Consider the following 112,890-nt stretch of genomic DNA (forward strand, 5'->3'; position numbering starts at 1 on the left):
CCCAGAAAACTGCCAAAGCGGGGCTTGAGGTGGTCAATAAACGCGGCATCGGCCATCTGCGAGACCTCTTTTGCCGTTTCATGTGTTTCAGACCAAACGATGCTGGATCGGTTGCCTGTAAGCGGCAAGATCGCCAAAGGGCCAGCTGGCATAAAAAACTGATGTGCGATGCCGTTATGGGGCAGATCATGTTCGATGGCGCAGACAAGTGCGGTTTGCCCGTAGTCTTTGAAACTGCGCGCGATGCCCGCACGTTCAGCCGTGGAAGAGCGCCGACCGTCACAGCCGATCAGAACGCGGGCATTGATGCCTGTTCCATCATCCAAAAGGGCGGTCGCGTGCATCGGGTGAATGGATTGGTCGGTGACGGTTTTACCTGTGATATGCGTGATGCTTGTCTCTGCGACGGCCGCCAGAAAGGCCGCACGCAAGTGGCGGTCCTCGACCATGAAGCCCATTGGCCCTTCTTCAATTTCGGCGTGGTCAAAATGCAAAAAGAAGGGTGACGGGCCTTCGCCAGCGCGCCCATCGGTGACCTTGATCTCAAGCATGGGTTGCGCATGATCGTCTAGATCATCCCAAAGGCCTGTTGTGGCCAGCAACCGCTGAGAGGCCAGGGCCAGCGCATACGAGCGCCCATCGAACCCCGCATCGGTGTGATCGGCCAGCGGTTGTGCGTCGATCAATGTCACCGACAGGCCTGCTTGGGCCGCAGTCAGTGCAAGTGCGCAGCCGTTCAGGCCGCCGCCGATAATACAGATATCTTGGATCGTATTCATGGCTTTGGATATGGCGCAGCGCAGGTGATTGTCCATGCGATAAGCTGCCGCTAGGGTGACAGCCAAACGGAGGGCACGATGCACCAGTGGCAAAAGATGACGGCGGTAGAGCTTGGGGTGGGGATTGCGCGTGGCGAGATCGATCCGATGGCCCTGTGTGATGTGTTCTTGGCTGCGATTGAAGCGCATGAATTTGCCGATCGGATTTACGCGCGGCAGACGCCCGATCGCGCACGTTCAGAGGCGGCGGCGGCACAGCGCCGCGCCAAGGAGGGGCGTCGGCTGTCGCCTCTGGATGGCGTGCCTGTGTCGTGGAAGGATCTATTTGACAGCGCCGGTGTTGCGACCGAAGCGGGATCGCGGCTTTTGGAAGGACGCGTGCCAGCGGCGGACGCAGAGGTTCTGCACCACGCAACGGCGATGGGATTGGTGTGTCTGGGCAAGACGCATCTGTCGGAACTTGCGTTTTCAGGGCTTGGCTACAACCCGATGACGGCGTCGGCACCCTGCGTGAATGATGTGGCAGCGGTCGCAGGGGGCTCTTCCTCGGGGGCGGCAGCGTCGGTGGCTTTTGGCTTGGCGGCAGGGGCGATTGGCTCTGACACGGGCGGATCCGTGCGCATTCCTGCCTGCTGGAACGATCTGGTCGGTTTCAAAACCACCCACGGGCAGGTGTCGCTTGGTGGTGTTGTGGACCTATGCGCCAGGTTCGATACGGTCGGCCCTTTGGCACGCACGGTAGAAGATGCCGCCGCGCTTTATGCGGTGATGGGGGGCAGCACGGTCGATTTGCGCGGTGCTTCGTTAAAAGGCATGCGGTTCGGCGCCTTGCAAACAATCGTGCTGGACGATTTAGAGGAGGCGCCACGCAATGCCTATGCGCAGGCCATTGCAACGCTTGAAGCTGCAGGCGTGCAGGTCATTGCCTTTGATGCGCCCGAACTGCGCGGCCCGTTTGAGGATGCAGTTACGCTTTACACCGCAGAAGCCTATGGTCGCTGGCACCAGATGATCGAAGCGGCACCGCATAAAATGTTCGACAATGTGCGCGCGCGCTTTGAGCAGGGTAAGGACGTTGCTGCCTCGGACTATGTTGCCGCGTGGCAGCGGTTGGACGTGGCGCGCGCCCTTTGGGCCGAAACGATCGCAGGGTTTGACGCGGTGATCATGCCATCGGCCCCGATCATGCCGCCCAACCTCGCGCGGCTTGAAAGTGATACTGCGTATTTCAAACATGCCAATCTTATGACACTGCGCAACACGCGCGTTGGGAATTTGATGGGTGGATGTGCAATTACGCTGCCCACAGGCGTCCCAAGCACGGGAATTATGCTGAACGCTGCCGCAAATCATGATGCGCGGCTGCTGCGTGTGGCCGCTGCCGCCGAACGCGTCTTGGCGTAAAAGCCACATAATACACTCAAGATGCAGCCTTTTTCTGGACGCGGCGCTCTGGATTTGGTTTAATGAGCGCTAACGGGGCATTAACGATCCCGATTTTGAGGCAGTATTGATGTATCCCGAGCGGTTTACCGACCTTCCGGACTATGCGTTCCCGCGTTTGCGCGCCCTTTTGGATGTGCATGAAGCGGGCGGTCCGACTGTGCCGATGACCATCGGAGAGCCTCAGCATAAATTCCCGTCATTTATCAGCGATATTATCGCGCAGCACGCGGCGGGCTTTAACAAATATCCGCCCAACGACGGTGCGCCTGAATTGCTGGCGGCAATCGCGGCTTGGGTCGAACGACGCTATGCCGTTAAGCTGGACGCGGGCACGCAGGTTTTGGCGCTGAACGGCACGCGCGAGGGGCTTTATAACGTTGCAATGGCGCTGTGCCCTGAAACCAAAAACGGACATTGCCCAGTCGTTCTGACGCCCAACCCGTTTTATCAGGTTTATGCTGTGGCTGCGCTGAGCGTGGGGGCCGAGCCTGTCTACGTGGCAGCAACCGCCGAGACGGGTTTTATGCCCGACTACGCCAGCTTGCCTGCAGATGTGTTGGACCGTGTGGCGCTGTGTTATATTTGTTCGCCGTCCAATCCGCAGGGGGCCGTTGCGTCGGAAAGCTATCTGCGTGAACTGATCAGCTTGGCGGAAAAGCATGATTTCAAAGTGCTGGCAGACGAGTGCTATTCAGAGATTTATCGCAACGCACCACCCAAGGGCGCGATGGAAGTGGCCGCAGCGATGGGTGCTGACCCCGAACGCGTCTTGGCGTTTCACTCACTGTCCAAACGATCAAACCTTCCGGGCCTGCGCTCGGGCTTTGTGATGGGGGGTATACAATCCATTGCGCGTCTCAAACAGCTTCGCAACTATGCGGGCGCGCCGTTGCCATTGCCGCTGCAGCATGCGGCCGCCGCGGCGTGGTCGGATGAAACCCATGTGATCGAAAACCGCGCGATGTACGCCGAAAAGTTCGAAATCGCAGACAGTATTTTTGCAGATGTGCCTGACTACATCAGCCCAGAGGCAGGGTTTTTCCTGTGGTTGCCTGTTGCAGATGGCGAGGATGCGGCGTTGAAATTGTGGACCAAAACAGGCGTGCGCGTTTTACCAGGTGCGTATCTGAGCCGTGATGTGGACGGCCACAACCCAGGCAAGACATATATTCGGGTCGCGATGGTGGCCCCAAAAGAAGACATGCAGCGCGGGCTTATCGCCCTTCGCGACTGCATCTATACGTGAGGAACAGGAATGGCTTTTCAAACACGCGGACGCGACCCCCTTTTGGATACCAATATGCAAGCCGCCATCGAAAAACGCGGGCTGGAATTGGTAGGCATCGGCCTGCTTTTGGCTGGCGTTCTGACATGGGCCATGTTGTGGAGCTATGCGCCAACTGATCCGTCATTCATGGTTGCCACAGATGCACCCGTGCAAAACTGGTTGGGCCGCTTCGGCGCATCCATTGCAGGGCCCCTGTTTATGATCGTGGGCAAAGGTGCGTGGGCATTGCCGGCGGTGTTCTTTGCATGGGGCGCGCGGTTTATGCTGCACCGCGGACAGGAACGCGCCATTGGACGTCTGATCTTTTTCCCTATTTTTGTTGCTGTTGCGGCAATGTACGGCGCCACTTTGACGCCCCCTTCGGAATGGACACATTCTTTCGGTCTGGGGGGCTTGTTCGGTGAAACGGCGCTTGCTGTTTTGTTGAATATCCTGCCGTTCTCAGCCGCTATTGGGGTAAAGTTGATGGCCGTTGTTTTGGCTGCTGGCAGCCTTGCAATGGGTCTTTTCGTGCTTGGCTTTATCAAGGCAGAGCTGCGCCTTGTGACACGTTTTTTGCTGGTTGGTCTGATCATGACGTATGCGCAGGTGCTCAAACTGTTGGGCAAGGGTGCGTCTGGCGCGGCGATTGCAGCGCGCAAAATGGCGCAGGCACAGGCGGCCAAACGCGAAGAACGCGCAGCAATGCGGGCCGAAGAAGTGGCCTATGCACATGCTGAAACGCTTGTGCCGTCACCTGATGAAAAGGCACGTGTCGCCAATGTGGTGCGCTCTGATCCAGCCTTTGCCCCTGCGCATACGCCGCGCCCTGCGCCGATCCCCCAAGCGGCCGCGCCCTTGGTGGCTGATCCGCGCCCTGCGCCTGAGCCAGAGCAAAAAGCCGGTTTGCTGGCGCGGTTGATGCCCAAGCCTGCACCAATGCCAGAGCCAGAGTTGGTTGAACCTGCCCTAAGCGTAAATCTGGCCGCTGCGCCAACCGATGATCGCGTGCAGGCCCGTATTTCGGATGCCATCAAAAACCGCGTGCGTCAGACACCAGGCCAAGGCGCTGTGCGTGTTGAGCCGCAGGTCACGCGCCGTGGGCCAGACCCGCTGATCGCGGATACCGCACCCATGGCCGCCCCCGTAATTGAAACGGCCTTGCCAAGCGAGCCGGTGGTCATGATGCCAGAAATGGCACCTGCACCCGTTGCACCGCCAATGGCCGAATCCGCCATTGATCCTGTGGCACCAATGCCCGCGCCCGTCGCTGCGCCCAAAAGCGTTGTGCAGCATCCTGTCAAAAAACCTGTGCAACCATCCACACGGGCCAAAGCTGAAGCGCAGCCTGCACTTCAGTTTGAGGAAAACGCTGCCGACTATGAATTGCCGCCACTTAACCTGTTGCGCGCGCCCGATACCGTTGAGCGTCATCACCTGTCGGATGAGGCACTGGAAGAAAACGCGCGCATGCTGGAAAGCGTGCTGGATGATTACGGCGTGAAGGGCGAGATCGTATCGGTGCGCCCCGGCCCCGTCGTCACGATGTATGAGCTTGAGCCCGCGCCCGGTTTGAAGGCAAGCCGCGTGATCGGATTGTCGGACGATATTGCACGGTCCATGTCGGCGCTGTCGGCACGTGTTTCGACTGTGCCTGGCCGCTCGGTCATCGGGATTGAGTTGCCCAACGAAAACCGCGAGATGGTGGTGCTGCGCGAAATCCTGAGTGCGCGGGACTTTGGCGACAGCAATATGCGGCTGCCGCTTGCCCTTGGCAAAGACATCGGTGGTGACAGCATCGTGGCTAACCTTGCCAAAATGCCCCACTTGCTAATTGCGGGGACCACGGGTTCGGGTAAATCGGTTGCGATCAACACGATGATCCTGTCGCTGCTGTATAAGCTGACGCCCGAAGAATGCCGCCTGATCATGATTGACCCCAAGATGCTGGAACTGTCGGTCTATGATGGCATCCCCCATCTGCTGAGCCCTGTTGTGACCGATCCCAAAAAGGCCGTGGTCGCGCTCAAGTGGACCGTGGGCGAGATGGAAGAACGCTATCGCAAGATGTCGAAGATGGGTGTGCGCAATATCGAAGGCTACAACAGCCGTGTGCGCGACACGCTGGCCAAAGGTGAACTGTTCAGCCGCACGGTGCAGACAGGGTTTGACGATGATACGGGCGAGCCGATCTTTGAGACCGAAGAATTCCAGCCCGAAGTCCTACCCTATATCGTCGTGATCGTCGACGAGATGGCCGACCTGATGATGGTTGCAGGCAAGGAAATCGAAGCCTGTATCCAGCGCCTTGCGCAGATGGCGCGGGCCTCGGGGATTCACCTGATCATGGCGACGCAGCGTCCGTCGGTTGATGTGATTACTGGCACGATCAAAGCGAACTTTCCCACACGGATTTCGTTCCAGGTGACCAGCAAAATCGACAGCCGCACCATTCTAGGCGAGATGGGCGCCGAACAACTGCTTGGCATGGGTGATATGCTTTACATGGCGGGCGGCTCGAAAATTACGCGTGTGCATGGGCCGTTCTGTTCGGATGAAGAGGTTGAGGAAATCGTCAATTACCTCAAAGCCTTTGGCCCGCCAAAATATATGAGCGGCGTGGTTGATGGCCCCGACAGTGATAAGGAAAGCGACATTGATGCGGTGCTTGGCCTGAACACTGGCGGCAACACCGACGGCGAAGATGCGCTCTATGACACCGCGGTGCAGATCGTGATCAAAGATCGCAAATGTTCGACCAGCTACATTCAGCGCAAACTGGCGATTGGCTACAATAAGGCGGCCCGTCTGGTGGAACAGATGGAGGACCAAGGACTTGTTTCGCCTGCCAATCATGTGGGCAAACGCGAAATCCTTGTGCCCGAGCAGCAATAAACTTACCATCAAAACAATGTGTTAGGCGATGCTATTGCCTAACACTCGGCAAAATGATGCCCTATGCCCATATCAAACGGTGCAAACCGAAACGACGAGGCATAGGTAGAGAGTTATGAAACCGATGAAATTGATCTTGAGTGCTGCTTTTGTAGTGGCGATGGCTCTGCCAGCGGCGGCCGAAAAAATCTCGCTTAATGCGTTGTCCAGCTACCTGAACAAGATGCAGACAGCACAGGGTGAATTCACCCAGATTAACGCTGATGGCACAATCTCGACGGGGACGATTTATATCAAACGTCCTGGGCGGATCCGCTTTGAATATAACCCGCCAGAAAAAACACTTGTGATGGCGGGTGGCGGTCAGGTGGCTGTGTTCGATGGCAAGGGTGTGAACAATCCTGATCAATACCCACTAAAGCGCACACCGCTTAACCTGATCCTTGAGCGCAACGTCGATCTGGCCAAACGCAATATGGTTGTGGGGCATACCAGCGACGGGGCGACCACCACAGTCAAAGCGCAAGACCCCGAAAACCCGCAGTATGGCAACATCCAGCTGGTGTTCACCGCCAACCCGACCGAGTTACGCCAATGGGTGATTACCGACGATACGGGCAGTCAGACCACTGTCATCTTGGGTGATTTGCAAAAGGGCGGCAGCCTAAGTGCGCGCCTGTTCAACATCACGCAAGAAGCCCAAAATTGGAATTGATAATCGCTTAGGCCTTGCCGCAGCTGGCCAGCTGGCTGCGGTAGTTAATCGAGCGTTGCCCAACTTCACCAGCAACGCGGATCAACCAAGGTTTCGCGTTATACGACCCACGTGCATAGCCCGTGCGACCTTCGTGATACGCGAGGTATTGGTTGCGTGCATCGGTTAGCGGGATGCCCAAACGATCACGGCTTTGTGCCATATACCAGCCCATGAAATCGGTCGCATCGTCGATGTCATCGCGTTTGGCACGAAACGCGCGTTGATCGCGTTGGTATTCTTCCCATGTGCCATCAAGGGCTTGGCTGTAACCATAAGCAGAGCTTTGACGCCCCATCGGGATCACGCCAAGCGTGTAGCGCAGCGGCGTGCGCGCATTGCCTATGAATTTGCTTTCTTGGTAAATCGTGGCCATCTGAACATGCACAGGCACACCCCATTTGCGCTCGGTCCGCTTCATCGCATTCAGATAACCTGGGCGCTGTGCCAGAATGCTACATGCGTTGTCCAAATTGCGTGGGGCCGAATAATTCCCGCTGCCACATGCCGCAACAAGAACGCATAGTACGATAGCCTTAGTCAGTCTGCTCATTTGCCTGATCCCAATTTCGGGTTTTGTTGCAGGCAGTATAACCCGACGCGATGGCTTGCGCAAAGCATTGCAACAGCAAATCAGACCAAAAACGCTAAGGTGAGCGGAATTGTGATGAGCGACAGTACAGTTGAGACGACGACCAGCCCCGCAACGGATTGCGCATCCGCACCATATTTTTCGGCGAGAAGGTAAGAGGTAACAGCGACAGGCGTGCTGACTTGCAAGATCAGAACAGCAAGCGCCACTGGTTCAAGCTGAAGCCAGATGCCGATGCCTGCTGCGGACCCGATGCAGATGACCTGCTTGGCCACCGCCAGCCCTATCGCCAAAGGCAAACGCGCAGGCGTCAGGCGTGCAACGGCAACACCCAGTGTGATCAGCATCATCGGGATCGCCATGTCACCGGTAAGGCGTAGCGCATTTGTCAAAAAGGTCGGTGTTTGCCAGCCTTGCCAAAGAAAAAGCGCGCCCAAAAGCGTGGCGGCAACCACCGGCTCTTTGAACATCTTGGCGGGCGATCCGCCGCCCGAAACCATGTAAATCCCGATGGTAAAGGAATAAATCGCCATGATTGCAAACACGACAACCGCATATCCAAGTCCGACATCGCCAAAGGCAAACAAGGCCAGTGGCAGTCCCAGATTGCCCGTATTGCCCATGATCAATGGCGCCATAAACGTCTGTTTGTTCAGTTTCAGGGCGACAACCAGTATCCACACCAACAGCGTCACCGCGCCGTAGGCGAGCACAGATGCCAACGACAAAGCGGTTAAAGCCGCTGGTGGAATTTGCGTTTCCATCAGCGCCACAAAGATCAGGCAGGGCACCGAAATAGTCATCGCAAGCCTTGTTACAAAGGCCACGCGATACTCAAACCCAAGCTTGACCCAAACAAATCCGATGCACGCCAACAAGAACACAGGCGCGGTAATTTCCAAAACTGTTAGGGCGAGGTTCACAAACTGTTTCCTTCAAAATACGGGCCAAACCCTAGACTCGTGCCCTTTCGACGTTTACTCACGGCCCGTGGGGGACACAACATATGTTGAAAACACGCGCGAAATATCACCTTGGCCAAGTTGTGCGCCATCGCAAGCATCCCTTCCGGGGTGTGGTATTTGATGTTGATCCCGAATTTTCGAATACCGATGAGTGGTATGACGCCATCCCCGAAGACAGCCGCCCTGTGAAAGATCAGCCGTTCTACCATTTGCTGGCTGAGAACGATCAAAGCTACTATGTGGCTTATGTGTCCGAGCAGAACCTTGTGGCAGATTACTCTGGCGAACCTGTCGGGCACCCCGATCTGGATGATTTGTTTGGTCCATTCCACGATGGCAGTTACCCGCTTCAGTTTCAGATGAACTAAAGCGGGCGTCCTGTTTTATGCCCCAATCGCGCAGCCGTCCTTGCGTGGGTCAGATGCCCCTTCCAGAACACCGTTGTCATGGATCAGGATCGCCTGTGCGCCGCCAATCGGCGTATCGGGGACAACGACGGAATGTCCCATCTCACCAAGAGTGCGCCGAACCGCTTCACTGTATCCGCGTTCAACCTTGAAGGCGCCCGCGTCCGAGAAACTGCGCGGCGCATCTATTGCGCTTTGTGGGTCCATCCCGAAATCCACCATATTGCTGACAAGTCGCGCATGGCCATTGGGTTGATACGCCCCGCCCATGACCCCAAAGGGCATAATAACCCTGCCCGATTTGCGGATCATGCCTGGAATGATCGTGTGCAGCGGGCGTTTGCCGCCTGCCGCCTCATTGGGGTGGCCCGCCTCAAGCGTGAAGCCTGCACCGCGATTTTGGAAAAGCACCCCGTAGTTTGGTGTCGAAATACCTGAGCCAAAACCATGAAAAATCGAATAGATCAGCGACACGCTCATTCGGTTTTTGTCCACAACGGTGATATAGATCGTGTCTTTATGCACCTGTTCGCTTATCGCTTTGGGATCAGGCATCGCCTGCTTTGGATCGATAAGGTCGCAAAGTTTGTCTGCGGTGCTTTGCGCCATCAGGTAATCGGCTGCATCGCCGCCATCCGCGACGAAGCGATTGCGCGCATCATAAGCCAGTTTGGCGACCTCGGCTTCAATATGTGCGCGTTCTGCGCCAAAGGGATCCATGTTGGAGATCTCGAACCGCTTGAGCATATTCAGCATAAGGTTCGAAATCACACCGTGGCCGTTTGGCGGATGTTCCACAACCTCAAGATCGCCATAGATGCTGCTGACGGGGGTGGTGTAATCGCCCTTGGCGCGCGCGAAATCGTCCAGAGTATGGGTGCCGCCAAACTGGTTGAGTGTATCAACCATCTCTTGCGCGACTGCGCCTTTGTAGAACCCATCGCGTCCATCGGCGGCAAGGACCTCCAGTAGTTTCACTTGGCGGGGATCTTTAAACACGTCTCCCGCCTTAGGTGGCGTGCCACTTGGCATAAATTGATCGCGGGCATCGCCTTGAAGCGTGCCTTCATCGTTTTGCCAATCAAACGCGACGCGCGCTGCGACGGGGACACCCTCTTTGGCGTATTTTATCGACGGGGTCAGCAGGTCCGCCCAAGGCAATGAGCCCCAGTCTTTCGACAAGGTGCAAAACCCGTCAACGGCCCCTGGAATTGTAACCGCTGCTGCCGAGTAGGGCGGGATTACGGTGTGGCCTTCATCACGCAGCGCCTGTGCCGAAAGGCCCGCTGGCGCGCGCCCTGATCCGTTGAATGCCTTGATCTCATCTGTTCCTGCGGGTGAAAACAGTGCAAAGCAATCACCGCCAAGACCTGTCATTTGCGGTTCACAAAATCCTAAAAGAATGGCGCCTGCGATGGCTGCATCCATTGCGTTGCCACCTTTATCCAAGATGGACAGAGCAGCCTGCGCAGCCAAAGGATGTGACGTCGCCACCATCGCCTCTTGGCCCAAGACTGGCGAGCGGCCCGGAAAGTGAAAGTCACGCATATGAAAGCTCCATCGGTATTTAGCAGAGACTGAAGTGTAGCCTAAATCCGTATCGCGTCCATGTGCATCGGATGTATCATTCAGACATCGAGTATGCCGCGATCTCAAAAGTCAGCGTATTCACACCTGCGGTTCGTTTATACGTAAGGGTTTGGGTTAACGTGTGTATCAATGCCCAACCAAAACCGCCTTCTGGCAAATCGCCGACCGCCCCATCAATGATCGGGTTTTTCAATGGTGGAAGTCGAAGATCGGGCATTGGGACGCCATTATCTGAAACGGTAAAAAGGGTGGCTGTCTCGTTTGCTGCAAAGCATAATTCGATCCATCCGTCCTCACCACCATTGCATGCATGTTCGACGATGTTGTTGAGAACTTCCGCAACGACAATTTCGCAAGCGCCCCGATCGCAATTCGGATGATTGCGAAGCTCGACCAAAAGGAGGGCAAGGGCGCGGCGGACGGCTGTTTCGTCCGCCGCAAACCGGGTGCGGAAAGGTTCGTGGATCATCACGGGATCGGGCAGGAAGTGACGGCTTACAACCTGCGCCAAGCTAAGCATCACAACTGCCCAGGTCGGGCACATCCGCATGAATTTTGAATACGCTGTCCATACGGGTCAGCCGAAAGACCTTTTGAACAGTTTCGGACAAACACGCCAATTCAAGTGACTGCCCGTCATTCATTTGTTTTAGGGCGGCTACAATCGCGCCAAGACCACTTGAGTCGATAAAATCAACCTGCCCCAAATCCAGAAGCACACGTTGGGGCGCGTCTGCACTCAGGATGCGCATTTGTTCTTTGAACTGAATTGCGCATAGCGCGTCGATCCGTGGTTCATTAACGGTGATGATCATTGCATCGCCGACGGTTCTTTGGTCCAACTGCATGGGCGGTCCTCACTTGGGCTTTGCATGCAGGCTAGAGAGTAAGTCTTACGATTTGGTAAGCACCGCAAATCGGATAGGGAGAGTTTTATGAAAGATGTCTTTATCACAGGCGCGTCGCGCACACCGATGGCAGGGTTTCAAGGGGCGTTCGCAGGATTGAGCGCAGCCGAGCTTGGTGGCGCGGCAATCAAGGCTGCGCTTGTGCAGGCGGGGCAATCTTGTGTTGATGAAGTGTTGATGGGCTGTGTTTTGCCTGCAGGGCAGGGTCAGGCACCTGCACGCCAAGCAGGGTTTGCTGCAGGATTGGCGGAAGAGGTGCCTGCGACCACGCTTAATAAAATGTGCGGCTCTGGCATGAAAGCGGCAATGATCGGCTTCGATCAAATCGCACTTGGACACACGCAGACCATGGCTGTCGGCGGTATGGAAAGCATGACCAACGCCCCTTACATTGTTCCCAAAATGCGCAGCGGCGCGCGCATCGGGCACCAGTCCATGCAAGACAGCATGTTTCTTGATGGGCTGGAGGATGCATATGACAAGGGCCGCTTGATGGGCACATTTGCCGAAGACTGCGCCGAGAGCTTTCAATTCACACGCAGCGCTCAGGATGAATATGCATTGGCCTCTTTGACCCGCGCACTTGATGCGCAAAACGCGGATGCCTTTGATGGGGAAATTGCCCCTGTCACCGTGCGCAGCAGGACAGGCGAAAGCGTGATCGCGGCGGATGAACAACCGGCTAACGCGCGTCCCGACAAAATCCCGCACCTTAAACCTGCTTTTCGCGCGGGCGGGACGGTGACGGCTGCCAACAGCAGTTCAATTTCGGATGGCGCTGCGGCACTGGTGCTGAGCGCGGATAAATCTCATGCGCGTGCCCGTATCGTCGGCCACGCCAGCCATGCCCAAGCGCCAAACTTGTTTACCACTGCACCTGTGCCTGCAGCCCAAAAGCTGTTGGCCAAGATCGGATGGAGCAAGGACGACGTGGATCTTTGGGAGGTCAACGAAGCGTTCGCTGTCGTTCCAATGGCATTCATGCACGAGATGGGATTGGAACATAGCATCGTCAACGTGAATGGCGGGGCGTGTGCGCTTGGTCATCCGATTGGCGCATCGGGTGCGCGGATTATCGTGACGCTTTTGAATGCGTTGGAAAAACGGGGTCTCAAACGTGGTGTGGCTGCCATTTGCATCGGAGGCGGCGAGGGAACGGCCATCGCCATTGAACGTCTATGAGGGTGGACTACGCAACGCTTGGTCAAACGTTGGCGTCCCTGACCGAAGGCGAAGATGACATTGTGGCGCTGATGGCGACCTTTGCGTGCGAGGTGCATCATTCGGACGATCGGTTTGACTGGACGGGGTTTTACCGCGTGGTGGCGCCAGATTTGTTGAAGATCGGGCCCTATCAGGGCGGCCACGGATGCCTTGTGATCCCCTTTTCTCGTGGGGTGTGCGGGGCTGCGGCACGCACGGGGCAGGTTCAACTGGTGCCAGATGTTGATGCGTTTGAGGGGCATATCGCATGTGCCTCTTCTACGCGGTCCGAATTGGTGCTGCCCGTTTGGAACACATCAGGCGATTTGCTTGGTGTTTTCGATATCGACAGTGACCAACCAGATGCCTTTACATCGCAAGATGCCCAAGAAATGACCGCGCTTTTGAAGGCAACCTTCGCGCGATAGCGCATGGTGTAAAAAAGGCTTGGCAGACTCACAGAATTGCGGTTACGTGAAATTATAGATGATTTTTTCACGGGGTTCTGACGTGCTGCATCATTCTCCTTCCAAAACCTTGGGCGCTGATCTTCGCGCCCTGCGCAAGGCACGGGGACTGACGCTGACAGATCTTGCCGAAACACTTGGCCGGTCTGTTGGTTGGCTTAGCCAGGTAGAGCGCGACAAGTCGGATCCTTCAATCAATGATCTGCGCGAGATCGCAGCGGCCCTTGATGTGTCTGTCTCCAGCCTGTTTCGGGCGGATGCCGAAGCGTCCGAGGTGGGTTATGTGGTGCGTGCAGGCAATCGCCGGCCCATCGGATCGCGGGATGCCGGACTTGTCGAAGAACTGCTTTCCCCCGATCTGACTGACGATTTCGAGGTGGTCTATTCCTCGTTCAAATCAGGCGCAAAGCTTGGCGCAGCGGTGTGCCGCCCCACCCAAGAGGTGGGGTACGTTATCAGCGGCTGCCTGGACCTCTCTATCGGGGAGCAGTCGTTCAAACTTGGTGCGGGTGACAGCTTTCGTATCAAGGGCGAGCCGTTTCTTTGGGCCAATCCTTATCCTGAAAAATGCGATGTCATCTGGGTCATCGCGCCCCCTGTTTACTGATGTCGTTTCACGCGTGGATCATATTCGCTAGTTTTTGGGTCGTCTTTGTAACCACGCCTGGCCCGAATGCAGTGAATTGTATCCAGAACGGAATGACACTTGGATTTTTGCCGTCGCTTTGGGGCGTGCTTGCGATCCTCACACAAGCGACCGTGTTCATGCTTTTGTCAGCGGCAGGTGTGGCGGCCCTTCTTGTCAGCGCCCCCGAAGTCTTTGCCGCCGCGAAAGTTATTGGCGCGGCCTTCCTGATCTATTTAGGCCTGCGCGGGTGGCGCGCCTCGCGCAAACCGATCCGCACGCCTGAGGGCCGCGGTGGGGTCTATCTTCAAGCGCTCGGGATCGCGACGATCAACGCGAAATCGGTGACGGGGTATCTGGCGGCATTCACGCAATTTGTGCAGCCGGATGTGCCGATCTGGTCGCAGATGGGTGTGATTATGCCCACGGCACTGACGATCACTGCACTGAGCTACACAAGCTATACCGCGGTTGGCGCAGGCCTTGGCAAGCTGGCTTTGGGCGCTGTCATGAACCTTTGGGTGCGGCGCGCTATGGCATTTTGCTTTATCATATACGGGGCTCTGCTTGGTGGCAGTGCATTCCAACCAAACAAAGCCTAACGGCTACAAAAGGGGAGAGAACGACATGGCTGATTTTCCAACACAAGCCCGCGTGGTGATCATTGGGGGCGGGGTCGTGGGGGTCTCGACGCTCTATCACTTGGCCAAGGAAGGCTGGACCGATTGTGTGCTGCTGGAAAAGAACGAGCTGACGGCAGGATCGACATGGCACGCGGCAGGCAACTGCCCGAACTTTGCGCCCAACTGGGCCGTGATGAACATGCAGCGCTACTCTCTGGAGATGTATCGCGGTTTGGCTGACGCGGTGGACTATCCGATGAACTATCACGTGACGGGGGCGCTTCGGCTTGGTCACACCAAAGAGCGGGCGTTGGAGTTTGAAAAGGTCTCGGGCCTCGCGGCATCTATGGGGCTTGAGATGCCGATGATCACCGCCGCCGAAATGAAGGACTATAACCCCTTTGTCGAAAGCCACGATCTGGAAGGTATCCTGTGGGACCCGCTGGATGGCGACATTGATCCCGCACAACTGACCCAAGCTCTGGCCAAAGGCGCACGCGACTTGGGCGCGCGCATCGAGCGGTTCTGCCCTGCGACGGGTGTCAGCCGTGAGGGGGATGATTGGGTCGTCCATACCGAAAAAGGTGACATTCGCTGCGAGAAGGTTGTGAACGCCGCTGGATATTACGCGGCCCGTGTCGGTGAATGGTTCAAGCCCTACGGCGGACGCGATGTGCCCTTGGTGGTCATGTCGCACCAGTATTTCCTGACTGAAGAGATTGACGAGATCAAAGCGTGGACCAAGGAAAACGGCCGTAAGACCCCCATGATCCGTGATGTGGACAGCAGCTACTACCTGCGCCAAGACAAAAACGGCCTGAACCTTGGGCCGTATGAGCGCAATTGTAAGGCGCATTGGATCAGCAAAGACGATCCAATGCCCCATGACTTCAGCTTCCAGCTTTATCCCGACGATCTGGACCGTCTTGAGTGGTATATCGAGGATGCGATGGAACGCGTCCCTGTTCTTGGCACAGGTGGCGTGGGCCGCAACATCAACGGCCCGATCCCCTATGCCCCTGATGGCTTGCCGATGATTGGCCCGATGCCGGGTGTGCGCAACGCTTATGAGGCCCACAGCTTTACCTTTGGCATTGTGCAGGGCGGCGGGGCTGGCAAGGTCATGGCTGAATGGTTGATCCACGGCGAGACCGAACAGGACATGTGGTCGGTCGATCCGCGCCGCTATACCGATTACGCCGACCACGACTATTGCCTTCAAAAGGCACTCGAAACCTATGGCCACGAATACGCCATGCATTTCCCGCACCACGAATGGCCCGCGGGCCGCAACAAGAAGCTGTCGCCAGTGGATGCCAAAATCCGTGAAATGGGTGGCGTGATGGGCGTCTACAATGGTTGGGAGCGGGCCAACTGGTTTGCTAAAGACGGTGATGACACGTCGTCGGACAGCTCGGAAACATGGTCGCGTGTCGGCCCGTGGGAACAGCGCATCCGCGAAGAAGTGGAAGCGGTGCGCGACGGCGTCGGTGTTCTGGACCTGCCCGGCTTTTCACGGTTCCATCTGTCGGGCGCAGGCGCTGCGGAATACCTGCGCGGCCTGATCGCTGGCGCCCTGCCCAAAGTGGGCCGCATGAACCTTGGATATTTCCCCGACAGCAAGGGGCGCATCCTGACCGAAATGTCTCTGATCCGCCACGCTGAGGACGATTTCACCCTGATTACCGCCGCATCGGCGCAATGGCACGACTATGATATTCTGGCCAAAGCCTTACCTGCTGCGCTGACGCTCAAGGATTTGACCACCGCGATGTCGACCCTGATTGTCACGGGGCCCAAAGCGCGTGAAGTGTTCGAGACAATGGGCACAGACGCAGACCTGTCGCTTGGCTGGCTAACCCACCAAGAGGCAAGGGTGGCTGGCACGCCATGCAAGCTGGCGCGGGTCTCATTTGCGGGCGAACTTGGGTGGGAAATCCATGCGAAAATGGAAAACATCCCCGCGCTGTATGACGCCGTTCTTGCAGCGGGGGCCACGCCCTTCGGGATGTATGCGCTCAATTCGATGCGGATCGAAAAAGGGTATCGCGCTTGGAAGGGGGATCTGTCGACCGACTATACACTTCTCGAAGGTGGGTTGGAGCGGTTCATCAAATTGGACAAACCGCAGGATTTCCCTGGCAAAACCGCCATTCAGATCGAAAAGCAACAGGGCCGCAAAAAAGCGTTCACCATGCTGACGGTCGCCGAATGTGAACACGATGCCCCCTATATGGCGCCGGTGTTTGTAAAGGGCGAACGGGTGGGCGAAATCACATCGGCGGCGATGGGGTATCGCACGGGCCAATCAGTGGCTTTGGGCATGCTTCGCCCTGACATCGCTGTGGCTGGTACACCTGTGGAAATTGAGGTTTATGGCAAACGTATCGCGGCGACGGTCCAAGGGGATACGCCGCTATGGGATCCCGCGAACGAAAGGATACGCGCATGAGCCAGATTACCCTTTTGGACGGCGGCATGGGCCAAGAGCTGATCCACCGCGCAGGCGACCGCCCCACGCCGCTTTGGTCGACGCAGGTGATGATCGACAGACCCGGCCTTGTGGGGCAGGTGCATGCCGATTTCACAGCTGCCGGCGCCACGGTTGCGACCTTGAACACTTATGCCAGCCACGTGGATCGATTGGCCGATACGGAGATGGCAGGTCAGCAGATGCAACTGCTGAAAACCGCTGTGGCAGAAGCCGAAGGCGTGCGCGGCAAAGCGCGGATTGCAGGCAGCATCGGGCCGCTGATTGCCTCGTATCGCCCTGATATTCACCCCGCGGGTGACGTGGCCATTCCGCTTTATCGCGATGTGGCTCAGGCGCTTGCGCCGCATGTGGATTTGATCATTTGCGAAACGGTCGCCTCTGTAGATCATGCGCGCAGTGTTTTGACCGCCGCAAAAGAAACGGGCCTTCCCGTGTGGTTGGCCGTGACCGTGCAAGATGATGACGGGATCAAGCTGCGCTCGGGCGAGCCTGTCGCCGATGTGCTGCCTGTTCTGGATGGCGCTGCCGCTGTTCTGGTCAACTGTTCTGTCCCCGAGGCGATAGCGCCCGCTTTGGCCGTTCTGGCCCAAGCGGGTCTGCCATTCGGGGCCTACGCCAACGCGTTTACCAAGATCAGCGATGGGTTCCTGAAAACCAAACCTACGGTCGATGCGCTGAGTGTGCGCCACGACATCACCCCTGCTGTCTATGCCGATCATGCGATGGCCTGGGTGGATCAAGGGGCCACCATTGTTGGCGGCTGTTGCGAGGTCAGCCCTGCCCATATCTCTGCCATTGCGGAGCGTTTGCGCGCCGCCGGTCACACCATAGTCTAGAGGGATCATAATGAGCGTTCCATCATCAGCGCGTGTTGTCATTATCGGGGGCGGCGTGATTGGCTGCTCGGTCGCGTATCACCTAGCAAAACAAGGCTGGAAAGACACCGTTCTTCTAGAGCGCAAACAGCTGACCAGTGGCACCACATGGCATGCCGCCGGCCTGATTGCGCAGCTGCGTGCCTCGGCCAATATGACGAAACTGGCCAAGTATTCCCAAGAATTATACGGCAACCTGGAGGCCGAAACGGGTGTCGCCACTGGCTTCAAACGTTGTGGATCCATCACAGTGGCATTGACCGATGAGCGCCGCGACGAGATCTTTCGCCAAGCGGCCATGGCGCGCGCCTTTGGCGTCGAGGTGGAAGAAATCACGCCTGACGAGGTGAAGGCGAAATATGAGCATCTGAACATTGATGGCGTCAAAGCGGGGGTCTGGCTTCCGCTGGATGGGCAGGGCGATCCGGCCAATATCGCATTGGCGCTGGCAAAGGGCGCGCGTCAGAACGGGGCGAAGGTGATTGAACGGACCAAGGCCACGGGTGTTGTGCGCGATGGGCGGCGGATCACTGGCATCCACTGGGAAAGCGAAAGCGGCGAAAGCGGGCAGATTGCGTGTGAACATGTGGTCAACTGCGGCGGCATGTGGGGCCGCGAGGTTGGTAAAATGCTGAACACCAATGTGCCGCTGCATGCCTGCGAGCATTTTTATATTGTGACCGAAGCCATTGAAAACCTGAAGCAAATGCCTGTTTTACGGGTGCCCGACGAATGTGCCTATTACAAGGAAGACGCGGGCAAGATGCTGCTTGGCGCGTTTGAGCCAAACGCAAAACCCTGGGCAATGGATGGTATTCCGAAGGACTTTGAATTCGACCAACTGCCCGAGGATTTCGACCACTTTGAGCCAATCCTTGAGAACGCTGTGGATCGGATGCCCATGCTGGCCGAGGCGGGGATTCACACGTTTTTCAATGGTCCCGAAGGTTTCACACCTGACGATGCCTACCACCTTGGGCTGTGTCCCGAGATGGACAACGTCTGGGTGGCGGCGGGCTTCAATTCCATCGGGATTCAATCGGCGGGCGGCGCGGGTCAGGCGCTGGCGGCATGGATGGACGCGGGCGAAAAACCGTTCGATCTGGGCGATGTTGATATCAGTCGGATGCAACCGTTTCAGAGCAATAAAACCTATTTGTTTGAACGCTCTAAGGAAACTCTGGGTCTGCTTTATGCGGATCACTTCCCCTATTTGCAAAAGGCGACGGCCCGCGGTGTGCGGCGCACGCCGTTCCATCAGCACTTGTTAAACGAAGGCGCTGTGATGGGCGAATTGGCGGGGTGGGAGCGCGCCAACTGGTTCGCGCGCGGCAGTCAGGAACGCGAATATCGCTATAGCTGGAAACGTCAGAATTTCTTTGAAAACGTGGCCGAAGAACACCGCGCGGTGCGCAGCAATGTTGGCATGTATGATATGTCGTCCTTCGGTAAGATTAGGGTCGAAGGCCGCGACGCCGAAGCCTTTTTGAATTACGTTGCAGGTGGCAACTATTCGGTGCCTGTGGGCAAGATCGTATATTCGCAGTTCCTTAATAAAAACGGGGGTATCGAGGCAGATGTGACGATCACGCGGCTGTCGGAAACGGCCTATCTGGTTGTGACCCCTGCGGCGACGCGGTTGGCCGACCAAACGTGGTTGATGCGCCATGTGGGTGACTTCAATGTGGTGATCACCGATGTCACGGCCGGTGAGGGCGTTTTGGCGGTGATGGGGCCGCGGTCACGTGAGCTGTTGCAAGCAGTCTCGCCCAATGATTTTTCCAACGAAACCAACCCCTTCGGCACGGCCCAAGAGATCGAGATTGGCATGGGTTTGGCGCGGGTGCATCGCGTGACTTATGTGGGGGAGCTTGGGTGGGAGGTCTATGTTAGTGCCGACCAAGCGGCGCATGTGTTTGAGACTTTACACGAGGCGGGGCAGGACTTTGGGTTAACCCTGTGCGGCATGCATATGATGGACACCTGCCGCATCGAAAAGGGTTTCCGACACTTCGGTCATGACATCACCGCCGAAGATCATGTGATGGAAGCGGGGCTTGGCTTTGCGGTAAAGAAAGACAAGGCCGACTATATTGGCCGCGATGCAATTTTAGCCAAGCAAGACAGTGGGTTAGCTACCCGTTTGGTGCAATTCAAGCTGAGCGATCCCGAGCCGCTGCTGTATCACAATGAAACGATTTTGCGCGATGGCGAGGTGGTTGGATACCTGTCGTCGGGGACGTACGGGCACCATTTGGGGGCGGCGATGGGCATGGGATATGTGCCGTGCAAAGGCGAAAGCGTTAACGATCTGTTAAGCTCCGCCTATGAAATTGATGTGGCGGGGGTTCGGGTGAAAGCGGAGGCCAGTTTGAAACCGTTTTATGATCCTACATCACAAAGGGTTAAGGTTTAGCAAATCATGCGTTAGACGAGCGGGATGAGTAGTGACTACAACCCGCCCGATACGCCGCTTGAGGTGATCCATGACGACCATGAAATCGTCGTCGTGAACAAGCCGCATGGCCTGTTGAGCGTGCCTGGCAAGGGCCCGCATCTGGCAGATTGTCTGGAGGCGCGGGTGCGCGCTGCCTTTCCAACGGCGCTGACGGTGCACCGTCTGGACCGCGACACCAGCGGCGTGATGGTCTGGGCGCTGACGCCCCATGCGCAACGCCACATCGGGTTGCAGTTCGAAAAGCGACGCCCGAAAAAGACATATATTGCAAGGGTTTGGGGGGAAATCTCTGACGATGAAGGCACTGTTGATCAGCCATTGATCGTGGATTGGCCGAACCGCCCGTTGCAAAAAATTTGCTACGAAACCGGCAAGCCTGCTGTCACGGACTGGAAGGTTCTCAAGCGCGGCAACGGCGAAACGCGCCTGCGTCTGAACCCGCAAACGGGGCGGTCACATCAGCTGCGTGTGCATTGCCTGCATCTGGGGCATCCCATCCTTGGAGACCCGTTTTATGCCAGCGGTGAGGCGCTGAATTACGAGCGCATGATGCTGCATTCGGAGGTGCTCAAATTGCATCATCCTGATGGCGGACGGATGTTAACCTTTAAAGCGAAGGCGCCGTTTTGAGGGGCTGGCAGAGGGTATGGCAGAGCGTATGCGCAGCGTCTGCTCCGCGTCTGACGCGATTTTCGCACATGAAAGGTTAATTGAGGTGGTTAACGTGCATGAGCGCGGATTAGGCCTGAAGCTGACACTGATGATCGCGGGGTCGCTGACGATTATGGCGGGGGCCACGATCTCGACCTCTTTGCCCGCCTTGCGCGATCATTTCATTGATACGCCAAATGTGGAGGTGCTGGCGCGGCTGGCGCTGACGCTGCCTGCCATCGTGATTGCGATGGTGGCCCCATTTGGCGGATGGATCGTTGATCGCTTTGGCCGCCGCGGCGTGCTGATTGGCGCGTGCCTGCTGTATGCGGTGGCCGGCGGCAGCGGGCTGTGGGTGGACAGCCTGAATGCCCTGTTGGTGGGCCGCGCGTTTCTGGGGCTGGCGGTTGCGCTGGTGATGACCTCGGCCACAGCACTTGTGGGTGATTATTTTGAGGGGTCAGAGCGTGCCAAGTTCATGGGGCTGCAAACCGCGGCGGCCTCTTTCGGGGGGCTGATCTGGGTGACGGGCGGTGGCTTTCTGGCCGAGATCGATTGGCGCGCGCCTTACTGGATTTATGTGAGCACTATGGGCGTGGCGCTGTTGGCCGCCGCTTATATCTGGGAGCCTGATCGAAGTGCCACGCCCAAGCAGGGCGGTGGCGATGGCAACCTGTGGCTGGCGGCGGGGTTTTGTCTGCTGGCCCTGATCAACATGGCGACGTTTTACACGGTGCCCACACAGCTGCCGTTTTTCATGATCGAAGAATTGGGATTGGACCGCCCGAGCCTGACGGGGATTGCGATTGGGGTCGGCACATTGGTCACTGCCTGTATCGCGCCATTTTACGGGCGGGTCGCATCGCGGTTGCAGCTTGGGATGATCCTTGCGGTGGGCTTTGGTGGCTTAGGGATGAGTTATGGTCTGATTGGTCTGGCCCCGTCGTATGGGATTGTCGTTTTGTCCAATGTCGGGCTTGGCCTGTTCGGCGCGTTGATCTGGCCCGCACTGTCACTGGGCATGGTGGCCGCCGCGCCTGCGCATTTGCGCGGACGGGTGTCGGGGGCGTTTACGGCTTGCGTGTTCGGGGGGCAGTTCATATCGCCTTTGATGTCACAACCTTTGGTGCCTTTGGTGGGGCTGCGGGGCGTATATTTGGTGACTGGATTGGCGTTGGGGTGTCTGGCGTTCGGGTTGATCGCCGGCACGTATTTTCGCAACAAAAAAGCCCTGCGCGGTGGCAGGGCTTGATTGCGTTTGGGTAGGGCGATTATTCGGCAGGCCATCCCGAGACGGCTTTGACCTCTAGGAATTCGTGGATGCCAAAAACGCCACCTTCGCGGCCATTGCCGGATTGCTTGTAGCCGCCAAAGGGCGAGCCTTGGGCAAAGCCCTTGCCGTTGGTTTCAACCATGCCTGAGCGCAACTGACGGGCCACGCGGATCCGTTTTTCGTCGTCATTGGACTGGACGTAGTTGGTCAGCCCGTAGAGTGTATCATTGGCGATGGCCACGGCTTCTTCTTCGGTGTCGAACGGGATGATCGACAAAACAGGTCCGAAGATTTCGGTCTGGGCTGTGACCATATCATTTGTGACATCTGCAAAGACTGTGGGTTTGACATAGTAGCCGCGGTTCAGGCCATCGGGGCGGCCAAGGCCACCGGCGACAAGGCGGGATTCCTCCATCCCCACTTTGATGAGGTCTTGGATCTTGTTGAACTGAAGTTCGCTGACCACAGGGCCGATGTGCTTGCCTTCCTCGGACGCGGGGCCGACGCGTGTTGCTTCGGCTGCTGCTGCGGCTTGTTCAACGGCCTCGTCATATCGCGCGCGTTCGACCAGCATCCGCGTTGGCGCGTTGCACGACTGGCCCGAGTTGCGAAAGCACCGGCCTGCGCCGCGGGTGACCGCATCGGCATCGGCATCGGCAAAGATGATGTTGGCCCCTTTGCCGCCCAATTCGAGGCTAACACGTTTGAGCGTATCGGCGGCGGCTTTGGTGATGGCCGTGCCAGCGCGGGTCGAGCCTGTGAAGCTGACCATGTCCACATCTGGATGCGTGGAAAGCTGGCTGCCGACGCCTGCGCCATCGCCGTTCACCATGTTGAAGACCCCTGCGGGGAAGCCTGCTTCATGGATGAAGTCCGCAAAAAGAAGGCCCGACAGTGGCGCAATCTCGGAGGGTTTGAGCACCATGGTGCAGCCTGTCGCCAAAGCGGGGATCGCCTTGAGCACGATTTGGTTCATCGGCCAGTTCCACGGCGTGATCAGGGCGCAAACGCCAATGGGTTCGTAAAGTGTGCGTTCTGTTTCGGTGAATTTCTGTTCGAATTCAAATGTCTCGAAGGCCTTGAGGAACCCTTGCAAGTGCCACGAGCCTGCGCCCACCTGTTGTGCGCGGGCCAGATCCTGCGGCGCGCCCATTTCCTTGGAGATGGCTTGCGCCATGTCTTCGGAGCGTGCGTTGTAAATTTCCAGCAGTTTTTCCAGCAAGGCCACGCGTTCTGCACGCGGTGTTTGGGACCACGGGATGAAAGCCGCTTTGGCGGCGGCGACGGCGGCATCTGTATCGGCCTGACCGCCCAAGGAAATCGTGTCGCAGACTTCTTCGGTAGACGGATCGATGACGTCAAAGTCCTTGGCCTCAACAGGGTTTACCCATGCGCCGTTGATGTAGAATTGCTTGCTGTCCATTGGATGCTCTCCCATTCGCATTTGCCGCACCCTGTCATGGGGTTACGGGGGGCTTCAAGAGGGCTTATATAGATCGCAACGTCATTCAACGAAGGGAGCACCGACATGGGGCTACGTATCAACGACATCGTGCCTGATTTTACGGCCGAAACAGATCAGGGCACAATTCAGTTTCACGACTGGATTGGTGACAGTTGGGCCATTCTGTTTTCACATCCCAAGGATTTCACCCCCGTTTGCACAACCGAGTTCGGGGCCGTCGCGCAGCTTTCTGCGGAATGGGAAAAGCGCGGAACCAAGGTGATTGGTGTCTCGGTAGACGGGGTGGAAGACCACAAGAAGTGGAAAGGCGATATCGAACAGGTTGCAGGCACCACCGCTGGCTTTCCGATTATCGCGGATGAAGATCTGGCTGTGTCAAAGGCCTTTGATATGTTGCCAAGCGAGGCCTATCTGCCTGACGGTCGCACGCCTGCAGATAGTGCGACGGTGCGATCTGTGTTCATCATCGGTCCGGACAAGCAGTTGAAGCTGTCGATGACCTACCCGATGACAGTGGGCCGCAATTTTGCCGAAGTTCTTCGCGCCTTGGATGCGTTGCAAACCAGCACTGGCAACGGTGTTGCGACCCCTGCCAACTGGGTGATGGGCGACGATGTGATCATCCCGCCGACTGTTAGCAATGAAGATGCTGCGGCGAAGTTCGGCGCGTTCGAAACCGTTCTGCCCTATTTGCGCAAAACCAAACTGCCGTCTTAACGCCAGATGATACCTGTCGAATTGGCGCTGTCTTTTGGGAAGACGGCGCCTTTTTGTTATGCGTGCACAATCACCCGTGTGCCCGAGGCGGGCACTGCATCGTAGAGCTGCAACATATGATCGTTGCGCAGGCGGATGCAGCCGCTGGAAAAAGACGTGCCGATGGTATGGGGCAGATGCGTGCCGTGGATGCGGAAATAAGTGGCCCGACCGTTGACCGAAAGGTAGAGCGCCGCTGATCCCATCGGGTTTTTGGGATGGCCACCCGGCAGACCATCGCGGTAAGGACCGTAAAGCGCAGGTTCCAAGCGGATCATATTGGGCGTTGGTCGCCAGCTTGGCCATTTCTTTTTATGCGTCACAAGGCCGGGGCCGCGAAACCGGCGACCCAATTCACCAAGCGCCACACCGTAGCGCACGGCCTGCCCCTTGGCCGTCACATGATACAGAAAATGGGCATCATTCACCACGTGGATGTCACCGACGCGCAGGGTGTCGCGCACCTTCACCAATCGGGGGCGGAATTGCTGCGGCAAAGGTGGTAAATTGCTGGCAGATGCGATGAGAGGGGTGCCAATGGCGATGCTTGCGGCGGCGCCCGTGATGGCCCTGCGGCGGGACAGATGCATATAATGTCTCCTTTGGTGGCTACGCCCCAAAGGTGGCTGATTCTGACTAAGAATTGGTTTCCATTAGGTCACAAGCATCCGCGTGCCTACGGCCACATGTGGATACAACATTTCCATATGATCGTTGCGCAGTTTGATGCAGCCTGTCTCATAGGCCAGCCCGATAGACCACGGGATGTTTGTGCCGTGAATGCGGTAATAGGTGGGGCGACCGTTCACAGACATATAGAGGGCGGCAGATCCCATCGGGTTCTTTGGATGCCCCCCCGGAAGCCCGTTGCGATACGGGCCATAGAGATCGGGGCGGCGTCGCAGCATGTTGGGGGTAGGGCTCCAGCGCGGTTTAAGCGCTTTGCGCGTGATGGTGGCGCGCCCCCGAAATTTCATGCCGTCCTCACCCAGTGAAACGCCAACGCGCCATGCCTGCCCGCGCGCACGCACGTGATAGAGCATGAAATAGTCCGAGATCACGCGGATTGACCCAACCTGCCAGCTTTGTGGCACCTCGACCATTTGTGGTTTGAAGTGCTCTTCCAGCTCATAATATTCGTTGCCGATGGTCGGTTTTTTCTTCCGCAAAAAGGCGGAGGCAGGCGAGGCCGCCAAGATCAAGGCGGGCGCTGACGAAAGAAGGGCGCGACGGTTCATTGGGTGAGATGCTCAAATAGCTGTGTTCGTTTGTTCGGGACCATACCAAATGTAGGGGGCTGCCCAAATAAAATTTTTGTGGGTCGCGGTTTTTAACGGGTGCTAGGCACGGAAGGTCAGTTTTTTGACCAATGCCCGGACCCGTCCACCATATGTGCGCCGTGCTTTTTTGAGGCCATAAGTCCAGTCGCGGCCCACTTCGACCCGGCGGGTGGCCGTATGCGATTTGTCGATATCACTGTCGGTGCCTGCGGGGGCAAAAACAGCTGGCGTCACTGCCATGCCTTGCGCGTTGGTCAAAAGCCAGTTGCGCAGGAAATTGTCGAAGGGTTCGTAGATTGGTTTGGCGATACGCACGAATTCCTTGGCGCCATCGCGGGTCCAGAGCAGTGCAGTGCCGCCCATGGGGAAGTAAAAAGCACGCAGCATGTGCCAATCCTGATTATCGGTGTTCATGGTGTACGCACTGCGGTTGATTTTGGCAGGTTCATCTCCGAGGTTGCACACATACCAAGGCGTTTGACGTTTCAAACCACGTTCTTTTTCGATGATACGCTCGACCACTTTGATGGCGTGGGCATGTGGCACCATATCATCTTCGAGCGTGAGGCCAAAATCGGCGCCCGTTTCCAGAAAGGCCTCGACGGCGCGGATTTGACTGAAACAACAGCCAAGCTCGCCCCCAGACATATCACGGCCCATTGTCTTGCGGGCCTTTTGCGTATCAAAGTCCGGATGATCGGCCGCAACGGTCTGGCGACCATCAAAGGCGTCGATGCGTGTGAACGACACGCCAAGTTGACCAAGGGCCGTGCGTGCGGCCTCAAGACGATCCGTAGAGTCAGCAAGGTTGATCAGAAAAATTGGGCAGGGATTGGCCATCTTAGTAAATGAAAACCTCGGTGCCGTTTTTAACTTGTTCATACAGGTAGGCCACATGGCTGTTCACCATTCGGATGCAGCCGTTGGATACCCGTTTGCCCACGTCTTCGGGGCGGTTGGTTCCATGGATGCGCAGCAGGCTGTCACGGTTGCCACGGTAGAGATAGAGCGCGCGTGACCCAAGGGGGTTCAGCGGATCGCCCCCTTTGATGCCGCTTGCGTATTTTGCATAAAGCTCTGGCTCGCGGCGGATCATATTGCGGGTGGGTGTCCAACTTGGCCATTTGGCTTTGCGGCGAATTTTGAACGTGCCTGTCACATGCCGCGCGGAATAGGCCACACCGACAGGAAAGCGGATCGCTTCGTTGTCGGGCAGGGTCCAATACAGGCGAAAGAGACCCGTTTCGACGTGGATTTGGTAGGGCTCGACGTCGACCTGAAGTCCGACCTTTTTTGGGTGCAACGCCGCGGGCAACGCAGGATTGGAGGCGGCAAGCATGGGAGTGGCGAGCGCACTGGACGCTGTCGCAAGGAACGCGCGTCTTGTAAAATTGGCAATCATAGCGGTCACATCGCTTGTGTTTGAATCATTTGAGCACAACAGACCCCATAACAACGGCGAAAAAAAGGCCCCGCTTTGTTGAGCGGGGCCTTTCCTGTTTTGGCGGTCAGAGGGATTTATTCCTCTTCGTCGCAAATCCCTCGAACTTATTTGACGCGATTTCACAACGCGAAGTTGTCGAAAACCCCATTGATTTTAGAACGTATGGCGCGGATGCGCAGAGGGGTGCGCGATACTTGCTTGCGCCAAAAGGATAGCTTTTGCCGTCTGCCGAATGAAGCACCTAAGTCAATATCACTTTCAGCACCTGAGGGGGGGAATAGTGGCGGCAAGACTGCAAGCCCTCTGTTGTTTTGTGTGAACCGAATTCGAAAGTACTCGTCAATAGGGAGGCCAATGGCCGAATGATCATTCAGAAATGCTGTCGCGCCGCTCTTCGACCAAAGAAGCGCTGTCGTTAAGGTTGGGAAATAGTGAGCTCTATACAAATGGTAAGCACCAAATTTTGCTATGACCGAGCTATATTTAAGAGCAGCAGGTGCAAGATTGACGATGTCCCAAGCCTGCTTCGACTGACGCAGTCGTTCGGCTATGCGGACGAGGGTGTGTGCCGCGTCTTTAGTCATTATAGCGTCATCTTCTAGCACCAAGGCCATCTCATAGCTGGACGTCGCTAGTTCTTTTGCCACGGAAACATGGCTTTCATAACAGCCGATTTCCCCGCCCGACAGATGACGACCCAAAAACGTGTCTGTGATGTCAGGATCATAATTTGCATGTTCTTCAACAACAAGCTCTCGTCCATCGAATGCGTCAACGAACCTATAGTCAAGTCCAAGCGCCGACATTTGAGCGGAAATAGCCCGTCTCCTTTCATAGGCGTCATGAAGGCTGATGATATAAATTGGAGGCATTTCCGTATCTCTCAAATTAGACTGGAATTCAAAACGGTTCTTTCTAATTTAACATCTGTTAAGGAGGCTAGGCGGGCGGTTCCAAGATGTTTTCATAGGCGAATTTATTAACAAAGCACTTAGATGGAAGCCTTCCATCATAATCTTCCAACAGGATTTTTCGGAGTCTCGATCCCCATAAGTGCAGTGCCCAAGCATTGTCAGGAATTTCAGAAATCTTGATAGCGTCATCAAGCGCAAACAGATGTGTCTGATGGAGAGGTACGTGATAGAAAGCAGAGATCGGCAAGGCAAATTTGTCCTCTTCTGTTTCCTGCATGTGATATGTAAGGCCTAAAGGTCCAAGTGCTCCCCAAGTCCATTGATCAACAGTGTATCTCGTGAAGCGCGCGCGCATCGAATACTTAATTTTCCTAAAACCCCTGAGGTTAGGAATCGGTGGTACACCATGCGATGTCGGGCCATAACGCGATAAAGCCTGCAATGCTGATGAGGTCTTTGGCAGTCGTAGCACGGCACCATTAAGAGTGTGCTTGTCCTCCCAACCTATAAAATAGTCTGGTGCATTATCGAAGCTGCGCAGGGCGAGAATGTCCAAGTCTACCCATATTTCATCCGTTTGACTCAAAAGTGCGTATCGAAAGAGATCCGAATGAAGTGCAGGACTTTTCGTTTTTTTGTGTAGAACAATTGGATCCGACGGAAAAATTAAAGAAGCGTCTTCGTTAACAGCTCCATTGGGTAAATTTTTTATGGGCTCAGTGGAATAGATCGTAATTTGATCGCCAGTATTCATGAACGAGGCGATGGATGCTTGTTCGATTTCACCAAGTGTATCGCCGTACCAGAAGCTTGCTAATTTTGCCAATTTCTCACTCAGTCTGTGGTGAACATTACGAGTTTAACATCCAAAAGGTTGGTCCGGGCGGCTTTTTTGCAGCCCTTTTGTTGTTGTACCCAAAAAGCCCCGCTGTTTCCAGCAGGGCCTTTCCTGTCTTAGCGGTCAAAGGGGGTTTATTCCTCTTCGTCGCCTTTTTTCTTTTTAGGCTCGTCTTTGATTTCTTCGCCAGTTTCCTGATCAACGACTTTCATCGACAGGCGCACTTTGCCGCGATCGTCAAAGCCAAGCAGTTTGACTTTCACGTCCTGGCCTTCTTTCAGAACATCCGAAGGATGGTTCAAGCGGCGGTTTTCGATCTGGGATACATGCACCAGACCATCGCGTTTGCCAAAGAAGTTCACGAAAGCGCCGAAGTCGACGATTTTGACGACTTTGCCGTTATAGATCTGACCTTCTTCAGGCTCTGCCACGATCGAGTGGATCATGTCATAGGCCTTCTGGATGGCTTCGGCGTTGGGGCTTGCGATCTTGATTGTGCCTTCGTCGTTGATGTCGACTTTCGCGCCCGACACTTCGACGATTTCACGGATCACTTTACCGCCCGAACCGATCACTTCGCGGATTTTGTCCGTTGGGATCTGCATAGTTTCGATGCGTGGTGCGTGTGCACTGAATTCACCGGCGCCTGAGATGGCCTTGTTCATCTCGCCCAGAATGTGCATGCGGCCGTCCTTGGCTTGGGCCAAGGCTTTTTCCATGATTTCTGGCGTGATGCCTGCAACCTTGATGTCCATCTGTAGCGAGGTGATACCGTTTTCGGTGCCAGCCACTTTGAAGTCCATGTCGCCGAGGTGATCTTCGTCGCCCAAGATGTCCGACAGGATCGCGTAGGAGCCGTCGTCCTCAAGGATCAGACCCATGGCCACACCAGCCACAGCCGATTTCAGCGGCACGCCAGCGTCCATCATGGACAGCGACCCACCACAGACCGACGCCATCGAGGACGAGCCGTTCGATTCAGTGATCTCGGACACAACGCGAATTGTGTAGGGGAAGTCTGTCGCGGCAGGCAGAACGGCCTGAAGCGCGCGCCATGCCAGTTTACCGTGACCAATTTCACGGCGACCGGGAGGGCCAAAGCGACCCACTTCACCAACCGAATAGGGGGGGAAGTTATAGTGCAGCAGGAAGTTCGACTTATACATGCCTTGCAGGCTGTCGATCATCTGCTCGTCGTCGCCTGTGCCCAATGTGGTCACAACCAGACCTTGGGTTTCGCCGCGTGTGAACAGGGCCGAGCCGTGTGTGCGTGGCAAGAAGCCTGTTTCGGAAACGATGTCACGGATTTCGTCAGTCTTACGACCGTCGATGCGCTTGCCGTTTTTCACAACGTCGCCGCGCAGAACCGAGCTTTCCAGCTTTTTGAGCGCCGAACCAAGGTTTGCATCTTCCAGTTGCTCTTCGCTCAAGGACGCTTTGATTTCGTCTTTGGCAGCGGCAACGGCCGATGTGCGCTCTTGCTTGTCGGTGATTGCGTAAGCGGCGCGCATTTTGTCTTCGCCCGCTTTCTGAACCGCAGCAAACAGGTCGCTGTAGTCAGGCGCTTGGAAGTCAAACGGCTCTTTCGCGCAGTCTTCGGCCAGATCAATGATCAGGTCGATAGCAGGCTGGATTTGCTCGTGGGCGAATTTCACTGCGCCAAGCATTTCTTCTTCGGTCAGCTCGTAGGCTTCTGATTCAACCATCATCACGGCGTCTTTTGTGCCGGCAACAACCAGATCAAGGCGTTGATCAGGGTTGTTTTTCAGGTCGTGCATGTCGTCCATTTCAGGGTTCAGGATGTAGTCGCCATCCTCATACCCCACACGGCAGGCACCGATCGGGCCCATGAACGGCGCGCCCGAGATTGTCAGGGCAGCCGACGCCGCGATCATCGCGATCATGTCTGGGTCGTTGACGCCGTCGTGCGACAGGACGGTGCAGATCACCAGAACTTCGTTTTTGAAGCCAGGCACGAACAAGGGGCGAATGGGGCGGTCGATCAGACGCGATGTCAGCGTCTCTTTTTCCGTGGGGCGGGCTTCGCGTTTGAAAAAGCCACCAGGCACTTTACCAGCCGCGTAGTATTTCTCGTTGTAGTGAACAGTCAGCGGGAAGAAGTCTTGACCCGGCTTTTGTTCTTTTGCGAACGTGACGTTCGCCATGACGGAGGTTTCACCATATGTGGCGATGACCGAACCGTCAGCCTGACGGGCAACCTTGCCCGTTTCCAGTGTCAGCGTTTCTTCGCCCCACTGGATCGATTTTTTAGTAACATTAAACATCTAGCGTTTCCTGTGTCGGGCCTGTCTCGGCGTTCCGAGTGCCCTTTTGTCATTGGCGGCCCCATTGCCGCCGACCCCAATCCTTTTGCACAACGCCGGGGTCTGTAGCGTTACGTCTCAGATGCGGGGCGTTTAGCGGAATTGGCGTTGAAAGGAAAGCCTTGTGATCTGCGACCTTTAGCTGCTGCGCTTCGCATGTTTCACCTGCGCTTTGTAGCCTCGCGCGCAGCGTCCAGCAGATGGGCCAGCAGGGGGTGGGGGAACCGTCTGCTGCGCGTAACCGCAAAAAAGCTTTCGTGGATATGAAGGGGAAGTGTCGATGTCACCAGCCGTCCGTTGGCCAATTCGTCCGCCACCACAACCGAGGGCGCCACGGCCAGGCCCGCGCCAGCGCGCGCCAGCAGGCGCACCATCGCCATATCATCGACATCCGCCACAATGCGCGGCTGCACATCCAGTTGATCGGCCAGACCAAAGAAACCACTGCGCAAGGTCGGCTCGGTCGGTAGGATGAAGGATGCCGCGGCGAACATCGCTTTGAGACTTTCGTAGTCGATCAAATCAGGGCGCCCGTGGATCGCGACGGGCTGGTCAGCCAAGCGATGCGCCGTGATGTCAGGGCCAATTGCGCGGCGCGGCGCAGCGGTGGTCAGCATGACATCCAGATTGAGACTGTCCAGATCCGCAAGCAGATCATCTTCGCTGCCTGATCGCAGCACGATTTCGACATCAGACCGTTCCAGAACGGGCGCGAGAAACTGCATCTGAAAATTGCGCGAAAGGGTCGACAAGGCACCGACCCGCAAAGGGGGCATTGCCGTGTTGGTTTGACTGAGCGTTGCAAGAAGCTCGTCCCCTGTTTCAAAAATCCGGTCTGCATAGTCCAGCGCGATGCGGCCTTCTTCGGTCAGTTCAAGGGCGCGTCCCACGCGCGCAAACAACGGGTGGCCGATGCGCGCTTCGAGCGTTTTGATTTGGGTGGAGAGCGCAGATTGCGACAGGTTCAGACGTTCTGCCGCGCGGGTCAGGTTCCCTTCGTGGGCGACCTGCCTGAAATATCGCAGATGATGATAGTTCAGTTGCTCCATGTTCTAAATAATAGAACAAAAATCAGCAAAAGATATATTTTTCTTCTTTGCTGCTGCGTCATATCTCGTCCTTCAGGAAAAAGGGGGCCACGTGATGGACATGATAGCGGAGATACTGGCAACGATTGTCGCGCAGTTGCAAAAGCCGACATTGGCTTTTTTGATGGGGGGGATGCTGCTGGCTGCGATGGGAAGCAAGCTGCAGGTGCCGGATGCGGTTTACAAATTCATCGTGATGGTTTTGTTGCTGAAAATCGGTCTTGGCGCGGGCATTTCCGTGCGCGAAGCGGATCTGATTGCCCTTGCCGTGCCTGCCGCCGGGGCGGCGTTGATCGGTGTCGCGATTGTGGTGGTAGGCGGGCAAACATTGGCCAAACGTAAAGGCGTGTCTGCGATGGACGGGATGGCCACAGCAGGTGTGTTCGGGGCCGTATCCGCCTCAACGCTTGCGGCGGGCATGGCGATGCTGGACGCAGAACAGATCGCTTACGAAGGGTTCATCGGCGCACTTTACCCCTTTATGGATGTGGCGGCTTTGGTGACGGCCATTGTTCTGGCGAGGGTTCAGGCACAGCGTGCACAGGCCACCCAAAACGCAGGCGGTGGCACCATGACCATGGGTGGTGGCGCCCGCCGCAGTGCCGGCGCTGTCGAAAAAGGTCTGGTCCAAGGCATCATGCTCGACACATTTCGGAGCCCTGCCATTTCCGCGTTGGTTTTGGGGATTGCCATAGGCATTTTGGGGCGGCCGGAAAGCGTATACGCCAGTTTTTACGAACCACTGTTTCGGGGCCTTTTGTCGGTGCTGATGCTGGTCATGGGAATGGAAGCATGGGCCAGGTTGTCAGAACTGCGCAAGGTCGCGCACGTCTATATTTTCTATGGGATCGCAGGACCGATTTTGCACGGGATGATCGGCTTTGGGGTTGGACTGGGGGCGCATTATTTTACCGGGTTTTCCGCTGGTGGTGTGGTGCTTTTGTCAATTATGTCCGCGTCCAGTTCGGATATCTCGGGCCCGCCCACAATGCGTGCTGCCCTCCCAGAGGCGAACCCTTCCGCCTATGTCGGGGCGTCCACGGGACTGGGAACACCGGTGGCCATTCTGTCGATCCCGCTGTTCATGGCGCTGGCAGATTGGGCGATTGGCTTTTGACATAAAAAAAACCGCCCCTCCGGTTTGGTAGGGGCGGTTTGATCTGTGTAGGTCAGGGTCGGATTAGCGACGCAGGCCCAGACGTTTGATCAGGTCCTGATAACGGGCCTCATCCTTGCCACGCACGTAGTCCAGAAGCTTGCGGCGCTGTGCCACCATCTTCAACAGACCGCGACGACCGTGGTTGTCTTTTTTGTGTGTTTTGAAGTGCTCTGTCAAAGTCGCGATGCGCGACGACAAGATTGCAACCTGAACTTCGGGCGAACCAGTGTCGCCGTCTTTGGTTGCAAAATCCTTCATGATTTGCGCTTTGTTTTCAGCAGTAATCGACATCGGGGTCTCCTTTGAGGTTAGAGTGATGGCGCGAGCCGGGATGTCGTCCAGCAAGGCCCATGGAGTGTCTGACCACGTCAGCCAGATGCGGGCGTATAGAAAGATTCCTGCGTGAAGGAAAGAAGTTTCTTAGCCCATCGGTGCCAACACAGTGCCATACGCATCACTTAGCCCCATGAGCGATATCTGCGAAGGATCTGTGATCACTGTATTGTCGAGGGTCGAGATCGTCTCGCCGTTCAGTTGCACCTCGGTCTGGCCAGCGTCGTTCAAAACGACCCTCACGTCTGGTTCTGCAGCGTCGTTGGTGTCGTCAAAAACAATCACCAATGTGTCCTCATCGGGATTAAAGTCGGTAATCAATGCGTCGCCGCTGGCCAACCAATCGCCTAACACAAATGTGTCTGCCCCTGATCCACCTGTAAGCATGTCGTTGGCGCCGCCGAATATGACATCGTCCCCCGCGCCGCCGTTCAGGACATCGGTTGTGTCGCTCTGAAAATCGTCATCGCCATAAAGCGCGTCATCACCCGAACCGCCGCTGAGCATGTCCGCGCCATCACCACCTTTGAGAAGATCACTCTCGTCACCGCCTGACAAAACATCATTTCCTGCATGGCCGTAGAGCGTATCTGCCCCTTCATCACCTGCCAGAATATCATTACCGTCCCCGCCGCCGATATCATCATCGCCAAGGCCACCATTCAGGTGGTCATCGCCATCTCCACCGTTCATCAGGTCGTTACCTGCGTCGCCGTTCAACGCATCATCGTTCTGACCGCCAAGAACCGTGTCATGACCATTACCCCCTGTAAGGGTGTCGTCACCACTGTTGCCGCTGAGCAGGTCATCCCCGTCCCCACCGCTAAGCACGTCATCGCCTTCATAGCCAATGATGTCATTGTCCGCATTGTCCCCGATCAGGATGTCCGCATTGGGCGAGCCAAGCATTGGCGCGTCTTGGTCTTCGGCTTCCATATCCTCGGATGTGGTGTCCTCGTCGGTGGAAAAATCCAGCGCTGACGCCAGAAAGGCAATTCCTACAAGTGATAACAGCCCCAACATAGCGGCCCCCTTTTTTGTCATTCGCGTCCAAACAAATGGACGCCCCCATGACGTTTGAGCCGCTGGTGGACGCAAAAATCCAGAACTTCCTAGGGTTGTGGTTAATCGATGTAACGATGATGGCAGACCAAGGGCAGACCCGCCCCTGTGGCGCTGAAAACCAAGGAAACATCAGGGCATTTCCCTAATTTTAGCCTCGAATTTTAGAGACCTTGGGTGGCGCCCATCAAAACGACTCAGTCACTGTCTGCAAAAAATGGCAGGAATGTCGCCAGCACATCTTGAGGGGCTTCTTCCATGGCGAAGTGTCCGCTGACACAGGACGCGTCGGTCAGATCCGTTGCCCAAGCCTCCCACAAGGCGCGGGGCTTGCCAGTCTGCGCAGGAAATCCACCTTCTGCCCAGAGAAACCGAAGCGGCGCCGCGATCTTGTGGCCTTGCTTGCGATCGGCTTCATCCAGGGTTTTGTCAAAGGTTGCGCCTGCGCGGTAGTCAGCGCACATCGCATGAATGCGTGCGGGGTCTTCGGCCTGCGCCAGATAGCTTTCAAGCGCGGCATCGGAAAACGCGGCAGATGATTTTCCAAGCGTCCAGCTTTCAAGTGTGTGCAGGATGTAGCCCCTTGGATCAGCCCCAATCAATGTTTCGGGCATCGGGGCAGGCTGCGCGAGGAAGGTCCAATGATAGGCTTTCATGGCCAGATCAGCATTCCAAGAGGCCCAAAAATCCCCTGTCGGGACGATCTCGATGATGCCAAGCTTTCTCAAACGGGTCGGGTGATCCAACGCAAAGCGGTAGGCCACGCGCCCACCGCGGTCATGGCCGAGGATATGGGCGCGTTCAATTTGTAGGGCATCCATCATACCAAGGATATCTTGGGCCATTGTGCGTTTGGAATAGGTGCTGTGCTGTGGGCAATCACCGGGTGGGGCATCGCTGTGGCCATACCCGCGCAGGTCGGGAATGATCACATGGAAATGCGCGGCCAAAGCTGGCGCAACTTTTTCCCAACAGTGGTGGTTCTGGGGATATCCATGGAGCAAAATCAGCGGTTCGCCTTCGCCTGCCTGATGGACCGACAGGCGGATCCCGTTTGTTTTGACATCGCTTTGTGTGAAGCCGCTGATCATGCCCATTCCATCGGTTGTTGTGTGTAGCTGATGTAAAGCGGATGTTTGGGATGACCCGCTTTTGACAGACCCAAGTGAAACAGCGGTTTTGGCTGGCTGCGCAAAATCTCCTCCATCCGCGGGCCACGTCCCATGTGTTCGCCGTGCGTGCCCCATGCGCAAATGATCGTGTCCGCGCGGTTTGCTTCGGTCAGAATTGTTTCGTCGTTCGCAGGGCCAACGGGATCGGCCGCTTTGCGCATTTTGAACGGGTCGGTGTCGCGCCACGCGAATATGTTGGTCACGCAAAAACTGCCAAAGCCCAGGGTGCGGGCGCGGCGCTCGCACCTCTCGACGGTTGGGTCGTTTTGCACTTCGGTCGCGGTTGAGGGGTTCAGCATGACAAACAATGCACGCGTGCCACCGCTGTCCCAAACGCGTGTCAGGCTGTAGCGGTATGCCTCACAATCCGAGTAGACAGCTGTTGATGGGGCGTCGCCCTTGGTATGCGTGCGCGTAATCATGGGCCGAGTGATACGCGCCCCACGCCACAATGAAAATGGCCTTGTGTCGTGCAACATACACGGGCTAAGTGGCCGTGTTCTCAGGGCGGGGCGCAATTCCCCACCGGCGGTATGTTGGCAGCAACGAGCCCGCGAGCGCCTTTGCCATGCAAAGGGTCTAGCAGATCAGGTGAGAGGCCTGAGCCGACAGTGATAGTCTGGATGAAAGAGAGCGAAGGGACCGTAGGCCATTGGGTCATGCGGGCCTTCGGGATCGCCTTGGGTGACGTGTCTGTTACGCAAAGGAGAAATTACATGACACACACCCGATATGCGTTCATCAAAGCGGCATGGCACAGCGACATCGTTGACCAGGCGCTTGTAGGTTTTACGCAAAAAATTCCGACAGAGCAGGTTGATGTATTCGACGTTCCAGGTGCGTTCGAGATGCCGCTTCTTGCCCAAAAGCTGGCACGCAGTGGCACGTATCGCGCAATCGCAGCGGCGGCGTTGGTGGTGGACGGCGGCATCTACCGTCATGATTTTGTGGCCAGTGCGGTGGTCGACGGGCTGATGCGCGTCGGCCTCGACGAAGGGGTGCCTGTGCTGTCGGTGTCATTGACGCCGCATCATTTCCAACCCACGCCGCACCACATCGGCATTTACAAAGATCACTTCATCGAAAAAGGGCGCGAAGCGGCAGATGCAGCGCTTATGCTGGCGGCAGATTGAACACGCGCGAGGGATGAAGCTCACCTGATTTGAACCGCCCCACAGCGACGGGTTGGCCTTGGTGGCTGACCCAACATTCGTCGCCGTACTGCGCCATGCCAATCGCCAAAGCAGGGTTGCCATTGCGCAGCTTTGCAGCGGCTTCGGCTGTGCAGGTCAGCTGTGTTATCTCGCTCAGGCCCACGTCGATGGGCAGAAGAAACGGCATCAGGTGATCTGTCTTGGCGTGTTCTTCAACCAACGCCAACGCAATGCCATCTTCCACATCAAAGGGCCCTGACCACAGGCGACGCAACCATTTCACGTGCCCGTAGCACCCAAGCGTCTGGCCCAAATCCCGCGCGATTGAACGGACGTATCCGCCTTTGCCGCAGGTCATCTCAAGTGTGGCATGATCGGCATCTGCGCGATCGGTCAATACCAGCTCTTCGACAAAAAGTGGGCGCGCGGCGATGTCCATCTCCTCGCCGTCGCGTGCACGTTTATAAGCACGCTCTCCATCAATTTTCACCGCAGAGAATTGGGGCGGAACCTGTTCAATATCGCCGACGAATTTCTGTAGCGCATCCTTGATCTGCGTGTCCGTCGGGCGTGCATCGGATGTCTGGATCACTTCGCCCTCGGCATCGTCGGTGTTTGTCGCCTGCCCGAAACGCACTTCGAATGCGTAGGCCTTCATCGCATCGGTCACATAAGGGATGGTCTTTGTCGCCTCGCCAAGGGCAATCGCCAGAAGGCCCGTGGCGTCGGGATCAAGCGTGCCCGCGTGCCCCGCTTTTTTGGCGTCAAAAGCCCAACGCACTTTGTTGACAACAGCGGTAGATGTCGGCCCGGCAGGCTTGTCGATGATGATCCAGCCGTTGATGTCACGGCCTTTCTTACGGCGCCCCATGGCTTATTCCTTTACAGACAGGATTGGACCCATGGTTTGTCCGATGTCAGACCGGCCAAGCGCAGGCGCATGTAGTTTTGACACACGTCCGTCGAAATAAAGGGCATTGGGTGTCTTGAGGTGATCACGAAAGAACGTGGCCATTTCATGGAACGTGACGCTGTCATTGGAGATAACAAAATGCACGGTTTTCCCATCGGCCGATGTGCCAACGCCGTTGCGGACGTTGCGAAATGTGCTGTCGGGCAAGAACCGTGGGTGTAGTGCGCCGTCAATCACCAGCATTGGGCCCGATTGGGTGGCATGGACACACGCGGGACGCGCGGCCTGATAGGCCAGCGTTTCAATGACGTGCGCGCTGTCTTCCATGACGCAAAAAATACCGTTGGGCAGAAGCCCGAAGTTACCTGGCCCCGCGTTAGGGATCACGCGCATCTCTTCTTTGCCATTCTCAACATAATGGCCAACCGGGTCGCGATCTGCGTGATACATGCCTGCGTTCATCGCAAACGCGGTGCTGCCTTGCAGCGTTTCAAGGCGCCGAAATGTCCCGATAATGTCGCCTTCTGGATCACGCAAATGCAGATCGATCTTCGAAGGGTCGCTGACCTCGCAATGGGTATAGCTGAGCCCCTCATAGGTCAGATCTGTGCAGGTCACTGCCTCTGCCGATGCGGGCGCAAAGAAAAATAGGGCCGCAAGAACGCGCATCTTAATCGTCCTGATCCGGTGTAAGGTCTTGGCGGACGTGATCATCGGCAAACATGCGGCGGGTGTCGTCCATCCGGTCAAACGTATCATCAATACGAAAGCGCAGATCGGGGCTAAATTTCAGCGTCAGCTGTTTGCCGATTGCGCGGCGCAATTCGCCCTTGTTGCGTTTGAGCGCATCGATCGCCTCTTCTTTGCCCTGCCCGCCAAGGGGCAAGACATAGGCGGTGGCGATTTTCAGATCAGGGGATGTTGTCACTTCGCCAACAGTGATGGACATGCGATTAAGGTCGGGGTCATGGATATCCCCGCGGTTCAGCACGTCAGAAAGCGTGCGGCGGATCAGTTCCCCCACACGAAGTTGCCGTTGCGACGGTCCGCCGCCAGTATCAAATCGGTTCTTAGCCATATGGGGCATGTATGACGAAACCTCTTCCTTGCCAAGCGCGTGTGTCGTAAGGATCGGCGGAATTACGGAGGGTCATCATGTCGGATTTACCAGGTATCGTCGTCACAGGTGCAAGCGGTCGCATGGGCCAGATGCTCTGTCAGACCATCGCGCAAAGCGATCGTGCGCGGCTTGTCGGCGTTGTGGAACGTGCGGGCCATGACTGGATCGGGCGTGACATCGGTGCGGCAATGGGCGGCGCAGACCTTGGCGTGACAGTAACGGATGATGCTTTGGCGGCATTTGCTAAGGCCCAAGCCGTGATTGATTTCACGGCACCCGAGGCGACACTTGAATTTGCGGCATGGGCTGCGCAGGCCCGTGCGGTGCACGTCATCGGAACCACGGGCTTTACCGACAGCCAGATCGAAAAACTGGAGCCCGCCTCACGCCACGCGGTGCAGGTGCGGGCGGGCAACATGTCTTTGGGTGTGAACCTTTTGGTAAAACTGACCGAAAAAGTGGCGGCTGCTTTGGACGAAGACTTTGATATTGAAGTGATCGAAGCACACCACCATCACAAGGTGGATGCGCCCAGTGGAACAGCCCTCATGCTTGGGGAAGCGGCGGCGGCGGGACGTGGTGTGGACTTGAACGATGTGCGCGACAGTGGACGCGATGGCATCACAGGGGCCCGCAAACGCGGTGATATCGGTTTTGCGGCCATTCGGGGCGGCGACATTGTGGGCGAACATGATGTGCTGTTCGCAGCTGCGGGGGAACGGATCGTTTTGCGGCATCTTGCGACGGACCGCGCTATCTTTGCGCGCGGTGCCCTGAAAGCTGCCCTTTGGGGGCAAAATAAATCGCCCGGCCAGTATGATATGATGGATGTTCTGGGCCTCTGACAGGTTTGTGAAGACCTTGTTAAGTGATCTGATTGTATAACTGGGTCGTATCTCCTTTGTAAAACCACTGGAAACGCGGACCCATGACACGATTGATCGCACTTATCTTTGCACTTTCACTGCCAGCTGCGGCGCTTGCCGACGGCTTTGCGAAAGTGGCTGACAAGAACCGATTTGTCAGCCTGGTACAGAACAAACAGCTGCATTATCCAGGCATCCGTTTGAACGTGACCCCCGATGGCAAGATCGTTGGCCGTGCGCTTGGACGGGAGGTGACAGGCGGATGGTCGTGGCAATCAGGTTACTTCTGCCGCGAAATTTTTTGGGGCACCCGCGAGATCGGGTATAATTGCCAAGAGGTGCGGGTCAGCGGTGACAAGCTGCGTTTTACCTCAGACAAAGGCACTGGCCGCTACGCTGACCTAACCCTCAAATAAGCGCAAACCGCGATCAGAAATCGATCGCTATGCCCTTCTTTTCCCAATCACCATAGCGCACAGGCTCGGGACCATCGCGCCCGCCAAGTTCTGGCGGCAATTCAGCGTCCTTGGCCGCCTTGCGGCGCTGTTCTGCCTCGGCAAGGGCGCGTTTGGCAGCTTCGGGCAAATCGGGTGTTTTTGTTGCATCACTCATACGGCTGATATACGCCGCGGCCTGTGCACAATCAAGGAGGCCTGCCCGTGGCCGACACAGGACTTCCCGCAAGGCGCGCTGCGTTAAAACTGATTGAAGGTGTCTGCTCGGAGGGGCGCTTGATCCCCGAAATGATCGGCGGCCTGGATCATCTGAGTGCCCCTGACCGCGCCCGCGCACAGCGTCTGGCGCTTCAGACTTTGCGCCATCTTGATAAATGCGACCGTGTTCTGAAACCCTATCTGAAGAAAACGCCGCCTGATTTGGTTATGAATATCCTGCGTTTGGGCGTGGTAGAGCTCTGCGAGGACGGGGCCGCTGCGCATGGAGTTGTGAACTCCGGCGTGACACTTGCCAGCAAGCTTCCGCGCGTCGGGCACATGAAGGGCATGGTTAATGCAGTCCTGCGCAAAGTCGCGGCAGAAGGTCCGGGTGCTTGGGCCAAAGCGCCCGCGTCGCGCATTCCCAACTGGCTGCGCGGTCCATTGATGCAGGCATGGGGCCGTAAGGCGGTCGAAACAATGGAAGCGGTTGCGGCCCAAACGCCGCCGTTGGACATCACGGCAAAAGGCGCGCCACCAGAAGGTGCTGTCGCCTTGCCAACAGGCTCTTACCGCTTGGCGCAATACAGCCAGGTCACCAAGCTGGATGGCTACGCAAGTGGCGCATGGTGGGTGCAGGATGCGGCGGCCGCCTTGCCCGTGCAGGTGCTTGCACCGCAATCGGGCGAAGATGTGCTGGATCTGTGTGCAGCCCCTGGCGGCAAGACGCTGCAACTGGCCGCTGCAGGCGCCAAAGTCACGGCGGTAGATGACAACGCAAACCGCATGCAGCGCGTGACAGAAAACCTGTTGCGAACGGGCTTGAAGGCAAAAACCGTCGTGCAGGACGCGTTGACCTTCGAAGGCCAGTTTGATGCGGTGCTTTTGGACGCGCCATGTTCGGCCACGGGAACGATGCGCCGTCATCCCGATTTGCCACATGCAAAAGACGGATCAGATTTTGGCGCCCTTATTCAGCTTCAGGCGAAAATGCTGCGTCATGCGATGACACTGGTCAAACCCGGTGGCAGGTTGGTGTTTTGCACCTGCTCTCTTCTGCCTGACGAGGGCGAGGTGCACATCGACGAGCTGGAGTTGCCAAGCGACTGGCATATTGACGCCGATGCGTGCCGCCTTGCGGGGGTCCAAGACCATTGGCTGACAAGTGAAGGTGGTTTACGTCTGCGCCCTGACTACTGGGCCGACACGGGCGGAATGGATGGCTTTTACATCGCCTGTCTGCGTCGCGCCGCCTAAACCCCGCTGTCATAAATTGCGCGGATGACAGGCATCACCCGAATAGGATAGACTGTCGACATAATAACAAACGAGACGGGCAGTTTCGGTGAAAAACAGTAATGAAAATGGCAGCCGCCGTGTGCGGTGGGCCAACCGTTATCACGCGTGGCGCGTTGCAAAAACGCCAGCGGCCACAGGGTTTGTCAGCACACCAGAGCCGCGCACAATCGGGACCGTGGCAAGAGGGCGTCAGATCCTTGCGGGCAACCTTTTGTTCGCTGGTGAATTGGTCGAAGCGCCAAACACCGCCTTGTGGGATGTGGCTATGCCAACCGCGACCTTCGAGGCGGAAGCGCACGGGTTCACGTGGCTTGATGATTTGGCGGCGGTTGGAGAGGCCAAAGCAGGCGATATCGCGGCGCAGTGGGTCCATGCGTGGATTGCGCGTTTTCCACCTGCCGCACAGCCTGCGTGGTCGCCCAATCTGACGGGGCGCCGTCTGATACGCTGGATCAACAATGCTATTTTTGTTCTGCGCGGACAGGACAAGGCGTTGTCCGATGAGTTTTACAAATCGCTCTCTGTTCAAACAGAATACCTTGCGCGGCGGTGGAATATTCTTGCCCCGGGCCTGCCGCGTTTCGAGGCGCTGGTCGGCATGATCTATGCGGGTTTGGCATTGGAAGGGATGCGCCATCACGTGGCGCCCGCGATGGCTGCACTTGCGGCTGATTGCGAACACCTGATTGATGCGGGCGGCGCAATAGAGACGCGCAATCCAGAAGAGCTGTTGGATATCCTGACACTTTTGACGTGGGTCACTCAAAGCGCAGAAGATGCAGGCCAAGACCCCGTACCACAGGTGCGCGCAGCGGTTCAACGCATCGGCCCGACGTTGCGCGCTTTGCGCCACGCCGACGGTGGTCTGGCCCGCTTTCACGGGGGCGGGCGCGGCCCTGATGGTAAACTGGACACGGCTCTTGCCGCGACAGGGCACAAAGAGATGTCGGAGGGCCCGACCGCGATGGGCTTTGCACGTCTAAGCGCAGGTCGCACCAGTGTGATCATAGATGCAGCGCCGCCGCCATCTGGCGTGGCGGCAAAGCGGGCGCATGCCAGCACGCTGGCGTTTGAGCTGACATCAGGGCGGCGACCTTTGATCGTGAATTGCGGGGCGGGGGCTTCTTTCGGGGATAGGTGGGCGCGGGCAGGCCGCGCGACACCCTCTCATTCGGTGCTTTGCCTTGAGGGGCTGTCATCTGCGCAGTTGCCAACCACTGGCGATGTGTTGGTGGGCGGTCCACGCGATGTCCAGATGGAGCGCCGCCGCACCGATAAGGCGCATGTGCTTGAAGCCGCGCATGACGGCTGGACCCGCATCAACGGCCTGACCCATATCCGCGCACTTGAGCTTTCAACGGACGGGCGCAGCCTTTCGGGAAGCGATACGCTGACCACCCTGTCAAACGAGGAAAAACAACGGTTTGACAAAGCCCTCGATGCCACCGCTTTGCAGGGCATCGCATATACAATTCGCTTTCATCTGCATCCCGATGTCGAAGCCAGTCTGGATATGGCGGGGGCTGCTGTATCGATGGTTTTACGGTCCGGCGAAATCTGGGTTTTCCGTCATGACGGGACAGCGCAGCTTTCTCTGGAGCCATCGGTCTATCTGGAAAGAGGACGTGTTAGCCCGCGTGCGACAATGCAGATTGTGTTATCTGCCAAAGCTATGGCATACGCGAGCCGCATTCGTTGGTCACTGGCCAAAGCGCAAGAAACCCCGATCGCCGTTCGGGATATTGAGCGCGCCAAAGACCTAGACGATCTGAAAACCGACTAAAGGACTGCTGCCGCTATGCCCGATCTTGCCCCGCTCACCCGCGCCCTTCTTTCTGTGTCCGATAAAACGGGACTTGTTGATCTGGGCCAGGCCCTCGCGGCGCGTGGCGTCGAGCTGTTGTCGACGGGGGGGACCGCCAAAGCGCTGCGCGACGCTGGCCTGAGCGTTAAAGATGTGTCCGAAGTCACGGGGTTTCCCGAAATGATGGATGGTCGGGTCAAAACACTTCACCCCGTGGTGCATGGCGGGCTTTTGGCGTTGCGCGACAACGCAGACCACAAAGCCAGCATGAATGAGCATGGCATTGGCCCAATAGATCTGGTGGTGGTGAACCTCTATCCGTTCGAGGAAACCGTCGCCAAAGGTGCGGACTATGACACCACAATCGAAAATATCGACATTGGTGGCCCCGCGATGATCCGGTCCGCCGCCAAAAACCACGGCTTTGTCAACGTAGTGGTGGATGTCGAGGACTACGCGGATCTGATTGCCGAGCTTGAGGCACATGGCGGCCAGACCAGCTATGCGTTCCGTCAGCGACTTGCGCAAACGGCCTACGCCCGCACAGCCGCATATGACACAGCCGTCAGCACTTGGATGGCCGCTCAGGTGGGTGGCACGCCGCGCCGCATTTCGGTCAGCGGCACCCTTGCAAGCACCATGCGCTACGGCGAAAATCCGCATCAGGGCGCATCGTTTTATGTGGATGGCAGTGATCGCAAAGGCGTGGCGACAGCCCAACAGCACCAAGGCAAGGCGCTGTCTTACAACAACATCAATGACACAGACGCTGCATTTGAACTGGTCAGCGAATTTGCAGCCGACACAGGCCCCGCTTGTGCCATTATCAAACACGCAAACCCCTGTGGCGTTGCCCGGGGCGCGACCTTAAAAGAGGCCTACAAACGTGCGTTTCAATGTGACCAAACCAGTGCATTTGGCGGGATAATCGCGCTGAACCAGCCGCTTGACGCAGAAACTGCCGAAGAGATCACAAGCATCTTCACGGAAGTGGTCATTGCCCCTGATGCAGATGAAGCGGCCAGAAACGTCTTTGCCACCAAGAAAAACCTGCGCCTTCTGACGACAGGTGGTCTGGCCGATCCGCGCACAGTGGCGCAAACCATCCGTCAGGTCAGCGGGGGCTATCTTGTGCAAGACAAAGACACAGGGGTCGTGAGCCGCGATGATCTGAAAGTTGTGACCAAACGCGCGCCATCTGACGCCGAATTGGACGATCTTATGTTTGCGTGGACGGTTGCAAAGCACGTCAAATCCAACGCCATTATCTACGTCAAAAACGGGGCGACCGTGGGCGTGGGCGCAGGCCAGATGAGCCGCGTTGACAGCACACGTATCGCAGCGCGCAAGGCGCAGGATATGGCCGAGGCTATGGGGTTGGATGCGCCGCTGACCCAAGGGTCTGTCTTGGCGTCTGACGCGTTCTTCCCTTTTGCCGATGGTTTGATCACGGCTGCCCAAGCAGGGGCCACGGCCCTTATCCAGCCAGGTGGTTCGATGCGCGACGACGAGGTGATTGCCGCGGCCGACGAAGCGGGCCTTGCCATGGTATTCACTGGCATGCGCCACTTCCGCCATTAAGGAATTTCGATGAAACGCGCTCTCACAGTCGCCTTTGTCATTTTTGTGCTCGATCAGATCATCAAATATCTGGTGGTGCAGGTGATGGATCTTAAGACAGTGGGCGCGATCAATCTGATCGACCCGTTTTTGAACCTACGGATGGCGTGGAACCGTGGGGTCAACTTTGGTCTGGGCGCGGGGCTTGATGCGCGTTGGATTCTTGTGGGCGTTGCTCTTGTGATCACCTGTGCGGTGATCTGGTGGGTCTGGAAAGAACCGATGGGCAAATGGGCGCAAATCAGTGCCGGGCTTTTGATCGGGGGGGCGCTTGGCAATGTGGTGGACCGCGTTGTCTATGGGGCGGTCGCGGATTTCTTGAACATGTCATGCTGCGGGATTGAAAACCCATTTGCGTTCAACGTGGCCGATATTTCCATTTTCGCAGGTGCGCTCGGGTTGGTCTTTCTCTCGCCGTCAAATAATGACAAAAAGAAAAAGACCTGACCCCGCCCACGCGATGCGGTAAGCTTGGGTTTGAATAAACGATAGGTGCAACATGCGGCGCGCGATTGCTTTGGGATTTTTGATTGCCAGTTTTGGCCTGCTTGCCGCGTGCGGTGATCGCGGTGATCCCAAACTGTTGAATATCCGCCAGTCCCAATCGGGGCCGGATGAATTTGCGATCCTTCCCAACAAACCACTTCAGACCCCTGAAGACCTCAGCGCATTGCCAACGCCCACACCGGGCGCAAGCAACCGTGTGGATGTAACCCCGCAAAGCGATGCTGTGGCGGTATTGGGCGGATCGCCCTCTCGGCTGGTGCGCGATGGGCAGGTGTCTGACGGTGCTTTGGTGGCGCATGCCTCGCGATTTGGCCGCGATGCAGATATCCGCGAAAACCTTGCAGCCAGTGATCTGGAGTTCCGCAAAAGCAATCGCGGCCGATTGCTGGAACGGTTGGCCAACGTAAACGTCTATTTTGAAGCTTACCGCCAACAGTCGCTGGACAAACATGCAGAACTTGAGCGTCTGCGCCGTTTGGGTGTTCGCACCCCATCTGCGCCGCCCAAACCCACGGACGACTAGATCGTTCACAAAACTGCCAGCGCACTTGAAGCCGGCAGGTTCAGGCGTACCTTTGTCACAGCTTTTAAGGAGTGAAATATGCGCTTGATCCTGGCCGCTATCGCCGTTGTGTGTTCTGTAGTGTCGCTGAACGCCGATACGTTGATCAAAGACAACGTCACCTCATTCGAATTGGACAATGGTCTTGAGGTGGTGGTCATCCAAGATACACGCGCCCCTGTTGTGGTCCACATGCTGTGGTATCGCGCAGGCGCTGCCGATGAACCGCCCGGTAAATCCGGTATCGCGCATTTTCTGGAACATCTGTTGTTCAAAGGAACCGACGATATGGCCGCGGGCGAATTTTCGCAGGTCGTGGCAGCCAACGGCGGATCGGACAATGCATTCACCAGTTGGGACTACACGGCTTATTTCCAGCGTGTCGCTTCTGATCGTCTTGAGTTGATGATGAAAATGGAAAGCGATCGGATGCGCGATCTGCAACTGACACAAGAAGACGTGCTGACCGAACGCAACGTTGTTATCGAAGAGCGGAACCAGCGCACCGAAAACGACCCAGGCGCCCTGTTCAGTGAACAACGTCGCGCGGCGCAATACCTCAACCACCCCTATGCCGTGCCGATCATTGGGTGGATGCATGAAATTGAACAACTGAACATGGACGATGCCATGGCGTTCTATCGTCGGTTCTATGCGCCAAATAATGCCGTTTTGGTGGTCGCTGGTGATGTTGAGCCTGAGGCCGTTAAAACGCTGGCGCAAACATACTACGGCGTTCTGGAACCGACGGAAAACCTGCCCGAGCGTGCGCGCCCCGCAGAGCCGCCACAGTTGTCAGAGCGCCGTTTGGTTCTAGAAGACCCTCGCGTCGCGCAGCCCTACGTGATCCGCACCTACCTTGCGCCAGAACGGGACGCAGGGGCACAGGAGGACGCGGCGGCCTTGCGCATTCTGTCCGAAGTTCTGGGCGGGGATGGGGCGTCGTCCTATCTGGGGCGCAAACTTCAGTTCGAAAACTCTGATGCCGTTTATACAGGGGCCTTCTATTCTGGCACATCGCTTGATGATACGACCTTTGGCGTCGTCATGGTCCCCGCGCCCGGTATCAGCCTGCCCGACGCAGAGGAAAAATTGGATGCGGCTATCCACGGATTTCTGCAAGACGGTGTTGATAGCGATGTGCTTGACCGGATCAAAACCCAAATTCGGGCGTCGGAAATCTATGCCCGTGATGACGTGAATGGCTTGGCCAATACATACGGTCAGGCGCTGACCAGCGGTTTGACGATCCAGGATGTTCAGGACTGGCCCGCAATTCTGGATGCCGTAACCGAAGACGACATTATGGCAGCCGCCCGCAGTCTATTCTCTGATCGCAACAAAGCGGTCACCGGATATCTTACCAAGCCAGAGCCTGAGCAGGCGGAGGTTGTGCAATGAACCGTATATTCTCCTTTTTTGTCGCCTTAGTCCTTTCGTTATCCGCGACAGCATCATCTGCCGAAGTCAAAATCCAAGAGGTAACCTCGGAAGGGGGCATCACGGCATGGCTTGTGCAGGAAAATTCGATCCCCTTTGTCGCGCTTGAGATCTGGTTTCAGGGCGGCGCATCGCTCGACGTTCCGGAAAAGCGCGGGGCGATCAATCTGATGACTGCGCTATTGGAAGAGGGTGCCGCTGATATGGACGCGCGCGCCTTTGCTGCCGCGCGTGACAGCCTTGCGGCGACGATACGATTTGATGTGTCGGATGATAGTCTGCAGGTGTCTTCGCGGTTCCTGACGGAAAATCGAGACGAGGCGCTGGCCCTTCTCAAGACGGCCCTGACGCAGCCACGCTTTGACCAAGCTGCAATTGACCGCGTGCGTAAACAAGTGCTGTCATCCATCGCATCGGAGGCACAAGACCCAAATAGCATCGCAGGCAATACGTTCAGCGCGTTGGCGCATGGTGATCACCCTTACGCGACATCATCGGATGGCACAGCCGAAACCGTGACGGCCTTGACCCGCGATGATCTGCTTGAGGCCAAGGCGCGGGCAATGGCGCGTGATCGGGTGTTCGTGGGCGTCGCGGGGGATATCAGCGCAGACGAATTGCGCCCGCTTTTGGATGAACTGCTTGGCGATTTGCCAGCCGAAGGTGCTCCAATGCCAGACGCGGCACCGTTTAACCTGAGCGGCGGTGTCACCGTGGTGCCCTTTGATGTGCCGCAGTCGGTTGCATTGTTCGGGCACCGAGGCATCGAACAGGATGATGAGGATTTCTTCGCAGCTTTCTTGCTGAACACCGTGCTTGGCGCCAATGGCTTTCAAAGTCGCTTGATGAGCGAAGTGCGCGAAAAGCGTGGGCTGACTTATGGGATCGGGTCTTTCCTTGTCCCGAAAGATCACATCCCTCTCTATCTGGGGCAGGTCGCTTCGGCAAATGACCGCATCGCAGAGGCCATTGAGGTTACAAAATCAGAATGGGCAAAGCTGGCCGAAAACGGGGTGACGGAAGATGAGTTGACCCGCGCCAAGACATATCTGACAGGGTCTTACCCCTTGCGCTTTGACGGCAATGGGACCATCGCCAATATCATGGTGGGCATGCAACTGTCTGACCTGCCGATCGACTACATCCCCACGCGCAACGACCAGATCAACGCAGTCACGCTGGATGACGTAAACCGCGTCGCACGCGAATTGCTGCGCCCTGATGATCTGCATTTCGTGGTGGTGGGCCAGCCTGTGGGACTTGAAACAACAAACTAGGGGATAACTCTGCACACCCCCTTGGTCGAATCCCGTCGGGCATGCTATCCCTTGTGGCATGCCCGACGATCGCCCCAACATACAGCCAGTTATTCGCCAGCTTGATAGCTCGGCGATAAACCGTATCGCCGCGGGTGAAGTTGTTGAGCGTCCCGCATCAGCCGTCAAAGAACTGGTCGAGAATGCGATTGATGCAGGTGCGCGGCGCATTGATGTGGCAATCTCTGGCGGTGGCAAATCCCTGATCCGTGTCACCGATGATGGGTGCGGTATCGCGCCTTCCGATTTGCCATTGGCTTTGTCGCGGCATGCCACATCAAAAATCGATGGCACCGATCTGCTGAATATCCACACCTTTGGTTTTCGCGGCGAGGCGCTGCCGTCTTTGGGGGCGGTGGGGCGGCTTTCGATCACCAGTCGGGCCGATGGCCATGACGCCGCCGAAATCACCGTGTCGGGCGGCGATATGGGGCAGGTGCGTCCGGCCGCTTTGCGGCGGGGCACGGTTGTGTCCCTTCAGGATCTGTTTTTCGCCACGCCAGCACGGCTGAAATTCATGCGCTCCGACCGCGCCGAGACACAAGCCATTGGCGATGTGATCAAGCGTTTGGCGATGGCCGAACCCTTTATCAGCTTCACCCTTCGTGATGTCTCAAACGGTGCAGAAGGGCGCGTGACGTTCCGTGCAGATGCCCAGACGGGTGACATGTTTGATGCGCTGCGCGGCCGATTGTCCGAAGTCATGGGCCGCGAATTTACGGACAATTCCGTCCCCATTGATGCAGAGCGCGAGGGGTTTCACCTGACGGGCTATGCCGCGCTTCCGACGTATTCGCGCGGTGCTGCGGTGGCACAATTTCTGTTCGTGAATGGACGCCCCGTGCGGGACAAGCTTCTGATCGGCGCTTTGCGTGGGGCCTATGCTGATTTTCTGTCGCGCGACAGGCACCCTGCGGTGTGTCTGTTTCTTGATTGCGATCCGACGATGGTGGACGTCAATGTGCATCCTGCCAAATCCGAAGTGCGGTTTCGTGAGCCGGGGATTGCGCGTGGTCTGATTGTCAGTGCGCTTCGGCACGCGCTGGCCAATGCAGGGCATCGTGCGTCCAGCACAGTGGCCGATGCAACCCTTGGTGCGATGCAGCCTGAACGTCCTGCGGCCCCGATTTATCAGATGGACCGCCCATCGCTTGGCGCGCGGCAGGCCGCCTATGAGGCCCAAGCCCCGGGATTTGCCGAGACGCAACACGTGTTTGGCCGCGTCGAAGAGGTGGTTGAGACGCCCGCAGCTGACCATCCGTTGGGCGCGGCACGGGCGCATCTGCACGAGAATTATATCGTGTCACAAACAGCCGATGGGATCATTTTGGTAGATGCGCATGCTGCCCACGAGCGACTGGTGTATGAGCGCCTCAAGCGCCAGATGGCGGAAAATGGTGTGGCGGCGCAGGCGCTTCTGATCCCCGAAATTGTCGAGCTTTCGGAAGGGGATGCTGCAAAACTACTTGCCCATGCCGCAACGCTTGGGCGGTTTGGCCTGACGATTGAGCCGTTTGGTGCAGGTGCGATTGCGGTGCGCGAAACCCCTGCGCTTTTGGGCGAATGTAATGCGAAAAACATGTTGCGCGATGTTCTGGATGAGCTGGACGACTTGGGCAGCAGCGATCTGGTTCAGGAAAAAGTAGAGGCGATTTTGAGCCGAGTGGCCTGCCACGGATCGGTCAGGACAGGCCGCCGTTTGAACGGCGAGGAGATGAACGCGCTGCTGCGCGAGATGGAAGCCACGCCGCATTCGGGCCAGTGCAATCACGGACGTCCCACCTATGTCGAGCTGAAAATGACCGATATCGAGCGGCTTTTCGGACGCACATGATCACGGTAAATGGACAAAGCTACGCATGGGATGATCCGCTTGTTTTAGTGGGTCTGGTTGGTGCGGGTATTGTGCTTCTTATCCTTGTTTTATTGGTGTTTGCAGTGCGTGCTGCAGGGCGATCGGCGCGGGTTGCCGCGCCGCTGGCCGCACAGATGAACGGCCTGGGGCAGCGGGTGCAGATGTTGTCGGACGGGCAACAACAGCTTGCGGGCGGGTTGAGCCATGTGAGCGAGGCGCAGGCGGCGGCACAGGCCAATATGCTGGCTCTGATGGAGCAACGGTTGCAGGCGGTGAGCGTTCAGATGAACGAAGGGCTGGCAGGCACGTCGCGGCGCACAGCGCAATCGCTCGGCGAGTTACAGCAGCGCCTTCAAACGATTGACAAGGCCCAGGAAAACATCACGAAACTGAGCGGCGATGTGTTATCGCTTCAGGATATTCTGAGCAACAAACAGACCCGCGGCGCATTCGGTGAGATCCAGTTAATGGATATCGTGAGCAAAGCCCTGCCGCGAGATTCGTATTCTACACAAGTAACGTTATCGAATGGTAAACGTGCGGATTGCTTGATCCACCTGCCAAATCCGCCCGGGCCCATTGTGGTGGATGCCAAGTTCCCGTTGGAGGCCTATGAAAAACTGCGCAACGCCAGCACGGATTGGGAGGTCAATGAGGCGGCCAAGCTGATGCGTCAAAGCGTGCGTGCGCATATAAAAGCCATATCTGACAAATACTTAATCGAAGGCGAGACCGCAGATGGCGCATTGATGTTCCTGCCGTCAGAGGCGGTTTACGCAGAATTGCACGCCAATTTTCCCGAAGTCGTGCGCGAAGGGTTCGCCGCGCGTGTCTGGATCGTGTCGCCCACTACGTGCATGGCCACGTTGAACACCATGCGGGCGATCCTGAAAGACGCGCGGATGCGCGAACAGGCAGGTGCCATTCGCAAGGAATTAGCCCTTTTGTATCAAGATGTTGACCGGCTTGGAACGCGGGTGGAAAACCTTGACCGTCACTTTGGCCAAGCGGCAAAAGACATTGCAGAGATCAAGATCAGCAGCGAAAAAGCGGGCCGCCGCGCCCGCCGTTTGGATGCCTTTGATTTTGAGCAAGTGGAATCTGATCCTGACGCAACGGTCGTGCCATTAACCAAGACCTAAAAGCCGTCGAATCGGGTGCCACGCAACGTATGGCAGGGCGTCTGCTATGCGTATGGCAGCGCGTCAGACGTTCGGTGGTGTAAGGTTTGATTAAGACATTCGTTAACGCAGCCCTCATCAGGAGATAAAAATGCCCATAAGATCGGCCGAGATCGCAGATATTCCTGCATTGGCCGCCTTGATGGTCGCGGATGCGCAAAGGCGTGCCGCCTCCGGTGATGTGCTTTGGGCCGTGCGCGCGGATGCCGCCGATGCCGTTGCCGCAGAGTTGACCCGCGCGATGATGCAAGAGGGCGGCCCGATCCGACACGCGTGGATGGTTGCGCACCACAACGATGTAATCCTCGGTGTGGTGCATAGCATCTTGCTGCCTGTGCCGCCGATCTACGCAGGGCGCTTTGGCCCACCCGGCCTTGTTATGCAAGACAGCACGGTTGCGGATGGCTGTGACGATACCCTGCAGCACGCACTGTTTGCAGCAGCCGAGGCGGATTTAATAGATGCAGGCGCCAGATATCTGCTGGCCTCAGGCGCTGAGGGCGGCGATTGGGCGGGGCTTTTTGTGGCCCGTCAGGATGGAGCCTTTGCAGGTTACGCCGTTTCGCAGCCGGCGACGCCGCTGCATTTTCCGACGGCCCATGCGATTGCGGGCACAGGCATTGTAGATGATTTTCACCATGTGGATTTGGCAGACTGGTCTAATGCAGATGCGCCAACGGATGGTGCGGCGCAGGTTTTTGGCGCGGCAGAGGCGGCGCTGGCGCAGCGGGGGATGGCCGCCTGTGTGGTGATGTGTCCTGACGGTTGGCTGTCCAAACGTGCGATGCTTGAGCGCGCAGGCTACCGCAATGCGATCACGTGGTGGATGCGTCAGGTGGGCTGACGCATATTTACATGCGCAGCGGGGCTAGATGCGGAAGAACGGCTGCATGACTTTTGGCAGCAGGCTGTTGAACTTCAGCGGCGCGTCAGATGCGGCCAAGCAGATGCAATCCAGCGGGCCAACGGCCACGGGTGTGTGGTTCAGATCTTCATCGGCAAGCTCTACATCGCCTGCGCCGAAGTGATCGGCTTCATCCTCGAAGGCGCCTTGCAACACCAGCGTCATTTCCATGCCGTTGTGGCTGTGATCGGGCATGGCCGAGCCGGTGGGGATATACAGAAGGCGCACGGAGGCGTCTTTGGAGGTTTTCAGGATTGCCTGTTTGACCCCCATGCCAACAGGGCGCCATTTCACGGCGTCCAGATCACCGCCGACATAGTCCTGAAGCGGTTTTGGGAATAGGCCGCGTTTGGTGGGAGCGTCCATTTTGATGGCGTCTTTGGGTTGGTTTGCGATGCGCTTCATGGTGGCTTCAAAGCTGCCATCGGACATGGGCATCGCGTCCATTTCTTCTACGACAGTGCCGCCAAGCGCGTCGAATTCTTCCATTCGGGCGCGGCATGTGGGGCACATTGAGATATGCGTGGCGACAACAAGGCTGAAGGCTTCGGGCAGGGTGCCTGCCGAATATTCGACCAGAACGTCGTCTGTGAGGTGATGTTTAATGTCCATCGTTCATCGTCCGTATCAAGATCTGACGCAGCTTGCGTCAGGGGGTGTCCATTGCATGGCGCAATCGTTCAAGCGCCAATCTAATGCGCGACTTGATGGTGCCAAGGGGAAGCCCTGTTTGAGCCGCGATTTCGCTATGGCTCAGGTCCCCGTAGTAGGCGCGCATCACAAGGTCACGCTGTTTTTCCGGCAGCTTGTCCAAGGCCCGGGCAAGCTGTTCTTGTTCCTCCTGCTGGCTGAGCACGTCAGCCTGATCTGGTTCGGCCTCTGGTCCCCAAGTCAGTTCCTCGGGTTCGGGCCGTCTTTGTTTGCGGATCACGTCGATCTTGCGGTTCCGCGCGATGGTGAAGATCCATGTGGCCACGCTTGCGCGGGCGGGATCAAACATCTCTGCCTTTGTCCACAAGGTCGCCATGACCTCTTGCGTCACCTCTTCGGCCAAAGCCTCTGACGTGCCGCCCTTCATCAAAAACGCTTTCACGCGCGGCGCAAAATGCGCAAACAGCTCTGCAAAAGCAGACTGGTCGCGGTGGGATTTAATGCGGTCCATTTCCGCAACCCACTCTTTGCGTGCGAGTGTTGTCGTTTCCAAGGTCGGGCCTTTGTGTTTCCAGATTCGCGTTGAATTGCCCAAACCGTAGCCCATGCTGCGGAGTGATGCACCCGTTTCCTGAAAGCGCGCTTGCCCGTCCATCATACCCTGTCTACGGTGCAGCTATTGGTTTGGATCACTGCCGATGCAGAAAAATACGCAGATGATCCAATGAAGCATATGCGGCGTATACCTCAGTGAACGCGCGAAAATGATGATGCGAAGGACTTTGGTATAGATGCCATTTGAGACAGGTAGCGAGCGCAAACGCGTCGCAGTGATTGGTGCTGGAATTTCAGGAATGGGGGCGGCGCATATGTTGGCCGACACCCATGATGTTGTGCTGTTTGAGGCAGAGCCCCGTTTGGGCGGCCACGCGCGCACACGGATGGCAGGGCCCAAGGGCGATGTGGCTGTGGACACTGGCTTTATCGTGTTCAATTATGCCAACTACCCGCATCTGGCGGCTTTGTTCGAAGAGCTGGATGTGCCGGTTACAGAAAGCAATATGAGCTTTGGAGCCTCCATTGATGGCGGGCGTATTGAATACGGTCTGGCCAGTCTGGATGCCGTGTTTGCGCAGCGGCGCAATGCGGTAAACCCCAAGTTCCTGCGGATGGTGCGCGATATCTTTAAGTTTAACGCCAAGGCGCTGGAAACTGCGAAACCGGGAATGAGCACGGGTGATTTGCTGGATGCCTTGGGCACAAGCGCATGGTTCCGCGATATGTATCTGCTGCCCTTGTCGGGTGCGATCTGGTCCACACCTGTTGAAAAGATCATGGATTTCCCGGCCAAGGCCATGATCCAGTTTTTCGAAAACCACGCATTGCTGCACCACACGGGTCAGCATCAGTGGTTCACTGTGAAAGGTGGGTCGATCCAGTATGTTTCGCGGCTGGAAGCGTCGATGATGTCAAAAGGTGTCGACATTCGTTTGGGCGCGCCGATTGATGCTGTCACCCGCACACCCCATGGGGTGCATGTCAAAGCGCAAGGCGCGGAGGCAGAAAATTTCGACGAGGTGATTTTTGCAACCCACAGCGACGACAGTCTTGCGATGTTGGCCGATGCGAATGGGCTGGAAATTGCGGCCCTTGGTGCCGTGAAATACCAGCCGAATGACATTGTGCTGCATTCCGATCCGTCGATCATGCCGCATAAAAAGCAGGTCTGGTCATCGTGGAATTATACCGAAGCGGCCGATAAATCACTGGATGCGATTGATCTGACCTATTGGATGAACAAGCTGCAACCGATTGCCAGCAATGATAACTTCTTTGTCACGCTGAACAGCACGCGGCCCATTCGGGATGATCTGGTTTGGGATCGCGCCACGCTGCGCCATCCTGTGTTTGATGGGCCGGCCTTGGCCGCGCAGGATACCGTACGTGCGATGAACGGGCAAAACAACACGTGGTTCTGTGGCGCCTGGATGGCCAACGGCTTTCATGAGGATGGTTTGAAATCCGCCGTGGAGGTGGTTGAAGCCATGCGCGCGCAACCCGCAGCTGTGGCCGCCGAGTGATGGCGCAGGTTCAACATATCAAGGGCAAGACCTATCATGGTCGCAAGGGAGAGCAGCGCAATGCGTTCCGCTATTCTGTCGATTATGTGGCCATTGATCCAGAAGCAGAGGTGAAAACACCGCTGCTGTTTTCGCGCAACGGACGCGGCGTTACGGCCCTGCATGATGCAGATCACGGGGGCGACCCCAAAAAGGGGCGTGGCGCGAAATGGGTGCGTGACGTGATCGCGTCGAACAAGTTGCCCTGCGACGGGCGGATCGAGCTTTTGGCGCAGCCGCGCGTGTTGGGCCATGTGTTTAATCCTGTGTCTTTCTGGCTATGCCATGACACCGACGACAACCTGCGCGTGGTGATTGCAGAAGTGACGAACACCTTTGGGGACCGTCATTCCTATTTGTGTCACCGCGATGATCTGGAGCCGATCACACCGCAAGATACGCTTCATGCGTCCAAGATTTTCCATGTTTCGCCCTTCCAGCCCGTCAAGGGCGGTTATGCGTTCAAGTTTGATTTCACGGGCGACCACATCGGTGTGCGGATTGATTTCACCGCGGGCAATGGCGGTGTGATTGCCACACTTGCCGGCAAGCGCGAGCCGCTGACGAATGCGTCAATCATGGGCATGTTGGTGCGCCGACCGTTGGGGTCGCGCCGTGTGCTTGGGTTGATCCATTGGCAGGCGTTTAAGCTGTGGTGGAAAGGTGCGGGCTATCGCGCGCGTCCCGAACCGCCAAAGGCTGAGGTCACAAGATGAGCCAAGCCGCGGTCAACGCAGGGCAAGCGCGTTTGCGTTTGCCCTCTTATGCGTTGTTTGCCGCGATGTTGGCGGCGGCGGGCCTGCCGATTTATATCCATGCGCCAAAGTTTTACGTGGACAGCTATGGGCTGACGCTAACGGCGCTTGGGACTGTCTTGTTTTTGTTGCGTTTGCTGGATTTTGTGCAAGACCCGCTGTTGGGGTGGCTGTCCGAGCGCACGCGTCATTTTCGGCGCACCATGGTATCGGGGGCCGTCGGTCTGATCGCGGCCAGCATGTATGCGCTGTTTGCGATTGAGCCGCCGATTGCCCCGATCTGGTGGTTCGCGCTGTCGCTGACGGGTTTGTTTTCGGCCTTCAGTTTCCTGACGATCAGTTTCTATGCGCAAGGCGTGATCAAGGCCGAAACGATGGGCGCGGGCCATGTGCGGCTGGCCACATGGCGCGAAACGGGAGCGTTGTTGGGCGTGTGCCTGGCCGCCATTGCCCCAACGGTTTTGATGGGGATGACGGATCGGCCCTTCGCCGCGTTTGCGATTGCTTTTGCGGTGGTGTGCATGTTGGCAATGGTTGCAATGCGCAACGAATGGGTGCGCGGATCGACCCCGCAAGACACGGGCTTTGGGGTCATCCTTGGGGATGCCACCAGCCGCCGTTTGCTCCTTTTGGCCTTGGTCAACGCAACGCCTGTGGCCGTGACATCGACCCTCTTTTTGTTTTTCGTCGAAAGCCGCTTGCAGGCGGTTGGATGGGAAGGGCCTTTGCTTTTGCTTTTCTTTCTGGCTGCCGCAGTGTCCGCTCCTGTCTGGGGGAAGATCGCTGAACGCATTGGCGCAAAACAGGCGTTGCTGTCTGGCATGGTGCTTGCGATTGTGACCTTCGCTTTTGCGGTGAGCCTTGGCGCGGGCGATACAACGGCATTTGCGATCATCTGTGTTGCAAGCGGCGCTGCCCTTGGCGCGGATCTGACGCTTCTGCCTGCTATTTTTGCGCGGCGCATGGCGCGAATTGCGCCAAATGCGGGTCAGGCGTTCGGATTATGGTCATTTGTCTCTAAATTCACCCTTGCTTTCGCGGCAGTCAGCCTACTTCCGCTATTAGAAGCCAATGGGTTTGTGTCTGGTGTCGCCAACCCGATGCAGCCCGACAGCGCACTACAAACGCTGACTATCCTGTATGCGGTTGTTCCCTGTGCGCTGAAATGCGTGGCCCTGGGGATGTTATGGGCCACCGATCTTTCGGAGGACGAGAACAGTGGATGAGTTTCTCTACATCGCACTTGGGGCAGCCGTGGTCATTGGTGTGCTGACTGTCTGGAGCAGACTTTGGACGTTTCAGGCCCAAAAGCCCGAAGAATACGAAGGCATTGGCCCCATCATGGATATTCGCGAACATCTGAACGGGCCTATTGCTTGTGAGGGCGTGATTTATGGTCCGACGGGGCGGGTCACATCGCGCTTTGTGGCCGAGTTTTTTGCCCAATGGGATGGCAACACAGGCGTCATGCGCGAGCATTTCCGGTACGACAGTGGCAGCACACAAGATCGCGAATGGCGGCTGACCCTGTCGGATGATGGGCAGGTTGTGGCAGAGGCCGACGATCTGGTTGGTGTGGGCGATGGCCGTCAGGCAGGGCCGACGCTGAAGTTGAATTACACCATCAAACTGACGCAAGAGGCGGGGGGGCATGCGCTCAACGTCACGGATTGGATGTATTTGATGGAGAACGGAACAATCATGAACCGTTCGCAGTTTCGTAAGTTCGGGATCAAAGTGGCCGAGTTGGTTGCCACTATGCGGCCTATGACGGTCGAACAGGAAAAAAAGGAAGCGGCTTAGGTTATGAAAGAGTGGGCAGGAAAACGGTATTGGCTGGTTGGTGCATCTGAAGGTCTGGGGGCGGCCCTTGCCGAGGTGATGAGCCGCGCTGGTGTCGAGGTCATCCTGTCTGCAAGGTCAGAAGACAAACTCAAAGCCCTGTCCGAAAAACTGCCCGGTCCATCTTCTTATGTGACCTGCGATGTCAGTGATCTGCAAAGCGTGCAAGACGCGTATCAACAGGTTGGTCAGATCGACGGGGTTGTCATGTTGGCGGGTGTCTACTGGCCGATGAAAGCGGCCGAAGTCGACGCCGAAAAGGTCGAACAAATGGTAGACATCAACTTTACAGGCACCATGCGGGTCGTCGGTTCTGTCTTGCCCGATTTTGTTGCCCGCGATGCGGGGCATGTGGTGATCACCGGCTCGCTATCAGGCTTCCGCGGATTGCCCGGCGCGGTAGGATACGGCGCTTCTAAAGCGGGTGTCATGTATCTGGCCGAAAGCCTGCACGCTGATCTGCGCAAAACGGGTGTGACGGTCCAGGTCGCCAACCCCGGCTTCATCAAAACACGGCTGACCGACAAAAACGATTTCAAGATGCCGTTTATCCAGGAACCGGAAGAGGCGGCCCAGGATTTCTGGGAACACATGAATGATGACAGCTTCAAAAAGAGCTTTCCACGACTGTTTAGCCTGTTCTTCCGGGCCAGCCAGTTTATGCCTGATTGGATGTATTACCGTTTGATCAGCTGATTTGCGCTGAATCAAATCGCTTCTATGCAACTGTGTGTCATGCTGACCCCGAGATAAGAGGAGTGCGATATGGAAATCAGTTCTGACAAAGTGGCCCAAGTGATCCTTCTGTCGCGAGAGGGAAGCCGAGGCGAAGATGAGCTTTATGACTTCATCGAAGCCATGAACGAGGACGAGCAGGCCCATCTTACAGCGATCATGTGGATCGGGCGCGAAGCCTATGATGTAGAAGACTATGACAAGGCCGTGGCGAAAGCCTTTGCCGAAAAGACCACACCCACCGTCGACTATCTGACAGGGGTGCCGCATTTGGCCGAACATCTGGAAAACGGGTTAGACGCCCTTGGCGTAGATGTTTCGGATGTCGAAAACGATCTGATGTAAGCATCTTTTTCTAGAAAAAGATGCGGGCCGAAGATTATTCGAGAATAATCTTCTGGCTCTGTCAGACCATGGTTTTCGCATGGGACCGCTCTGGCAGGTCCAGATGCGGTGTCGCGCCGTATTGTGTCAGGTGAAGCTCGGGCGTGCCGGCAACATCGTGAAACGCAAATCTGTGCAGGGATGTGTGGGGCACGAAAAGAAACATTTTGGCTTTGTTGTTGATTTCCAGCCCAAGCGCGATGGCCGTAAGCGATGCGATCACGCCCGTGGAGCTGACCAAAAGGGTGCGCCCTTCCATCGCGCAGGCATCTTCGATTGCGCTGAAAATACGTGTGCGGAAGTCTGTATAGCTTTCGATATGTGGTGGTGTTTCTTCGGCCGCCCAGTGGGACAGGATTTGCGGAACATGTGCGGCGAAGGTGGCTGGACTGTCCGGGAAGGGCACGCCGTGCATATCACTCAGGCTATCGGAGAGCGCAAAGTAGTTCAGTTCGTTCAGTCGTTCGTCGATCTGATGAGGGGCGCCGAAGGTATTGAGCCCTTGTGCCGTTTCGATCTGCCGCCGTAGGCCGCCCGAAATCACCCGATCATAGGTTTGGGTTTGTGACAGATATTCGCCCAACCATGCGGCCTGTTGATGGCCCAGATCAGACAGGCGATCATACTCTTCTTCATTACGGGCGCCAGAATTGGCTTGCCCGTGTCGTGTGATTGTAACTTCGCCCATTGCATTCACCTGTTTCCGATTGGCGCAATCCGTAGCGTCGTGATGGCGCAAATGGAAGGGGACGCGTCGCGGAGTGTCTCGGATTTTGTTTGAATCGGCCCTAATGTGGCCCCAAGCCATAGGGACGCGCGCGATATGACCGACAAGATCACTTTCACTTTGGATGGCCAAACTGTTGAGGCCGATGCAGGTATGACCATTTGGGAGATCGCGCACGGCCGTGGTCTGGTGATCCCGCATCTGTGCCACAAACCCGCGCCGGGCTATCGTCCTGACGGCAACTGTCGGGCGTGTATGGTCGAGATCGAGGGGGAGCGGACGCTGGCGGCGTCGTGTATTCGCGAACCGCAAGATGGGATGGTGGTGACAACCAACTCAGCCCGGGCTGAAAACGCCCGCAAGATGGTCGTTGAGATGTTGCTGACCGATCAGCCCGAGCGCGATGTGGCCCATGACAAATCCAGCCACCTTTGGGATATGGCGGACCTGAACGGGATAAGCGAGAGCCGCCTGCCAAAGCTGGAGCAAGAGCGCATCCCGCTTTTGGACAACTCTCATGTCGCGATGAGCGTGAACCTTGATGCCTGCATCCAATGTGGTCTGTGCGTGCGCGCGTGCCGCGAGGTGCAGGTGAACGATGTGATCGGCATGGCAGGGCGCGGGCACGACAGTTACCCCACGTTTGATATGGCTGACCCGATGGGCGACAGCACCTGCGTGGCCTGCGGAGAGTGCGTGCAGGCGTGCCCCACTGGCGCGTTGATGCCGTCAACCGTGGTGGATGACAATCAGGTGGGAGACAGCGCCGATTACGATGAAGAGGTCAAAAGCGTGTGTCCCTTCTGCGGTGTGGGGTGTCAGGTGAGCCTGAAGGTCAAAGACAACACGGTGAAATTTGTTGAAGGCATCAATGGGCCAGCAAACGAAGGGCGTTTGTGTGTGAAGGGGCGTTTCGGGTTCGACTATATCCATCACGACCACCGCCTGACCAAACCGCTGATCCGCCGCGATGACGCGCCTGCAAAGGGGCTGAATGTGGACCCTGCCAACTGGGGCGAGGTGTTCCGCGAGGCGACATGGGACGAGGCATTGGATTTTGCCGCGAATGGCCTGAAGGGACGGGGCCGCGAGGTTGCGGGGTTTGGCTCGGCGAAATGCACCAATGAGGAGGCATACCTGTTTCAAAAGCTGATCCGTCAGGGCTTTGGTCACAACAATGTCGATCACTGCACGCGACTTTGCCATGCCTCAAGCGTTGCAGCCTTAATGGAGAACGTGGGATCGGGGGCTGTGACGGCCACGTTTAACGAGATTGAAAACGCAGACGTGGCGATCGTGATCGGGGCCAACCCGATTGAAAACCACCCTGTTGCGGCCACCTACTTCAAGCAGTTTACCAAACGCGGCGGCAAGCTGATTGTAATGGATCCGCGCGGTCAGGCGCTCAAACGCTTTGCCAGCCACATGCTGCAATTCCGTCCCGGTGCGGATGTGTCCATGCTGAACGCGATCATGCATGTGATCGTCGAAGAGCGGCTTTATGATCAGCAATATATCGATGCCTACACCGAAAACTGGGAGGCCGAAAAAGCGCATCTGAAGGACTTCACCCCCGAAAAGATGAGCGAGATTTGCGGCATTGAACCTGAGGTGCTGCGCGATGTGGCGCGCACCTTTGCGGGCGCGAAGGCGGCGATGATTTTCTGGGGCATGGGCGTCAGCCAACATATCCACGGCACCGATAATTCACGCTGCCTGATCTCTCTGGCGCTGATGACGGGGCAAGTGGGACGGCCTGGTGCTGGCCTGCATCCGTTGCGCGGCCAGAACAATGTGCAAGGTGCATCTGATGCAGGGCTGATCCCGATGTTCCTGCCTGATTACCAGCCCGTCACAGATGATGGCGTGCGCACCGCGTTTAACGAGGTTTGGGGAACCGAGGATTTCAGTGGTGAAAAAGGACTGACCGTGACCGAAATTATGGACGCGGTGCATGATGGTGACATCAAGGCGATGTATGTTCTGGGCGAAAACCCCGCGATGTCCGACCCGGACGTCGAACATGCGCGTGCCGCACTGGCCAAGCTGGATCATTTGGTTGTGCAGGACATTTTTATTACCGAAACTGCGAACTACGCGGATGTGATCCTGCCTGCTTCGGCCTTTGCCGAAAAGGCGGGGACCGTAACCAATACGAACCGACAGGTGCAAATGGGGCGCCCTGCTGTCACCCCGCCCGGTGAAGCCAAGGAAGACTGGTGGATCGAGGTTGAGCTGGCCAAGCGCCTTGGGCTTGGATGGACCTATTCGCATCCGTCCGAAATCTTTGCAGAGATGAAGCTGAACATGAAATCGCTCAGCAACATCACGTGGGCGCGTTTGGAAGACGAAAATGCCGTCACCTATCCATCGCTGTCGCCCACTGACCCCGGCCAGCCGATTGTCTTTGGTGACGGGTTCCCGCGTCCAGACGGGCGTGCGCGGTTCACCCCTGCCAATGTGATTGCGCCTGATGATACGCCTGACGCGGACTATCCGATGATTCTGACCACGGGACGCCAGCTGGAGCATTGGCACACAGGGTCCATGACGCGGCGGTCATCTGTGCTGGACGCGGTAGAGCCTGAAGCGAATTGTTCGTTGCACCCATCGACCCTGCGCAAACTGGGGGTCGAACCCGGCGAACACGTGCGGCTGACGACAAAGCGGGGGAGCATTACAATCATGGCGCGGTCTGACCGTGCGGTGGCACCTGATATGGTGTTCTTGCCATTTGCCTATGTTGAGGCGGCGGCGAATATTCTGACCAACCCTGCCGTGGACCCTTATGGCAAAATTCCTGAGTTCAAGTTTTCTGCTGTGAAGGTCGAAGCGGCTGATAGCGCTATCGCTGCGGAATAATCGGATTATCTGAACGCTTGTTCAAAAAAACCATTTGACGTTTGGCCATTTGGTCGCACATCATACCCCAACAGCGTCCGTAAACGGGTGCGGAGTCGGCAATAGATCGGCATTTGGGAGGAAATCTGAATATGTCCACAGCAACCGCCTCGGCGGGGGCCTTGGTATCGGTCCCACATCTTTTGGCCCGCAATGCAGCGGAATACGGTGGCAAGGCAGCTTACCGTGAAAAAGAGTTCGGCATCTGGCAAAGCTGGACATGGTCGCAAGCGCAGCACGAGATCGAAAGCATGGCGCTTGGTCTACTGGAGCTTGGTGTGGCGCGCGGTGACTTTATCGCGATCATCGGGCGCAACCGCCCGCAGCTTTATTGGTCGATGGTCGCTGCCCAGATGGTGGGTGCTGTGCCTGTGCCGCTCTATCAGGATGCTGTCGCAGAAGAGATGGCTTATGTGCTTGAACACTGTGGCGCGCGCTATGTGATTGCGGGTGATCAAGAGCAGGTTGATAAGGTCATCGAAGTGCAAGAGACCGTCAGCGGGATCGAGCATATCATCTATGTCGATAAGCGCGGGATGCGCAAATACGACCATAGCGCGATGAATTCGATGGAAGACATCAAGGCGACGGGCCGCGCGGCGCATGAACGGTTTGATCGCGAGTTGGCGGACCGCTGGCAATCCCTGACGTATGATGACACCTGTGTGATGCTCTATACCTCTGGCACGACAGGGCGGCCTAAGGGTGTTGTTTTAAGCAATCGCAACATCATCGAAACCTCGAAAAACTCGGCCGATTTCGATGGGCTGCGCGCGGGTGATGAGGTGCTGGCCTATTTGCCGATGGCATGGGTTGGCGATTTCATCTTTTCGATCGGCCAAGCCTATTGGACGGGTTTCTGTGTGAATTGCCCCGAAAGTGCGGACACAATGATGACGGATCTGCGCGAGATCGGTCCGTCTTACTACTTTGCGCCGCCCCGTATTTTTGAGACGCAACTGACCAATGTGATGATCCGTATGGAAGATGCCGGTCGTTTCAAGAAATGGTTGTTCCATACATTCATGGGGGTGGCGAAACGCGTTGGGCCGCAAATCCTTGATGGCAAATCTGTGGGCGGGATGGACAAGCTTAAATACGGGCTTGGGCGTTTGCTGGTTTATGGACCGCTTTTAAACACTTTGGGTATGTCCAAGGTGCGTGTGGGCTACACGGCGGGCGAGGCGATTGGCCCCGAGATCTTTGATTTCTACCGCTCCCTTGGCATCAACCTCAAGCAGCTCTATGGCCAGACCGAGGCAAGTGTCTTTATCACCCAACAAAAGGATGATGAGGTTCGTGCCGATACGGTTGGCACGCCCACGCCGGGCGTTGAATTGCGCATCGCAGATGATGGCGAGGTGTATTACCGCAGCCCTGGCGTTTTCGTGAAATACTTCAAGAACGATGAAAGCACCGCCAGCACAAAAGATGCCGAAGGATGGGTCGCAACGGGCGACGCAGGGTTCATTGAGCCGGACACAGGTCATCTGCGGATCATCGACCGTGCCAAGGACGTTGGCAAAATGGCCGATGGTCGGATGTTTGCGCCTAAGTACGTTGAAAACAAACTCAAATTCTTCCCGAACATTCTGGAAGCCGTTGTGTTTGGCAATGCCCGCGACCGTTGCACGGCGTTTATCAATATTGACCTGACCGCCGTGGGTAACTGGGCCGAGCGCAACAACATCGCTTATGCCAGCTATCAGGAATTGTCCCAACACCCGCGTGTTCTTGAGACGATCCAGGCCCATGTCGAAGAGGTGAATGCATCGGTGGCTGCGGATGAAATGTTGTCTGGATGTCAAATTCATCGGTTCTGCGTTTTGCACAAGGAACTTGATGCAGATGATGGCGAGATGACGCGCACGCGCAAGGTGCGCCGCCGCATCGTGGAGGAGAAGTTTGCAGACATTATCGACGCGCTCTACTCGGGCGCGCCAGAGGTCAGCACCGAAACGGAAGTGACCTATGAGGACGGGCGCAAAGGCAGCATCAAAGCGACGCTCGATCTGCGTGATGCGGCCGTGGTTGCCGATCAAAAAAGGATGGCTGCGGAATGAAGGATATGTACGAGCCATATGTGACCGACGATGGGCGCACCATCGGTAGGTGTTTGATGGATATGCGAAATATCACGCTGCGGTTTGGTGGGGTCGAAGCCATCAAGAACATCAGTTTTGACATTCGCGAAGGGGAAATCCGCGCCATCATCGGGCCAAATGGGGCTGGCAAGTCATCAATGCTTAATGTGGTCAGCGGTTTTTATGTGCCGCAAGAAGGCGAGGTCTGGTTCCGCGGCACCAAGCGCCCTCCGATGAAGCCATACCAAGTCGCCCGCCAAGGGATTGCACGGACCTTCCAGAACATTGCCTTGTTTGAGGGTATGAGCGTTCTGGACAACATCATGACGGGCCGCTTGGGTCATATGAAAACAGGGCTTTTCAGTCAGGCGTGGTGGTATGGTTCGGCCCAGAAAGAAGAAACGGTTAACCGTGAAGCCGTTGAAAAGGTTATTGATTTTCTGGAAATCCAGCATATTCGCAAGACCCCAGTGGGGCGGTTGCCGTATGGTTTGAAAAAGCGTGTTGAGCTGGCCCGCGCCTTGGCGGCGGAACCGAAGCTGCTGCTTTTGGATGAGCCGATGGCGGGGATGAACGTTGAAGAGAAAGAGGACATGAGCCGCTTTATTCTGGACGTGAACGACGAATTTGGCACCACAATCGCGCTGATTGAACATGATATGGGCGTTGTGATGGACCTGTCCGACCGCGTTGTCGTGATGGATTACGGCAAGAAAATTGGGGACGGCACGCCCGATGAGGTGCGCAACAACCAAGCGGTGATTGATGCCTATCTGGGGGTGAGTCATGACTGATTTTGGCCGCCATCCGATGTATGGCCTGGCGTCTGCTGCCGGTATGGCAATGCGTCAGACACTTTGGGGAGATATGAACAATGGGTGACCAGTTTCTTTTCGCCATAGAGGTGATGATCAACGGGCTGATGGCGGGGGTGCTTTATGCGCTGGTCGCCTTGGGCTTCGTGCTGATCTTCAAAGCGTCGGGCATCTTTAACTATGCCCAAGGTGTCATGGCGCTGTTTGCCGCGCTGACCTTGGTGGGCATTATGGAAGGGCAGGTGCCGTTTTCGCATCTGATCAACGCGATCTTTGGCACGAAAATCCACCACTTCGGTTGGGAGGTGCCGGCCATTCTGGCGATCTTGTTGACGATGATGATCATGGTGTTCTTTGCCTGGGCGGTGAACCATTTTGTGATGCGCCACCTTGTGAACCAAGAGCCGATCATCCTGTTCATGGCGACCATCGGGCTGGCCTATTTCCTGGAAGGCGTTGGCGATCTGATGTGGGGCTCCGAGATCAAGACGCTGGATGTGGGGCTGCCCCAAGGCGGCAGCTTCTGGATCGAGGACATGACAGCGGGTCTTGGGTCTGACAATTTCTTCGGATTCTTCATCGACAAGCTGGACATGGTGGCCACCGTCATCGCGGCGATCCTTGTGGTCGGGCTGGTTGTTTTTGCGCAATACACCAAGCAGGGCCGCGCGATGCGTGCTGTGGCCGATGACCACCAAGCCGCCCTGAGCGTTGGTATTTCCCTGAACTACATCTGGGTGCTGGTCTGGTCGCTTGCGGGGTTTGTGGCGCTGGTTGCGGGTATCATGTGGGGCGCGAAATCGGGCGTGCAGTTTTCGCTGTCGCTGATTGCGCTGAAGGCCTTGCCTGTGCTGATGCTTGGTGGCTTCACCTCCATCCCCGGCGCGATTGTCGGTGGGCTGATCATCGGGGTGGGCGAAAAGATTTTCGAATTCACCGTTGGTGCGGCCATCGGGGGCGCGACCGAAAACTGGTTTGCCTACATGTTGGCGTTGCTGTTCCTCGTCTTTCGTCCGCAAGGGCTGTTTGGCGAAAAGATCATCGAGAGGGTGTGAGCATGCATAAGCTGATTGCGATTTTGAATGTGGTTGCGTGGTCGGGGTTTTGGGCCTTTGGTTATCTGGCTTTGACTGCCGACGCCGCCGATAGCGCCCATGTTACCACGGCGGTTATTCTGGCCGCGGCAGGCGGGGGCATCGGGCTTTGGGCCTACTTCAAGCTGATCCGCTTCACCGAGGCGACAGGCTATGCCAAACCGCGCAATCGCGTGCGTAAAGTTCATTTGGAAGAGGAAGCCAGCTAATGTTTTACCGTGAAGCAGGTGACTTCAAGACGTCCTATGTGGACGACAGCCAGACCTTTCCCATCGCGTTTGACCGTTGGCGGTATTATGTGGTGCTGGCCTTTGCCTTTCTGGTCGTGCCGTTCATCATCAATGATTACTGGGCCAATGCGGTTGTGGTGCCATTCCTGATCTATGCGATTGCCGCGATCGGGCTGAACATCCTGACGGGCTATTGCGGACAGGTGAGCCTTGGCACGGGCGGTTTCATGGCTGTGGGCGCTTATGCCTGTTACAAGCTGATGACGGCCTTTCCTGATATCAGCATTGTCATTCACATCATTCTGGCAGGAGGCGTTACGGCGGCTGTCGGGGTGATGTTCGGCTTGCCGTCGCTCAGGATCAAAGGGTTCTATCTGGCCGTGGCGACTCTGGCTGCGCAGTTCTTTCTGATCTGGCTGTTTAACCGTGTGGGGTGGTTTTATAACTACTCGGCCTCGGGCCAGATCAACGCGCCCGAGCGCGAGGTGTTTGGCGTGCTGGTGACAGGACCCAACACCGCAGCCTGGGCACAATATATGATCTGTCTGGTCTTTGTCGTGGCTTGTGCGGTGGTTGCGCGCAACCTGACGCGCGGCACCCAAGGGCGCAAATGGATGGCGATCCGTGATATGGATATTGCCGCAGAGATCATCGGGGTGAACCCGCTGCGCGCCAAGCTGAGCGCCTTTGCCGTCTCGTCATTCTTTATCGGGATTTCGGGGGCTTTGTTCTTTGCCGTTTATCTTGGTGCTGTGGAAGTGGGCGAGGCCTTTGGCATCCAGAAGTCGTTTCTGGTGCTGTTCATGATCATCATCGGCGGGCTTGGCAGTATCTTTGGCAGTTTTGCAGGGGCCGCCTTTTTGGTGATCCTGCCTGTTGTGCTCAAGATCGTCGGCGCGGATTGGCTTGGGTGGCCCACTGATCTGGTGGCGCATTTCAACCTTGTGATTGTGGGGGCTTTGATCATCTTCTTCTTGATCAAGGAACCGCATGGTCTGGCGCAGCTTTGGCGTCTGGCAAAAGAAAAACTGAGATTGTGGCCGTTCCCTTACTAGGGGCGCCTCACGAATGATCGGGGCAAACCCCGGCATCAACTTCAACACTCTGGGAGGAGTAAACAATGAAAAAACTAGCAACAATGGCCGTGGCAGCGGTAATGGCTGCAAGCCCTGTGATGGCGGACCTTGTGTTCCCATCGCTGTCGTATCGCACGGGGCCTTATGCGGCGGGTGGTATCCCGTTTGCCGATGGCTACGCCGATTATTTCACACTGCTGAACGAGCGTGATGGCGGCATTGGTGGCGTGATGACCCGCGTGATCGAATGTGAAACCGGCTATAACACCGAGAAGGGTGTGGAATGCTACGAGTCGACCAAGGGCGAAGGCTCGCTGGTGTATCAACCGCTGTCGACGGGCATCACCTATCAGCTGATCCCGAAAACCGCGGCAGATGGCATCCCGCTTCACACCATGGGCTATGGCCGCACGTCGGCTGCGAACGGCAAGGTCTTTAACAACGTCTTTAACTATCCTGCGAACTACTGGGATGGGGCGTCGATTGCTGTGAACCACCTGCTGGATGAAAACGGTGGCGACATCAGCGGCAAGAAAATCGCGCTGGTCTATCACAACTCTGCCTACGGCAAAGAGCCGATCCGCACGCTCGAAGAGCTGTCGGGCAAGCACGGGTTCGAGCTGACGACGATTGCTGTGGACCACCCCGGTCAGGAGCAGAAATCGCAGTGGCTGCAAATCCGCCGCGAGCGTCCGGATTACGTTGTGATGTGGGGTTGGGGCGTGATGAACCAAGTGGCAATCCAAGAAGCCGCGAACATCCGTTTCCCGATGGAAAACTTCATCGGCAACTGGTGGGCCGGTTCGGAAAACGACGTGATGCCAGCGGGTGATGCGGCCAACGGTTATAAGGCCTTGGCGATGCACAACGTGGGCACAGATTTCCCGATCTTTGCAGACCTGCAAGAGCATGTGATCGACGCTGGCAAAGCGGCTGGCAACGGTGATCAGGTGGGCACAGTGCTGTATAACCGTGGGTTCTATGCCGCGATGCTGGCAGCCGAAGCTGTGAAAGAAGCGCAAGCGATCCACGGCGTGATGGACATCACACCTGCGATGATGCGCGACGGCATGGAAGCTTTGAGCATGACCGAAGAGCGCATGGCGTCCTTGGGCATGGCGAATTTTGGGCCAGCTTTCAGCGTGTCATGTGAAAACCACGGTGGTTCGGGCGAGGGCAAGGTGCAGCAGTGGGACGCAGCTGCAGGTCAGTGGAACACGATCACTGACTGGATTGCATCGGACCAAGAGGTCATCCAGCCGCTCGTTATGGCGGATTCGATGGCCTATGCCGAAGAAAACAACGTTGCCATGTCCTGTGGTGGCTAAGTGAGCTTTGCGGCCCGCCCTGAAATGGGTGGGCCGCATATTTGTTTGACCATTTACCAAACTTACCTGCCCGTATTTTCGGGCGCGCACGGTAACCTTAACGGGGATTGAAGATGCTGGATGATCAGGCCCAAGTGGATGTCGATACACTTTTGGAAGTGAACAATATCGAGGTGATCTACAATCATGTGATCCTCGTGCTGAAAGGCGTATCGCTGAAGGTGCCGAAAGGCGGGATCACCGCGCTTTTGGGGGGCAATGGCGCTGGCAAAACCACGACGCTGAAAGCGATTTCAAACCTGCTCCATTCCGAACGTGGTGAAGTCACGAAAGGGTCGATCGCCTATCGTGGCGAGCGTGTGCAGGATATGTCGCCTGCCGATCTGGTGAACCGCGGTGTCATTCAGGTCATGGAAGGGCGCCATTGTTTTGAACACCTGACCATCGAGGAAAACCTGCTGACGGGGGCGTATACGCGCCGCGACGGGGGCAAGAAAATCGCCGATGATCTGGAACTGGTCTATAACTACTTCCCGCGCCTCAAAGAGCGCCGCAAAAGTCAGGCGGGCTATACCTCGGGTGGGGAGCAACAGATGTGTGCCATTGGTCGCGCCCTGATGAGCCGCCCTGAAACCATTCTACTGGATGAGCCGTCGATGGGTCTGGCCCCGCAACTGGTGGAAGAGATTTTTGGCATCGTGAAATCGCTGAATGAAAACGAAGGCGTGTCGTTCCTGCTGGCCGAACAGAACACCAACGTCGCCCTGCGTTTTGCGCATTACGGCTACATTTTGGAAAGTGGTCGCGTGGTGATGGATGGCCCCGCCGCCGAGCTGCGCGAAAACCCTGATGTGAAGGAATTTTATCTGGGTGTATCCGAGGAAGGCCGCAAATCCTTCCGTGACGTGCGCAGTTATCGCCGCCGCAAAAGGTGGCTCTCGTGAGTTTTTTCGACGCGCTGGAAACGCGATCCCAAGATCAGCGCGAGGCAGATCAGTCCAAGGCGTTGGCTGGCTTGATCGACGGCGCACTGGCCGATCAACCCGTTTTGCGAAAGTCGGAGCTTGGAGATTTGCAGAAGGCCACGCCGCCATTTGGTGGATTGGTGAAAGGCAAGGTGGAGCATGTGTTTCAGTCGCCCGGGCCGCTTTATGAGCCTGGCCGCACGGGGGCTGATTGGTGGCGTTTTGGCCGCTTTTTGCATGCGGCGGGTGTTGGTGTAGAAGATGTGGTGCACAACTGTTTCGGCTATCACCTGACCCCCGCTGGCATGATGTTTGAAAACGGTGCGCGCGCTGTGGGTGCTACCGTGTTGCCCGCGGGCACAGGACAGACAGAGCTTCAGGTGCAAGCGGCGGCACATCTGGGCAGTACGGCCTATGCAGGCACGCCTGACTATTTGCAGGTCATTTTGGATAAAGCGGATGAGATGGGTGTAACGCTCGGGTTTACCAAGGCTGCGGTTTCGGGCGGCGCGTTGTTTCCCGCGATGCGTCAGTCCTATGCCGATCGCGGCATCGCCTGTTTGCAATGCTACGCCACCGCGGATCTGGGCCACATCGCCTATGAGACCCCCGCGATGGAGGGGATGGTTCTGGACGAAGGCGTGATCGTTGAGATCGTGACGCCCGGCACGGGCGATGCCGTGCCAATGGGTGACGTCGGCGAGGTCGTCGTGACCGCCTTGAACCCTGACTATCCGTTGATCCGCTTTGCAACAGGCGACATGAGCGCGTTTATGACGGGCGTGTCGCCTTGTGGACGCACAGGACCGCGCATCAAGGGCTGGATGGGCCGTGCCGATCAGACGACAAAGATCAAAGGTATGTTTGTGCGCCCCGAACAGGTGGCCGCCTTGGTGGCCAAGGATGCCGCGATCTCGCGCGCGCGGGTGATTGCCACGCGTGAGGGCACGGCGGATGTGATGACAGTGCGGATTGAGAGTTCTGACGGTGGCGCAGACTACAGCGGGCTGGTGCAGGAAACCCTGAAACTGCGCGGTGTGGTGGAGGTTGTCGCGCCGGGTAGCCTGCCAAAAGATGGTGTGCTGATCGAGGATCAGCGGACCTACGAGTAGTCGTTGGCCAAAGCGGTTTTTATACAGAATCCGGTATCGATCTATGATGATCGACCAGGAGAAGCGTATCATTTCCCCAAACGCTATTTAGGTATGGTTCGAGAGACCATCGGCGACTGGGTTGTACTTTATGAGAGTAAAAAGTCTGGTGGTGCGTTTGGATATGTGGGCGTGCAGAAAGTTCTTAGTGTTACCGCGGATCCAGTGAAAGCGGATCATTTTTTCGCATGGTATGACACCGCAAGTGCGTTGCAATTCGAGGATGTGGTTCCGCGCGGCGATGCCAACGGGATTGCTCATGAGGTTTCGTTAAGGCACTTTGAAACGGGCGTGCCCATTTCAGGCGGCATTTCAGTTTCAGCCGTACGCCGACTAACCGAAAGCGAGTTTGCCAGTATTGTTAATTCAGGGCTTGAGGAGCGAACTGATGCTTATGCGTTGCCGCGAGAAGGGGTATTTGAAGATGCGCAGCAGCCATTCATTCCAAAAGAAGAAATTGTAAGAGAGAGTGTCCTTACAAACCGTAAAATCCGTGACCGGGCCTTTCGGGGGCGGATCTTACGCGCCTATCAGGGCCGTTGCGCAATAAGTGGCATGGATTTACGAAATGGTGGAGGCCGCGCCGAGGTTCAAGCGGCGCATATAAAAGCAGTCGAAGATGGTGGCCCAGATATTGTCCAGAATGGACTTGCTCTTTCGGGAACGCTCCATTGGATGTTTGATCGCGGTTTGATTGCCGTGGGTGATAATCACGAAATTTTGGTATCTGATAATAAGGTTTCTCCAGATATTTCACGCCGTTTGATATCTTCGGATCGTAAGTTGCATCTGCCGGATAAAAGGAGTGACTGGCCACATCCTGCATATCTCAAACATCATCGTGAAACGCGTTTTGGTATGACCGACGCAGTAATCTAGCTGACGCAAATGTGTTTTGGCGTTTTGGGCTGGAGTGTGAAACATCGCCGTTATGGAATTGTTTTTCGCATATCTTGCGGGGCTTTTGACGCTGATTAATCCCTGCGTGCTGCCCGTTTTGCCGATTGTGTTGGTATCTGCACTCAATGCGGACAAACGCGGGCCAATCGCCTTGGCTGCGGGGATGAGTCTTTCGTTTGTGGCTTTTGGCGTGTTGGTCACGGCGTTTGGTCGCCAGATTGGCCTGACGCAAGAGCTTTTGGCCGATATCGGCGCAGTCATGATGATTGGCTTTGGCTTGGTGCTGGTGATCCCGCAATTCAGCGCGCGGTTTGAAATGGCCACGGCCGGTATCGGTGCGCGTGCAGATGCAGGGATGGAGCACACAGGTGATGGGCTGCGCGGTCAGTTCATGGGCGGGCTTTTGTTGGGGGCCGTTTGGTCGCCTTGCATCGGTCCCACTTTGGGCGGTGCTATTGCCCTTGCCAGTCAGGGCCAGTCGCTTGGATGGGCCACAGCGATCATGGTTGCCTTTGCCGCGGGTGTGTCCACGTTAATCCTTGGGCTTGGCTTTGGCGCGCGCGAGGCGATTGGACGTCGTGCACAGGCCTTGCGCGGTTTGGCCCAACGCTCAAAACCGATTATGGGGGCGGTGTTTATGGCTGTCGGGGCCATGTTGCTTTTGCGCGTGCACCATTTGTTTGACGCTTGGGCGATCCAAGTGCTGCCCTACTGGTTCCAAGACCTGTCTGTCATGTTCTAACCCCAAAGGAGATTTCCTATGAACCGTCGTGCCTTTTTGACAACCACCGCTGCGGCGGCTTTGCTGCCGACACTTGCGTGGGCCTTTACCGATTATACCGATGGCGCCATTGAAGCGGCCTTGGCCGAGGGTAAAACGGTATTCGTGGATTATTCGGCCACATGGTGTAGCACCTGTGCACGTCAGGGGCGGGTGATCACCCAGTTGCGCGAAGAAAATGCCGCCTATGATGAAAACCTTGTTTTCATCAAGGTCGATTGGGACACCTACAAAAATGCGGCCGTGACGACATTCCGCGATATCCCGCGTCGTTCAACCCTGATCGTATTGAAGGGCGATCAGGAATTGGGGCGCATCGTGGCAGGGACGTCCGTGGCCCAGATCAAAGAGCTGATGGACACGGGGTTGAGTGCTGCGACCAGCTAAGCCTCGTCCAACAGCAGGCAGGTTTCCGAATTTGTCACGCCTTCGATCTCGCGCACGTCGCGCAGAATACGGTCGAAGGCGGGCAGGCTTTCGGCTTCGATATTTGCAACCAGATCCCATTTCCCGTTGGTCGAATAGACCGACGTGATGGCGGGGATATCATGAAGGCGGCGGATGATTTTCCGGCCCATCGCGCCTTGAAGCGCAATGAGCATGACAGCCCGCACTGGCGGCGGCCCTGATCCTTCACCCACTTCGATCGTATAACGCGCGATGATCCCGTCCCGTTCAAGCCGCTCCATCCGCTTTTGCACTGTGGTGCGCGTCAGATTTAATGTCGCGGCAAGGGTGGTCACAGAGGCGCGGGCATCTTGCTTTAGGGCGGTCAGAAGGCGGGTGTCTGTCTGATCTATTTGCATAACGCTCAATCACTATGTCCAAAATGCGCAGTATTTCACATGATTGCGCTGTTTTCGATCTGATTGAAAGAGAATTGAATGCGTATTCTGCCGATAACGTAAGCAATTCGGTAAGATCGTGAAAAACTGCATGTTAATTGGGGCGCCTGTGCAATCAGGCGCAGGGCGGCCCGGCTGCATCATGGGGCCAGACGCCTATCGCACGGCGGGGCTGGCGGAGATGCTTGGCTCTTTGGGTCATCAGGTTGAGGATCGTGGCAATGTTGCGCCGCGACAGGTTCAGGTTACGCATGGCAATGCGGCCATTCATCATCTGTCCGAAACAGCAGGATGGGCCGCGGCGTTGACGCAGGCAGCCTATGACGCAGCTGCGCAATCGGACATGCCAATTTTTCTGGGCGGCGATCATTCTTTGTCGATCGGCACTGTGGCAGGGGTTGCCAAACATGCGGCAGATCAATCGCAGCCACAATTTGTGTTGTGGCTTGATGCCCATCCCGATTTCCACACGCTTGAGAGCACAACGAGCGGCAATCTGCATGGCACACCAGCGGCGTATTTTACCGGGCAAGCGGGGTTCGAGGCTTATCCCGACTTGCCTGCCACTGTTGCGCCTGAAAACCTGTGTATGCTTGGCATCCGTAGCGTCGATCCTGCCGAAAACGCAGCTTTGAATGATGCAGGTGTGGATGTGCATGACATGCGCGCCATTGATGAACATGGGATTGCCACGCCCCTTCGCGCCTTTCTTGAGCGTGTGCGCGATGCCAACGGACGGCTGCATGTCAGCCTTGATGTCGACTTTCTAGATCCTGCGATTGCGCCTGCGGTTGGCACGACTGTGCCAGGCGGTGCCACCTTCCGCGAGGCGCATCTGGTGATGGAAATGCTGTGCGATAGCGATCTGGTGACATCGCTGGATCTGGTGGAGCTGAACCCCTTTCTTGATGTGCGCGGCCAGACCGCGCGGCTGATGGTCGACCTGACTGCCAGTTTGATGGGCCGCAAGGTTCTTGACCGACCAACACGGAGTTTTTGAGATGGATTTGACACCAAGCAAGCTGGCCTATGTGCCTTTCGTGTCGGTGGACGACATGATGAAAATCGTGAACCACATTGGCGCGGCACAGATGATCGCCGAGATTGCGGACTATATCGAGGCCGATTTCAAACGGTGGGAGTTATTCGATAAAACCCCGCGTGTGGCTGCCCATTCAGAAGAAGGGGTCATTGAGTTGATGCCCACCAGCGACGGGGAAACCTATGGCTTCAAATACGTCAACGGCCATCCCGCGAATATGGCGCGCGGGTTTCAGACCGTCACCGCCTTTGGTGTGCTGGCGCGGGTGGACAACGGCTATCCTGTATTGCTGTCGGAAATGACGATCCTGACGGCGCTGCGCACGGCGGCGACAAGCGTGGTTGCCGCGCGTCATCTTGCGCCCAAAGATGCAAAGGTCATGGCGATGATCGGCAACGGGGCGCAGTGCGAGTTTCAGGCCTTGGCGTTTCACAAGGTTCTGGGGATCGAAGAGGTGCGCCTTTACGATATCGACCCCGCGGCAACTGCAAAAGCAGCGCGCAATCTGGAAAATACAGGGCTGCGGGTTGTGCCCTGCAAGACTGGCGAGGAGGCGATTTCTGGCGCGCAGATCATCACCACCTGCACCGCAGACAAACAGTACGCAACGATCCTGACGGATAACATGGTGGGCAGTGGCGTCCACATCAACGCGATTGGTGGGGATTGCCCTGGTAAGACGGAATTGCACCGCGATATCCTGCTACGATCTGACATCTTTGTGGAATACCCGCCGCAAACCCGCATTGAGGGTGAGATACAGGCATTAGAGGCCGATCATCCTGTGACCGAGCTTTGGGAAGTGATCACGGGCAAAGCGCAGGGGCGCCGTGACGCGCGCCAGATCACCCTGTTTGATAGCGTGGGGTTTGCGACCGAGGATTTCAGCGCGCTGCGATACGTGCGCGATCAGTTGGACCGTGTGGGCGCTTATGTGCAGCTGGATATGCTGGCCGACCCTGATGATCCGCGTGACTTGTTCGGGATGGTTCAACGCGCCAAAGGTGCATAACCCAAAGGCGGCAGCGTGCGGATCAGGGCAAGCAGCAAAAGCGCGACCATCCCGCCGTTGAAGATGTGCCACAGAAAATGCGTGCCGATTTCACGGGCGCCGCACATATCCAGATCAACGGTACGAAAGCCAAGTGCTGCGATAAACATCGCGGTCGCCCCCACAATGTATCCGCGTGAGGGGTGTTTCTTGGCAACGGTCAATAGGCTGAAAAAGACTAACGCGGCCAGCGCAGGAGCGTATTGCAAGGATCCATTGAACGCGGTGTGCGCATGGGTGTGATCGGTGCTGACATCACCCGAGGTGAAGTAGAAAACGGTGCCTGTGATAACGGCCGCGATTGCCACGATGCGGGCGGTACGGGCCTTGTTCTGGCCTGTCATGCGGTAAATCACGGTGGCGATATAAAGGGCTACAAAGCTCCAGATCGGGATCACATCCGCCAGTTCTGTCGCGTGATTGGCGAACATGTGAAACAGGGTCGAACCGATGCCGATGCTTGCAGCCAGCGTGATCAGCACCGTTTCCAGCGTATCACGCCCACCACGCGCCTGAACCGCCCGCCATGCGATGAGGGCGGCGACTAGAAACATGATATTGCTTAGGGTGTTGAGCGGTTCATTCATCAAGCCGCTGGCGGTGCGCTCGCAATAAAGATCAATCATCATATTCGTTTAGTGTGGGGACATCTGTCGTGCATTGATCTGCCGCAAATGAAAAGGCCGCCCGGAAAGAGCGGCCCTTCAATCAGGTGTATCAGAGACTTAACCCTGACGCGCTTTGAACCGGCGCTGAGTTTTGTTGATCACGTAAACGCGGCCTTTACGGCGCACGACACGGCAGTCGCGGTGACGGTTCTTCAGCGACCGGAGCGAGTTCTTGACTTTCATAAGTCTGTCTCCTGTTTTTCCGGCGCGAGATCACGCCTTGGGTTGTTTCAGTTCGACGCTTTCACGCCAGTTATCAAATCATGGTGGGCACTACTGGGATCGAACCAGTGACCCCTTCGATGTCAACGAAGTGCTCTACCGCTGAGCTAAGCGCCCATGATACCGTTCTTCGTGCGACACGTCCAAACAAATAGGACGCGGGTCGCGCCGCGTCAGGTGAGGGGTGATTAAAAGGCCCAAGCAAAAAGATCAAGAGGGGTTTTGGAACTTGGGCAAAACAGTCTAAGTATGGTGTCAAAGGAGCAGTGAATGCCAAAGGCCGCCTACTTTCTGGACTTGCCAGACGCGCGTACGACCTCGGTTGTGGTCGCCAGTCCGCATAGCGGGCGCGACTATACCAGCGCGTTCATGTCGAAAACGGTTTTGGACCCTGTTGCGATTCGCTCAAGCGAGGACGCATTTGTCGATCGCTTGTTTGAAAAGGCCCCTGATCTGGGGGCTGTGTTTCTCAGAGCGGGCGCGCCGCGTGCGTTTCTTGATCTGAACCGCAGCTGTGATGAGCTGGATCCAGCCTTGATCGAAGGGGTGCGCCGCGTGGCCCACAATCCGCGTGTGGCTTCGGGGCTTGGCGTGATCCCGCGTGTGGTGGCCAATGGCCGTGCCATTTATGCAGGTAAGCTGAGCCGTGCCGAGGCGGATGCGCGCATTGATGGATTTTGGCGTCCCTACCACAAAACGCTGCAACGCTTGATGCGCGAAAACAAAAGCCGCTTCGGAGAGTCCATTCTATTGGATTGCCATTCCATGCCCCATGAGGCGATTGCGGCAAATACATCGGCAGATAAAAAGCGTCCCGATATTGTGATCGGGGATCGGTTTGGCGCATCAGCCAGCACGGAAATTGTGGAGCGCGTGGAAGCTGCCTTTGCAAATGCGGGCTTTGCTGTTGCGCGCAATACACCCTTTGCGGGCGCCTACATCACGCAAGCCTATGGTCGGCCGATGCAGGGATATCATGCGGTGCAAATCGAGATTGACCGCGCGCTTTATATGGATGAGGCCGCAATCCGCCCCAGAGCCGATTTTCATGCCTTCAGGCGGCTTATCACGGGTGTTCTGGCGGATTTGGTCGAGATTGGGCAACAGGGGCTTCCGCTGGCCGCTGAGTGAGCCGTTTGAAAAATGAGCGGCCAAGGCCGCCCATCATGTTTCGTTGGGGCGCTGCCCCAAACCCCGGGATATTTTGTAACAAAAGAAGCCTAGACACCCGCTGCGATAATCGCGTTTGCCAGTATTGGAACGCTTGTTGGGTTGAGCCCTGCGATGTTCATACGGCTGTCGCCGACCATGTAGATGCCGTGATCGGCACGCATTTTTTCGACAAGATCAGGGGTTGTGCCAAGGCGGCTGAACATGCCGCGATGTTGGGCCAGAAAGCCGAAGCGATCCGAGCCTGAGAGGCGTTGCAGCTCGGTTGCCAGTTGGGTGCGCAGATCAAGCATGCTGAGGCGGGTTTGTTCCAACTCGTCTTTCCAGTCTGCGCGCAGGGTGTCATCGGTGAGGATCGTGCTGACCAGACGTGCGCCGTGATCCGGTGGAAAGCTGAAGTTCTGGCGGTTTAGAAATGCCAGAGTTTGCTGGTTGAGAGTTTGCAGTCGGGTGTCTTGGGCGATCGCCATTAGCACGCCTGTGCGTTCACGGTAGATGCCGAAGTTCTTCGAGCAGCTTGCCGCCAGAAGGCTTTCGGGCATTTGGCTGACGATCAGGCGTGTTGCGGCGGCGTCTTCTTCGAGACCGTCGCCAAAGCCTTGATAAGCGATGTCGATGAAGGGGATGGCGCCTTTGCCCTGCATCACATCGATGACCTGTTGGACCTGAGCGAGGTTGAGATTGGCGCCTGTTGGATTGTGGCAGCAGCCATGTAGCAAGACGACGTCGCCTGCTTTGACCTTGGCGAGATCTGTCATCATACCGTCGAAATCGACGCCGCGGGTTGCTTCGTCGAAGTAGCGGTATTCGGCCATGGGCATGCCGAGGTATTTCAGGATGCTGGGGTGGTTTGGCCATGTCGGATTGGACAGCCACACAGTTGCATCGGGGCTGGCCATCTTGATCAGTTCAAACCCCTGACGAATGGCACCTGTGCCACCGGGCGTGGCAGCGGCTGCAATATTATCCCACGCGATACTGTCTGCGAGGACCAGATCGATCATCGCGTCCGAAAATGCGGGGTCGCCGGCAAGGCCCACATAGGCTTTGCTGTCTTGTGTTTCCCAAACCTTGTGTTCCGCCGCTTTTACGGCGCGCATGACGGGGGTAACACCTTGGGCGTTTTTATACACTCCGACGCCAAGATCGATTTTTGTGTCGCGTGGGTCGGCGCGGTATTGCGCCATCAAAGCGAGAATTTTGTCAGCGGGTTGGGTCTTGAGGTTTCCGAGCATAGCGGAGCTTTCCTAAAAAGATGTTAACCGGTTTCAATTGGCAGATCGGGGAACATGCCCCATTCCGACCAGCTGCCGTCGTAAAGCGAGACGTCTGTTTTGCCGATCCGTTCGAGCGCCAAAAACAGGACCGCGGCGGTGACGCCCGAGCCGCATGTGGTTATGGCTGGTTTGGATAGATCAACGCCTGCGGCTTCGAACACGGCGCGCAGCTGGGGTGGAGATTTCATTGTTTTGTCGTCGTTCAACAGATCGCCAAACGGCACGTTCAAAGACCCCGGGATGTGGCCTGCGCGCATGCCTTCGCGGGGTTCGGGGGCTTCGCCCTTGAACCTGTCTGCGGGGCGGGCATCGATGATGCTGTGATCACCTAATTTGCTGGCGCGGGCCACATGGGTTACGTCGCGCACCATCTGATTCTGGCGGCTTACGGTCATGTGGCGGTCGCGGACCACGGGGGGCAGGTCTTCGACGTCGCGGCCTTCGGACACCCATTTGGGCAGGCCGCCGTCAAGCACTGCAACGTCTTGTTTTCCCATGAGTTTAAAGGTCCACCAAACGCGCGGGGCGCTGAACAGGCCCGCGCCGTCATAGACCACCACCTGATGGCCGTCGCCGATGCCCATGGCGCGCATGCGGGACATGAATTTCTCAACTGGTGGCACGGTGTGGGGCAGATCCGAGCGATGATCGGACACTTCGTCGATGTCAAAGAATCGCGCGTTTGGAATATGGGCGTTGTCATATTCCGCGCGGGCGTCGCGGCCTGCGTCGGGCAGGTACCACGAGGCGTCAAGAATACGAAGATCGGGGTCTTTGAGGTGCGCGGCCAGCCAGTCAGTGGACACGAGCGATTTGGGATCATCGGCCATAGGTCATACCCTTATTTTGCGCGTTCCACCTAACGGGATTGCCCTTTGAAAGCAAGGGGATGCGGTTAGCTACCTTGTTTGAGAAGGCGTTGTTTTTGGCGGCCCCAATCGCGTTTGGCTGAGGTGTCGCGTTTGTCGTGGTTCTTCTTGCCCTTGGCCAGACCGACCTTCATTTTCACCAAACCCTTGTGGTTAAAGTAGATCACCAAGGGCACGATGGTCATGCCTTCGCGCGACACGCCTTTCCACAGGTTTGCAATCTCGCGTTTGGAGGCGAGCAGCTTGCGGCGGCGGCGTTCTTCGTGGCCCCATGTTTTGGCTTGCGCGTATAGGCCTATGTAGCTGTTAACTAACCATAATTCCCCGTCCTCGACCGCGACATAGCTTTCGGCGATATTGGCTTTCCCATCCCGTAGGGACTTCACTTCGGAGCCCATAAGCATGATGCCAACCTCAAGGTCCATTTCGATGGCATAGTCGAAACGGGCGCGGCGGTTTTCAGCGATAACTTTGTAGTTTGGATCGGGTTTTGGTTTGGCCATGCACCTCAGGTAAGGTCTGTCAAGCCAACTGTCCAGAGCGCCGATTTTGCCAAAAACGCATGTATGGCCTAGCGTCTGCTGGCGGTATGGCAATGCGTCAGACGTTCTGCCAATCGCAAATCACGCAACACCCCCAAAATAAATTTTGATTTAGGCCGCGGCGTGCAGCCATTTCAAAAAGGTGGCGAGCTGTTTTGAGGGGGGATGGGGACGTGTGAGGACGTGATAGCCAAGGGTGGTTTCATCGGTTTCAAAGATCGAGACCAATGTGCCAGCGTCCAGATCACGAGCCACCACGTCTTTGAGTTGCACGCAGATGCCAAGGCCCGCGCGCGCGGCTGACAGCGCAAGGGTGTTTGTGTCCATCGCCGTTGTTGGTGTGGCATCGGTGATCAGCCCGTGGCTGTGCGCCCAGACGCGGTATTCGGTGCGGTAGGTTTCAAAGAACCATGTGGCTGATCGCTGTTGTGCTGCGACCTGCGGCGCACACACAGCGCAAAGCGTGGCGGATGTTAGCATATCTGCGCTGTGGTCGGGGAAGGGCCCGCGCCCGTAGCGAATGGCCACGTCTATGCCGTCAACGGCCAGATCGACCAGACGATGCGAGGGTTGGATCGACAGATCAATGTCGGGATGCGCCGCCCAAAAGCTGCCCAAACGCGGCATCAACCAGTTTTCGGCAAACGAGGGGGTAAGGCTGACGGTAACGGGTTTGCCCCCAAGTTGACCGCGCAAATCGGCAACGCCTGTTGCGATGGTCGAAAACCCTTGGGTCAGGGTTGCGGCAAGCTGTTTGCCTTCGGCGGTCAGATCCATCTTGCGGCCCTGGCGGATCATGAGGGTGCAGCCCAAATCGCTCTCAAGCGTGCGGATATGTTGAGACACGGCCGCTTGGGTCACATTCAGCGCAGCGGCGGCGGCCGTGAGGCTGCTGTGCCGGCTGGCGGCCTCAAACGCGCGAAGGGCGGCCAGAGAGGGGATATGACGCCAGTCCATATGGACTTCCATAAGTTGAGCTTATGTTACAGCATTTTTCGCAACTTCGGTCAATGGGGCGCTGCTGCTAGGAAGGAAGCAGTTAAACATAGATCAGGAGAGATAAGATGATTGGAATTTTTGCAAACGCGTTTCGCGTGGCGGCCCGCTCAGAGGACCAAAGCAAAAGTGATAGTTATGAGACGCACAAAGATCGCCGGATCAGGAAAGCCGAAGAAAAGCGGCTACAAGATCAGATGTATTTGACGCGCTACCGTGGGTGGTAGCGCGCCGAAAGATCAGTTGATCAGCCCTGCGTGGATCATCGCGTCTTTGATCATCAGCTTGGTGCCATCTGACAAAGGTGTCAGCGGCGAGCGCACCTCGTCGCGGCACAGACCCAGAAGGGACAGTCCGTATTTTGCGCCGCAGACCCCCGGTTCGGTAAAGACCGCCTTGTGCAGTGGCATGAGGCGGTCAAGCTGTTCCAACGCGGTGGCGTAATCGCCGCGCAGGGTGCTTTCCTGAAACTCGGCGCAGAGTTTTGCGGCGATGTTGGCGGTGACCGAAATGCAGCCCACGCCGCCATGGGCGTTAAAGCCCAGGGCCGTTGCGTCTTCGCCAGACAGTTGGATGAAGTCCTTGCCGCATGTCATGCGCTGCTGCGGCACGCGGCTCAGATCGCCGGTGGCGTCTTTGACACCGATGATCATGTCATGGGCGTTCAGTTGGCCCATGGTTTCAGGTGTCATATCCACAACAGACCGACCCGGAATGTTGTAGATGATGATCGGCAGGCCGCAATCGGCGGCGGCGGTGAAATGCGCCTTGAGGCCGTCTTGGGTGGGCTTGTTGTAATAGGGTGTGACCACAAGTGCTGCATCGGCGCCAGCGGCTTTGGCGGCTTTGACAAGGCGCACGGTTTCGGCGGTATTGTTGCTGCCTGCGCCTGCAATCACGGGGATGCGGCCAGCGGCATGGGTGACGACGGCTTCGACGACTTGGTCGTGTTCTGCGTGGGTCAGCGTGGGGGATTCGCCCGTGGTGCCGACTGGCACCAGCCCATGGCTGCCTTGGTCCACATGCCAATCAACAAGTTTCTTGAGCGCGTCAAAATCCACCTGGCCGTTCGCAAACGGCGTGATGAGTGCGGGAAGGGACCCTTTGAACATGACACGCTCCTTATGGTTGATCGGCGGGGGTCCGCCAGTTTTGAAGTTGGTTCTGTCCATGCCAAGGAAGTGAGTTGATGTCTAGGGGCTGCGGTTTACGCTTGGGCCATGAGATGGATGTTTTTGAGTTTGGTTTTCCTGTGGGGCGGGGCGGCAGTGGCCGCGACGGTTGACGAGGATATTTCCACGTGGCGGGGCCTTTTGGCCGGCGCTGACTGGCAAGAGGTGGATGCGTTTGCCGCGCGCAACCCCGAGTGGCCCTTGATGGAGCGGATTTATCTGCGGGCCGAGCGCAGTATCCCAAGCGATGCCGATCCTGCGCAGGTGGCTGCCTTTTTTGCACGGCATTCGCCACAGACGGGCACGGGTGTTTTGCGATTGGGTGACGGGGATGTCGTGCGTGACGCGTGGCGCAATTTTGCGCTGACCCAGGCGCAGACCGAGGAAATCCTTGAGACCTATGACGCGCAGGTGGCGGGCGATCATGCAGCACGGGTGGACATGCTGTTGTGGCGCGGGCGGCTGAATGATGCGCAGGCGCTGCTGCCGTTGTTGGGTGAGCGTGACAGGCTTGAGGCCGAACTGCGGATCGCTTTGGCACGCGATGAGGACGGCGCGATTGAACGGTCTTTGGATCGTGCGGCCACCATGCGCACAGGTGGCATTGCCTATGAACAGTTTGCGGCCCTGCGGCGGGCGGACCGTGATGAGGAGGCGTTGGGCACGCTGTTGGGGGCATCCATCAACGCGCAGGGGTTGGGGCGGCCCAGTGCCTGGGCCAATGCGCGCCGCCAGATTGCGCGGGCCCAGATGCGGGCGGGCGAGGCGCGGATGGCCTATTATGTGGCTGCGACCCATCATCTGGAAGGTGGGGGCGCATGGGCCGATCTTGAGTTTCTGGCGGGCTTTATTGCGCTGCGGCTGTTGTTTGAGCCTGAAAAGGCCAAGCAACATTTCGAGCGGTTGCGCGACGGGGTGCGCACGCCGATTTCACTGGGGCGCGCGTGGTATTGGATTGGCCGCGCCGAAGAAGCGATGGGCGGCGATGCGACGGTGGCTTACCGCGAGGGGGCGAAACATCAAACCAGCTTTTACGGATTGCTGAGTGCTGAAAAACTAGGGCTGCCGCTGGACCCGTCGCTGGCAGGCACCCGCGCCGAATGGCGGGGGGCGGATTTCACAACCACAACGCTGTTTCAGGCCGGTGTCATCTTGCATGAAGCGGGTGCGCGGGATTTGGCGGAATGGTTTATCACCAAACTGGCGCGTGATCTGGACGCGGCTGCGCTGACGCAGCTGGCCACTTGGGCCGAGGATGCGGGCGCCCCGCATTTGGCGGTGCGCTTTGGCAAGCAGGCCGCCGCACGCGGGATTGTGGTGCCTACCGCTTATTTCCCGCTGCACCCGATGATGACGCGCGAGGTGCCTGTGGAGATGGCGCTGGCCTTGGCGATTGCGCGGCGCGAGAGCGAATTTGACCCTGTGGTGCAATCGAGTGCGGGGGCCATTGGATTGATGCAGTTGATGCCAGCCACAGCGCGGCAGGTTGCGGGGCAGTTGAACCTGTCATACCGCCAAAGCCAGCTGCGCAACGAACGCTTTAATGTGACGCTTGGCACGGCCTATCTGGAGGATCTGGAAGAGATATTTGGCCCATCTGTCGTGCAGATTGCGGCCGGATATAATGCAGGGCCGAGCCGCCCGCTGCGCTGGATGGATGCCTACGGTGATCCACGTTTGGGCGAGGTCGATGTGATCGACTGGATCGAATTCATCCCGTTTCGAGAGACGCGCAACTATGTCATGCGGGTGACGGAAAGCATTATGGTCTATCGCGCGCGTCTTGGGCAGGCCGGCACCGCGCCGTTGGAATTTACGCAGATGTTGATTGGCGAAAAGCCGATCATTCGTCCGCGTGTGCGTCCTTCCGATCTGGTGCCGCTGCCAGAGACGGTGCAGGATGCGGCGCTGCCTGCTGTGCGCGAAGGAGAGTGAAGAGACCTGCGCCGACAACCAAGGCGGCGCCGATCACGACATTGATCGCTAGCACCTCGTTGAACACGAAAATCCCGATGAACGTGCCGAACACCAGCTGCAAAAAGGCAAAGGGCTGCACGGCGCTGGCCTCTGCCACCTCGTAGCATTTGATCAAAAGCCAGTGACCAAGCGCGCCTGTGACACATAAAAGCGCCATCCACGCCCAATCAGGGCGCTTCATCGGTTCCCAAAACCAGATGCCCACAGCCGTCATCGCCACTGCGCCCACCACGCCTGTGTAGAAAAAGCTGGTGGCGGTGGTGTCGCGCCGCGCAGCATAGCGCGTGATCAGGCCGTAAAGCGCGAACATGAAGGCAGAGGCCAGAGGGATCAGCGCAAGGGGGCTGAAAACGCCGTAGCCCGGCTCAAGAATGATCAGAACACCCACAAACCCGATGCCGATGGCGGCCCATCTGCGCCAGCCGACGTATTCGCCAAGAACAGGGCCAGACAGGGCGGCAACAAGCAGCGGATAGCAGGTGAACACCGCCAGCGAGGCGATGAGGCCCAGATAGGTGAAGGCGGCAACCATCACGCAGATTTCAGCGGCCAGCAGCAGGCCGCGAAAGATTTGCAGCATTGGCTGGTCCGTGCGGGTGGCGGCGCGCAGCCCTTCGGCGCGTGCGGCGATGACCATCACGAAGGCGGCAAAGAACCAATAGCGGATCATCACGACCATCAGCACGTTGTATTCACTGGCCAGATGCCGCGAGATGCCGTCTTGCATGGCAAAGACGAACACAGCGGCGATCATAAGGAAAATACCGAGGCGGGTGTTTGTCTGGCTCATGGTTTGGTGCCTATGCTCATGTGGCGCTTGCGCCCGAACCCTTTGATGCGCTGCACGTCAAAGCCTGCATCGGCCAGCTTTTGGCGCACGTGCCCTGCGGCGGTATAGGTGGCGAAGGTGCCTGCGGGGGCGGTTTTTGTGCCAACGGCTTTCATCAGATCGGCCTCCCAAAGCTCTGGGTTTTTGGCGGGGGAAAAGCCATCGAGAAACCATGCGTCGGCTTGTCCGTCCCATGCAGGCACGGTCCTACGTGCATCGCCCTGACAGATGGTCAGGCTGACATTGGGCGCAATCGGCATGAACGGATCTTGCAGCCAGTTGACCAGCGTGTCTGCATAGCTGCGCAATTCGGCAAAGGGGGCCAATGCGCGGGCGGTATCTGCAGGTGACATGGGGAAGGCTTCGAAACTGGTGAAATGCAAGGTGCCTGCGTGGCCCGAACGGTCCCACGCCTGCCATGCGGTCAGAAACGACAGGCCTGTGCCAAAGCCAAGCTCTGCAATCTCGAACGCAGGAAAGAACCGCGCAGGCAGATCATTGCCATCCAGAAAGACATATCGCGTTTCAGCTAGACCGTTGGCCAGCGAATAGTAAGGATCGTCAAAAGCACGCGCGATGGGCGTTTCGTCGTCGGTCCAAATCAGATGCGCATGTGGCTGGTTCATCGCAGGGTCCTGGGGTAGGTCTGCGCCTAGGTTTGTCGAAAGGAGAGGCGCTTGGCAATCGTCGATGTCACGATACGCGGTGCGGGGGTTTTCGGGCTGACAGCTGCGTTGGCCTGTGTGCAGCGCGGCGCGAAGGTGCGCGTGGTGGATCCGTTCGGCGTTGGCGCGGGATCCAGCGGCGGGTTGGTGGGGGCGTTGGCGCCCCATGTGCCCGAAAACTGGAACCCCAAGAAAGCGTTTCAATTCAGTGTGCTGTCAACGGCAGATCAGTATTGGAGCCGCGTTGCGATGCTGGCCGGGCAAGATGTGGGTTATGCACGCACGGGCCGTTTGCAGCCATTGGCCGACGACCGTGCGGTGGACTTGGCGCGTGCTCGGGCGGCAGGGGCGGCGCAGTTTTGGGGCGACCAGTTTGACTGGCGCGTGGTCGACGCGCAGGGCGATTGGGTGCCGTTGTCGCCGACCGGTTTACTGGTGCACGATACGTTGACCGCGCGTATTCACCCGCGCAAGGCGACGGCGGCGTTGGCCAAAGCGGTGACAGCCCTTGGGGCCGAGGTGGTGGATGAAGCGGCAGATGAGGGCGCGGTGATCTGGGCCACGGGCGCAAAAGGGTTGCTGGATCTGTCAAGCGAACTGAAACGCGCCGTGGGCAACGGCGTCAAAGGGCAGGCGGCGCTTTTGGCGTTTGATGCACGTGACAAGCCGCAGCTTTTTGCGGACGGATTGCACATTGTGCCCCATGCAGATGGCACGGTCGCGATTGGGTCAACCTCCGAACGGTTGTTCAGCCATGAAAAGGTGGATGACCAGTTGGAAGATGTGATTGATCGCGCACGCGCGGCCTTTCCTGTTCTGCGGTCTGCAAAGATCATTGAACGATGGGCGGGCATCAGGCCGCGTGCAAAATCGCGTGCGCCCATGCTTGGCAAACACCCTTTGAAAGAAGGGCATTTTGTCATGAACGGGGGGTTCAAGATCGGGTTCGGCATGGCCCCCAAATTGGGCGAGGTGATGGCCGATCTGGTGTTGGACGGGGTCAACACAATCCCCGACGGTTTTGAGGTGGAGGCATCGCTATGAAGGTGCACCAGTTGGATCACTTGGTGCTGACGGTGGCCGATATTGACGCCACGGTTGCGTTTTATGAAGGCGTTTTGGGCATGCAGAGCGAGGTTTTTTACCCCGCCGATGGCACCACACGCACGGCGCTGAAATTCGGCGTGCAGAAGATCAACCTGCATCCCAAAGGGCGCGAATACGAGCCAAAGGCGCAAACCCCCGTTGCAGGGTCGGCAGACCTTTGTTTTCTCAGCGAGACGGCTGTGGATGATTGGGCAGATGCGCTTGGCAAAAAGGGCATAGCGATAGAGGACGGCCCCGTGCAGCGCACAGGTGCTGCGGGGCCGATCCTGTCGATTTATCTGCGTGATCCCGATGGCAATCTGATCGAGATCAGCAACCTGATTGGAACGTCCTAGCCGCGTGCAATTTCGGCTTTCAGCGCATCCATCAATTTGCCCAACAGCTCTTGTGAGCCTTCATCCTTGAGGTGTCCGTTTTCATCAAATGCGTTTGAGCTGCTGGCGATCAGCACCTCTGGGCCTGCGATGACGCGGGGATTGAAGGGGTTCATTTTGAGGCGCAGATCAAACTGGGCGCGTTCGCCGCCTGCGCGTCCTGCGGTGGCCGATAAAATGGCGACGGGCTTGCCGTCCCATGGATTTGGCTTGGTGCGGCTGACCCAATCCAGCGCGTTTTTCAGAACGCCCGAAACACCTTTGTTGTATTCGGGCGTCGAAATCACCACGGCATCGGCAGCGGCAATTTGTTCGGACAACGCGCGGACGGGGTCTGGGATCCCATGCGATTCTTCAAGATCACCGTCATAAAGCGGCATGTGCAGGTCGGCTTCGATGAAGGGAGAGGCCTGCGCGATGCGGGCGGCTTCGCGGATAAGTTTGCGGTTGGTTGCCTCTTTGCGCAGGCTGCCTGAAATACCGAGAAGATGCATGGGGTTGTCCTTTTGTTGATTGCCATGTGAGGTAGACCTGAACGCATAGACCGCAAGGAGAGTTTCATGCCCCATGGTGGAAAAATATTGGCAGAGCAGTTGGCCCACCTTGGTGTTGCGCGTATTTTTCAGGTGCCTGGCGAAAGTTTTCTGGCGGCGTTGGACGGTTTATTGGACCACGACATTGACGTCGTCACCTGCCGTCAGGAAGGCGGCGCTGCGATGATGGCAGAGGCCCACGCCAAGCTGACAGGCGACGTGGGTGTGTGTTTTGTCACGCGCGGGCCTGGGGCCTGCAACGCAAGTGCGGGCGTGCACATCGCGCGTCAGGACAGCACGGCGATGGTGCTGTTTGTGGGCCAGATTGCGCGCGACCATCGGGGGCGCGAGGCCTTTCAGGAAGTTGATTACCGTCAGATGTTTGGCGGGCTGGCCAAATGGGTTGAAGAGGTCGATCAGACAGAACGGTTGGGCGAGTATGTGCGCCGCGCCTTTGCGATTGCGCAGGCGGGTCGCCCGGGTCCTGTCGTGCTGGCGCTGCCCGAGGATATGCTGAGTGCGGATGTTGCAGATGCCCCTGCACCGAAGGGATTGCCGCACGCGGCGGCCGTGGATTTGCGCGGTGCTGCCACCGAAGTGATGGCGCGGATCGGGCAGGCCGCGCGGCCTTTGGTTGTGGTGGGCGGGCCGCATTGGTCGGATGCAGCCGCGCGTGATTTGCAGGACTGGGCCGAGGCGCAGGCCCTACCCGTGGCGGTGGGCTTTCGGCGTCAGGACTACATCGACAATCGCAGCCAAGCCTATGCGGGGGATTTGAATGTCGGGATGAATCCTGCGCTGGCAGAGCGGTTTGGGGAGGCGGATCTGATCGTCGCTTTGGGCTCGCGTTTGGGCGACATCGAGACAAAGGGCTACACGTTGATGGCCGCAGGTAAACCGCTGGTCCATGTGCATGCGGGCAGTGAAGAGATTGGCCGCGTATGGCCGACTGACCTAGGGGTTGTGGCGCGCGCAGACGACATGGTCACAGCACTGTGTGATTTGCCCATCGTGCCCCGCGACCGGGCGTGGATGGATCAATGTCGCGCGGCATATGGCACATGGACAACACCCGTCACCAGCCCTGGTGATGTGCGGCAAGAAGAGGTCATCGCGTGGCTATCAGATCACTTGCCCGAGGACGCGATTGTCACAAATGGTGCAGGAAATTATGCGGCGTGGTTGCACCGCTATTTTGTCTACAAGCGCCATGGCACGCAGGCTGCGCCAACAAGCGGCAGCATGGGTTACGGGTTTCCTGCAGCTGTAGCCACCAAATTGGCATACCCTGACCGGATGGCCGTCTGTCTGGCTGGCGACGGGTGTTTCCAGATGACCTGCAATGAAATGTCGACGGCGGTGCAGCATGGTGCTGCGGTGGTGACGATTGTGATGAACAACGGGCGCTATGGGACGATCCGCATGCATCAGGAGAAAAGCTATCCCGAGCGGGTCAGCGGCACGGATATGGCCGCGCCCGACTTTGCCGCTTTTGCACGCGCCTACGGTGGGCACGGGGAAACGGTGCGCAGACAGGCCGAGTTTGCGCCAGCGTTTGCGCGCGCCGCTGCAAGCGGTTTGCCCGCGGTGATTGAGGTGGTTCTGGACGGTGATGTCCTGAGCACTGGTGCAACGTTGAGTGCAACACGCGCGGCCGCGGTGGGTAAAATGCGCGGCTAGCGCCGCCCGTCATATCTGGTTGGGGGCCAGCCCCCAAACCCCCGAGGTATTTAGGACAACAATGAATACAGGGGCGTTGGCAAGAAGGCCTCAACCGCAGCGGTTGCGATTGTGATGGTTTGGCCCGTTTGCGGATTGTGACTTCTGTGGCCGCCTTTGGTGGCGGTTACGGCGACATTGCCACGGGGCAGGGTCTTGGCCAAGGCGGCTGTGTCGACCGATTGGGGGTCAGGCACGCCCACGGTGACCTGAACACGCATGTGATCGTGGGAGATCCCCAACACATCGAACATCGGGATGGACGAGTGGCGGATGGCGTCTTGAATGGCGCGGGCGGCGGCTTTGGTCATGTCTTCGCCGTAAAGATCGTTGCCCATGCCCATTTCGATGATAAAGCGATGATCCGTCATGGCTGCGCCTTGAGATCGAGGGAGACATGGATGGTGGCATGGGCGATGATCGTATCAGGACTATCATCACGCGGGCGGGGCACGTCTAGGCCGCCGTGGTGCGTGGTGACCCTGATCTGACCATAGGGAAAAATATCTGTCAGCTCGTCAGGGTCAATCGCGCTAGGGTTCTGGCAAGCGATTTCAACATCGATCTGCATGGCGTCTTTTGGGGCGTCGAAGAGGTCCACGAGATTGATGGAGTTGTGCCAAAGTGCGTCTTGCAGGGCTTTGCGGGCCGCGGCGGTATAATCGCCCCGCCGCAAGGATGTGCCCATGCCGAATTCGGTTAGCAATCTGGTTGTCATACCGTCTTCCAATGCGTTTGAACATTTTCCTGCCACCCCGTTTTATGAAGCAGCGGTGTATCATCCTGAAACTCCGCGTGGCCAAGGCAAAGATAGCCTGTCAGGTGCCATGTGTCCGGCGTCTGAAGGATCTGCTTGATGCGTTCGGGGTTGATGATGCTGACCCACCCAAGGCCGATGTTTTCTGCGCGTGCGGCAAGCCAGAGCGTATAGATCGCGCCCACGGTGGAATAGGCCAAGGTCTCTGGCATGGTTTGCCGTCCCAGGCCGCGCCCTTCGCGCGGGGCGGTTTCGGTGAAGATTGCCAGATGCACAGGCGCGTCATGCATGCCGCTGAGTTTGAGCGCGTTATAGTCGCGGCGTGCGTCATCGGAATAAAGCGCTGCGGCTTTGGCGTTTTCGGTCTCGAAATCTGCGGTGATGGCGGCCCGTTTGTCCGCGTCCTTGACCTGTAGGACGCGCCAAGGCCGCGCATTGCCGACCGAGGGGGCGAGATCCATTGTGGCCCGCAGGCGATCCAGCACCTCTTGGTCGACAGGATCGGTTTTGAAGTGCCGCACATCGCGGCGCCATGTCAGCACATCCAAAAGGGCTGCGCGGTGGGCGTCGTTCAGCAGCATAGGCGCCTAGAACTCCACCCCGATTTGCGCTTTGATCCCCGACCGGAACGGGTGTTTGACCAGCTCCATTTCAGTGACCAGATCGGCGTGTTCCATCAGCTCTTCCTTGGCATTGCGGCCTGTCAGAACCACGTGTGTCATGTGGGGTTTGTGATCGCGCAGGAACGCCACAACCTCGTTTACATCCAGATAGTCATAGCGCAGCGCGATGTTGATCTCGTCCAGCAGCACCATTTTGTGGCTGTCATCAAGGATCAATTCCTTGGCTTTGGCCCACGCCGCTTGGGCCATTTCGGTATCGCGCGATTTGTCTTGGGTTTCCCAAGTGAAGCCTTCGCCCATTGTGTGAAAGCTACAGGTGTCACTGAATTTTGCCAAAATCAGATCGCGTTCGCCTGTCGACATCCCGCCCTTGATGAATTGCACCACGCCGCATTTCATGTCGTGGGCAATGCACCTGAAGATCATCCCGAAGGCGGCGCTGGATTTGCCTTTGCCTTTGCCCGTATGAACGATGACCAGCCCCTTTTCATCAGTTTTGGTGGCCATGATTTTATCGCGCGCGGCCTTCTTTTTGGCCATCTTCATGGCGTGGCGTTCGTCGTCCATCGGTGCCTCCCTGGATTAGAAAAGTAGCCCCATGATGTAAGGCGCAATCAAGGCGGTTAGCAAGGCATTTAGCCCCATACCGACACCTGCAAAGGCGCCTGCGGTTTCGTTCACCTGAAAGGCCCTGGCGGTGCCGATGCCGTGGGCCGCGACGCCCGCTGCCAGCCCGCGTGCGCGGTAATCGGTGATGCGCAGCGCGTTCATCAAGGTGGTGACGGTGATCGCACCAATGACGCCCGTCAGGATGACCAGAACAGCCGTGAGCGTTGCAGAGCCCCCAATCTCGTTTGCGATGCCGATGGCCACGGGGGCGGTGGTGGATTTTGGGGCCAGCGACAAAAGGATATCGAGCGGCAGTCCAAAGGCCATCCCGATCCCCACAGCCGTCAAAAGAGCTGTTGTCGAGCCTGCCACGAGGGCTGCAATCAAAGGCAGGGCAGTGGCCTTGAGGTGGTGAAGGTTGTTATAGAGAGGAATGGCCAAGGCCACTGTTGCGGGACCGAGCATGAAGTGCACGAATTGCGCGCCTTCGAAATAGGTCGCATACGGCGTGCCCGTTGCCCACAGGATTGCCGCCAGAAGGGCCACCGCAATGAGCACGGGATTTGCAATGGGGTGGCGCTTGCACAGCCGCGAAACGGTGTCGCCGGCCAGATAGCAAACCAGGGTTGCGGTCAGCCACAACAGCGGTTCTTGGCTCAGGTAGATCCAGATATCTGAAACATCGGTCATGTGCGCACCAGTTTGACGAAGGTTAATGCGCCAACCGCCAGCGCGATTACGGTGCTGATCACAAGTGTTGCAAGAATGGCCAGACCGTTTTCGCCAAGTTTGTCAAAGTGGCCCACAACGCCAACGCCAGCGGGGACAAACAATAGTGACAGATGTGAGAGCAGACCCGTGGCCGTCGGGGTTGTCGCCTTGGCAACAGCGGGGCGGATCAACAAAAGGATCAACAAAAGCGTCATGCCAAGCACGGGGCCGGGAATGGGGAGGGCGAAGCTACGGGACGTGACTTCGCCGACAAGCTGACAGATCAGCAGTAGGGCAAGGTGGTAAATCATGGGGGTACCGTCTCTTGCCAAGCCAGAGGCGTCAACGATTTGTTAAGGTTCATGCTTTTGAAAGGTGGGGGAGAAGGAGTGCGCCTGATGCGTCGATTTCAATTTGCCTTGCCAATTCTGGCGCTGGCTGCCTGCGATATGGCGGGCCCCGCCTTTTTGGGGGCCGAGCCGATGTATGTTGAGGTCGGCGGCAGCGCTTTTACCGTGCGCCAGCGCGATGACCGCGCCGAGGTGATCCGCACAAATATGGAATGGGCCCCCGACCGCGGTGCCGTGGCCGATAAGATGAAAATCGCGATTGAGGTGACCACAGGTTGCACAGTGCGCGATGGAACGCTTGAGGGCGATCAGGCCGTGCGCCGCGCACGTTTGAAGTGCAGCGGCGATGCCCCTTATCAGATCACGCGCCGCCCGCCACTGCGCTGCCAAGGTAACACGCTTGAGACGGTGACAACCGATGGCGCGGAAATAGAGCTGACCTGTAGGTGAGTCTTCTGCACCACGTTTGATCTGAAATACATGTAACGCCGCGTTTTGCAGTAGACAACAAAAACACCACCCCGCTATGAGCCATGCCAAGGTAACACGGGGCAGGGTTCATGAGGTTTTTCGCAGTTTTTCTTTTGCTTGGATATCTGGGCACAGCCGCAATGGCGGCAGGGTTTTAAGATCTTTTGAACTGATCAATGCGCGCGCGTGCCGAATTGGACCGCGGCACCCATAGCCCCCGATCAATCGCCTCTTGCAGTCGGTCGGCAATATCGGCCAGTGCGGGTGCGTTATTGTCCTCAATAAAGGTCCGCGTTTCGTCATCGGCCAGAAACGCCTCTTCTACCATGTCGAAATGATGGTGTTTGACCGCCCCTGTCGTGGCTGCAAAAGCGAACAGATAATCAACTGTTGCCGCGATTTCGAACGCGCCTTTGTAGCCATGCCGCTTGACCCCATCTATCCACTTGGGGTTCACCACACGGCTGCGCACGACGCGCCCGATTTCATCGTCCAGCGTGCGGATCAGGGGGCGTTCTGGGCGCGAATGGTCGTTGTGATAAATCGGGCGATCCACGCCTTGCAGCGTGCTGATGGCGGCAGCGGCACCGCCTTCAAACTGATAGTAATCATCGCTGTCCAACACGTCATGTTCGCGGTTGTCTTGGTTTTGCACCACCGCATCGACTGTTTTCAAACGCGCCTCCAGCCCTTCGCGGTCGCGGATGCCGTCTTGATCCTTGCCATACGCATAGCCGCCCCATTCCAGATAGGCCTCGGCAAAATCGGCTTTGTCGTTCCATATGCGTTCGTCAATCAGCGCCTGAAGCCCCGCGCCATAAGCCCCCGGTTTGCTGCCATAGACCCTTGGCCCGGGTGTTTGTGCAGCGGCGTTATCCGTTTCATCCAAGGTTTGAATGGCACGCGCTGCACTATCGACAAGCGCAATTTGCTGTGGGAAGGCATCGCGGAAAAAACCGCTGACCCGCAGCGTGACATCGACGCGCGGACGCCCAAGCGCCGTTGCGGGGATAACCTCAAACCCTGTAACGCGGCGGCTGGCGGCATCCCATTGCGGTTTGACGCCCATCAACGCAAGTGCTTGCGCAATATCATCGCCGCCTGTGCGCATATTGGCGGTGCCCCATGCCGTCAGCAATAACGCACGCGGCCAATCCCCGTGATCTTGCAGGTGTTTTTCAATCAGTAGATTGGCCGATTTCCAACCCAGGGCCCATGCGGTTTGGGTGGGCAGCGCGCGGCTGTCGACGCTGTAAAAATTCCGACCCGTGGGCAACACATCCAACCGCCCGCGGGTGGGCGCCCCCGAAGGACCAGAGGGGATGGCCAAGCCGTCCAAGCCGCGCAGCAAAGCGCCCATTTCGGCAGGGCCGCACTTTTCGACCATGGGGCGCACAGTGCGGGTGATGTGATCACAGACTGCGCGGCTTTTGGCGCCGATGGGATCGGCCGCGCCGTCAAGAATGCGGATGGCCAATTCTTCAAGCCGCTCAATCGTATCGCCCGCAGTGCGCCATGTGCCATCCCCAAGCACCTCTGGGCGCCGTCCTGTCCAAGGGGCGGCCATATCTGCGTCCAGCGGGTTAAACCCAAGGTCCAGATCATCCGCCAGCGCACCGATCAAAGATGCATCCGGCCCGGTGCCGTCCCCGCGCGGCACGCGCGTCAAGGCGATGGTCAGATCACGGGCCTGTGCGCCCTCTGGCGAGGTGCCAAAGATGTGCAGACCGTCGCGGATTTGCGCCTCTTTCAACTCGCATAGATAGGCGTCCAGCTTGGCCAGATCCGTATCTTCATCCGCACCATCCATCCCGACATCGCGGTCCAGCCCTGTGGCGGATGTCAGCGACAGAATTTCGCGCCTCAGATGGGTGATGCGCCGCGGATCAACGCCTGCAGCCTCGTAATATTCATCCACCAATGCTTCGAGATCCTTTAGCGGGCCATAGGTTTCCGCCCGCGTCAGCGGTGGGGTAAGGTGATCCAGAATAACCGCCTGCGCGCGCCGCTTGGCCTGCGTGCCCTCGCCCGGATCATTGACGATAAAGGGGTAGAGATGCGGTGTCGGACCAAAGACCGCTTCGGGCCAGCAGGTTTCTGACAAGGCGATGGCTTTGCCGGGCAACCATTCAAGATTGCCATGTTTGCCCATATGCACGATCGCGTCTGTGGCCCAATGGTGACGCAGCCAGAAATAGAATGCCAGATAGTTGTGCGGAGGAACCAAATCAGGGGAATGGTATGTCTCTGTTGGATCGATGTTATAGCCACGCGCAGGCTGCACCCCGACAACAGCATTCCCAAAACGGTAAATCGACAGTTTGAATCCTGCATCTGTTACAAAGGGGTCTGCCTCGGGCGGCCCCCATTGATCGGTGATTTGCTGTTTGAGCGCATAGGGCAGGGCGTCGTAATGGGTGCGGTATGCATCCAGTGCAAGCACCTCTCCGCCCTTGGTGGTGGTGCGATCTGTCAGCCAGTTTGTCGGGCCCGCCATGATCTGATCCATGAGGGCTTTGCTGTCGTCTGGCGTGCTGCAGTCATATCCCGCATTTGCCAAAGCACGTAGCGCGTCAACGGTGGCCGCAGGCGTGTCCAGCCCCACACCATTGGCCAATCGCCCGTCTTTGTTGGGATAGTTCGCCAACACCAATGCCACCTTGCGCTGTGCAACAGGGCTGTGGCGCAGCCGCGCCCAAGCCGCTGCCAGGGCTGTGACAAAATCAATGCGACCCCCACGCGCCTGATATGTCGCAATCGCACATTCCGTGGCCTCGTCAAAATATGCCTCGCCCTTGAAGCTGACAGCCCGGGTCAAAACCCGCCCATCCACTTCGGGCAGGGCCACATTCATGGCGATGTCACGTGCAGACAGCCCCGTTAGCCCATCGTCCCAAGCCGCTTCAGAACTTGAGGACAGGACAACCTGAAACACGGGCGCTGCGTTTGCAAAAGGCGCGGTCAGCGGATTGGCAGGCGCGTCATCCCCATGCGGGTTTCCAACGGCAAAGGAGGTGCAATTCAGGATCACCGATGGAGGCGCTGCCGTAAAAAGCTGTTCAAGCGTTGCTTGGCTGACCGGATCCTTGAGCGACGCCACGAATACCGGCATGGGGTTCAGCCCCGCCCGTAAAAGCGATTTGGTCAACCGGTTGATCGGGTTGAGCCCTGCGCCCTGCACAAGTGCGCGGTAAAAGACCAAAGGCACGATCGGCGCGTCATCCGTCCACGCCTCTTGCAAGGTGGCAAGGCTTGGCGCTGTTTCGGCGGGCCAATAAAGCCCTGCCCGTAGCAAAGGGGCGGCCGCGGCAGGTTTTTCACCATGATCCAGCATTGCTTTGGCGTATGACAAAAACCCAACTGCATTCGCGGGGCCCCCTTCGGTCATATAGGCCCAAAGCGCGTCATAATCCGCGTCCGACACGGTGGACAGGCGCCGCAACTCTGGATCGGGTTTGTCATCTCCGGGCAAAAGCGCCAAAGGCACGCCCGCGTTATGCAAATGGGCCGCGTATTGTTCGGCGCCGTATTTCCAATAGCCCGTGCCGCCAAGCACCCGTGCAATCACCAGCCGCGATTTGGACGCGCATTGATCAATGTGCAAATCCACCGACATCGGGTGGTTCAAATGGGTCAGGTTGGCCAGACGCAACGTGGGCTGATCGCTCAGTTCGGCCCGCGCGGCAGACAGCGCCGCAAGCTCTGTATCGGCCGCGGAAATGAAAACCACATCCGCAGGGGTCTGGCCCAGATCAAAGGGTTCTGAGCCATCATCAATCGCGCCCGGTGTTGCTGCCAGAAGATGCATTTTTGAACTTATCCTTGCCCTATGGCGTTAGTCGGACGGAGGGTTTCATGACCAAGAAAAAACGCAGAGATCTCGATCAACCCGCGCGCGCCCAAGACCGCATGGCCGATGACGAAATGGGCAAAACCATGCGCGGTTGGGAAAACATCGACAAACATGGCCACAAACCGGGCTTTGGCGACCGCGCAAAGGAACGCCAGCCTGAAAATCCCAAATAACCTCACAGCACCTTTTCCATGAACCAGCTAGAGCTGTTGGCGACATAATCGCCAAATGGCGCGCGATACTCAAACCCATGCCGCTCATATAATTTATGTGCCGCGTGCAGCGTGTTTCCCGTCTCTAGCATAAGTTTCGCTTTGCCCATGCCCCGCGCCTCATCTTCCAAGGCCCTCAAAATGGCATCAGCAATGCCTTGGCCCCGCGCTTCAGGGTCCACAAACATGGATTTCACCTCGCCGTAGCTGCCTTTGTCGGCCAGCGCACCCGTGCCGCGGATCACCTCGCCGCGCCGTGCAATAAAGAAATGGATATGCGGCGCACAGAGCTCCTCAATATCCAGATATGCGTTATCCTCGGGCGGAAAAAGACTTTCCATCAACGCATGGCTTTGCTTCAAAAGCGCCGTGGCCGCAGGGTGGCGCGGGTCGCCCCGCTCTATGATGATCATGCACTCAGCGCAGCCGTAATCGCTGCCTGATCCAGCCCCGCCTGCCCAATAACGACAAGACGTGTTTCGCGTGGTTCGCTGATCGGTTGATCGAAATAGCTGTCCACCCGCGGCCCAACCGCCTGAAGCGTCAGGCGCATTGGCTTGCCTTGCACCGCGGCAAACCCCTTCAGACGTAGGATATCATGGGCGCGGATCACATCGGCAACTTGTTCGGCAAAGGCTTTCGGATCGGCGATTTCACCGCGTGTCACCACGAAACTTTCAAATTCGTCATGGCCATGTTCATGCGCATGATCATGATGGTGGTCATGGTCGTCGTGATCATCATAGTGGTGGTGATCATCGTGATGGTGGTGATGATGCACCTCATGGCGGGCGTCCAAATCCCCTTCGGCCCCAATGCCCTGACCCAACAATACATCCACAGGCAGCGCGCCCATGCTGGCCTTGATCACCTGCACGCCGTCACGGCTGTCGCTTTTCAATTTGGCGGTCAGCGCGTCTGCCTCTTGGGCGTCCAATAAGTCGGATTTGTTCACAACAATCATATCCGCGCAGGCGACCTGATCCTCGAACAACTCCGACAGTGGTGTTTCGTGATCAAGGTTTTCATCCAGCTTGCGCTGCGCGTCCACGGCCTCAACCGAATGGGCGAACCGTCCCTCTGTCACGGCTTTGCCGTCGACGACAGTGACCACACCATCCACGGTGACGCGCGTGGCAATTTCGGGCCAGTTGAACGCACGCACGAGCGGTTGTGGCAGGGCCAGACCGCTTGTTTCAATCACGATGTGGTCGGGCGCATTTTCACGCGCCAACAGTTTTTCCATCGTAGGCACAAAATCATCGGCGACGGTGCAACAGATGCAACCGTTGGACAGCTCCATGATATCATCTTCGGTGCAGGTTTCGTCACCGCACCCCTTCAGGATGTCACCATCGACGCCCAAATCGCCAAATTCGTTGATGATCAGCGCTATGCGCTTGCCTTGCGCGTTTTGCAGCATGTGTCGGATCAGCGTTGTTTTGCCAGCGCCCAGAAAGCCGGTGACAACCGTGGCAGGAATTTTTGCGGCCATATTGAATACCTCTTGTTCTCAAGGAAACGCCGGCGGCCGTTTCAGGCCGCCGGTGCTTTTGACGAATGAAATGCGTTGTTTTTACGCGGCGCCGTAAAGGCGTTGGTTGACCAGACCCGATCCGTCCAAACCTTTCACACGCTTTGCAGCGGCCAGAATGGCCAGATCAGCAATCGGTTCAATCAGCAACACCGTCATGTAAGCCGCCCCGAAGGACGCAACAGCCGCAAGGGTCTCGACACCAAAGCCCTGACCATAGATCGCCCAAAACGCAACCCACGCCACAACGCCGCCTTGGTAAGTTGCCGACAGTATCAGCGCTTGGGCATAGGTCAGATCAACATAGGCCGTGCCATCCGCGATGATCTTTTTGGCCAGAACGTAAATGCCGAACAGCGGAACAAGCAGGGTGGTAATGTTCACCGTGAACATGGGCAGGTCCGTTGGTGCAAAAACCATGCCTTGCAGCAAAAGGCCCAATGCCAGCCCGATCGCCGCGGGCGCAATGCCAAGGATCAGCAAGATTGTCGTGCCCAAGATAAAGTGCACTTCCGAGATGCCGACAGCGAAATGGGGCAACACCTCAAAGAAGATAAAAACGGCGATTGTCGCCATCAGGCTGCGTGCGACCAGCGACAGCGCCCCGCGCTGCACAAGCGCGTCCCACGTCATTTTCAAAGCGTAGGCGCCTGCACCCGCAGCCGTTGCCACACTCAGGGCCATTTTTGCGCCATTCACGACGCCAGGTTCGATATGCATATGTCTTTTCTCCTTAACCTGTCACACCCGACAGGTGGGTTGGTAGTGATGCACGGCTGGTCTCCTGGCTTGCGGATCATAGCCTGCGCCGCCTTCCCAAACCCGACGGGTCCAGTGGCATCTGGCGCATGCGATCCGCTTACAGTCGCGGGGGCGGCTGTGGTTGCGGGCCCCGATTGGGTCGTCCCATCCCACATTCCCATTTGAGCCCCTACGCTTTGCGTTTCGTCGGGGCACCATGCCTGTTTGTTGTGGCTGCACGGGCCGCATCTGGCAAGGCTGAATCCGACATCACAAAGCCAAACCGCGGCCCAGACCCCTGTCAAAGCCAATCCAAAGGCTGCGATGCCCCAATATATTGTGGATAACTGCGCCGATTTTGCCAGATGCGGTGCCAAACCGTTGACTCGCGCCATATTGCTGCGGTCCACTAGCTGCCAAATAGGAATCAACCGCGTCAGGAGCCGCCTTTGCGTTTTTCCCGCCTCCGTCTGAATGGCTTCAAAAGCTTCGTGGACCCCACCGATCTTGTGATCGCGGATGGGCTGACAGGCGTTGTGGGGCCAAACGGCTGCGGTAAATCCAACCTGCTTGAGGCCCTGCGGTGGGTCATGGGTGAAAACCGCCCCACCGCCATGCGCGGCGGCGGCATGGAAGACGTGATCTTTGCAGGCGCCGCCACGCGCCCCGCCCGTAACTTTGCCGAAGTCAGCCTGATCATCGACAATGCCGAACGGCTTGCGCCCTCTGGTTTTAATGACAACGACCAGTTGGAAATCATCCGCCGCATCACCCGCGACGTGGGCAGCGCCTACAAAGCCAACACCAAGGACGTGCGCGCCCGCGACATCCAGATGCTCTTTGCCGATGCCTCTACTGGCGCGCACTCTCCCGCGCTCGTGCGTCAGGGCCAGATCAGCGAGTTGATCAACGCCAAACCCAAGGCCCGCCGCCGTGTTCTCGAAGAAGCCGCTGGCATCAGCGGCCTCTATCAGCGCCGCCATGAAGCCGAGTTGAAACTGAAAGGTGCGGAAACCAATCTGGCCCGCGTCGATGATGTGATCGAACAGCTTGCGGCACAGCTGGCGCAACTTGCACGCCAAGCACGTCAGGCCGCGCGCTACCGCGAAATCGGTGCCTCGCTGCGTGCTGCCGAAGGGCTGCTTCTCTACCGTCGCTGGCGCGAAGCCGAAGACGCCCGCGCCACCACCGCCAATGAATTGACAGAACGCACCAAAGCCGCTGCCGCCTCTGAAACGGCCGCACGCCAAGCGGCCAAACTGCGCCTCACAGCCGATGAAGCCCTGCCGCCCAAGCGCGAGGAAGAAGCCGTTGCCGCCGCCATCCTGCAACGCCTGCAAGTCCAGCGTGACACGCTGAAGGATCAGGAAAACCGCGCCGCCGAACGTATCGAAACACTGACCAATCGCATCGCCCAACTGGCGCGCGACATTGACCGCGAAAGCGGCTTGAACAAAGACGCCACCCAAACCATTGAACGCCTTGACTGGGAAGCGGCCGAAATCGCAAAGGCCGCCGATGGCCATGACGGCCGTCTGGCCGCCGCCGCCGATGCCTCTGGCGATGCGGCCCAAATCCTGCAAGACCGCGAAGCCGCGCTGACCCAAATGACAGAAGACGTCGCCCGCCTGTCGGCGCGTCACCAATCCGCCCACCGCCTGTTGGATGACAGCCGCAAAACCCTCGAGAAAAACGAAGCCGAGACCGCCAAATCACAAGAGGCGATGCAAGCCGCCGATGCCGCGCTGACCCGTGCGAAAACCGATTTTACCATCGCCGAAGCCGAAGCCGAAACGGCCACCAAGACCGCCGCCAAAGCGGAAGAGGTTTTGGCAGAAACCGAAGCCGCCCGCACCGAAACCCAAGCGCTTGAATCCGATGCCCGCGCTGCTCTGTCCGAAGCTGATGGCGAGGTCAGTGCCCTGCGCGCCGAAGTGAACGCCTTGGGCAAACTTCTGGGCCGCGACACCGCCGAAAGCGGACAAATCATGGATGCGCTGACCGTTGCGTCAGGCTTTGAAAAAGCCATCGGCGCAGCGTTGGCCGATGATCTCAAAGCACCCATGGTCGGCAATGATGATCCCTCGGGGTGGGCCGTTTTGCCCGCTTATGATCAGGCCCAACGCTTGCCCGATGGGGCCACGCCATTGGCCGATCACGTGCAGGTGCCAGACGCGCTTGGCCGCCGCATCAGTCAGGTGGGTCTTGTGGATGCGGACCGCGGCGCGCTTTTGCAACCGCTCCTGAAACCGGGTCAGCGCCTTGTCAGCACCGATGGCGATTTGTGGCGGTGGGATGGCTTTCGCGCCGCGGCCGAAGATGCGCCCTCCGCCGCCGCCCTGCGCCTGCAACAGCTCAACCGCCTCGAAGAGCTCAAGCGCGAGATGAACGAAGCCGAAGCCCGCGCCGATGGCGCGCGCGCTGCACATACCACGCTGCAAACCCGCCTGCGCGACCTGTCCGAGGCCGACCGCACCGCCCGCGAAGCGCGTCGCAACGCCGACCGCGCCGTGACCGAAGCCAACCGCAAACTGTCGCGCGCTGAAGCCGATCAATCCATCGCGGCAGGCAAACTTGAAAGCCTTGGGCTGGCCGTCAAACGGTTCGAAGACGAAGCCACCGCCGCCCGTGGTCGACTGGTTGAGGCGGAACGCGGCCTGCAGGATCTTGGGGATCTCGATGCCGCCCGCGCCGCCGTCGAAGACGTCAAAATGACGGTCGAAGCCGCACGTATGACGATGATGGCCAAACGCTCGGCCCACGAAGAATTGCGCCGCGAAGGCGAAGCCCGCGTGCGCCGCAGTCAGGAAATCACCAAAGAAATCAGCGGCTGGCGCCACCGTCTGGATACCGCCGAAAAGCGTATCGGCGAATTGATTGAACGCAAGGAAACTTCGGAAGCCGAATTGAAAGAAGCCCAAGCCGCACCAGAAGAACTGGCCGCCAAGCGTGATGAAATCGCCTCCGCGATCGAAGAGGCCGAAGCCCGCCGCCGCACAGCCGCCGATGCACTGGCCGAGGCCGAAACCGCCGCGCGTAACGCCGTGCAGGCCGAACGCGACGCAGAACGCGCCGCTTCCGAGGCCCGCGAAGCCCGCGCACGCTCAGAGGCCCGCGCCGATGCCGCGCGTGAAACCGTCCAACTGGCCGAGGACCGCATCCGCGAAGAGATGGACGTCAGCCCGCAAAAGCTGCTCGAAGGGCTTGCCGCGGACCCCAACAAAATGCCCGCCGCCGAAGCGATTGAAAACGATGTGAACCGCCTCAAACGCCAACGCGATTCTTTGGGTGCCGTAAACCTGCGGGCCGAAGAAGACGCCAAAGAAGTGCAGGTCGAACACGACGCATTGGTAAATGAAAAGCATGATCTTGAAGAAGCGATCAAAGCCCTGCGCACAGGGATCGCATCGCTCAACAAAGAAGGCCGCGAACGGTTGCTGACCGCTTTCGAACAGGTGAATGAAAACTTCGGGATGCTCTTTACGCACCTTTTTGGCGGTGGCGAAGCGCGTCTGGTTCTGGTCGAAAGCGATGATCCCCTCGAAGCCGGCCTTGAAATCATGTGCCAACCGCCTGGCAAAAAGCTGAGCACCCTGTCGCTGCTGTCTGGTGGTGAACAGACGCTGACTGCACTTGCCCTGATCTTTGCGGTGTTCCTCGCCAACCCCGCCCCCATCTGTGTGCTCGACGAGGTCGACGCCCCCCTTGATGATGCAAACGTCACGCGGTTCTGCGATATGCTCGACGAGATGACACGCCGCACCGATACGCGCTTTTTGACCATCACCCACCACGCCGTCACAATGGCGCGTATGGATCGGTTGTTCGGGGTCACAATGGCCGAACAGGGCGTCAGCCAGTTGGTCAGCGTCGATCTGAAAAAGGCCGAGGCAATGGTTGCTTAAAGCAACCAAGCCAGCAGTGCGACACCCAAAAATCCGCCCCACGCTTGCCATAGAACACCGCAGGCCGCCTCAATATCGCGCGGCCCTCCACTGTGCCGTGCGCCCGCGTTGACCCACGCGAAATCCTGCATCTTGCCGTCATAGGCCCGTGGTCCGCTCAGTGCGATGTCCAGCCGCCGCGCCATCGCCGCCTCTGGCCAGCCTGCATTGGGCGACCGGTGCAGCCGCGCATCGCGGCGCAACTGCCAGACTGCCAAAGGCGCGATCAACACCGCAGTGATACGCGCAGGCACAAGGTTCAGCACATCATCCAATCGCGCGGCTGCCCACCCGAAGGCTGCATGGCGCGGCGTGCGATAGCCAATCATACTATCCGCCGTATTTACGATCTTATACACCAGCAGCCCGGGCAACCCCGCCACAGCGAACCAAAGGGCAGGGGCAATGACCCCGTCGCTCAGGTTCTCTGCCGCGCTCTCAATCGCCGCGCGGCTGACCGCACTGTCGTCCATGCTTGCAGTCTCGCGCCCCACAATCATCGCCACATTGCGTCGCCCCTCGGGCAAGCTGCGGCGCAAGCCCGCGGCCACCGCACGCACATGGTCCACAAGCGAGCGTTGCGCCAAAAGAACCGCTACCACCACCACCTCAACCACCGTGCCGCCCCATGAAAGCACCACGCCCAACAGCGCAGCGGCCCCCACCAAACCGGCCACCACTGCCACGCCCTTTACCTTGCGAAACCGGCCTGTGTTAAACCGCGTATCGGCCCACCCGATCACGCGGCCCATCAGAACCGCAGGGTGCGGCAGTCGGTTCCACAGCCACTTCGGCTCGCCCAACAGCGCATCCAAAAGCATCCCCAGAACAAGGCTCACAAAGCGGCCTCCAACTGGTCCCACCTGTCCAGGGCGGGCAGGCCAAGGCGCAACCAGCGGCCATCATAAGGAAACACGCGCGACCACACATGGCCTCGCGCCAAACGGTCCTGCCACGCCGCCGCATCCATCACGTCATAAAGGCGAAACAGATCCGTCCCGCCAATTACCTGTGCGCCAGCATCTGTCATCATCGCGTCCAACCGCGCGGCATCTGTCGCCAGGCGTTCGCGCGTCCGCGCAGCCCACGCCTCATCGCGCAAGGCACGCGCCCCGATTTCAAGCGCAGGCCCCGCAACAGCCCACGGCCCAAGCATATCGACCAGCGGGCCAACCGTGCGCGGTGTGCCCATCGCAAACCCAAGCCGCACCCCTGCCAATCCCCAGAACTTCCCGAAACTCTTCAGCACAATCACCCCATCGCGATCCGCGTGGCGCATCTGGCTTTCGTCGGGGCAAACATCGCAAAAACTTTCGTCAATCACCGTAACGGCGGCCAAGCTGCCGCCCATCAATGCGCCATCGGGATTGTTGGGATGCACCACCACCCGCACATCCGCCGCATCCTGGCCCACGGTCCAACCCGCCGACGCAAAGGCCGCGGCATGTTCATTATACGTGCGCGTCGCAATCTGCACATCCCGCGCCGCCCCCATCACAGGCAGGGCAGGCAAACGCGCAATCAGCGCCGACGCCCCGTTGGCAGGCACGATCACCGCATCCTCTGGCACATTCCAAAAACGGCGCGCGGCCTCAATCAACCGTGCCATCGCGCCGTGATCGGGCAAGGCGCCCCATGCATCGGCGCTGATCTGACCGACGGGATAGGGCACAGGATTTATCCCTGTGCTCAGGTCAAGCCACCCCTCACGCGTGCCGCCATATTGCGCCACAGCCGCATCCAGCCCGCCCCCGTGATCGCGCTTGTCCGCCATCTCAGCCGTCTTTGGGCACTGGCGGATGGCGGGTCACGAAATGCCCCTTCACCCCTTGGGGCCACGTGCGATAGGGCACCTGTCCGCTTTCGCTTTCGGCATGCAGCTTGGCATAGCCCACAATCGCCTCTGCGGCCTCTTTGTCTGGCGTGAACTGCCCAAGCGTATAGGCCAGCTTCCCGTCAGCCTGCACCGCAACATTACACGCCCCTTTGCACCCCATCAGGCACGATGTGCGGCGTGTTTTGACGTCGCCCAGATCTTCGGCTTCGATCAAAGCGGCAAGACGTTCGCCATCGGTCAGGGCCATATCACCTTGATCCCAATTGTCGCACTTGCAGGTGTCACAGATCGTAATCCACGTGGTCACTGTCTTGCCTCCTCAGTCAGGTATTCTTGCGTAATGCGCTCAGGATCGGGACCCAACCCCAAAACCGCCAAAGGCGCAAGCATCCTGACCGTTTGGGCGGGAATTAACTCATTTTCAAGAAACTACTCATCTTTGGGGCGGAATCACTATATGAATGGTGGCACAATCCGTATGTGACGCACGGGTGATGGAGTTTTTATGAATGTTTTGATCGTAGAAAGCGATCGCGATTTGGGTCAGATTTGGTCTGATCATATCGCGCGACAAGGTTGCCGTGTCACCCTCGTTGGGTCTGAAGATGCCGCTGCAAAGGCGACGTTAACAGATAAGTTTCAAGTGATTATCCTCGATCTTGATCTGGAAGAAGGCAGCGCCCTCGCATTTGCGGATCTGGCCAGTTACCGCCAGCCAGACAGCAAAATCCTCTTTGTGACAAAAACCACCTTCTTCTCGGACGGCTCCATCTTTCAGCATGTCCCAAACGCCTGCGGATTTATGGGGTCCAACTCGCGCCCCGATGATCTGGCCGCGGTTGTCCACCACCACGCATCAACGCGCCACTGACCACCTGTCAATCGCGCCCATGCGGTGCCATGAAATCCAGATCGGGGTTAATCGGGATGATGCGATGCGGGTTAACCGTTTCGTGACTGTAATGATAATGCCGCACGATATGCGCCATTCCCACAGTCTCTGCCACGCCCTGCACTTGATACAGCTCGCGGGTGTAGCCCCATAAGTTCGGGTAATCGACAATCCGCTTTTTGTTGCATTTGAAATGCAGGTGATAGACGGGATCAAAGCGCACAAGCGTTGTGAACAAACGCCAATCCGCTTCTGTGATCTGCTCGCCCATCAGATAGCGGCGCGTGGCCAGACGCTCTTCCAGCCAATCCAGACTGTCAAACAACGGCCCCACAGCGGCGTCATAGGCCGCTTGTGTGGTGGCAAACCCGCTTTTGTAAACGCCGTTGTTCACGGTGTGATAAATCCGCTCGTTCACCTCTTCGATGGCCTCCCGCATCTCCTCGGGCCAGTAGTCATCGGTATTGCCCGTGATCGCGTCAAAGTCCGAATTGAACATGCGGATGATGTCCGCGCTTTCGTTGCTCACAATCGTGCCGCGCTCTTTGTCCCACAGGATCGGCACCGTCACACGCCCCGATACCTTCGGATCCGCCTTGATGTAGATGTCACGCGCAAATGGCAGCCCGAACAACCTGTCGCCCGTTGCCCCGTTGTCATCTGTCTCAAACGTCCAGCCATCGCCCATCATGTCGGGATGCACCACGGACACATCGATATGCGGCTCCAACCCTTTCAGCTTGCGAAAAATCAGCGTGCGATGCGCCCATGGACACGCCAGCGAGACATACAGATGATAGCGCCCGCTGCGCGCTTTGAACCCGCCCTCACCGCTTGGACCCGCCGCCCCATCGGCCGTAATCCAGTTGCGAAACCGCGAGGTATCACGCTCAAACGCCCCGCCCGTGGATTTGGTGTCATACCATTCATCACGCCACACACCGTCAACAAGCTGTCCCATCTGTTCACTCCTTTTGTTTGCACCTGTCCTATCAGAGCCCGCACGCCGCGCCGACTGCCGTTCGCGCACAGGCACCTCCACAGTGTCGCACCGTCGCAAACATGCCCTTGCGCGCCGCTGAATCGGTTTGCACGCCTGCACGCCCCCGCCTATACCAATGGCCAGACGACGCCCGATGGGGGCCAGACCGAGGGTCTGTCGCAGGTCGACCCAGACAGGGGACCACACGGCAGACATCGTCCACTCCCAAACGGCTGACCAAACGAATGGATCTGACCGATGCGCCTTGCCCTTGCCTTACTTCTGCTTTCCACAACAGCCGCCTCTGCCCACCCGGGCCATTGGGGCGAACTGGCAGGCCACGACCACTGGATCGCAGCAGGTGCCCTGGGGGCCGCCGCCGCCGCAGCACTTTGGGGCTGGCTCAAAGGTAAAAAAGACGACGAAGAAGCAACCGAAGATGACCCCGAACTGGAAGAGGAAACCGCATGAGCGCCACCCCTCAAAAAGTCGGCGTCATGATCTGCGGGCACGGCTCGCGCTCTCAATCGGCCGTCGACGAATTCGCAACCTTGGCCGATAAACTGCCCGCTTATTTCCCGCCCGACTGGGAAACCGAATACGGCTATCTGGAATTTGCAAACCCCGTGATCCGCGATGGCCTTGATGTGCTGCGCGAAAAGGGCTGCGACAAAATTCTGGCGGTGCCCGGCATGCTCTTTGCCGCGATGCACGCCAAAAACGACATCCCCACGGTGCTCAACACCTATGCCACAAAACACGACATCGATGTCAGCTATGGCCGCGAACTGGGCGTGGATCCCAAGATGATCGCCGCCGCCGCTGGCCGCATCCGCGAAGCACTGGAAACCGCCCCCGATGTGCCGCTGGAAGAAACCTGCCTTGTCGTCATCGGGCGCGGCGCCTCCGACCCCGACGCCAACGGCAATGTCGCCAAAATCGCCCGCATGCTCCAAGAAGGCATGGGCTTTGGCTGGCTCGAGGTTGGCTATTCGGGCGTGACCTTCCCGCTGGTCGAACCCTGCCTGCAACACGCGGCCAAACTTGGCTACAAACGCATCGTCGTGTTCCCCTATTTCCTCTTTTCAGGCATCCTGATCGACCGTATCTACGGCTTCACCGATCAGGTCGCCGCCGCACACCCGGATATCGAATTTCTCAAAGCAGGCTATCTGGGCGACCATCCTAAAGTGCTCGAAACCTTTGCAGAACGCGTGCGCGAACAAATGGGCGCGAACCCGCCGCCCAACTGCGGCACCTGCGCCTATCGCACCCAGGTTTTGGCGCTGGAAAAAGATGGCAAACCCATCTGCATCGCCGCCGAAGACCGCGCAGGCCATCCCGCCTTTGCCGATGTGCCGCCGCCCACATGCGTGCTGTGCAAATACCGCACGGCTGTTCTGGGCTTTGAATCCGAGGTCGGCTCGGTGCAGGAATCCCATCACCACCATGTCGAAGGGCAGGGCGCCTCTGCGCCGGGGTCCAACGTCGAAGATTGCACCCATTGCGACACCTTCTGCACAGGCATGTGCCGTCTGGTGATGCAGGACCATCATCACCATCACCACCACGGGCATGATCACGATCATCACCATCACCATCACGATCATGATCACCACCACCCCGAATACCCCCACGCCAAACACCCGCACGGGCCTGAATCGGCACGTAAGGCCAAGACGTGATGTTTGTTTCTCTTGGCCCGAAGGGCCGCGCCCGACCCTCCCCACGGGAGGGCGCATTGCAGCGTTTCATTCAAATCACACGGCAGTTTTTGGCACTGCCATCGTTCACGAAACGCCTGTCTGACGCCCACCCAGGGTCGGTCGCGGCCCTTCTGCGTTGCGCAGGATTTCGGGGGTGTGGGATTCCGCAGGTTTTGCTGACAAAACCCGCTCTATCCCACCGTCGTTCCCTTTCTGGCGAAAGGTAACGCGACATGCGCCCATACGAAAAAGACCCTATGACAATCTATGCCCAGTCCTTTGCCATAGTGCGGGCCGAAGCGCGGCTGGATCGCTTTCCAAAGGGGCTTAATGCGCTGGCCATCCGCCTGATCCACGCCTGCGGCATGGTCGAGATTGCAGACCGCCTTGCGTTTTCACCCGATGCCTACAGTGCAGGCGCAACTGCCCTGCAGGGCGGTGCGCCAATCCTGTGCGATTGCGAGATGGTCGCGGCTGGCATCATCCGCCGCTACTTGCCCGCTGAAAACAAGGTGATCTGCACCCTCAACAATGCGGGCACCCCCGATCACGCTCAGGCCATTGGTAACACGCGCTCGGCGGCGGCTGTCGATAGTTGGTTGCCACACCTATCTGGCGCAGTTGTCGCCATCGGCAACGCGCCGACAGCTTTGTTCCGCCTTCTCGAACAGCTTGATGACGGTGCGCCAAAACCTGCCGTGATACTCGGCTTCCCCGTGGGCTTTGTCGGCGCGGCAGAATCCAAGGCCGAACTTGCCGCCAATCCGCGCGGCTGCGATTTCGTCGCTTTGCGCGGGCGGCGTGGCGGCTCGGCCATCGCGTCGGCAGCGGTCAACGCCCTTGCCGCGGGCCTGCCAGAGGACCGCGCGACATGATGCAAAATCGCGCCTCTATCGCTCGGGTGTTGCGCAAATCCCCGGTGTCAGAACGTCTGACGCAAAGCCATACCGTGAGCATACGCTCTGCCATACATGTGTATGCCGCAGCAGGAACCACAAGATGAACGCACCATGGCTACATATTGTAGGATTCGGCGAAGACGGTTTTGATGGGTTAACACCTGCCACCCGCGCCGTGGTAGAAGCCGCCGAAATCATCATCGGTGGCGACCGTCACCACACGCTCGCGCCCAATATTTCTGCGCAACGCGTATCATGGCCATCGCCCTTTGATGCCCTGATTGAAACGCTGGAAAGCTATAAAAATCAAAGGGTTGTGGTGCTTGCGACGGGCGATCCGCTCTGGTTTTCGGTGGGCGCGCGGATCGGTCGCGCGATAGATTCCAGCCAGATTGTATATCACCCTCAGCTCTCGGCGTTCCAACTTGCAGCGGCCCGTATGGGCTGGTCGCTTGCAGACGTTGAAACGCTCACCGTTCACGGTCGCCCTGTCGAACAAATGGTCGCTTTTATTCAGCCAGATCAACGGCTTATCGTGTTGACCACAGGGGCCGAAACGCCTGCCCAGATCGCCAAATTTCTTGCCGATCGCGGTTTCGGCGCGTCCAAAATGACCGTCCTCGCCGCCATGGGCGGTGACCGCGAAGAGCGCTTCGACGGCACCGCCGCCACCTGGTCCCATCAGGTGCCTGCCTTCAATACCTTGTGTGTTGAATGTATCGCGGCCCCAGATGCTGCGCTTTTGCCGCGTGTTCCGGGGCTGTCGGACGACCTGTTTCAGCACGATGGTACCATGACCAAGCAAGAGATCCGCGCCGTCACAGTGGCCAAATTGATGCCCATGCGCGGCGCTTTGCTGTGGGATATCGGCACGGGCTGCGGCTCTGTCGCCGTCGAATGGATGCGCGCCGCCCGCTACACCCGCGCCATCGGCATCGAGCCCCGCGCCGACCGCCGCGCCCTCGCCGCCGCGAATGCGCTGGCCTTGGGCGCGCCGAAACTGGAGCTGATCGAGGGCGAAACACCCAATGCTTTGAACGGCTTAGAGGCCCCTGACGCGGTGTTCATCGGTGGCGGTCTGTCAGAGGAAACCTTTGATGCGGCATGGTCCGCCCTGCGTCCCTTGGGGCGTTTGGTTGCCAATGCGGTCACGCTCGACAGCGAAGCCTTGCTGATCCACCTGCACGAAAAACACGGCGGCCAGCTTGTAAAACTACAGGTCCACCGCGCAGAACCGATTGGACCCTACAAAGGCTGGCGCCCCGCCATGCCCGTCACGCAATGGAGCCTGATCAAAAGATGAAAGGCATCCTCTATGGCGTGGGCCTTGGCCCGGGCGACCCCGAATTGATGACGCTCAAGGCTGATCGGTTGATCCGCACAACCAAAGTGATTGCATATCCGACGCTGGCAGGGGCCGAAAGTTTCGCCCGCTCTATCGCGGCGCAGGCCATTCCGGATGATGCCCGCGAGATTGTGATGGACGTGCCCATGACAGTCGCCCGTCAGCCCGCCCAAGACGCTTACGACGCAGGGGCCGCAGAAATTCGCGCCGCCCTCGATGCGGGCGAAAACGTGGTGTGCCTGTGTGAAGGCGATCCGTTTTTCTATGGCTCATTCATGTATTTGTTTGCGCGTTTGTCGGCAGACTACGACTGCCAGATTGTGCCGGGCGTGACCTCGATGACCGCCTCTGCCGCTGTCACAGGAACGCCGCTCGCTGCCCGCAACGAAGTGCTGACCATCATCCCCGGGCCGCTTGCCGAAGACGCGCTGGAGGCGCGGATGAAGGATGCTGATAGCCTGTGTATCATGAAGGTCGGGCGCCATCTGTCCAAACTGCGAGACGTCATCACGCGGCTCGGTTTGTT

The 112,890-nt window shown here is 57.7% G+C and carries 115 protein-coding genes, 1 tRNA gene and 2 riboswitches (2 of these 118 running past the window's edge); of the genes, 64 read left to right on the top strand and 52 right to left on the bottom strand.

Annotated features, from left to right (window positions below; all coding sequences use genetic code 11):
* A protein-coding gene (locus tag L1065_RS08610; RefSeq protein WP_237095054.1) for an FAD-dependent oxidoreductase crosses the window boundary here: on the bottom strand, positions 1-815 show its 5' portion. Its footprint begins 445 nt before the window's first position; only the first 815 of its 1,260 coding nucleotides appear in the window; the start codon lies at positions 813-815; its stop codon lies off the left edge, out of view.
* Positions 816-857: 42 nt separating this feature from the next.
* On the opposite strand from L1065_RS08610, the gene L1065_RS08615 reads away from it, so the two are divergent.
* The 4 genes from L1065_RS08615 to L1065_RS08630 all read left to right on the top strand — a co-directional run bounded on the left by L1065_RS08615 (position 858) and on the right by L1065_RS08630 (position 7,102).
* Positions 858-2,183 (top strand): amidase, encoded by a 1,326-nt coding sequence (locus L1065_RS08615; protein WP_237095055.1) that lies wholly within the window; start codon positions 858-860, stop codon positions 2,181-2,183.
* 109 nt (positions 2,184-2,292) lie between these two features.
* On the top strand, positions 2,293-3,471 hold the full coding sequence (locus L1065_RS08620; protein WP_237095056.1) for an aminotransferase class I/II-fold pyridoxal phosphate-dependent enzyme: 1,179 nt from the start codon (positions 2,293-2,295) through the stop codon (positions 3,469-3,471).
* A gap of 9 nt (positions 3,472-3,480) precedes the next feature.
* Complete coding sequence (locus L1065_RS08625; protein WP_237095057.1) at positions 3,481-6,387, top strand: DNA translocase FtsK; 2,907 nt, start codon at positions 3,481-3,483, stop codon at positions 6,385-6,387.
* Between the two features lie 115 nt (positions 6,388-6,502).
* Positions 6,503-7,102 (top strand): outer membrane lipoprotein carrier protein LolA, encoded by a 600-nt coding sequence (locus L1065_RS08630; RefSeq protein WP_237095058.1) that lies wholly within the window; start codon positions 6,503-6,505, stop codon positions 7,100-7,102.
* Between the two features lie 7 nt (positions 7,103-7,109).
* Here L1065_RS08630 and L1065_RS08635 read toward each other — a convergent pair whose 3' ends face one another.
* Entirely contained in the window at positions 7,110-7,694 is a 585-nt protein-coding gene (locus tag L1065_RS08635; protein ID WP_237095059.1) for a lytic transglycosylase, read from the bottom strand.
* 80 nt (positions 7,695-7,774) lie between these two features.
* The gene (locus tag L1065_RS08640) at positions 7,775-8,656 is read right to left on the bottom strand and encodes an AEC family transporter (RefSeq protein ID WP_237095060.1); all 882 of its coding nucleotides are present in this window, start codon (positions 8,654-8,656) and stop codon (positions 7,775-7,777) included.
* An 83-nt stretch (positions 8,657-8,739) separates the two neighbouring features.
* Between L1065_RS08640 and hspQ the strand changes: the two genes are divergently transcribed.
* On the top strand, positions 8,740-9,066 hold the full coding sequence (hspQ, locus tag L1065_RS08645) for a heat shock protein HspQ (RefSeq protein WP_237095061.1): 327 nt from the start codon (positions 8,740-8,742) through the stop codon (positions 9,064-9,066).
* Positions 9,067-9,081: 15 nt separating this feature from the next.
* On the opposite strand, the gene L1065_RS08650 is transcribed toward hspQ, so the two are convergent.
* The 3 genes from L1065_RS08650 to L1065_RS08660 form a co-directional block, all read right to left on the bottom strand.
* Positions 9,082-10,653, bottom strand: coding sequence for a gamma-glutamyltransferase family protein (locus L1065_RS08650; protein WP_237095062.1), 1,572 nt, complete (start codon positions 10,651-10,653; stop codon positions 9,082-9,084).
* A gap of 76 nt (positions 10,654-10,729) precedes the next feature.
* Complete coding sequence (locus L1065_RS08655; protein ID WP_237095191.1) at positions 10,730-11,164, bottom strand: ATP-binding protein; 435 nt, start codon at positions 11,162-11,164, stop codon at positions 10,730-10,732.
* Positions 11,165-11,207: 43 nt separating this feature from the next.
* On the bottom strand, positions 11,208-11,543 hold the full coding sequence (locus L1065_RS08660) for an STAS domain-containing protein (RefSeq protein ID WP_237095063.1): 336 nt from the start codon (positions 11,541-11,543) through the stop codon (positions 11,208-11,210).
* Between the two features lie 87 nt (positions 11,544-11,630).
* Between L1065_RS08660 and L1065_RS08665 the strand changes: the two genes are divergently transcribed.
* The 9 genes from L1065_RS08665 (at position 11,631) to L1065_RS08705 (ending at position 22,251) form a co-directional block, all read left to right on the top strand.
* Positions 11,631-12,785: an acetyl-CoA C-acyltransferase gene (locus tag L1065_RS08665; protein ID WP_237095064.1), complete on the top strand. Its 1,155-nt coding sequence runs from the start codon at positions 11,631-11,633 to the stop codon at positions 12,783-12,785.
* Positions 12,782-13,234, top strand: coding sequence for a GAF domain-containing protein (locus L1065_RS08670; protein WP_237095065.1), 453 nt, complete (start codon positions 12,782-12,784; stop codon positions 13,232-13,234). Before L1065_RS08665 ends, L1065_RS08670 begins: the two co-directional genes overlap by 4 nt.
* An 85-nt stretch (positions 13,235-13,319) precedes the next feature.
* Positions 13,320-13,880, top strand: a complete 561-nt coding sequence (locus tag L1065_RS08675; RefSeq protein WP_370641162.1) for a helix-turn-helix domain-containing protein — start codon at positions 13,320-13,322, stop codon at positions 13,878-13,880.
* Positions 13,880-14,500, top strand: a complete 621-nt coding sequence (locus L1065_RS08680) for a LysE family translocator (protein WP_237095067.1) — start codon at positions 13,880-13,882, stop codon at positions 14,498-14,500. Before L1065_RS08675 ends, L1065_RS08680 begins: the two co-directional genes overlap by 1 nt.
* A gap of 25 nt (positions 14,501-14,525) precedes the next feature.
* Complete coding sequence (locus L1065_RS08685) at positions 14,526-16,973, top strand: FAD-dependent oxidoreductase (protein ID WP_237095068.1); 2,448 nt, start codon at positions 14,526-14,528, stop codon at positions 16,971-16,973.
* The gene (locus L1065_RS08690) at positions 16,970-17,851 is read left to right on the top strand and encodes a homocysteine S-methyltransferase family protein (RefSeq protein WP_237095069.1); all 882 of its coding nucleotides are present in this window, start codon (positions 16,970-16,972) and stop codon (positions 17,849-17,851) included. Before L1065_RS08685 ends, L1065_RS08690 begins: the two co-directional genes overlap by 4 nt.
* Before the next feature lie 10 nt (positions 17,852-17,861).
* Positions 17,862-20,306, top strand: coding sequence for an FAD-dependent oxidoreductase (locus L1065_RS08695; protein WP_239030000.1), 2,445 nt, complete (start codon positions 17,862-17,864; stop codon positions 20,304-20,306).
* 24 nt (positions 20,307-20,330) lie between these two features.
* Complete coding sequence (locus L1065_RS08700) at positions 20,331-20,978, top strand: pseudouridine synthase (protein ID WP_237095070.1); 648 nt, start codon at positions 20,331-20,333, stop codon at positions 20,976-20,978.
* A 16-nt stretch (positions 20,979-20,994) separates the two neighbouring features.
* Positions 20,995-22,251, top strand: coding sequence for an MFS transporter (locus L1065_RS08705; protein WP_237095071.1), 1,257 nt, complete (start codon positions 20,995-20,997; stop codon positions 22,249-22,251).
* Between the two features lie 19 nt (positions 22,252-22,270).
* Here the strand turns inward: L1065_RS08705 and L1065_RS08710 are convergent, their stop codons facing one another.
* Positions 22,271-23,695 carry an aldehyde dehydrogenase family protein gene (locus L1065_RS08710; protein ID WP_237095072.1) on the bottom strand — a complete coding sequence of 475 codons (1,425 nt, stop codon included), beginning with the start codon at positions 23,693-23,695 and terminating at the stop codon, positions 22,271-22,273.
* 105 nt (positions 23,696-23,800) lie between these two features.
* On the opposite strand from L1065_RS08710, the gene L1065_RS08715 reads away from it, so the two are divergent.
* On the top strand, positions 23,801-24,454 hold the full coding sequence (locus L1065_RS08715) for a peroxiredoxin (protein ID WP_237095073.1): 654 nt from the start codon (positions 23,801-23,803) through the stop codon (positions 24,452-24,454).
* Between the two features lie 56 nt (positions 24,455-24,510).
* Here the strand turns inward: L1065_RS08715 and L1065_RS08720 are convergent, their stop codons facing one another.
* The 8 genes from L1065_RS08720 to L1065_RS08755 all read right to left on the bottom strand — a co-directional run bounded on the left by L1065_RS08720 (position 24,511) and on the right by L1065_RS08755 (position 32,342).
* Positions 24,511-25,083: a L,D-transpeptidase gene (locus tag L1065_RS08720; protein WP_237095074.1), complete on the bottom strand. Its 573-nt coding sequence runs from the start codon at positions 25,081-25,083 to the stop codon at positions 24,511-24,513.
* Positions 25,084-25,146: 63 nt separating this feature from the next.
* Positions 25,147-25,731, bottom strand: a complete 585-nt coding sequence (locus L1065_RS08725; protein ID WP_237095075.1) for a L,D-transpeptidase — start codon at positions 25,729-25,731, stop codon at positions 25,147-25,149.
* A 102-nt stretch (positions 25,732-25,833) separates the two neighbouring features.
* The gene (locus L1065_RS08730) at positions 25,834-26,613 is read right to left on the bottom strand and encodes a glycosyltransferase family 25 protein (protein ID WP_237095076.1); all 780 of its coding nucleotides are present in this window, start codon (positions 26,611-26,613) and stop codon (positions 25,834-25,836) included.
* Between the two features lies 1 nt (position 26,614).
* A complete protein-coding gene (locus tag L1065_RS08735; protein ID WP_237095077.1) occupies positions 26,615-27,175 on the bottom strand; it encodes a L,D-transpeptidase in 561 nt (186 codons plus the stop codon).
* Positions 27,176-27,336: 161 nt separating this feature from the next.
* Positions 27,337-28,104, bottom strand: a complete 768-nt coding sequence (locus L1065_RS08740) for a glycosyltransferase family 25 protein (protein WP_237095078.1) — start codon at positions 28,102-28,104, stop codon at positions 27,337-27,339.
* Positions 28,105-28,156: 52 nt separating this feature from the next.
* On the bottom strand, positions 28,157-28,957 hold the full coding sequence (locus L1065_RS08745) for a hypothetical protein (protein ID WP_237095079.1): 801 nt from the start codon (positions 28,955-28,957) through the stop codon (positions 28,157-28,159).
* Between the two features lie 146 nt (positions 28,958-29,103).
* On the bottom strand, positions 29,104-31,254 hold the full coding sequence (gene pnp / locus L1065_RS08750) for a polyribonucleotide nucleotidyltransferase (RefSeq protein ID WP_237095080.1): 2,151 nt from the start codon (positions 31,252-31,254) through the stop codon (positions 29,104-29,106).
* 200 nt (positions 31,255-31,454) lie between these two features.
* A complete protein-coding gene (locus tag L1065_RS08755) occupies positions 31,455-32,342 on the bottom strand; it encodes a LysR family transcriptional regulator (RefSeq protein WP_237095081.1) in 888 nt (295 codons plus the stop codon).
* A 94-nt stretch (positions 32,343-32,436) separates the two neighbouring features.
* Between L1065_RS08755 and L1065_RS08760 the strand changes: the two genes are divergently transcribed.
* Complete coding sequence (locus L1065_RS08760) at positions 32,437-33,498, top strand: sodium-dependent bicarbonate transport family permease (RefSeq protein ID WP_237095082.1); 1,062 nt, start codon at positions 32,437-32,439, stop codon at positions 33,496-33,498.
* A gap of 63 nt (positions 33,499-33,561) precedes the next feature.
* Here L1065_RS08760 and rpsO read toward each other — a convergent pair whose 3' ends face one another.
* Positions 33,562-33,831, bottom strand: a complete 270-nt coding sequence (gene rpsO, locus L1065_RS08765) for a 30S ribosomal protein S15 (RefSeq protein WP_237095083.1) — start codon at positions 33,829-33,831, stop codon at positions 33,562-33,564.
* Between the two features lie 129 nt (positions 33,832-33,960).
* Positions 33,961-34,896 carry a calcium-binding protein gene (locus L1065_RS15875; protein WP_305082547.1) on the bottom strand — a complete coding sequence of 312 codons (936 nt, stop codon included), beginning with the start codon at positions 34,894-34,896 and terminating at the stop codon, positions 33,961-33,963.
* A gap of 47 nt (positions 34,897-34,943) precedes the next feature.
* Here L1065_RS15875 and L1065_RS08780 point away from each other — a divergent pair, with 47 nt between their 5' ends.
* Positions 34,944-35,084 (top strand): hypothetical protein, encoded by a 141-nt coding sequence (locus L1065_RS08780; protein ID WP_237095084.1) that lies wholly within the window; start codon positions 34,944-34,946, stop codon positions 35,082-35,084.
* Positions 35,085-35,132: 48 nt separating this feature from the next.
* On the opposite strand, the gene L1065_RS08785 is transcribed toward L1065_RS08780, so the two are convergent.
* Both L1065_RS08785 and L1065_RS08790 read right to left on the bottom strand, forming a co-directional pair.
* Positions 35,133-36,026: an alpha/beta fold hydrolase gene (locus tag L1065_RS08785; RefSeq protein WP_237095085.1), complete on the bottom strand. Its 894-nt coding sequence runs from the start codon at positions 36,024-36,026 to the stop codon at positions 35,133-35,135.
* Positions 36,023-36,529, bottom strand: coding sequence for a DUF1643 domain-containing protein (locus L1065_RS08790; RefSeq protein WP_237095086.1), 507 nt, complete (start codon positions 36,527-36,529; stop codon positions 36,023-36,025). The genes L1065_RS08785 and L1065_RS08790 overlap by 4 nt, the downstream gene beginning before the upstream one ends.
* Positions 36,530-36,601: 72 nt before the next feature.
* A riboswitch (FMN riboswitch) is annotated at positions 36,602-36,746 on the top strand.
* 77 nt (positions 36,747-36,823) lie between these two features.
* Here L1065_RS08790 and L1065_RS08795 point away from each other — a divergent pair.
* Entirely contained in the window at positions 36,824-37,240 is a 417-nt protein-coding gene (locus L1065_RS08795) for a 6,7-dimethyl-8-ribityllumazine synthase (protein ID WP_237095087.1), read from the top strand.
* On the opposite strand, the gene truB is transcribed toward L1065_RS08795, so the two are convergent.
* Genes truB through rbfA form a run of 3 tightly spaced genes read right to left on the bottom strand, consistent with a single transcriptional unit; the run spans position 37,221 to position 39,252 of the window.
* On the bottom strand, positions 37,221-38,132 hold the full coding sequence (truB, locus tag L1065_RS08800) for a tRNA pseudouridine(55) synthase TruB (protein ID WP_237095088.1): 912 nt from the start codon (positions 38,130-38,132) through the stop codon (positions 37,221-37,223). The genes L1065_RS08795 and truB overlap by 20 nt on opposite strands.
* A 3-nt stretch (positions 38,133-38,135) precedes the next feature.
* Positions 38,136-38,843: a phosphodiester glycosidase family protein gene (locus L1065_RS08805; RefSeq protein WP_237095089.1), complete on the bottom strand. Its 708-nt coding sequence runs from the start codon at positions 38,841-38,843 to the stop codon at positions 38,136-38,138.
* Position 38,844: 1 nt separating this feature from the next.
* Entirely contained in the window at positions 38,845-39,252 is a 408-nt protein-coding gene (rbfA, locus tag L1065_RS08810; protein WP_237095090.1) for a 30S ribosome-binding factor RbfA, read from the bottom strand.
* A gap of 77 nt (positions 39,253-39,329) precedes the next feature.
* On the opposite strand from rbfA, the gene dapB reads away from it, so the two are divergent.
* Together dapB and L1065_RS08820 are read left to right on the top strand one after the other, a co-directional pair.
* Complete coding sequence (dapB, locus tag L1065_RS08815; RefSeq protein WP_237095091.1) at positions 39,330-40,139, top strand: 4-hydroxy-tetrahydrodipicolinate reductase; 810 nt, start codon at positions 39,330-39,332, stop codon at positions 40,137-40,139.
* 83 nt (positions 40,140-40,222) lie between these two features.
* Entirely contained in the window at positions 40,223-40,576 is a 354-nt protein-coding gene (locus L1065_RS08820; protein ID WP_237095092.1) for a dihydrodipicolinate reductase, read from the top strand.
* Between the two features lie 13 nt (positions 40,577-40,589).
* On the opposite strand, the gene L1065_RS08825 is transcribed toward L1065_RS08820, so the two are convergent.
* The gene (locus L1065_RS08825; RefSeq protein WP_237095093.1) at positions 40,590-40,772 is read right to left on the bottom strand and encodes a DUF1674 domain-containing protein; all 183 of its coding nucleotides are present in this window, start codon (positions 40,770-40,772) and stop codon (positions 40,590-40,592) included.
* Positions 40,773-40,819: 47 nt separating this feature from the next.
* Here L1065_RS08825 and L1065_RS08830 point away from each other — a divergent pair, with 47 nt between their 5' ends.
* The 10 genes from L1065_RS08830 (at position 40,820) to L1065_RS08875 (ending at position 53,241) form a co-directional block, all read left to right on the top strand.
* The gene (locus L1065_RS08830) at positions 40,820-42,070 is read left to right on the top strand and encodes a transcription antitermination factor NusB (RefSeq protein WP_237095094.1); all 1,251 of its coding nucleotides are present in this window, start codon (positions 40,820-40,822) and stop codon (positions 42,068-42,070) included.
* 88 nt (positions 42,071-42,158) lie between these two features.
* The gene (locus L1065_RS08835; protein ID WP_237095095.1) at positions 42,159-43,895 is read left to right on the top strand and encodes a heparinase II/III family protein; all 1,737 of its coding nucleotides are present in this window, start codon (positions 42,159-42,161) and stop codon (positions 43,893-43,895) included.
* Positions 43,896-43,910: 15 nt separating this feature from the next.
* Positions 43,911-45,497, top strand: a complete 1,587-nt coding sequence (gene purH, locus L1065_RS08840; protein ID WP_237095096.1) for a bifunctional phosphoribosylaminoimidazolecarboxamide formyltransferase/IMP cyclohydrolase — start codon at positions 43,911-43,913, stop codon at positions 45,495-45,497.
* Between the two features lie 9 nt (positions 45,498-45,506).
* Entirely contained in the window at positions 45,507-45,983 is a 477-nt protein-coding gene (lspA, locus tag L1065_RS08845; RefSeq protein ID WP_237095097.1) for a signal peptidase II, read from the top strand.
* 52 nt (positions 45,984-46,035) lie between these two features.
* Positions 46,036-46,566 carry a DUF3035 domain-containing protein gene (locus tag L1065_RS08850; RefSeq protein WP_237095098.1) on the top strand — a complete coding sequence of 177 codons (531 nt, stop codon included), beginning with the start codon at positions 46,036-46,038 and terminating at the stop codon, positions 46,564-46,566.
* A gap of 78 nt (positions 46,567-46,644) precedes the next feature.
* Entirely contained in the window at positions 46,645-48,006 is a 1,362-nt protein-coding gene (locus L1065_RS08855; RefSeq protein ID WP_237095099.1) for a pitrilysin family protein, read from the top strand.
* Positions 48,003-49,322 carry a pitrilysin family protein gene (locus L1065_RS08860; protein ID WP_237095100.1) on the top strand — a complete coding sequence of 440 codons (1,320 nt, stop codon included), beginning with the start codon at positions 48,003-48,005 and terminating at the stop codon, positions 49,320-49,322. Before L1065_RS08855 ends, L1065_RS08860 begins: the two co-directional genes overlap by 4 nt.
* A 58-nt stretch (positions 49,323-49,380) precedes the next feature.
* Positions 49,381-51,195, top strand: a complete 1,815-nt coding sequence (mutL, locus tag L1065_RS08865) for a DNA mismatch repair endonuclease MutL (protein WP_237095101.1) — start codon at positions 49,381-49,383, stop codon at positions 51,193-51,195.
* Positions 51,192-52,358: a DNA recombination protein RmuC gene (locus L1065_RS08870; protein ID WP_237095102.1), complete on the top strand. Its 1,167-nt coding sequence runs from the start codon at positions 51,192-51,194 to the stop codon at positions 52,356-52,358. Before mutL ends, L1065_RS08870 begins: the two co-directional genes overlap by 4 nt.
* Before the next feature lie 130 nt (positions 52,359-52,488).
* Positions 52,489-53,241 (top strand): hypothetical protein, encoded by a 753-nt coding sequence (locus L1065_RS08875; protein ID WP_237095103.1) that lies wholly within the window; start codon positions 52,489-52,491, stop codon positions 53,239-53,241.
* Between the two features lie 24 nt (positions 53,242-53,265).
* Here L1065_RS08875 and L1065_RS08880 read toward each other — a convergent pair whose 3' ends face one another.
* A complete protein-coding gene (locus L1065_RS08880) occupies positions 53,266-53,913 on the bottom strand; it encodes a ChrR family anti-sigma-E factor (RefSeq protein WP_237095104.1) in 648 nt (215 codons plus the stop codon).
* A gap of 37 nt (positions 53,914-53,950) precedes the next feature.
* Entirely contained in the window at positions 53,951-54,463 is a 513-nt protein-coding gene (locus L1065_RS08885; protein ID WP_237095193.1) for a sigma-70 family RNA polymerase sigma factor, read from the bottom strand.
* A 280-nt stretch (positions 54,464-54,743) separates the two neighbouring features.
* Between L1065_RS08885 and L1065_RS08890 the strand changes: the two genes are divergently transcribed.
* The 6 genes from L1065_RS08890 (at position 54,744) to L1065_RS08915 (ending at position 59,749) form a co-directional block, all read left to right on the top strand.
* Complete coding sequence (locus L1065_RS08890) at positions 54,744-56,033, top strand: NAD(P)/FAD-dependent oxidoreductase (RefSeq protein WP_237095105.1); 1,290 nt, start codon at positions 54,744-54,746, stop codon at positions 56,031-56,033.
* The gene (locus L1065_RS08895) at positions 56,033-56,788 is read left to right on the top strand and encodes a DUF1365 domain-containing protein (RefSeq protein WP_237095106.1); all 756 of its coding nucleotides are present in this window, start codon (positions 56,033-56,035) and stop codon (positions 56,786-56,788) included. Before L1065_RS08890 ends, L1065_RS08895 begins: the two co-directional genes overlap by 1 nt.
* The gene (locus L1065_RS08900) at positions 56,785-58,053 is read left to right on the top strand and encodes an MFS transporter (RefSeq protein WP_237095107.1); all 1,269 of its coding nucleotides are present in this window, start codon (positions 56,785-56,787) and stop codon (positions 58,051-58,053) included. The genes L1065_RS08895 and L1065_RS08900 overlap by 4 nt, the downstream gene beginning before the upstream one ends.
* On the top strand, positions 58,046-58,630 hold the full coding sequence (locus tag L1065_RS08905) for a DUF3833 family protein (protein WP_237095108.1): 585 nt from the start codon (positions 58,046-58,048) through the stop codon (positions 58,628-58,630). Before L1065_RS08900 ends, L1065_RS08905 begins: the two co-directional genes overlap by 8 nt.
* Before the next feature lie 3 nt (positions 58,631-58,633).
* Positions 58,634-59,365, top strand: coding sequence for an SDR family oxidoreductase (locus tag L1065_RS08910; RefSeq protein WP_237095109.1), 732 nt, complete (start codon positions 58,634-58,636; stop codon positions 59,363-59,365).
* Between the two features lie 69 nt (positions 59,366-59,434).
* The gene (locus tag L1065_RS08915; protein ID WP_237095110.1) at positions 59,435-59,749 is read left to right on the top strand and encodes a DUF3775 domain-containing protein; all 315 of its coding nucleotides are present in this window, start codon (positions 59,435-59,437) and stop codon (positions 59,747-59,749) included.
* 61 nt (positions 59,750-59,810) lie between these two features.
* Here L1065_RS08915 and L1065_RS08920 read toward each other — a convergent pair whose 3' ends face one another.
* Entirely contained in the window at positions 59,811-60,476 is a 666-nt protein-coding gene (locus L1065_RS08920; RefSeq protein WP_237095111.1) for a histidine phosphatase family protein, read from the bottom strand.
* 135 nt (positions 60,477-60,611) lie between these two features.
* Between L1065_RS08920 and fdhF the strand changes: the two genes are divergently transcribed.
* The 12 genes from fdhF (at position 60,612) to L1065_RS08980 (ending at position 74,227) form a co-directional block, all read left to right on the top strand.
* Complete coding sequence (gene fdhF, locus L1065_RS08925; RefSeq protein WP_237095112.1) at positions 60,612-63,377, top strand: formate dehydrogenase subunit alpha; 2,766 nt, start codon at positions 60,612-60,614, stop codon at positions 63,375-63,377.
* A gap of 131 nt (positions 63,378-63,508) precedes the next feature.
* Positions 63,509-65,479: an AMP-binding protein gene (locus L1065_RS08930; protein ID WP_237095113.1), complete on the top strand. Its 1,971-nt coding sequence runs from the start codon at positions 63,509-63,511 to the stop codon at positions 65,477-65,479.
* Entirely contained in the window at positions 65,476-66,294 is an 819-nt protein-coding gene (locus tag L1065_RS08935) for an ABC transporter ATP-binding protein (protein ID WP_237095114.1), read from the top strand. The genes L1065_RS08930 and L1065_RS08935 overlap by 4 nt, the downstream gene beginning before the upstream one ends.
* Before the next feature lie 80 nt (positions 66,295-66,374).
* Positions 66,375-67,370, top strand: coding sequence for a branched-chain amino acid ABC transporter permease (locus L1065_RS08940; RefSeq protein WP_237095115.1), 996 nt, complete (start codon positions 66,375-66,377; stop codon positions 67,368-67,370).
* A gap of 2 nt (positions 67,371-67,372) precedes the next feature.
* A complete protein-coding gene (locus tag L1065_RS08945) occupies positions 67,373-67,618 on the top strand; it encodes a hypothetical protein (RefSeq protein ID WP_237095116.1) in 246 nt (81 codons plus the stop codon).
* Positions 67,618-68,694, top strand: coding sequence for a branched-chain amino acid ABC transporter permease (locus L1065_RS08950; RefSeq protein WP_237095117.1), 1,077 nt, complete (start codon positions 67,618-67,620; stop codon positions 68,692-68,694). The genes L1065_RS08945 and L1065_RS08950 overlap by 1 nt, the downstream gene beginning before the upstream one ends.
* 65 nt (positions 68,695-68,759) lie before the next feature.
* Positions 68,760-70,043 (top strand): ABC transporter substrate-binding protein, encoded by a 1,284-nt coding sequence (locus L1065_RS08955; protein ID WP_237095118.1) that lies wholly within the window; start codon positions 68,760-68,762, stop codon positions 70,041-70,043.
* Positions 70,044-70,156: 113 nt separating this feature from the next.
* Positions 70,157-70,987, top strand: coding sequence for an ABC transporter ATP-binding protein (locus L1065_RS08960; protein WP_237095119.1), 831 nt, complete (start codon positions 70,157-70,159; stop codon positions 70,985-70,987).
* On the top strand, positions 70,984-72,120 hold the full coding sequence (locus L1065_RS08965) for a phenylacetate--CoA ligase family protein (RefSeq protein ID WP_237095120.1): 1,137 nt from the start codon (positions 70,984-70,986) through the stop codon (positions 72,118-72,120). The genes L1065_RS08960 and L1065_RS08965 overlap by 4 nt, the downstream gene beginning before the upstream one ends.
* A gap of 3 nt (positions 72,121-72,123) precedes the next feature.
* Positions 72,124-73,038, top strand: a complete 915-nt coding sequence (locus tag L1065_RS08970; RefSeq protein ID WP_237095121.1) for an HNH endonuclease — start codon at positions 72,124-72,126, stop codon at positions 73,036-73,038.
* 52 nt (positions 73,039-73,090) lie between these two features.
* Entirely contained in the window at positions 73,091-73,801 is a 711-nt protein-coding gene (locus tag L1065_RS08975; RefSeq protein WP_237095122.1) for a cytochrome c biogenesis CcdA family protein, read from the top strand.
* An 18-nt stretch (positions 73,802-73,819) separates the two neighbouring features.
* Complete coding sequence (locus L1065_RS08980) at positions 73,820-74,227, top strand: thioredoxin family protein (protein ID WP_237095123.1); 408 nt, start codon at positions 73,820-73,822, stop codon at positions 74,225-74,227.
* On the opposite strand, the gene L1065_RS08985 is transcribed toward L1065_RS08980, so the two are convergent.
* Positions 74,224-74,646, bottom strand: a complete 423-nt coding sequence (locus L1065_RS08985; protein ID WP_237095194.1) for an Lrp/AsnC family transcriptional regulator — start codon at positions 74,644-74,646, stop codon at positions 74,224-74,226. The genes L1065_RS08980 and L1065_RS08985 overlap by 4 nt on opposite strands.
* Positions 74,647-74,776: 130 nt before the next feature.
* On the opposite strand from L1065_RS08985, the gene rocF reads away from it, so the two are divergent.
* Complete coding sequence (gene rocF / locus L1065_RS08990) at positions 74,777-75,685, top strand: arginase (protein ID WP_237095124.1); 909 nt, start codon at positions 74,777-74,779, stop codon at positions 75,683-75,685.
* Position 75,686: 1 nt separating this feature from the next.
* Positions 75,687-76,739: an ornithine cyclodeaminase gene (locus L1065_RS08995; RefSeq protein ID WP_237095125.1), complete on the top strand. Its 1,053-nt coding sequence runs from the start codon at positions 75,687-75,689 to the stop codon at positions 76,737-76,739.
* Here L1065_RS08995 and L1065_RS09000 read toward each other — a convergent pair.
* From L1065_RS09000 to L1065_RS09010, 3 genes are all read right to left on the bottom strand, one after another.
* Positions 76,718-77,407 carry a ceramidase domain-containing protein gene (locus tag L1065_RS09000; RefSeq protein ID WP_237095126.1) on the bottom strand — a complete coding sequence of 230 codons (690 nt, stop codon included), beginning with the start codon at positions 77,405-77,407 and terminating at the stop codon, positions 76,718-76,720. The two genes, L1065_RS08995 and L1065_RS09000, sit on opposite strands and share 22 nt — an antisense overlap.
* A gap of 96 nt (positions 77,408-77,503) precedes the next feature.
* Positions 77,504-77,629 carry a type B 50S ribosomal protein L36 gene (gene ykgO / locus L1065_RS09005; RefSeq protein ID WP_008562923.1) on the bottom strand — a complete coding sequence of 42 codons (126 nt, stop codon included), beginning with the start codon at positions 77,627-77,629 and terminating at the stop codon, positions 77,504-77,506.
* A gap of 81 nt (positions 77,630-77,710) precedes the next feature.
* Positions 77,711-77,785: transfer RNA gene (locus L1065_RS09010), tRNA-Val, on the bottom strand.
* Positions 77,786-77,938: 153 nt separating this feature from the next.
* On the opposite strand from L1065_RS09010, the gene L1065_RS09015 reads away from it, so the two are divergent.
* A complete protein-coding gene (locus tag L1065_RS09015) occupies positions 77,939-78,799 on the top strand; it encodes an N-formylglutamate amidohydrolase (RefSeq protein ID WP_237095127.1) in 861 nt (286 codons plus the stop codon).
* 89 nt (positions 78,800-78,888) lie between these two features.
* Here the strand turns inward: L1065_RS09015 and L1065_RS09020 are convergent, their stop codons facing one another.
* The 5 genes from L1065_RS09020 to dapA all read right to left on the bottom strand — a co-directional run bounded on the left by L1065_RS09020 (position 78,889) and on the right by dapA (position 83,634).
* On the bottom strand, positions 78,889-80,073 hold the full coding sequence (locus L1065_RS09020) for an amino acid aminotransferase (protein WP_237095128.1): 1,185 nt from the start codon (positions 80,071-80,073) through the stop codon (positions 78,889-78,891).
* Positions 80,074-80,096: 23 nt separating this feature from the next.
* On the bottom strand, positions 80,097-80,945 hold the full coding sequence (sseA, locus tag L1065_RS09025; protein WP_237095129.1) for a 3-mercaptopyruvate sulfurtransferase: 849 nt from the start codon (positions 80,943-80,945) through the stop codon (positions 80,097-80,099).
* A 65-nt stretch (positions 80,946-81,010) separates the two neighbouring features.
* The gene (smpB, locus tag L1065_RS09030) at positions 81,011-81,487 is read right to left on the bottom strand and encodes an SsrA-binding protein SmpB (RefSeq protein ID WP_237095130.1); all 477 of its coding nucleotides are present in this window, start codon (positions 81,485-81,487) and stop codon (positions 81,011-81,013) included.
* Between the two features lie 150 nt (positions 81,488-81,637).
* On the bottom strand, positions 81,638-82,483 hold the full coding sequence (locus L1065_RS09035; protein ID WP_237095131.1) for a LysR family transcriptional regulator: 846 nt from the start codon (positions 82,481-82,483) through the stop codon (positions 81,638-81,640).
* 278 nt (positions 82,484-82,761) lie between these two features.
* Entirely contained in the window at positions 82,762-83,634 is an 873-nt protein-coding gene (dapA, locus tag L1065_RS09040; protein ID WP_237095132.1) for a 4-hydroxy-tetrahydrodipicolinate synthase, read from the bottom strand.
* 117 nt (positions 83,635-83,751) lie between these two features.
* On the opposite strand from dapA, the gene L1065_RS09045 reads away from it, so the two are divergent.
* Positions 83,752-85,629: a lytic transglycosylase domain-containing protein gene (locus L1065_RS09045; RefSeq protein WP_237095133.1), complete on the top strand. Its 1,878-nt coding sequence runs from the start codon at positions 83,752-83,754 to the stop codon at positions 85,627-85,629.
* Here L1065_RS09045 and L1065_RS09050 read toward each other — a convergent pair.
* Complete coding sequence (locus L1065_RS09050) at positions 85,538-86,461, bottom strand: DMT family transporter (protein WP_237095134.1); 924 nt, start codon at positions 86,459-86,461, stop codon at positions 85,538-85,540. The genes L1065_RS09045 and L1065_RS09050 overlap by 92 nt on opposite strands.
* Positions 86,458-87,126: a tRNA (5-methylaminomethyl-2-thiouridine)(34)-methyltransferase MnmD gene (gene mnmD / locus L1065_RS09055; protein ID WP_237095135.1), complete on the bottom strand. Its 669-nt coding sequence runs from the start codon at positions 87,124-87,126 to the stop codon at positions 86,458-86,460. The genes L1065_RS09050 and mnmD overlap by 4 nt, the downstream gene beginning before the upstream one ends.
* Before the next feature lie 51 nt (positions 87,127-87,177).
* On the opposite strand from mnmD, the gene L1065_RS09060 reads away from it, so the two are divergent.
* Positions 87,178-88,209, top strand: a complete 1,032-nt coding sequence (locus L1065_RS09060) for an FAD-binding oxidoreductase (RefSeq protein ID WP_237095136.1) — start codon at positions 87,178-87,180, stop codon at positions 88,207-88,209.
* Entirely contained in the window at positions 88,206-88,607 is a 402-nt protein-coding gene (locus L1065_RS09065; RefSeq protein WP_237095137.1) for a VOC family protein, read from the top strand. Before L1065_RS09060 ends, L1065_RS09065 begins: the two co-directional genes overlap by 4 nt.
* On the opposite strand, the gene L1065_RS09070 is transcribed toward L1065_RS09065, so the two are convergent.
* Entirely contained in the window at positions 88,604-89,140 is a 537-nt protein-coding gene (locus tag L1065_RS09070; protein WP_237095138.1) for an NADPH-dependent FMN reductase, read from the bottom strand. The two genes, L1065_RS09065 and L1065_RS09070, sit on opposite strands and share 4 nt — an antisense overlap.
* Before the next feature lie 66 nt (positions 89,141-89,206).
* On the opposite strand from L1065_RS09070, the gene L1065_RS09075 reads away from it, so the two are divergent.
* A complete protein-coding gene (locus L1065_RS09075; RefSeq protein ID WP_237095139.1) occupies positions 89,207-90,859 on the top strand; it encodes a thiamine pyrophosphate-dependent enzyme in 1,653 nt (550 codons plus the stop codon).
* Positions 90,860-90,909: 50 nt separating this feature from the next.
* On the opposite strand, the gene L1065_RS09080 is transcribed toward L1065_RS09075, so the two are convergent.
* From L1065_RS09080 to L1065_RS09105, 6 genes are read right to left on the bottom strand one after another with little or no spacing between them, the layout of a single operon-like run.
* On the bottom strand, positions 90,910-91,269 hold the full coding sequence (locus L1065_RS09080; protein ID WP_237095140.1) for a Lin0512 family protein: 360 nt from the start codon (positions 91,267-91,269) through the stop codon (positions 90,910-90,912).
* Complete coding sequence (locus L1065_RS09085) at positions 91,266-91,616, bottom strand: Lin0512 family protein (RefSeq protein ID WP_237095141.1); 351 nt, start codon at positions 91,614-91,616, stop codon at positions 91,266-91,268. Before L1065_RS09085 ends, L1065_RS09080 begins: the two co-directional genes overlap by 4 nt.
* Positions 91,613-92,236, bottom strand: coding sequence for a 5,6-dimethylbenzimidazole synthase (gene bluB / locus L1065_RS09090; protein ID WP_237095142.1), 624 nt, complete (start codon positions 92,234-92,236; stop codon positions 91,613-91,615). The genes L1065_RS09085 and bluB overlap by 4 nt, the downstream gene beginning before the upstream one ends.
* A 6-nt stretch (positions 92,237-92,242) precedes the next feature.
* Positions 92,243-92,845 carry a cob(I)yrinic acid a,c-diamide adenosyltransferase gene (cobO, locus tag L1065_RS09095; RefSeq protein WP_237095143.1) on the bottom strand — a complete coding sequence of 201 codons (603 nt, stop codon included), beginning with the start codon at positions 92,843-92,845 and terminating at the stop codon, positions 92,243-92,245.
* A 15-nt stretch (positions 92,846-92,860) separates the two neighbouring features.
* Positions 92,861-93,577 carry an LrgB family protein gene (locus L1065_RS09100; protein WP_237095144.1) on the bottom strand — a complete coding sequence of 239 codons (717 nt, stop codon included), beginning with the start codon at positions 93,575-93,577 and terminating at the stop codon, positions 92,861-92,863.
* Positions 93,574-93,909 (bottom strand): CidA/LrgA family protein, encoded by a 336-nt coding sequence (locus L1065_RS09105; RefSeq protein WP_237095145.1) that lies wholly within the window; start codon positions 93,907-93,909, stop codon positions 93,574-93,576. The genes L1065_RS09100 and L1065_RS09105 overlap by 4 nt, the downstream gene beginning before the upstream one ends.
* An 87-nt stretch (positions 93,910-93,996) precedes the next feature.
* On the opposite strand from L1065_RS09105, the gene L1065_RS09110 reads away from it, so the two are divergent.
* Positions 93,997-94,398 carry a hypothetical protein gene (locus L1065_RS09110; protein WP_237095146.1) on the top strand — a complete coding sequence of 134 codons (402 nt, stop codon included), beginning with the start codon at positions 93,997-93,999 and terminating at the stop codon, positions 94,396-94,398.
* Between the two features lie 175 nt (positions 94,399-94,573).
* Here the strand turns inward: L1065_RS09110 and cobN are convergent, their stop codons facing one another.
* Positions 94,574-98,227: a cobaltochelatase subunit CobN gene (gene cobN / locus L1065_RS09115; RefSeq protein ID WP_237095147.1), complete on the bottom strand. Its 3,654-nt coding sequence runs from the start codon at positions 98,225-98,227 to the stop codon at positions 94,574-94,576.
* Between the two features lie 47 nt (positions 98,228-98,274).
* On the opposite strand from cobN, the gene L1065_RS09120 reads away from it, so the two are divergent.
* The gene (locus L1065_RS09120; RefSeq protein WP_237095148.1) at positions 98,275-98,445 is read left to right on the top strand and encodes a hypothetical protein; all 171 of its coding nucleotides are present in this window, start codon (positions 98,275-98,277) and stop codon (positions 98,443-98,445) included.
* Positions 98,446-98,447: 2 nt separating this feature from the next.
* Here the strand turns inward: L1065_RS09120 and L1065_RS09125 are convergent, their stop codons facing one another.
* The 3 genes from L1065_RS09125 to L1065_RS09135 all read right to left on the bottom strand — a co-directional run bounded on the left by L1065_RS09125 (position 98,448) and on the right by L1065_RS09135 (position 100,738).
* The gene (locus L1065_RS09125; RefSeq protein ID WP_237095149.1) at positions 98,448-98,897 is read right to left on the bottom strand and encodes a GNAT family N-acetyltransferase; all 450 of its coding nucleotides are present in this window, start codon (positions 98,895-98,897) and stop codon (positions 98,448-98,450) included.
* Positions 98,894-99,979, bottom strand: a complete 1,086-nt coding sequence (gene cobW, locus L1065_RS09130) for a cobalamin biosynthesis protein CobW (RefSeq protein ID WP_237095150.1) — start codon at positions 99,977-99,979, stop codon at positions 98,894-98,896. The genes L1065_RS09125 and cobW overlap by 4 nt, the downstream gene beginning before the upstream one ends.
* A gap of 81 nt (positions 99,980-100,060) precedes the next feature.
* A complete protein-coding gene (locus L1065_RS09135) occupies positions 100,061-100,738 on the bottom strand; it encodes an energy-coupling factor ABC transporter permease (RefSeq protein WP_237095151.1) in 678 nt (225 codons plus the stop codon).
* 36 nt (positions 100,739-100,774) lie between these two features.
* A riboswitch (cobalamin riboswitch) is annotated at positions 100,775-100,994 on the bottom strand.
* Between the two features lie 214 nt (positions 100,995-101,208).
* Between L1065_RS09135 and smc the strand changes: the two genes are divergently transcribed.
* Positions 101,209-104,664: a chromosome segregation protein SMC gene (gene smc / locus L1065_RS09140; protein ID WP_237095152.1), complete on the top strand. Its 3,456-nt coding sequence runs from the start codon at positions 101,209-101,211 to the stop codon at positions 104,662-104,664.
* Here the strand turns inward: smc and cbiB are convergent.
* Genes cbiB through L1065_RS09155 form a run of 3 tightly spaced genes read right to left on the bottom strand, consistent with a single transcriptional unit; the run spans position 104,661 to position 106,847 of the window.
* Positions 104,661-105,542: an adenosylcobinamide-phosphate synthase CbiB gene (gene cbiB / locus L1065_RS09145; protein WP_237095153.1), complete on the bottom strand. Its 882-nt coding sequence runs from the start codon at positions 105,540-105,542 to the stop codon at positions 104,661-104,663. The two genes, smc and cbiB, sit on opposite strands and share 4 nt — an antisense overlap.
* On the bottom strand, positions 105,539-106,477 hold the full coding sequence (locus L1065_RS09150; protein ID WP_237095154.1) for a threonine-phosphate decarboxylase: 939 nt from the start codon (positions 106,475-106,477) through the stop codon (positions 105,539-105,541). The genes cbiB and L1065_RS09150 overlap by 4 nt, the downstream gene beginning before the upstream one ends.
* 1 nt (position 106,478) lies before the next feature.
* Positions 106,479-106,847 carry a DUF1636 family protein gene (locus tag L1065_RS09155; protein ID WP_237095155.1) on the bottom strand — a complete coding sequence of 123 codons (369 nt, stop codon included), beginning with the start codon at positions 106,845-106,847 and terminating at the stop codon, positions 106,479-106,481.
* A gap of 198 nt (positions 106,848-107,045) precedes the next feature.
* Here L1065_RS09155 and L1065_RS09160 point away from each other — a divergent pair, with 198 nt between their 5' ends.
* Complete coding sequence (locus tag L1065_RS09160; protein ID WP_237095156.1) at positions 107,046-107,411, top strand: response regulator; 366 nt, start codon at positions 107,046-107,048, stop codon at positions 107,409-107,411.
* Between the two features lie 7 nt (positions 107,412-107,418).
* Here L1065_RS09160 and L1065_RS09165 read toward each other — a convergent pair whose 3' ends face one another.
* Positions 107,419-108,393 (bottom strand): glutathione S-transferase family protein, encoded by a 975-nt coding sequence (locus L1065_RS09165; protein WP_237095157.1) that lies wholly within the window; start codon positions 108,391-108,393, stop codon positions 107,419-107,421.
* A gap of 279 nt (positions 108,394-108,672) precedes the next feature.
* Here L1065_RS09165 and L1065_RS09170 point away from each other — a divergent pair, with 279 nt between their 5' ends.
* The 5 genes from L1065_RS09170 to cobI form a co-directional block, all read left to right on the top strand.
* A complete protein-coding gene (locus L1065_RS09170) occupies positions 108,673-108,885 on the top strand; it encodes a DUF6732 family protein (protein ID WP_237095158.1) in 213 nt (70 codons plus the stop codon).
* Positions 108,882-110,099 carry a sirohydrochlorin chelatase gene (locus L1065_RS09175; RefSeq protein ID WP_237095159.1) on the top strand — a complete coding sequence of 406 codons (1,218 nt, stop codon included), beginning with the start codon at positions 108,882-108,884 and terminating at the stop codon, positions 110,097-110,099. Before L1065_RS09170 ends, L1065_RS09175 begins: the two co-directional genes overlap by 4 nt.
* A gap of 254 nt (positions 110,100-110,353) precedes the next feature.
* On the top strand, positions 110,354-110,995 hold the full coding sequence (locus tag L1065_RS09180) for a precorrin-8X methylmutase (protein ID WP_237095160.1): 642 nt from the start codon (positions 110,354-110,356) through the stop codon (positions 110,993-110,995).
* Between the two features lie 124 nt (positions 110,996-111,119).
* Complete coding sequence (gene cbiE / locus L1065_RS09185) at positions 111,120-112,322, top strand: precorrin-6y C5,15-methyltransferase (decarboxylating) subunit CbiE (protein WP_237095161.1); 1,203 nt, start codon at positions 111,120-111,122, stop codon at positions 112,320-112,322.
* A protein-coding gene (gene cobI / locus L1065_RS09190; RefSeq protein ID WP_237095195.1) for a precorrin-2 C(20)-methyltransferase crosses the window boundary here: on the top strand, positions 112,319-112,890 show its 5' portion. Its footprint extends 130 nt past the window's final position; only the first 572 of its 702 coding nucleotides appear in the window; its start codon is at positions 112,319-112,321; the stop codon falls past the right edge of the window. The genes cbiE and cobI overlap by 4 nt, the downstream gene beginning before the upstream one ends.

The sequence above is a fragment of the Nereida sp. MMG025 genome (assembly GCF_021654165.1).
Classification (GTDB): domain Bacteria; phylum Pseudomonadota; class Alphaproteobacteria; order Rhodobacterales; family Rhodobacteraceae; genus Nereida.

Excerpts from the sequence above, each read along its gene's own strand:
- L1065_RS08665 (WP_237095064.1), top strand. The coding sequence starts at position 11,631 with ATGAAAGATGTCTTTATCACAGGCGCGTCGCGCACACCGATGGCAGGG.
- L1065_RS08985 (WP_237095194.1), bottom strand. The coding sequence starts at position 74,646 with ATGCAAATAGATCAGACAGACACCCGCCTTCTGACCGCCCTAAAGCAA.
- L1065_RS08670 (WP_237095065.1), top strand. The coding sequence starts at position 12,782 with ATGAGGGTGGACTACGCAACGCTTGGTCAAACGTTGGCGTCCCTGACC.
- L1065_RS08655 (WP_237095191.1), bottom strand. The coding sequence starts at position 11,164 with ATGATCCACGAACCTTTCCGCACCCGGTTTGCGGCGGACGAAACAGCC.
- L1065_RS09015 (WP_237095127.1), top strand. The coding sequence starts at position 77,939 with ATGCCAAAGGCCGCCTACTTTCTGGACTTGCCAGACGCGCGTACGACC.
- L1065_RS08960 (WP_237095119.1), top strand. The coding sequence starts at position 70,157 with ATGCTGGATGATCAGGCCCAAGTGGATGTCGATACACTTTTGGAAGTG.
- L1065_RS08680 (WP_237095067.1), top strand. The coding sequence starts at position 13,880 with ATGTCGTTTCACGCGTGGATCATATTCGCTAGTTTTTGGGTCGTCTTT.
- L1065_RS08625 (WP_237095057.1), top strand. The coding sequence starts at position 3,481 with ATGGCTTTTCAAACACGCGGACGCGACCCCCTTTTGGATACCAATATG.
- pnp (WP_237095080.1), bottom strand. The coding sequence starts at position 31,254 with ATGTTTAATGTTACTAAAAAATCGATCCAGTGGGGCGAAGAAACGCTG.
- L1065_RS08710 (WP_237095072.1), bottom strand. The coding sequence starts at position 23,695 with ATGGACAGCAAGCAATTCTACATCAACGGCGCATGGGTAAACCCTGTT.
- L1065_RS08945 (WP_237095116.1), top strand. The coding sequence starts at position 67,373 with ATGCATAAGCTGATTGCGATTTTGAATGTGGTTGCGTGGTCGGGGTTT.
- L1065_RS08955 (WP_237095118.1), top strand. The coding sequence starts at position 68,760 with ATGAAAAAACTAGCAACAATGGCCGTGGCAGCGGTAATGGCTGCAAGC.
- L1065_RS09000 (WP_237095126.1), bottom strand. The coding sequence starts at position 77,407 with ATGATGATTGATCTTTATTGCGAGCGCACCGCCAGCGGCTTGATGAAT.
- L1065_RS08895 (WP_237095106.1), top strand. The coding sequence starts at position 56,033 with ATGGCGCAGGTTCAACATATCAAGGGCAAGACCTATCATGGTCGCAAG.
- L1065_RS08715 (WP_237095073.1), top strand. The coding sequence starts at position 23,801 with ATGGGGCTACGTATCAACGACATCGTGCCTGATTTTACGGCCGAAACA.
- smpB (WP_237095130.1), bottom strand. The coding sequence starts at position 81,487 with ATGGCCAAACCAAAACCCGATCCAAACTACAAAGTTATCGCTGAAAAC.
- L1065_RS08690 (WP_237095069.1), top strand. The coding sequence starts at position 16,970 with ATGAGCCAGATTACCCTTTTGGACGGCGGCATGGGCCAAGAGCTGATC.
- L1065_RS08900 (WP_237095107.1), top strand. The coding sequence starts at position 56,785 with ATGAGCCAAGCCGCGGTCAACGCAGGGCAAGCGCGTTTGCGTTTGCCC.
- L1065_RS08785 (WP_237095085.1), bottom strand. The coding sequence starts at position 36,026 with ATGATCAGCGGCTTCACACAAAGCGATGTCAAAACAAACGGGATCCGC.
- bluB (WP_237095142.1), bottom strand. The coding sequence starts at position 92,236 with ATGCTGCTGAACGACGCCCACCGCGCAGCCCTTTTGGATGTGCTGACA.
- L1065_RS15875 (WP_305082547.1), bottom strand. The coding sequence starts at position 34,896 with ATGTTGGGGCTGTTATCACTTGTAGGAATTGCCTTTCTGGCGTCAGCG.
- L1065_RS08695 (WP_239030000.1), top strand. The coding sequence starts at position 17,862 with ATGAGCGTTCCATCATCAGCGCGTGTTGTCATTATCGGGGGCGGCGTG.
- fdhF (WP_237095112.1), top strand. The coding sequence starts at position 60,612 with ATGACCGACAAGATCACTTTCACTTTGGATGGCCAAACTGTTGAGGCC.
- L1065_RS09110 (WP_237095146.1), top strand. The coding sequence starts at position 93,997 with ATGCGTCGATTTCAATTTGCCTTGCCAATTCTGGCGCTGGCTGCCTGC.
- L1065_RS09020 (WP_237095128.1), bottom strand. The coding sequence starts at position 80,073 with ATGCTCGGAAACCTCAAGACCCAACCCGCTGACAAAATTCTCGCTTTG.
- L1065_RS09150 (WP_237095154.1), bottom strand. The coding sequence starts at position 106,477 with ATGGCGGACAAGCGCGATCACGGGGGCGGGCTGGATGCGGCTGTGGCG.
- L1065_RS08635 (WP_237095059.1), bottom strand. The coding sequence starts at position 7,694 with ATGAGCAGACTGACTAAGGCTATCGTACTATGCGTTCTTGTTGCGGCA.
- L1065_RS08995 (WP_237095125.1), top strand. The coding sequence starts at position 75,687 with ATGGATTTGACACCAAGCAAGCTGGCCTATGTGCCTTTCGTGTCGGTG.
- L1065_RS08725 (WP_237095075.1), bottom strand. The coding sequence starts at position 25,731 with ATGAACCGTCGCGCCCTTCTTTCGTCAGCGCCCGCCTTGATCTTGGCG.
- L1065_RS08760 (WP_237095082.1), top strand. The coding sequence starts at position 32,437 with ATGGACATGATAGCGGAGATACTGGCAACGATTGTCGCGCAGTTGCAA.
- L1065_RS08850 (WP_237095098.1), top strand. The coding sequence starts at position 46,036 with ATGCGGCGCGCGATTGCTTTGGGATTTTTGATTGCCAGTTTTGGCCTG.
- L1065_RS08700 (WP_237095070.1), top strand. The coding sequence starts at position 20,331 with ATGAGTAGTGACTACAACCCGCCCGATACGCCGCTTGAGGTGATCCAT.
- L1065_RS08875 (WP_237095103.1), top strand. The coding sequence starts at position 52,489 with ATGCCCATAAGATCGGCCGAGATCGCAGATATTCCTGCATTGGCCGCC.
- L1065_RS08825 (WP_237095093.1), bottom strand. The coding sequence starts at position 40,772 with ATGAGTGATGCAACAAAAACACCCGATTTGCCCGAAGCTGCCAAACGC.
- L1065_RS09080 (WP_237095140.1), bottom strand. The coding sequence starts at position 91,269 with ATGACGGATCATCGCTTTATCATCGAAATGGGCATGGGCAACGATCTT.
- L1065_RS09065 (WP_237095137.1), top strand. The coding sequence starts at position 88,206 with ATGAAGGTGCACCAGTTGGATCACTTGGTGCTGACGGTGGCCGATATT.
- L1065_RS09045 (WP_237095133.1), top strand. The coding sequence starts at position 83,752 with ATGTTTTTGAGTTTGGTTTTCCTGTGGGGCGGGGCGGCAGTGGCCGCG.
- cobN (WP_237095147.1), bottom strand. The coding sequence starts at position 98,227 with ATGCATCTTCTGGCAGCAACACCGGGCGCGATTGATGATGGCTCAGAA.
- L1065_RS09070 (WP_237095138.1), bottom strand. The coding sequence starts at position 89,140 with ATGCATCTTCTCGGTATTTCAGGCAGCCTGCGCAAAGAGGCAACCAAC.
- L1065_RS09175 (WP_237095159.1), top strand. The coding sequence starts at position 108,882 with ATGAGCGCCACCCCTCAAAAAGTCGGCGTCATGATCTGCGGGCACGGC.
- ykgO (WP_008562923.1), bottom strand. The coding sequence starts at position 77,629 with ATGAAAGTCAAGAACTCGCTCCGGTCGCTGAAGAACCGTCACCGCGAC.
- L1065_RS08930 (WP_237095113.1), top strand. The coding sequence starts at position 63,509 with ATGTCCACAGCAACCGCCTCGGCGGGGGCCTTGGTATCGGTCCCACAT.
- L1065_RS09075 (WP_237095139.1), top strand. The coding sequence starts at position 89,207 with ATGCCCCATGGTGGAAAAATATTGGCAGAGCAGTTGGCCCACCTTGGT.
- rocF (WP_237095124.1), top strand. The coding sequence starts at position 74,777 with ATGTTAATTGGGGCGCCTGTGCAATCAGGCGCAGGGCGGCCCGGCTGC.
- L1065_RS08790 (WP_237095086.1), bottom strand. The coding sequence starts at position 36,529 with ATGATTACGCGCACGCATACCAAGGGCGACGCCCCATCAACAGCTGTC.
- L1065_RS09100 (WP_237095144.1), bottom strand. The coding sequence starts at position 93,577 with ATGACCGATGTTTCAGATATCTGGATCTACCTGAGCCAAGAACCGCTG.
- truB (WP_237095088.1), bottom strand. The coding sequence starts at position 38,132 with ATGGGGCGCCGTAAGAAAGGCCGTGACATCAACGGCTGGATCATCATC.
- L1065_RS08950 (WP_237095117.1), top strand. The coding sequence starts at position 67,618 with ATGTTTTACCGTGAAGCAGGTGACTTCAAGACGTCCTATGTGGACGAC.
- L1065_RS08780 (WP_237095084.1), top strand. The coding sequence starts at position 34,944 with ATGACGTTTGAGCCGCTGGTGGACGCAAAAATCCAGAACTTCCTAGGG.
- L1065_RS08755 (WP_237095081.1), bottom strand. The coding sequence starts at position 32,342 with ATGGAGCAACTGAACTATCATCATCTGCGATATTTCAGGCAGGTCGCC.
- L1065_RS09120 (WP_237095148.1), top strand. The coding sequence starts at position 98,275 with ATGACCAAGAAAAAACGCAGAGATCTCGATCAACCCGCGCGCGCCCAA.
- L1065_RS08890 (WP_237095105.1), top strand. The coding sequence starts at position 54,744 with ATGCCATTTGAGACAGGTAGCGAGCGCAAACGCGTCGCAGTGATTGGT.
- L1065_RS08880 (WP_237095104.1), bottom strand. The coding sequence starts at position 53,913 with ATGGACATTAAACATCACCTCACAGACGACGTTCTGGTCGAATATTCG.
- L1065_RS08975 (WP_237095122.1), top strand. The coding sequence starts at position 73,091 with ATGGAATTGTTTTTCGCATATCTTGCGGGGCTTTTGACGCTGATTAAT.
- cobO (WP_237095143.1), bottom strand. The coding sequence starts at position 92,845 with ATGGACGACGAACGCCACGCCATGAAGATGGCCAAAAAGAAGGCCGCG.
- L1065_RS08855 (WP_237095099.1), top strand. The coding sequence starts at position 46,645 with ATGCGCTTGATCCTGGCCGCTATCGCCGTTGTGTGTTCTGTAGTGTCG.
- L1065_RS08940 (WP_237095115.1), top strand. The coding sequence starts at position 66,375 with ATGGGTGACCAGTTTCTTTTCGCCATAGAGGTGATGATCAACGGGCTG.
- L1065_RS08660 (WP_237095063.1), bottom strand. The coding sequence starts at position 11,543 with ATGCAGTTGGACCAAAGAACCGTCGGCGATGCAATGATCATCACCGTT.
- rbfA (WP_237095090.1), bottom strand. The coding sequence starts at position 39,252 with ATGGCTAAGAACCGATTTGATACTGGCGGCGGACCGTCGCAACGGCAA.
- L1065_RS08630 (WP_237095058.1), top strand. The coding sequence starts at position 6,503 with ATGAAACCGATGAAATTGATCTTGAGTGCTGCTTTTGTAGTGGCGATG.
- L1065_RS08870 (WP_237095102.1), top strand. The coding sequence starts at position 51,192 with ATGATCACGGTAAATGGACAAAGCTACGCATGGGATGATCCGCTTGTT.
- L1065_RS08935 (WP_237095114.1), top strand. The coding sequence starts at position 65,476 with ATGAAGGATATGTACGAGCCATATGTGACCGACGATGGGCGCACCATC.
- L1065_RS09035 (WP_237095131.1), bottom strand. The coding sequence starts at position 82,483 with ATGGACTGGCGTCATATCCCCTCTCTGGCCGCCCTTCGCGCGTTTGAG.
- L1065_RS09180 (WP_237095160.1), top strand. The coding sequence starts at position 110,354 with ATGCGCCCATACGAAAAAGACCCTATGACAATCTATGCCCAGTCCTTT.
- L1065_RS08805 (WP_237095089.1), bottom strand. The coding sequence starts at position 38,843 with ATGCGCGTTCTTGCGGCCCTATTTTTCTTTGCGCCCGCATCGGCAGAG.
- L1065_RS08720 (WP_237095074.1), bottom strand. The coding sequence starts at position 25,083 with ATGCATCTGTCCCGCCGCAGGGCCATCACGGGCGCCGCCGCAAGCATC.
- L1065_RS08915 (WP_237095110.1), top strand. The coding sequence starts at position 59,435 with ATGGAAATCAGTTCTGACAAAGTGGCCCAAGTGATCCTTCTGTCGCGA.
- L1065_RS09135 (WP_237095151.1), bottom strand. The coding sequence starts at position 100,738 with ATGCATATCGAACCTGGCGTCGTGAATGGCGCAAAAATGGCCCTGAGT.
- dapA (WP_237095132.1), bottom strand. The coding sequence starts at position 83,634 with ATGTTCAAAGGGTCCCTTCCCGCACTCATCACGCCGTTTGCGAACGGC.
- L1065_RS08735 (WP_237095077.1), bottom strand. The coding sequence starts at position 27,175 with ATGATTGCCAATTTTACAAGACGCGCGTTCCTTGCGACAGCGTCCAGT.
- dapB (WP_237095091.1), top strand. The coding sequence starts at position 39,330 with ATGTCGGATTTACCAGGTATCGTCGTCACAGGTGCAAGCGGTCGCATG.
- purH (WP_237095096.1), top strand. The coding sequence starts at position 43,911 with ATGCCCGATCTTGCCCCGCTCACCCGCGCCCTTCTTTCTGTGTCCGAT.
- L1065_RS08980 (WP_237095123.1), top strand. The coding sequence starts at position 73,820 with ATGAACCGTCGTGCCTTTTTGACAACCACCGCTGCGGCGGCTTTGCTG.
- L1065_RS08730 (WP_237095076.1), bottom strand. The coding sequence starts at position 26,613 with ATGGCCAATCCCTGCCCAATTTTTCTGATCAACCTTGCTGACTCTACG.
- mnmD (WP_237095135.1), bottom strand. The coding sequence starts at position 87,126 with ATGAACCAGCCACATGCGCATCTGATTTGGACCGACGACGAAACGCCC.
- L1065_RS08795 (WP_237095087.1), top strand. The coding sequence starts at position 36,824 with ATGACACACACCCGATATGCGTTCATCAAAGCGGCATGGCACAGCGAC.
- L1065_RS09165 (WP_237095157.1), bottom strand. The coding sequence starts at position 108,393 with ATGGGACAGCTTGTTGACGGTGTGTGGCGTGATGAATGGTATGACACC.
- sseA (WP_237095129.1), bottom strand. The coding sequence starts at position 80,945 with ATGGCCGATGATCCCAAATCGCTCGTGTCCACTGACTGGCTGGCCGCG.
- L1065_RS09105 (WP_237095145.1), bottom strand. The coding sequence starts at position 93,909 with ATGATTTACCACCTTGCCCTACTGCTGATCTGTCAGCTTGTCGGCGAA.
- L1065_RS08705 (WP_237095071.1), top strand. The coding sequence starts at position 20,995 with ATGGCAGAGCGTATGCGCAGCGTCTGCTCCGCGTCTGACGCGATTTTC.
- rpsO (WP_237095083.1), bottom strand. The coding sequence starts at position 33,831 with ATGTCGATTACTGCTGAAAACAAAGCGCAAATCATGAAGGATTTTGCA.
- hspQ (WP_237095061.1), top strand. The coding sequence starts at position 8,740 with ATGTTGAAAACACGCGCGAAATATCACCTTGGCCAAGTTGTGCGCCAT.
- L1065_RS08860 (WP_237095100.1), top strand. The coding sequence starts at position 48,003 with ATGAACCGTATATTCTCCTTTTTTGTCGCCTTAGTCCTTTCGTTATCC.
- L1065_RS08885 (WP_237095193.1), bottom strand. The coding sequence starts at position 54,463 with ATGGACCGCATTAAATCCCACCGCGACCAGTCTGCTTTTGCAGAGCTG.
- L1065_RS09085 (WP_237095141.1), bottom strand. The coding sequence starts at position 91,616 with ATGACAACCAGATTGCTAACCGAATTCGGCATGGGCACATCCTTGCGG.
- L1065_RS08910 (WP_237095109.1), top strand. The coding sequence starts at position 58,634 with ATGAAAGAGTGGGCAGGAAAACGGTATTGGCTGGTTGGTGCATCTGAA.
- L1065_RS08820 (WP_237095092.1), top strand. The coding sequence starts at position 40,223 with ATGACACGATTGATCGCACTTATCTTTGCACTTTCACTGCCAGCTGCG.
- L1065_RS08620 (WP_237095056.1), top strand. The coding sequence starts at position 2,293 with ATGTATCCCGAGCGGTTTACCGACCTTCCGGACTATGCGTTCCCGCGT.
- mutL (WP_237095101.1), top strand. The coding sequence starts at position 49,381 with ATGCCCGACGATCGCCCCAACATACAGCCAGTTATTCGCCAGCTTGAT.
- lspA (WP_237095097.1), top strand. The coding sequence starts at position 45,507 with ATGAAACGCGCTCTCACAGTCGCCTTTGTCATTTTTGTGCTCGATCAG.
- L1065_RS09160 (WP_237095156.1), top strand. The coding sequence starts at position 107,046 with ATGAATGTTTTGATCGTAGAAAGCGATCGCGATTTGGGTCAGATTTGG.
- L1065_RS08685 (WP_237095068.1), top strand. The coding sequence starts at position 14,526 with ATGGCTGATTTTCCAACACAAGCCCGCGTGGTGATCATTGGGGGCGGG.
- cbiE (WP_237095161.1), top strand. The coding sequence starts at position 111,120 with ATGAACGCACCATGGCTACATATTGTAGGATTCGGCGAAGACGGTTTT.
- cobW (WP_237095150.1), bottom strand. The coding sequence starts at position 99,979 with ATGGCCGCAAAAATTCCTGCCACGGTTGTCACCGGCTTTCTGGGCGCT.
- L1065_RS08920 (WP_237095111.1), bottom strand. The coding sequence starts at position 60,476 with ATGGGCGAAGTTACAATCACACGACACGGGCAAGCCAATTCTGGCGCC.
- L1065_RS08650 (WP_237095062.1), bottom strand. The coding sequence starts at position 10,653 with ATGCGTGACTTTCACTTTCCGGGCCGCTCGCCAGTCTTGGGCCAAGAG.
- L1065_RS09170 (WP_237095158.1), top strand. The coding sequence starts at position 108,673 with ATGCGCCTTGCCCTTGCCTTACTTCTGCTTTCCACAACAGCCGCCTCT.
- L1065_RS08615 (WP_237095055.1), top strand. The coding sequence starts at position 858 with ATGCACCAGTGGCAAAAGATGACGGCGGTAGAGCTTGGGGTGGGGATT.
- L1065_RS09050 (WP_237095134.1), bottom strand. The coding sequence starts at position 86,461 with ATGAGCCAGACAAACACCCGCCTCGGTATTTTCCTTATGATCGCCGCT.
- L1065_RS09125 (WP_237095149.1), bottom strand. The coding sequence starts at position 98,897 with ATGATCATCATAGAGCGGGGCGACCCGCGCCACCCTGCGGCCACGGCG.